The following is a 115,343-nucleotide window of genomic DNA, read 5'->3' as shown; positions in this document are numbered from 1 at the left end:
GGCGGGTGTCTCCGGCGTCATCAAGATGGTCGAGGCGCTGCGACACGGAGTCATGCCGTCGACGCTCCATGTGGAGGAGCCGACACCGCAGGTGGACTGGACGGCCGGCGCGGTCGAACTGCTCAGAGAGGCGCGAGAATGGCCGGACACGGGCCGGCCGCGCCGAGCCGCCGTCTCCTCCTTCGGCGCGAGCGGCACCAACGCCCACGTGATCCTGGAGGAGTCACCCGAAGAGCCCGTCGAGGCGCCGGTGGCAGGAAGCGGCGTGGAGCTGCCCGCTGCGCCCGTCGTGGTGCCGCTGGTGGTGTCGGCGCGGAGTCCCGGTTCGCTGGTGGGGCAGGCGGAGCGGCTGGTGTCGTTCGTCGGGGAGAACGCGGGCACACTGCCGCACGTGGCGGGTGCGTTGGTCGCTCAGCGGGCGATGTTGTCCGAGCGTGCGGTGATCATGGCCGGCTCCGGGGAGGAGGCGTTGGCGGGGCTTGGTGCGCTGGCGCGGGGTGAGTCTCATCCCGGTCTGGTCACTGGCAGCGCGGTGGGTGCGGGACGGACGGTTCTGGTGTTCCCGGGGCAGGGTTCGCAGTGGGTGGGCATGGGCCGTGAACTCCTCGATTCCTCGCCGGTGTTCGCGGAGCGGATCGCTGAGTGCGCGGCGGCGCTCGAGGGGTGGGTGGACTGGCCGTTGGTGGATGTGTTGCGGGGGGATGTTCCGGCTGAGGTGCTGGAGCGGGTGGATGTGGTGCAGCCGGCGAGTTTCGCGGTGATGGTGGGTCTGGCGGCGGTGTGGGCGTCGGTGGGTGTGGTGCCGGATGCGGTGGTGGGTCATTCGCAGGGTGAGATCGCCGCGGCGTGTGTGTCGGGTGTGTTGTCGCTGGAGGACGCTGCTCGCATTGTGGCGGTACGCAGCCAGGTGATCGCGGGCAGTCTGGCGGGCCGGGGTGGTATGGCGTCGGTGGCGCTGTCCGAGACCGAAGTGGCCGGCCGTATCGAGCGGTGGGCCGGCCGGGTGGAGGTGGCGGCGGTCAACGGTCCGTCCTCGGTGGTGATCGCCGGTGATGCCGAAGCCCTCGCCGAAGCCCTCGACGTCCTTGCGGCGGATGGCGTCCGCGTGCGTCGGGTGGCGGTGGACTACGCCTCCCACACCCGGCATGTCGAGGCGATCGAGGAGGTCCTGGGCGAGGCGTTCTCCGACATCCGTGCTCAGGCCCCGCTGGTTCCTTTCTACTCGACGGTGACGGGGGAGTGGGTGCGGGAGGCGGGTGTCCTCGACGGCGGTTACTGGTACCGCAATCTGCGTGGTCAGGTCCGTTTCGGTCCCGCCATCGCCGACCTCCTGGCCGGCGGTCATACGGTGTTCGTCGAGGCCAGTGCCCATCCGGTTCTGGTGCAGCCGGTCAATGAGATCGTGGACCAGGCGGATGACACGGTCCGGCTGCGTGCTGTCGTCGGCGGCACCCTGCGCCGTGACGACGGCGGTCTGCGCCGGCTGTTCACCTCGATGGCCGAGCTTTTTGTCCGGGGTGTGCCTGTGGACTGGGCGGCGATGCTGCCGGCCGGTGCCGGTTCCGGTGCCTCGCAGGTCGAACTCCCGACGTATGCCTTCGATCGACGTCACTACTGGTTGCAGGAGGCCGATAACGCCGACGGCAGCGGCGCCTCGGGCGAGGACACCGACGCGGACTTCTGGAGCGCCGTCGAGCAGACCGACGCGGACTCGCTCGCCGGACTGCTCGCCTCGGACTCCGCCAGTCTGCGAGACGCCCTGCGCACTGTCGTGCCGGTGCTGGCGGACTGGCGCGGCAGGCGCCAGCAGCGGTTCAGCGCTGAGCGCCTCCGTTACGCCATCACCTGGCGGCCCCTGGACCGGGAGGTGTCGGGAGTACCCGCGGGCCGCTGGCTCGCCGTACTGCCGCCGGGATGCCCGATCGAAGGTGCGACCGGTTTCCCGGCTGACTCCACGACCGGCTCCCAGGTGGCCGAGCTCCTCGCGGGACTCGGTGCCCAGGGACTCGACATCGTGCCCTTGGAGATCGCTCCCTCTGCCCTCACCCGCACGGGGCTCACCGAGCAGTTGAGCGGCATCCGAGCCGAGTACGAGCCGGCAGGAGTTCTCTCCCTGCTCGCCCTCGACGGCACGCACGACGCCACTGTCACCGCCGCCAGGACCCTCGCGCTGATTCAGGCCCTCGGAGACGCGGGCGTCGACGGGCCACTGTGGTGTCTGACCCGGGGCGTGGTGAACACCGGTGTCCAGGACACCGTCACCGATCCTGGCGAGGCCGCGCTCTGGGGCCTGGGCCGCGCCGTGGCCCTTGAACACCCCGACCGGTGGGGCGGCCTGGTCGACCTACCGGCAACCGCCAACGCCCGCACCGCGCAGTATCTCGTGGGCGCGCTGAACGGCGCAGCGGGGGACGACCAGCTCGCCGTACGCCGCTCCGGCGTCTACAGCAGGCGGCTCACCCGCAAGCCCGCACCCGAGGCGCCCGCCGACGGCGGCTGGCAGCCTCATGGCACAGTCCTTGTGACTGGCGGCGCCGAGGCCGTCGGCGCACATGCCTCGCTCTGGCTCGCCCGGTCCGGCGCGCGCCGTCTCATCATCACGACCACGGCTCAGGCGCCCGCCGACGCCGTCACCGAGTTGCTGGACAAGCTCGCGGCCACCGGGGTGGAGACGACAGTCGTCTCCTGCGCCGACGCCGACCGTGAAACGCTCGCCCGACTCATCGCCGAGACCCCGGAGGAGCAACCGCTCACCGCCGTCGTGCACGCCGCCGACACCGCCTGGACCAGCAACATCGCCGACACCGGCCTCGCCGACCTCACCGAGGTCTTCGCGGCCAAGGTCGACACCGCTATATGGCTCGACGAACTGTTCACCGACACCGACACCGACACCGACGCCGGCGGGGCCCCGCTCGACGCCTTCGTGGTCTTTTCCTCGATCGCCGGAATCTGGGGCGGTGGTGGCCAGGGCGTCTCCGGCGCGGCCAACGCAGTCCTGGACGCCCTGGTCGAAAGGCGCCGCGGCCGAGGACTCGCGGCTACCTCGATCGCCTGGGGAGCCCTCGACGAAATCGGCCCTGCCATGGACGAGGCGACCCTCGCGCAGCTGCGCCGCCGCGGTGTCCTGCCGATGACCCGACAGATCGCGATGACCGCGTTCGAACAGGCGGTGGAAGCGCGGGAGAAAGCCGTGACGGTCGTCGACATGGACTGGGAGGCGTTCATCCCGGCGTTCACCTCTGTACGGGTCAGCCCGCTCTTCGCCGACCTGCCCGAGGCCGCCGCCGCCGTGCGCGCCTCCCAGCCCGATGCCGAGAACATCAGCATCACCTCATCCCTGGTGGACTCCCTCCGCGATGTCCCCGAGGCGGAACAGAACCGTCTCTTGCTCCGGCTGGTGTGCGGACAGGCCTCGACCGTCCTCGGACACAGCAGCACGGACAGCATCGGCCCGCTCCAGTCCTTCCAGGAGGTCGGTTTCGACTCGCTCGCCGCGGTCAACCTCCGCAACAGCCTGCACGTGGCCACCGGTCTACGACTGCCCGCGACACTCATCTTCGACTATCCGACCCCGGACGCCCTCGTCGGTTTCCTGCGCTCTGAACTGCTGACGGAAACGGGCGACGACGACCCGGACACGCGGGAGGACGATCTGAGGCGCGTCCTCGCGCAGGTCCCGCTCGCCCGGTTCCGGGAGGCCGGCCTTCTCGACAAGCTGCTCAGCCTCATTGCTCCCGAGGACGGCTCCGCCCCCGGGGTGACGACTCCCGAGCCAGACCCGGTGACGCCCGCCGCCGAGGACGATGCCGACCTGATCGACGTGATGGACGTCGCCGACCTCGTAAAGCGCGCCCTGGGAAACGACACCAACTGATCACCCGACTTACCGACATGTGGTTTATCGGCAGCGACAAAGACGGAGGACCTACCGAGATGACGGCACCGGACGAGCAGATCGTCAACGCACTGCGTGCCTCGCTCAAGGAGAACACGCGGCTCCAGCAGGAGAACCAGCGTCTCTCCGAGTCCTCGGCCGAACCCATCGCGATCGTTTCGATGGCCTGTCGGTACGCGGGCGGCATACGCACCCCCGAGGACCTGTGGCGGGTGGTGACCGACGGCATCGACGTCTACACCACCTTCCCCGAGGACCGCGGCTGGGATCTGGAGGGCCTCTACCACCCCGACCCGGACAACCCCGGCACGACGTACGTCCGCGAGGGCGCGTTCCTGCACGACGCCGGCCGATTCGACGCCGCGTTCTTCGGGATATCGCCGCGCGAGGCGCTCGCGATGGACCCTCAGCAGCGGCAGCTCCTCGAGGTTTCCTGGGAGGCCCTCGAACGAGCCGGCATCGACCCGCACTCCGTACGCGGCACTGACATCGGCGTGTTCGCCGGCATGGTCCACCAGGACTACGCCCCCGACCTCAGCGGCCTCGAAGGCTTCCTGAGCCTGGAGCGCGCCCTGGGCACCGCGGGCGGCGTCGCCTCGGGACGGGTCGCCTACACACTCGGCCTCGAAGGCCCCGCCGTCACCGTCGACACCATGTGTTCCTCCTCCATGGTTGCCATCCACCTGGCCGCCCAGGCACTGCGGCGAGGCGAGTGCTCCATGGCCTTGGCCGGCGGCGCCACCGTGATGGCGACCCCCGGCGGGTTCGTCGGCTTCGCCCGGCAGCGCGGCCTCGCCTTCGACGGCCGCTGCAAGTCGTACGCGGCCTGCGCGGACGGCTCCAGCTGGGCCGAAGGCGCAGGTGTGATCCTGCTCGAGCGGCTGTCGGAGGCACGCCGCAACGGACACCGGGTCCTCGCGGTGATCCGCGGCTCCGCCCTCAACCAGGACGGCGCTTCCAACGGCCTGACGGCGCCCAACGGACCCGCGCAGCAGCGCGTCATCCGCAAGGCGCTGGAGAGCGCCGACCTCACCACCGCCGACATCGACATGGTCGAGGGCCACGGCACCGGCACCGTTCTTGGTGACCCGATCGAGGCGCAAGCCCTGATCGCTACGTACGGCCAGGACCGGTCGGACGACCGGCCGCTGTGGCTCGGCTCGGTCAAGTCGGTAATCGGCCACACCCAGGCCGCCTCCGGCGTGGCCGCAGTGATCAACATGGTGCAGGCGCTGCGGCACGGTGTCATGCCCGCCACCCGGCACGTCGACGCCCCCACTTCGCAGGTGGACTGGACGGCGGGCTCGGTGGAGCTGCTGACGGAGGCCCGTGCGTGGCCAGAGGCGGGCCGGCCGCGCCGGGCCGGTGTGTCTTCGTTCGGTGCCAGCGGTACGAACGCCCACCTGATCCTGGAGCAGGCGCTGGAAGGAGAGCCCGCCGCAGAAACTGCCTCCGGCCCCTCTTCGGCTCCAGCGGTCGACGGCGTGGTGCCGCTGGTGCTGTCGGCGGCCACGGCCGCCTCGCTCACCGGCCAGGCGGAGCGTCTGCTTTCGTTCGTCGAGACGTCCGGCATGGTCGCACTCGCCGACGTGGCGGCCGCATTGGCCACCGGCCGGGCGACGCTCGCCGAGCGCGCGGTCGTCGTGGCCGACTCGCCCGAGGAAGCGCTGGCGGGCCTGGGCGCGCTGGCGCGCGGCGAGGCCGCACGCGCGGTGGCCGTCGGCAGCGCGTCGACGCCGGGCGGGGCCGGAAAGGTCGTGCTCGTCTTTCCGGGGCAGGGTTCGCAATGGACCGGCATGGGCCGCGAACTCCTCGATTCCTCACCGGTGTTCGCGGAGCGGATCGCTGAGTGCGCGGCGGTGCTCGAGCGGTGGGTCGACTGGTCGCTGGTGGACGTGCTGCGAGGGGATGCTCCGGCCGAACTCCTGGAGCGCGTGGATGTGCTGCAGCCTGCGAGCTTCGCTGTGATGATCGGCCTTGCCGCCGTCTGGTCGTCGGTCGGTGTGGTGCCGGATGCGGTGGTCGGTCACTCGCAGGGTGAGATCGCTGCCGCGTGCGTGTCGGGCGCGCTGTCCCTGGAGAACGCTGCTCGCATTGTGGCCGTACGTAGTCAGGTCATCGCCGCACGTCTGGCGGGCCGTGGCGGTATGGCGTCGGTGGCGCTGTCCGAGGCAGAGGCCGTCGAGCGTCTGGAGCGGTGGGCCGGCCGGATCGAGGTCGCGGCGGTCAACGGTCCGGTGTCAGTGGTGATCGCCGGTGACGCCGAAGCCCTCGACGAGGCCATCGACGCGCTGGAGGACCAGGGCGTACGCGTGCGCCGCATCGCAGTCGACTATGCCTCGCACACCCGGCATGTCGAAGCCGTCCAGGAGATCCTGAGCGAGGCCTTCGCCGACATCCGCAGCCAGGCTCCTGCCGTGCCGTTCTTCTCCACCGTGACCGGCGAGTGGATTCGCGAGGCCGGTGTCCTCGACGGCGGCTACTGGTACCGCAACCTGCGCCGGCAGGTCCGCTTCGGTCCCGCGATCGCTGACCTCCTGGCCGACGGCCACACCGTGTTCGTGGAGTCCAGCGCCCACCCCGTCCTCGTCCAGCCGATCAGCGAGATCGTGGTCCGCGCCGAGGCCGACGCCGTCGTGACCGGCTCCCTGCGCCGTGAAGACGGCGGCTCCCGCCGCCTGTTCACCTCGATGGCCGAGCTCTTCGTCCGAGGCGTCCACGTCGACTGGAGCGGCGTCCTTGCGGCCGGAGCCGACGCTGGCCGCATCGACCTCCCGACATACGCCTTCGACCACCAGCACTACTGGATCCAGCTGACCGGCACCGCCGACGACGCCGCCTCGCTCGGCCTGAGCGGCACCGACCACCCGCTGCTCGGCGCGGTGGTCCCGCTGCCACAGTCCGACGGTCTGGTCCTCACCTCCCGACTCTCCCTGCGCACCCACCCGTGGCTCGCGGACCACGCCATCGCAGGCGCGGTCGTCGTACCCGGAACCATCTACGTCGATCTGGCGGTCCGAGCCGGCGACGAGTTCGGCTGCGGTGTCCTGGAGGAACTCGTCATCGAGTCACCGCTCGTGCTGCCCGAGCAGGGCGGCGTCCGAATCCAGGTCGCCGTCAGCGGCGCCGGCCCCAACGGCTCGCGCACCGTGGATGTCTACTCCCTCCGCGAGGAGACCTCCGACGAGGCGGGCCAGGGGGGATGGACCCGGCATGCCACCGGCCTGCTCTCCAACGCCGCCTGGGCCGACAGGACGACGCCCGCCGTCGACTTCGCCGCCTGGCCCCCGGCCGGCGCGCAGCCCGTCGCCATCGACGACTTCTACTCGGATCTGGCCGCCCGCGGATACGCCTACGGTCCGGCCTTCCAAGGCCTGCGCGGCGTGTGGCGCCGCGGCGACGAACTGTTCGCCGAGGCTGTCCTGCCGCCCGAGCAGCGCGAGAACGCCGACCGGTTCGGCATCCACCCGGCCCTGCTCGACGCCGCCCTGCACACCAACGCCTTCGCCAACCCCGACGACGACCGCAGAGTTCTGCCGTTCGCCTGGAACGGTCTCGTCCTGCACGCCCTGGGCGCCTCCGCCCTGCGCGTACGAGTCGCCCCGAGCGGCCCGGACGCGCTCTCGTTCCAGGCCGCCGACGAGACCGGCGACCTCGTCCTGACCATGGACTCGCTGGTATCCCTGCCGGTCACCGCCGAGCAGCTCGGCGACGGCGCGGCCGGCCGGGAGAGCCGCGACTCGCTGTTCCGCGTGGAGTGGACCCCGCTGCCCGCCCCCGAGGGCGCCGCCGCCCCCGCCTCCTGGGCGCCTCTCGCCACCGTCGACGACGTGACGGCGCTCGCCGCCCGCGAGACCCTGCCGCCGGTCGCCGTCCTGACGGCGACGACCGGCGACGGCGAGGACCCGCTCGGCCTCACCACCCGCGTCGTGGCCGTGGTCCAGGCGTGGCTGGCCGCCGCACCTGCCCTGGACGCCGTACCTCTCGTCGTCGTGACCCGGGGCGCGGTGCCCGCGGGTGGCGACGCTGACGTCACGGACCCGGCCGGTGCCGCGGTGTGGGGTCTGGTGCGGGCTGCCCAGGCCGAGAATCCCGACCGGATCGTGCTCGTCGATCTCGACCCCGCCGGTTCCGCCGGAGCGGGTCCCGTCCTCGGGCCCGTGCTCGCCACCGCGGAGCCGCTGGTCGCCGTCCGCGGTACGGTCCTGTCCGTCCCGCGTCTGGTACGCGCGGCCGCCGTCGAGACCGAGCCCGCTGTCGACGCCGACGCCGACGCCGACGCCGGCGCTGGTGCCGAGGCCAAGACCGGGAGTGGTTACGCCTTCGCTCCTGGGGGCACCGTCCTGGTCACCGGCGGCACCGGCTCCCTGGGCGTCTTGGTCGCCCGGCACTTGGTCGACGCGCACGGTGTGCGGCACCTGCTGCTGGTCAGCCGCCGCGGTCCCGACGCGGAGGGCGCGGCCGAACTGGCTGCCGGACTTGGCGAGTCGGGCGCGGTGGTGACGGTCTCCGCGTGCGATGTCGCCGACCGGGACGCGGTGGCGGCCCTTCTGGCGGCCGTGCCCGCCGAGCACCCGCTCACCGGTGTCGTTCACCTCGCCGGTGTCTTGGACGACGGTGTGATCGGCGCGCTGACACCGGAACGCATCGAACGAGTCTTCGCCCCGAAGGTCACCGCCGTCCGCCACCTGGACGAGCTGACCCGCGAACTCGCCCCGCAACTGGCCTCGTTCACCGTCTTCTCCTCGGCCGCCGCTCTGCTCGGCTCCGCCGGCCAGGGCAGCTACGCCGCCGCCAACTCCTACCTCGACGCGCTCATGGCCCACCGGCGGGCCGCTGGCCTGCCCGGCGTCTCGATGGCCTGGGGCCTGTGGCAGCAGGCCGCCGGCCTGACCGCCCACCTCAGCGAGACCGACCAGGCCCGCATGAGCCGTGGCGGTGTCCTGCCCCTCACCCCCGCCGAGGCCCTCGCCCTGCTCGACACCGGCCTGCGAGCCGAACACACCCTGCTCGTACCGATCAAGCTCGACCTGCGGTCCTTGCGTGCCGACGCGGCCTCCGGCGGCACCGTCCCGCACCTGCTGCGCGGCCTGGTGCGCAGTGGCCGCCGCCTCGCACGCGCCGGCGCAGGCGACGGCAGTGACCTGCTCCGGCGCCTCGCCGGACTGCCCGAGGCCGAACAGGAAGCCGTCCTCCTCGGCATCGTGCAGGCCGAAGCCACCGCGGTCCTCGGCTTCAACGCCGCCGAACTCGCCCAGGGCACACGAGGGTTCAGCGACATCGGCTTCGACTCGCTCACCGCGGTCGAACTCCGCAACCGGCTCAGCGCCGCCACCGGCATCAAGCTCCCCGCCACCCTCATCTTCGACTACCCCACCCCGGTGGCACTCGCCCGATACCTGCGCGAGGAGCTCGGCGACGACACGGCGGGTGCCACCGCCACCCCCACCGTCCCCGCCGAGCCCGACGAGCCCATCGCCATCGTCGGCATGGCCTGCCGACTGCCCGGCGGCGTCGACGACCCCGACGGCCTCTGGCGTCTCGTGGCCGAGGGCCGCGACGGCATGGTGGCCCTCCCGGGCGACCGCGGCTGGGACCTCGACGGCCTGTTCGACGCCGACCCCGATAAGCCCGGCACGACCTACATCCACAAGGGCGGATTCCTGCACAACGCCGCCCAGTTCGACGCCGGCTTCTTCAGCATCTCGCCGCGCGAGGCGCTCGCCATGGACCCACAGCAGCGGCTCCTCCTCGAAACCTCGTGGGAGGCCCTGGAGCGGGCCGGCATCGACCCCCTCTCCGCGCGCGGCGACAACATCGGTGTCTTCTCGGGCGTCTCCATCCACGACTACGTCGAGTCCCTCAGCAACATGCCCGACGAACTCGAAGGCTTCGTCACGACGGCCACCGCCGGTAGCGTGGCCTCCGGCAGGGTGTCGTACGTGTTCGGCTTCGAGGGCCCCGCGGTGACCGTCGACACGGCCTGCTCCTCGTCCCTCGTCGCCATCCACCTCGCTGCCCAGTCACTGCGTCAGGGCGAATGCTCGCTCGCCCTCGCAGGCGGTGTCGCCGTCATGGGCTCACCGATCGGCCTGCGCGGCATGTCGCGCCAGCGCGGCCTCGCCGCCGACGGCCGGGTCAAGGCGTTCTCGGCCGGTGCCGACGGCACCATCCTGTCCGAGGGCGTCGGCATCGTCGTCCTGGAACGCCTCTCGGAGGCCCGCAGGCGCGGCCACCGGGTGCTCGCGGTCGTCCGCAGCTCGGCCGTGAACCAGGACGGCGCCTCGAACGGCCTGACCGCCCCCAACGGGCCCTCGCAGCAGCGGGTCATCCGCAAGGCGCTCGCCAACGGTGGCCTCGCCGCGGCCGACATCGACGTCGTGGAGGCGCACGGCACCGGCACGGAGCTCGGCGACCCCATCGAGGCGCAGGCCCTGCTCGCCACGTACGGCCGGGACCGGGACCCGGAGCGCCCGCTCTGGCTGGGCTCGCTCAAGTCCAACGTAGGTCACACGCAGGCCGCGGCCGGCGCCTCCGCCGTGATCAAGATGGTGCAGGCGCTCCGACACGGCATCATGCCGCCCACGCTCAACGTGACGGAGCCGACGCCCCAGGTCGACTGGACGGCGGGCGCGGTCGAACTGCTCACCGAGGCCCGCGCTTGGCCGGAGGAGGGCAGGCCGCGCCGCGCCGGCGTCTCCAGTTTCGGCATCAGCGGCACGAACGCGCACCTGATCCTGGAACAGGCACCGGAGGAGCAGCCCGCGGCGCCGGCCGCATCGACCGCCGGAATGGTTCCGCTGGTCGTGTCCGCCGCCTCGACGGCATCCCTGGCAGGGCAGGCCGCACGCCTCGCCTCGTTCCTCGAGACGGCGGAGACGTCCGAGACGGCTGAGACCGCGCCGCTGGACGCCGTGGCGGCGACGCTGATGACACGACGGGCACTGCTCTCCGAGCGGGCGGTGGTGGTGGCCGGTTCGCGGGGTGAGGCTGTGGCGGGTCTGGAGGCGCTGGCGCGGGGCGAGTCCTTTGCTGGTGTGGTCACTGGCGGGTTGTCGTCGGCCGCGGTCGCGGGGCGGACCGTGCTGGTGTTCCCGGGGCAGGGTTCGCAGTGGGTGGGCATGGGTCGCGAACTCCTCGATTCCTCGCCGGTGTTCGCGGAGCGGATCGCTGAGTGTGCGGCGGCGCTTGAGAGGTGGGTGGACTGGCCGTTGGTGGATGTGTTGCGGGGGGATGTTCCGGCTGCGCTGTTGGAGCGGGTGGATGTGGTGCAGCCGGCGAGTTTCGCGGTGATGGTGGGTCTGGCTGCGGTGTGGGCGTCGGTGGGTGTGGTGCCGGATGCGGTGGTCGGTCATTCGCAGGGTGAGATCGCGGCTGCGTGTGTAGCGGGTGCGTTGTCGCTGGAGGATGCTGCCCAGGTGGTGGCGGTACGCAGCCAGGTCATCGCGGGCGATCTGGCGGGCCGCGGCGGTATGGCGTCGGTGGCGCTGCCTGAGGCTGAGGTGCTCGAGCGTCTTGCGCGGTGGGCCGATCGAATCGAGGTGGCGGCGGTCAACGGTCCGTCCTCGGTGGTGATCGCCGGTGATGCCGAGGCTCTCGACGAGGCACTGGAGGTTCTTGCGGCGGATGGCGTCCGCGTGCGCCGGGTGGCAGTCGACTACGCCTCCCACACCCGGCATGTGGAGGCGATCGAGGAGATCCTGGGCGAGGCGTTCTCCGACATCCGTGCTCAGGCACCGCTGGTTCCTTTCTACTCGACGGTGACGGGTGAGTGGGTAAAGGACGCGGGTGTCCTGGGCGGCGGGTACTGGTACCGGAACCTGCGTAGCCAGGTCCGTTTCGGTCCCGCGATCGCCGACCTGCTGGGTGAGGGTTACTCGGTGTTCGTGGAGTCGAGCGCTCACCCGGTTCTGGTCCAGCCGGTCAGCGAGATCGTGGACGAGGCGGATGACATGGTCCGGTCTCGTGTCGTGGTCGGTGGTTCGCTGCGTCGTGAGGAGGGCGGCCTGGGCCGGTTGCTGGTTTCGATGGCCGAGCTTTTCGTCCAGGGCGTCCCCCTCGACTGGGCGGGTGTTCTCCCGGCCAGTGCCGCCGCCACCCAGGTCGATCTCCCCACGTATGCCTTCGATCATCAGCATTACTGGCTGCGTTCCACTCCTGCTGTCGATGCTGTCGCGCTTGGTCAGGCGGGTGCTGATCATCCGTTGCTGGGTGCGGTGGTGGCGGTGCCGGAGACCGGTGGTGTCCTGTGTACCTCCCGGCTGTCTCTGCGGACGCATCCCTGGTTGGCGGATCATGCGGTGAGCGGGGTTGTGCTTGTGCCGGGGACGGGTCTGGTCGAGCTGGCGGTTCGTGCCGGTGACGAGGTCGGTTGCGGTGTGGTGGAGGAGTTGGTGATCGAGGCGCCGCTCGTGGTGCCGGAGCAGGGCGGTGTCCGTGTCCAGGTCGCGGTCGGTGGCCTGGAGGGGAACGGTGCCCGTGCTGTCACGGTGTACTCGGCGTCTGAGGACACCGCCGGGGATCACGACAGTGACGTGTGGACCCGTCACGCCACGGGCCGGCTGGGGGCGGACCTGGGCGGGGGTATGGGCATGGCCGGCTTTGACGTCTCGGTCTGGCCGCCGGCCGGCGCTGAGCGGGTGCCGCTCGATGTCGCCGGGTTCTACGAGGAGATGTTTGATCGCGGGTATGCGTTTGGTCCGGCGTTTCGGGGTCTGCGTGCGGTGTGGCGGCGGGGTGAGGAGGTCTTCGCGGAGGTCGTCCTGCCCGACGAGCAGCGGGACAACGCCGTCAGGTTCGGTATCCATCCGGCGCTGTTTGACGCTGCTCTGCACGCCAGGGGGCTTGTTCGGCCGGACGAGGTTGCTGACGGAGCGGGTGGGTCGCGAACCGTGCTGCCGTTTTCTTGGAACGACGTGGCGTTGTATGCGGCTGGTGCTTCGGCGTTGCGGGTGCGTCTGGTGTCTTCCGGGCCGGACGTGCTGTCGTTGCAGGCGGCCGACGAGACCGGCGAACCTGTCCTGACCATGGACTCGCTCGTGTTCCGGGAGGTCTCCGCCGAGCGGTTGGGGGCGGTGGCCGGTGCGGCGGGCGACGATGGTTCCCTGTTCCGGGTGGAGTGGGCCGAACTGCCCGTGCCTGCCCCGATTCCGGAGTTGGTGCCGTCATGGGCAGCGGTCGCCACCGCCGACGATGTGGCCGCCCTGGCCGTCGACGCACCGGCCGTGGCCGTCCTGGAGGCCTGCGGGGAGGGGGCTGACGATGCCGATGAGGTGCTCGCCCTGACGGGCAGGGCGCTGGGTGTGCTCCAGGCGTGGCTGGTGGCCCCGGCTTTCGAGAGCGGCAAGCTGGTGGTGGTTACCAAGGGTGCGGTGCCCGCGGGCGGCGACGCTGACGTCACGGACCCGTCCGGTGCCGCGGTGTGGGGTCTGGTGCGGGCTGCCCAGGCCGAGAATCCCGACCGGATCGTGCTCGTCGATCTCGACCCCGCCGGTTCCGCCGGAGCGGGTCCCGTCCTCGGGCCCGTGCTCGCCACCGCGGAGCCGCTGGTCGCCGTCCGCGGTACGGTCCTGTCCGTCCCGCGTCTGGTACGCGCGGCCGCCGTCGAGACCGAGCCCGCTGTCGACGCCGACGCCGACGCCGACGCCGGCGCTGGTGCCGAGGGCAAGACCGGGAGTGGGTACGCCTTCGCTCCTGGGGGCACCGTCCTGGTCACCGGCGGCACCGGCTCCCTGGGCGTCTTGGTCGCCCGGCACCTGGTGGCTGAGCACGGTGTGCGGCACCTGCTGCTGGTCAGCCGCCGCGGTCCCGACGCGGAGGGCGCGGCCGAACTGGCTGCCGGACTCGGCGAGTCGGGCGCGGTGGTGACGGTCTCCGCGTGCGATGTCGCCGACCGGGACGCGGTGGCGGCCCTTCTGGCGGCCGTGCCCGCCGAGCACCCGCTCACCGGTGTCGTCCACCTCGCCGGCGTCTTGGACGACGGAGTGATCGGCGCGCTGACACCGGAACGCATCGAACGAGTCTTCGCCCCGAAGGTCACCGCCGTCCGCCACCTGGACGAGCTGACCCGCGAACTCGCCCCGCAACTCGCCTCGTTCACCGTCTTCTCCTCCGCCGCCGCTCTGCTCGGCTCCGCCGGCCAGGGCAGCTACGCCGCCGCCAACTCCTACCTCGACGCGCTCATGGCCCACCGGCGGGCCGCTGGCCTGCCCGGCGTCTCGATGGCCTGGGGCCTGTGGCAGCAGACCACCGGCCTGACCGCCCACCTCAGCGAGACCGACCAGGCCCGCATGAGCCGCAGCGGTGTCCTGCCCCTCACCCCCGCCGAGGGAATGGAGCTGTTCGACGCGGCCTTGCGGGTTCCCGCAGCCCTGGTGGTGCCGATCAAGCTGGATCTGCGGAGGCTGCGTGCTGATGCCGTGGCCAGCGGGGGTCTCCCAGGGCTTTTGGGTGGTCTGGTGCAGGGCGGACGGCGGCGGGCACGGGCGGGAGAGAGGCAGGCAGGGGCGGGGGACAGCGGTGGTGGCCTTGCTGCCCGGCTTGCAGGGCTCACACCACAGGAGCAGGAAGCGTTGCTGCTCGATTTCGTCCGTGGTCATGTGGCGATGGTCCTCGGTCATGCCGGTATCGCGCAGGTCGGGGCGGAGACGGCGTTCAAGGACGCCGGGTTCGACTCGCTCACCTCGGTCGAGTTGCGTAACCGCCTTCGTGGGGCCACCGGCCTCAAGCTCGCCGCCACCATCGTCTTCGACTACCCCAACCCACTCGCCCTCGCCCGCCATCTCCACCGCGAACTCGGGATCACAACGCAATCCGTGGCCGGAACGCATCCGCTGCTGGCTGAACTGAGCAGGCTCGATGCCACCTTGGCCGAGACGCTCGCCGACGACTCGGTCCGCGCCCAAGTGACAGCCCGGCTTCAGGGCCTGCTGGCCTCCTGGTCGCTGGCGAACGGAACCCCGCCCGCTGAGGAGGAGCTCGACTTCGATGCCGCCTCGGACGACGAGCTCTTCGACCTGATCGACACCGAGTTCGGCAACTAGCAACCGCCGACTGTCACAGCCTCTAGGAGCTGAACCCCGATGGCAGATGAAAGCAAGCTTCGCGACTATCTCAAGCGGACCCTCGCAGAGGCACGCCGTTCCCATCAGCGTGTGCTGGAGCTTGAGGCCGAGAAGTCGGAGCCGGTTGCGCTTGTGGGTATGGCGTGTCGTCTGCCCGGTGGTGTGGCGGGTCCGGAGGATTTGTGGCGGCTGGTCAGCGAGGGCCGGGACGGTATGTCCGGTTTTCCGTCTGATCGTGGCTGGGATCTGGAGGGCTTGTTCGACTCCGTCCCGGGCCAGGCCGACACCCCCTACGTGCCCCGGGGCGGGTTCCTGTATGACGCGGCGGAGTTCGACGCGGGTTTCTTCGGGATCTCGCCGCGTGAGGCGCTGGCGATGGATCCGCAGCAGCGGTTGCTGCTGGAGACCTCGTGGGAGGCGTTGGAACAGGCCGGGGTCGACCCGGGGACGTTGAAGGGCCAAGAGGTCGCGGTGTTCTCCGGCGTCTATGAACAGGGGTACGGCTTCAGCGCGGCGGAACTGGAAGGGTTTATCGGCACGGGGGCGATGACGAGTGTGGCCTCGGGTCGGGTGTCGTATGTGTTCGGTTTTGAGGGGCCGGCGGTGACGGTGGACGCGGCGTGTTCGTCCTCGCTGGTCGCGATCCATCTGGCGGCGCAGGCGCTGCGGCAGGGGGAGTGCTCGCTGGCGCTGGCGGGCGGGGCCACGGTGATGGCGACGCCGGGGGCGTTCGTGGCGTTCTCGCGCCATGGCGGCCTCGCCGTCGACGGCCGGGTCAAGGCGTTCTCAGACGCCGCGGACGGCACCGGTTGGGCCGAGGGCGTCGGGGTGGTGGTTCTGGAACGGTTGTCGGAGGCCCGGCGGCGTGGGCATCGGGTGCTCGCGGTGATCCGTGGCAGCGCGGTGAATCAGGACGGCGCGTCGAATGGTCTGACGGCGCCGAACGGTCCGTCGCAGCAGCGGGTGATCCGTAAGGCGCTTGCCAATGCGGGTCTTTCGCCGGCGGATGTGGATGTGGTGGAGGGGCATGGGACGGGGACGGTTCTGGGTGATCCGATCGAGGCGCAGGCGCTGATCGCCACTTACGGGCAGGACCGGCCCGAGGACCGGCCGTTGTGGCTGGGGTCGTTGAAGTCGAACATCGGTCATGCCCAGGCGGCGGCGGGGGTGGCTGGTGTGATCAAGATGGTGCAGGCGCTGCGGCACGGGGTCATGCCGCCCACGCTGCATGTCGATGCCCCGTCGGCGAAGGTGGACTGGACCGCGGGCGCGGTCGAGCTGCTGACCGAGTCGCGGGAGTGGCCCGACACCGGCCGGCCACGCCGCGCTGGTGTGTCGTCCTTCGGTGTCAGTGGGACGAATGCGCACCTGATCCTGGAACAGGCCCCGGAAGAGCAGCCCGTGACGCCGGTGGAGTCGGTGCCTGAGTCGGTGCCTGAGTCGATGGTGGACGTCGGCGACGGTGTGGTGCCGCTGGTGGTGTCGGCGAGGACTGCCGGGTCCCTGGCGGGCCAGGCCGGTCGGTTGGCGTCCTTTGTGGACTCCAGTGAGGTGTCGCTGCCGGATGCGGCGGGTGCGTTGGTCGCTCGGCGGGCGATGTTGTCCGAGCGGGCGGTGGTGGTGGCCGGTTCGCGGAGTGAGGCTGTGGCGGGTCTGGAGGCGCTGGCGCGGGGCGAGTCCCGTGCTGGTGTGGTCACCGGCGGGTTGTCGTCGGCCGCGGTCGCGGGGCGGACCGTGCTGGTGTTCCCCGGTCAGGGTTCGCAGTGGGTGGGCATGGGCCGTGAACTCCTCGATTCCTCACCGGTGTTCGCGGAGCGGATCGCTGAGTGCGCGGCGGCGCTCGAGGGGTGGGTGGACTGGCCGTTGGTGGATGTGTTGCGGGGGGATGTTCCGGCTGCGCTGCTGGAGCGGGTGGATGTGGTGCAGCCGGCGAGTTTCGCGGTGATGGTGGGTCTGGCTGCGGTGTGGGCGTCGGTGGGTGTGGTGCCGGATGCGGTGGTGGGTCATTCGCAGGGTGAGATCGCGGCCGCGTGTGTAGCGGGTGCGTTGTCGCTTGAGGATGCTGCCCAGGTGGTGGCGGTACGCAGCCAGGTCATCGCGGGCAGTCTGGCGGGCCGGGGTGGTATGGCGTCGGTGGCGCTGTCCGAGACCGAAGTGGCCGAACGTATCGAGCGGTGGGCCGATCGAATCGAGGTGGCGGCGGTCAACAGTCCCACGTCGGTGGTGATCGCCGGTGATGCCGAAGCCCTCGCCGAAGCCCTCGATGTCCTTGCGGCGGATGGCGTCCGCGTGCGCCGGGTGGCGGTGGACTACGCCTCCCACACCCGGCACGTCGAGGCGATCGAGGAGGTCCTGGGCGAGGCGTTCTCCGACATCCGTGCTCAGGCACCGCTGGTTCCTTTCTACTCGACGGTGACGGGTGAGTGGGTAAAGGACGCGGGTGTCCTGGGCGGCGGGTACTGGTACCGGAACCTGCGTAGCCAGGTCCGTTTCGGTCCCGCGATCGCCGACCTGCTGGGTGAGGGTTACTCGGTGTTCGTGGAGTCGAGCGCTCACCCGGTTCTGGTCCAGCCGGTCAGCGAGATCGTGGACGAGGCGGATGACATGGTCCGGTCTCGTGTCGTGGTCGGTGGTTCGCTGCGTCGTGAGGAGGGCGGCCTGGGCCGGTTGCTGGTTTCGATGGCCGAGCTTTTCGTCCAGGGCGTCCCCCTCGACTGGGCGGGTGTTCTCCCGGCCAGTGCCGCCGCCACCCAGGTCGATCTCCCCACGTATGCCTTCGATCATCAGCATTACTGGCTGCGTTCCACTCCTGCTGTCGATGCTGTCGCGCTTGGTCAGGCGGGTGCTGATCATCCGTTGCTGGGTGCGGTGGTGGCGGTGTGCCGGAGACCGGTGGTGTCCTGTGTACCTCCCGGCTGTCTCTGCGGACGCATCCCTGGTTGGCGGATCATGCGGTGAGCGGGGTTGTGCTTGTGCCGGGGACGGGTCTGGTCGAGCTGGCGGTTCGTGCCGGTGACGAGGTCGGTTGCGGTGTGGTGGAGGAGTTGGTGATCGAGGCGCCGCTCGTGGTGCCGGAGCAGGGCGGTGTCCGTGTCCAGGTCGCGGTCGGTGGCCTGGAGGGGAACGGTGCCCGTGCTGTCACGGTGTACTCGGCGTCTGAGGACACCGCCGGGGATCACGACAGTGACGTGTGGACCCGTCACGCCACGGGCCGGCTGGGGGCGGACCTGGGCGGGGGTATGGGCATGGCCGGCTTTGACGTCTCGGTCTGGCCGCCGGCCGGCGCTGAGCGGGTGCCGCTCGATGTCGCCGGGTTCTACGAGGAGATGTTTGATCGCGGGTATGCGTTTGGTCCGGCGTTTCGGGGTCTGCGTGCGGTGTGGCGGCGGGGTGAGGAGGTCTTCGCGGAGGTCGTCCTGCCCGACGAGCAGCGGGACAACGCCGTCAGGTTCGGTATCCATCCGGCGCTGTTTGACGCTGCTCTGCACGCCAGGGGGCTTGTTCGGCCGGACGAGGTTGCTGACGGAGCGGGTGGGTCGCGAACCGTGCTGCCGTTTTCTTGGAACGACGTGGCGTTGTATGCGGCTGGTGCTTCGGCGTTGCGGGTGCGTCTGGTGTCTTCCGGGCCGGACGTGCTGTCGTTGCAGGCGGCCGACGAGACCGGCGAACCTGTCCTGACCATGGACTCGCTCGTGTTCCGGGAGGTCTCCGCCGAGCGGTTGGGGGCGGTGGCCGGTGCGGCGGGCGACGATGGTTCCCTGTTCCGGGTGGAGTGGGCCGAACTGCCCGTGCCTGCCCCGATTCCGGAGTTGGTGCCGTCATGGGCAGCGGTCGCCACCGCCGACGATGTGGCCGCCCTGGCCGTCGACGCACCGGCCGTGGCCGTCCTGGAGGCCTGCGGGGAGGGGGCTGACGATGCCGATGAGGTGCTCGCCCTGACGGGCAGGGCGCTGGGTGTGCTCCAGGCGTGGCTGGTGGCCCCGGCTTTCGAGAGCGGCAAGCTGGTGGTGGTTACCAAGGGTGCGGTGCCCGCGGGCGGCGACGCTGACGTCACGGACCCGGCCGGTGCCGCGGTGTGGGGTCTGGTGCGGGCTGCCCAGACCGAGAACCCCGACCGGATCGTTCTCCTCGACACCGCTGCCGACTCCGGCCTCGACGTCACCGGCGTCGAAATGGGACCGGTCCTCGCCGCTGTACTCGCTGCCGGCGAGCACCAGGTCGCTGTGCGGGGCACGGTGTTGTCCGCGCCACGTCTGGTCCGTGACACGACCGGTGCCGCCGTCCCCGGCATCTCTGATGTCCCCGCCGTCTTCGACTCTGAGAGGACGGTTCTGGTCACAGGTGGTACCGGTTCGCTGGGCGCGCTGGTCGCCCGGCACCTGGTGGCTGAGCACGGTGTGCGGCATCTGGTTCTGGTCAGCCGGCGTGGTCTGGCGGCCGAGGGGGCGCGGGAGCTGGTTGCCGAGCTTGGCGAGTTGGGTGCCGAATCGGTGGCTGTGACGGCGTGTGATGTCGCTGACCGGGATGCGGTGGCCGCGCTTTTGGGTTCCGTGTCGGCGCAGCGTCCGCTGACCGGTGTTGTCCACACCGCCGGTGTGTTGGACGACGGTGTGATCGGCGCGTTGACGCCGGAACGGTTGGCGTACGTGTTCGGGCCGAAGGTGATGGCCGTTGGTCATCTGGACGAGCTGACGCGGGACATGGACCTGTCGGTGTTCGCGGTGTTCTCTTCCGCGTCGGGTTTGATCGGTTCGGCGGGGCAGGGCAATTACGCGGCGGCCAATGCCTATCTCGACGCGGTGGCTCACCGGCGGCGGGCGGCGGGCCTGCCCGGTGTCTCGATGGCCTGGGGCCTGTGGGAGCAGGCCGCCGGATTGACCGCTCACCTCAGCGAGACCGACCAGGCTCGTATGAGCCGTGGCGGCATCCTGCCTATCGCTCCCGCCGAGGGAATGGGGTTGTTCGACGCGGCCTTGCGGGTTCCCGCAGCCCTGGTGGTGCCGATCAAGCTGGATCTGCGGAGGCTGCGTGCTGATGCCGTGGCCGGCGGGGGTCTCCCAGGGCTTTTGGGTGGTCTGGTGCAGGGCGGACGGCGGCGGGCACGGGCGGGAGACAGGCAGGCAGGGGCGGGGGACAGCGGTGGCGGCCTTGCTGCCCGGCTTGCAGGGCTCACACCACAGGAGCAGGAAGCGTTGCTGCTCGATTTCGTCCGTGGTCATGTGGCGATGGTCCTCGGTCATGCCGGTATCGCGCAGGTCGGGGCGGAGACGGCGTTCAAGGACGCCGGGTTCGACTCGCTCACCTCGGTCGAGTTGCGTAACCGCCTTCGTGGGGCCACCGGCCTCAAGCTCGCCGCCACCATCGTCTTCGACTACCCCAACCCGCTCGCCCTCGCCCGCTATCTCCACCGCGAAGTGTTCCCCGACGGCGTCACGGCCGGCCCGGACGTGGACGAGGCACGGCTGCGGCGCGGGCTCGCATTGCTCCCACTCGCCCGGTTCCGGGCGGCTGGAGTGTTGGACGCCCTGGTCAGGCTGGTTGAACTCAATGACCACGAACCGCCGATCGGCATGCTGGACGACGCCGATGATGAGACCGCGATCGCCGATCTGAACGTCGACGACCTCGTGCAGCTGGCGCTCGGAGACAAGTGACCTTGCGGCACCTGATGGTTGGGGATTTCAAGTGAGTGCTCCTTATGAAAAGGTCGTCGAGGCGCTCCGAGCATCGCTCGAAGAGGTCGGCTCGCTGAAGAAGCAGAACCGCCAGCTCTTGGAGGCCTCCGGGGAGCCGGTTGCGGTGGTGGGTATGGCGTGTCGTCTGCCCGGTGGTGTGGCGGGTCCGGAGGATTTGTGGCGGCTGGTCAGCGAGGGCCGGGACGGTGTGTCCGGTTTTCCGTCTGATCGTGGCTGGGATCTGGAGGGCTTGTTCGACTCCGCTCCGGGCCAGGCCGACACCCCCTACGTGCCCCGGGGCGGGTTCCTGTATGACGCGGCGGAGTTCGACGCGGGTTTCTTCGGGATCTCGCCGCGTGAGGCGCTGGCGATGGATCCGCAGCAGCGGTTGCTGCTGGAGACCTCGTGGGAGGCGTTGGAACAGGCCGGGATCGACCCGGGGACGTTGAAGGGCCAAGAGGTCGCGGTGTTCTCCGGCGTCATGGGCGCCGACTACTTCGCGGGTGGCAACGTGCATTCAGAGCTGGGGGGTATCGGCACGGGGGCGGCGTCGAGTGTGGCCTCGGGCCGGGTGTCGTATGTGTTCGGTTTCGAGGGTCCGGCGGTGACGGTGGACACGGCGTGTTCGTCCTCGCTCGTCGCGATCCATCTGGCGGCGCAGGCGCTGCGGCAGGGAGAGTGCTCGCTGGCGCTGGCGGGCGGCGCCAAGGTGATGGCGACGCCGGGGGCGTTCGAGGCGTTCTCGCGCCACGGCGGACTGTCCTTGGACGGCCGGTGTAAGTCGTATGCGGACGCCGCGGACGGCACCGGTTGGGCCGAGGGCGTCGGGGTGGTGGTTCTGGAACGGTTGTCGGAGGCCCGGCGGCGTGGGCATCGGGTGCTCGCGGTGATCCGTGGCAGCGCGGTGAATCAGGACGGCGCGTCGAATGGTCTGACGGCGCCGAACGGTCCGTCGCAGCAGCGGGTGATCCGTAAGGCGCTTGCCAATGCGGGTCTTTCGCCGGCGGATGTGGATGTGGTGGAGGGGCATGGGACGGGGACGGTTCTGGGTGATCCGATCGAGGCGCAGGCGCTGATCGCCGCCTACGGGCAGGACCGGCCCGAGGACCGGCCGTTGTGGCTGGGATCGTTGAAGTCGAACATCGGTCATACCCAGGCTGCGGCGGGGGTGGCTGGTGTGATCAAGATGGTGCAGGCGCTGCGGCACGGGGTCATGCCGCCCACGCTGCATGTCGATGCCCCGTCGGCGAAGGTGGACTGGACCGCGGGCGCGGTCGAGCTGCTGACCGAGTCGCGGGAGTGGCCCGACACCGGCCGGCCACGCCGCGCTGGTGTGTCGTCCTTCGGTGTCAGTGGGACCAACGCGCACCTGATCCTGGAACAGGCCCCGGAAGAGCAGCCCGCAGTGCCGGAGCCTGTCGGGCCTGGGCTGGCGGGGACCGATGAGGGTGCGGTGCCGCTGGTGGTGTCGGCGAGGAGTGCCGGGTCCCTGGCGGGCCAGGCCGGGCGGTTGGCGTCCTTTGTTGAGTCGAGTGAGGTGTCGCTGCTGGATGCGGCGGGTGCGTTGGTCGCTCAGCGGGCGATGTTGTCCGAGCGTGCGGTGGTGGTGGGTTCGCGTGCTGAGGCGTTGGCGGGGCTTGGTGCGCTGGCGCGGGGTGAGTCTCATCCCGGTGTGGTCACTGGCAGCGTGTCGGCTCTGGGCGGGGCGGGAAAGGTCGTGTTCGTCTTTCCGGGGCAGGGTTCGCAGTGGGTGGGCATGGGTCGTGAACTCCTCGATTCCTCACCGGTGTTCGCGGAGCGGATCGCTGAGTGCGCGGCGGCGCTCGAGGGGTGGGTGGACTGGCCGTTGGTGGATGTGTTGCGGGGGGATGTTCCGGCTGCGCTGCTGGAGCGGGTGGATGTGGTGCAGCCGGCGAGTTTCGCGGTGATGGTGGGTCTGGCGGCGGTGTGGGCGTCGGTGGGTGTGGTGCCGGATGCGGTGGTCGGTCATTCGCAGGGTGAGATCGCCGCGGCGTGTGTGTCGGGTGTGTTGTCGCTGGAGGACGCTGCTCGCATTGTGGCGGTACGCAGCCAGGTGATCGCGGGCAGTCTGGCGGGCCGGGGCGGTATGGCGTCGGTGGCGCTGTCCGAGACCGAAGTGGCCGGCCGTATCGAGCGGTGGGCCGGCCGGGTGGAGGTGGCGGCGGTCAACGGTCCGTCCTCGGTGGTGATCGCCGGTGATGCCGAGGCTCTCGACGAGGCGCTGGAGGTTCTTGCGGCGGATGGTGTGCGGGTGCGTCGGGTGGCGGTGGACTACGCCTCCCACACCCGGCATGTCGAGGCGATCGAGGAGATCCTGGGCGAGGCGTTCTCCGACATCCGTGCTCAGGCACCGCTGGTTCCTTTCTACTCGACGGTGACGGGGGAGTGGGCGCGGGAGGCGGGTGTCCTTGACGGCGGGTACTGGTATCGGAACCTGCGTAGCCAGGTCCGTTTCGGTCCCGCGATCGCCGACCTCCTGGGCAACGGCTACACCGTCTTCGTAGAGTCCAGCGCTCACCCCGTCCTGGTCCAGCCGGTCAGCGAGATCGTGGACCAGGCCGACACAGAGGCCGTGGTGGCCGGGTCGCTGCGCCGTGACGATGGCGGCCCGCGCCGACTGCTGACCTCAATGGCCGAACTGTTCGTCCGAGGCGTCCCCGTCGACTGGACCCGTGTCCTCCCGGCCAGTGCCGCCGCCCAGGTCGATCTGCCGACGTATGCCTTCGATCGTCAGCATTACTGGCTGCGTTCCACTCCTGCTGTCGATGCTGTCGCGCTCGGTCAGGCCGCCGGCGGTCATCCGCTTATCGGGGCGATCGTCGGTCGGCCGGACTCCGGCGGTTTCCTGACCACCTCGCGGTGGTCGGTGGACGCGCACCCGTGGCTGGGTGATCACATCGTCGGTGATGTCGTCGTCGTGCCGAGCGCGGCGTTGGTGGAGCTGGCCATCCGGTTCGGTGACGAGGTCGGCTGCCCGGTGGTCGAGGAGCTGACCGTGGACCGGCCCGTGCTGTTGCCGCTGCGTGGCGGCAGAGCCGTACAGATGACCGTCGGGGAGGCCGACGAGCAGGGGCGGCGGCCGGTCGAGGTGTACTCCCGCCCGGACAACGCCGCTCTGGACGCGATGTGGACCCACCACGCGCACGGCACGTTGGTGCCCGGCCCGGTGACCCCGTCCGCTTCCGGTGGCGCGTGGCCGAAAAACGCTCCCGCAGCCGATGTGGCCCTCGACAAGGCAGTCGGTGATGCCGACCGCTACGGCCTGCACCCGGCACTGCTCGACGCGGCGGTCCGAACGGCGTTCCCTGATGAGGACGTGATCGCTACCCGGTGGAGCGGGGTGGCCTTGCTGGCCTCTGGTGCGGCGGCGGTGCGGGTCCGCACGGCCCATAGCGTCACTGGCGAGACCCGTCTTGAGCTGATGGACGCCACCGGCGTGCCGGTGCTGACCGCTGATGCCGTTGTCGCCGAGCCGTTTTCGCCCGAAGAGGCAGAGACCGAGGACGCGTCGGCCCCTGGCGCCCTGTTCCTGGTCGACTGGGTTGAGCTTCCCCTTTTGGCAGGTGAGATGAGTGAGGACGCCGGCACTACGGCGACCGTCGTCGATGCCGAGGACGTTGCTGCCCTCGCGGCGGACGGGGCAGCGGTGCCGGGCCTTCTGGTGTATGAGGCGGGGCGGGCGCCCGCCGGCCCGCGCGAGGCCGTCGCCGCCGCGTTGGCCGTGGTCCAGGCATGGCTGGCGGCACCGGCCCTGGCGCACACCCGCCTCGTCGTGATGATCCCGGACGCCGAGGACGATCTCACCGTTGCCGCCGTGTCGGGCCTGCTGCGTTCGGCGCAGTCGGAGCACCCGGGCCGTATCGTCCTTGTCGAGAGCGGCCATGCCGGGCACCGCGGCAGTGCGGCGGCCTCGGAGCACTCGGCGGCCGTGAACGCCGTGCAGGCCGTGCGGCTCGCGGTGGCCACGGGCGAGCCCCGAGTCCGTGTGCGCGGTGGCGTGGCCTTCGCCCCCCGCCTCCGGCGCGCCCCGCTTGCCGAAGGTACCCGGCGCGGGCTCAACCTTGACGGCACCGTCCTTGTCACGGGCGGGACCGGGACGCTCGGCCGTCTCGTCGCCCGGCACTTGGCGACGGAACACGGCGTACGGCACCTGCTGCTGGCCAGCCGGAGCGGACCGGATGCCGAGGGGGCGGCGGCGCTGTACGAGGAACTGACCGATCTCGGGACGACCGTCACCATCACGGCGTGCGACACCGCCGACCGGGACGCTGTCGGGGCGCTCCTGGCCGCGATATCGGATGCACACCCGCTCACCGCCGTCGTTCACACCGCCGGAGTCCTCGACGACGGCGTGGTCACCGCCCTGACCCCGGACCGTTTCGACACCGTCCTGCGGCCGAAACTCGACGCCGCACTGCACCTGCACGAACTGACCCGGGACGCCGATCTTGCGGCGTTCGTCCTCTTCTCCTCCGCCGCCGGAGTCCTCGGCAACCCCGGCCAGGGCAACTACGCCGCCGCCAACGCCTCCCTGGACGCCCTCGCCCTCCACCGCCACCGCTCCGGCCTGCCCGGCACCTCCCTCGCATGGGGGGTCTGGGACCAGACCGGCACTAGCGCCAACCTGGGCATGGCCAATCAGCGGAGGATGGCGCAGGGCCTGGTGGCACACTCCAGCCAGGAGGGTCTGGCGCTGTTCGACGCGGCGCTGCAGTCAGGCGACGCGGTGCTCTTGGCGGCCAAGCCGGACTACGCCGCGCTGCGCGCCCAAGCCGCGTCCGAACCCGTACACGTACTGCTGCGGAGCCTCGTGCGTGCCGGCCGTCGCACCGCTCGGCACGTGGCCCCCCGTGGGGGCGGCCTCGCTGAACAGCTGGCCGCCACGCTCCCGGTCCAGCGGGAGCAGATGCTGCTGGATCTGATCCGGCGCGAGGTCGCTGTGGTCCTGGGCCATTCAGCACCCGGCAAGGTCGACGCCGACCGGGCTTTCCGGGAGGTCGGCTTCGACTCGATGCTGGCCGTTGAACTCCGCAACCGACTCACCGGACTCGTAGGGATCCGCCTCCCTGCCACGATCATCTTCGACCATCCCACACCCCGGAGCCTGATGCGCCGTCTGCTCGCGGAACTGTGCCCTGAGGCCGCCTCCGAGTTGGCGGGTCGGGAGGACGAGATCCGGAGGGTCCTGGTCACCACGCCTCTGTCCCGGTTCCAGGAACTCGGGCTCATGGAGAAGCTCCTGCAACTGGTGGCGAGCTCCGGTGGTGAAGGTGCCACAGCGCCGGACGCCGCCGAACCGAAGCAGGACGGCAAGCTGCTGATCGAGGAGATGGGCGTTGACGACCTGGTGGAGCGCGCAATGAGGAAAGCCCGGAAGCAGTAGCGGACGCGCGACCGGAACGAAGGGAGACAGGGAATGACCAGCTCAGAGGCAAAGCTTGTCGAAGCGCTGCGGGCTTCACTGATCGAGAACGAGCAGTTGGAGAACGAGAACAAGAAGATCCGCGACAGCTTCACTGAACCGATCGCCATCGTGGGCATGGCGTGCCGGTTCCCCGGTGGGGTGTCGTCACCTGAAGAGTTGTGGGAGTTGATCGCCGATGGTCGTTCCGCAGTCGGCGCATTCCCCACCGACCGGGGCTGGGATCTTGAGAACCTCTACGACCCGGAACTCGATCGCGCCGGCACGACCTATGTACGGGAAGGCGGGTTCCTGCACGACGTGGGCGAGTTCGACGCCGGTTTCTTCGGCATCTCACAAAGCGAGACGCTGGTCATGGACCCGCAGCAGCGTCTGATGCTGGAGACGTCGTGGGAGGCGATCGAACGGGCGGGCATAGACCCGGCTACTCTGCGTGGCAAGAACGTCGGCGTGTTCGCCGGCGTGGGCGGGCACGATTACGCCACCGGTTTCCACAGCGTCCCCGACGAGCTCGAGGGCTACCTGATGACCGGCGGCTTGGCGAGCGTCCTGTCGGGACGGGTTTCCTACACTCTCGGGTTCGAGGGGCCCGCAGTCACGGTCGACACGGCCTGCTCGTCGTCCCTGGTAGCCCTGCACATGGCAGTGCAGTCCCTGCGTTCGGGCGAGTCGTCGTTGGCGCTGGCCGGGGGCTCCAGCGTGATGTGCACTCCCGCTGGCTTGGTGTTGGCCTCGCGTATGCGGACTCTTGCGAAGGACGGCCGGTGCAAGGCGTTTGCGGCATCCGCAGATGGAACGAACTCTGCCGAGGGTGTGGGCGTCCTGCTGTTGGAGCGGGTTTCCGATGCCGTCCGTGAGGGACATGAGATTCTCGGCGTCGTACGGGCCACTGCGGTGAACCAGGATGGCGCGTCCAACGGACTCACCGCGCCGAACGGGCCCTCGCAGCAGCGGGTGATCCGCCAGGCACTCGCTACCGCTGGTTTGTCGTCCGCCGATGTCGACATCGTCGAGGCGCACGGCACCGGAACCCCCCTGGGCGACCCGATCGAGGCACAGGCCCTACTCGCCACCTATGGTCAAAGCCGTGACCCCGGACTGCCGCTGTGGCTCGGTTCAGTGAAGTCGAACCTCGGACACGCGGGCCATGCGGCAGGCGTCGCTGGTGTGATCAAGATGGTGATGGCCATGCGGCATGGTGTGCTGCCGCAGACTTTGCACGTGGACGAGCCCACGCCTCAGGTTGACTGGTCTGCTGGAGCGGTTGAGTTGCTGACCGAGGCGCACGAGTGGCCCGAGATCGGCCGTCCTCGTCGGGCGGGGGTCTCCGGCTTCGGCGTCAGCGGCACCAACGCGCACGTCATCCTGGAGCAGGCGCCCGAGCGGACATCCGTGAACCCGTCCGACGAGAAGGCGCGCGCGCTGAGCGACTCGGTTGTGCCACTGGTCCTCTCGGCCCGTGGCGAGGCGGGTCTCGCCGGTCAGGCCCGGCGCCTTGGTTCGTTCCTGAGGGAACGTCAAGAGCTGGATCTGCTCGACGTCGGCCGGTCGCTGGTGCGGAGCCGGGGTCTTCTCCCCGACCGTGCGATCGTGCTCGCCGAGAACCGGGAAGAGGCGCTGGCTGCATTGGACGCCGTGGTCGGCGGTGAGTCCGCGACCGGTGTCGTCAGGGGAACGGCCGAGAGCGTAGTAGGCCGGACTGTCTTTGTGTTCCCCGGCCAGGGCGCACAGTGGGCGGGCATGGGAAGGGAACTGCTTGAGGCGTCGCCCGTGTTTGCAACCAGCATGGCCGAGTGCGCCGAGGCGCTTGACCCGCTGACCGGCTGGTCGTTGCTGGATGTGGTGCGGCAGGCAGAGGGCGCCCGGTCCCTTGAGGACCTCGACGTCGTGCAGCCGGTGTCGTGGGCACTGATGCTGTCGCTTGCCGCGCTGTGGGAAGCGTGCGGGGTCGTCCCGGATGCGGTCGTGGGTCATTCCCAGGGCGAGATCGCCGCTGCCTGCTTCGCCGGTGCGCTGTCCCTTCCGGACGCCGCCCGCCTCGTGGTGTACCGGGCCAAGGTCATCCGTGCCGAGTTGTCGGGACGCGGAGGCATGGCGTCCCTCGTTGCCGGTGTCAAGGCCGCCTCCGTGCTGGTCGAGGAGTTGCCGGGCCTGGAGATCGCCGCGGTCAACGGACCCTCCTCAGTGGTCGTGACCGGTGAACTGCCCGCCCTGGAAGAGCTGCTCGCCCGGTGCAAGACCGAGGGCATCCACGCCCGCAGGATTCACGGGGCCAACGCCGCCGGACACTCCTCACAGATGGAAGTGCTGCGCGACCCTTTCCTTGAGGCACTTACTGGGGTCTCCGGCGGGCCTTCGCGCGTGCCGCTGTTCTCCACGGTGACCGGGCGACTCCAGGACACCACGGAACTGGACGCTGAGTACTGGTATCGCAACCTGCGGCAGACCGTGCAGTTCGACCCGGCCATTCGGTCCCTGGCCGGTGATGGACACGGAGTGTTCATCGAGGTCAGCTCGCACCCTGTGCTGGCGTCGAGCGTCCAGGACGTGCTGGAGGAGCTCCAGGCACCCGCTGTCGTCACCGGGTCGCTGCACCGCGACGAGGGCGGCCCACGCAGGTTCCTCGCCTCGCTGGCCCACCTGCACACCCACGGCGTTCAGGTCTCCTGGGGGGCCGTCCTCGGCCACGGTACTGAGCGGCCCGTAGATCTGCCCACGTACGCCTTTCAGCGCCGGCGCTACTGGTTGGATCCGGCAGACTCCGGTGGGGACGCACCAGGCCTCGGTCTCGAGGCGGCGGACCATCCCCTGCTCGGCGCGGTCACCGAGATCCCCGGCTCGGACGGCGTGTTGTTCACTTCCCGGCTGTCGCTGCGCACGCACCCCTGGCTCGCCGACCACGCGGCCGCCGGAGTCGTCCTCGTGCCCGGAGCCGCCTTCGTGGAACTCGCGGTCCGCGCCGGCGACGAGATCGGGTGCAGCCTGGTCGGCGAACTGGTTATCGAGCGCCCCCTGCTGCTGCCCGAGAGCGGCGGTGTCCAGGTACGTGTGTGGGTGGGTGAGCCTGACGAATCTCGCCACCGCACCGTCCAGATCCACTCCCGCTGGGAGGAAGCCGGTCCACGTGGGAGCTGGACCCGTCATGCCTCCGGGCGCCTGGTGCCGGAAGAGGGTGGGGCCGATTTCGACCTCACCCAATGGCCGCCGCCCGGCGCCACCGCCGTCGACCCGGACGTACTCGCCCACGCCTACGACGGCATGGCACAGGCGGGATACGGCTACGGTCCGGCCTTTCGGGGCCTGCGCGGGGCATGGACGCGCGGCGAGGAGGTGTTCGCCGAGGTCTCACTGCCCGAGGCAGCAGGCACGGGTGATGACTACGGGCTGCACCCGGCCCTCCTGGACGCGGCCATGCACGCCTGTGCCTTCCGCACCGACATGGCCGGCGAGAGCCCGAAGCTGGCGCTGCCATTTGTCTGGCGCGACGTCAGACTGCACGCCGTCGGAACCTCCACACTGCGGGTTCACCTCACACCGCTCGCCCGCGACACGATCCGTTTGCGCCTGGCCGACGCGTTCGGCGCACCAGTGGCTGCCGTCGACTCGATGGTCTTGCGACCGGTGGTTCCGGAACTGCTGCGGGTCGGATCGGGTGCGTCCAAGGAGCAGATGTTCCGTGTGGCCTGGGAGCCTATCTCCGTCAGGAGCGTGCATGACGAGCTGAACGTCGTACCCGTGACAACTGCCGAGGACGTTCGTGCCGTGGCCGGAACGCCCCCCGGCATGTTCCTCCTCGATGTGGCCGGGAACGGACGTACGGACCTCGCCGCCGTCCGGGATCTCACCGGGCGAGTGCTGGAAGTCGTCCAGGCGTGGCTCGCAGAACCCGCCTTCCAGGACACTCCTCTCGTCGCTCTCACACAGGCCGGTGCGGTCGTCCAGGACGGGGACCCGGCTCCCGATCTGGCCGTTGCGACGGCTGCCGGCTTGCTGCGTTCGGCACAGTCCGAGAACCCGGGCCGCATCCTCCTGGTCGACACGGACGGCACGGAGGCGTCAGCCCGTCGCCTGCCCGATGTACTCGCGTCCGGGCAGCCTCAGGTGGCACTTCGCAGAGGCGCGGTGGCGGTGCCGAGGCTCGTCAAGGCCGCCCCCGCCGATGCCCATGGCCGTCCACTGAACCCCGAGGGCACGGTCCTGATCACCGGCGGTACGGGCAGGCTGGGTCGCCTGGCGGCCAGGCACCTGGCTTCCAAGCACAAGATCAGAAACCTCATCCTGGTCAGCCGGAGGGGACCGGACGCACCGGGCGCGGCCGAGTTGGAAGCCGAACTCGAGGGGCTCGGGGCGCTCGTCCGAGTCGTAGCGTGCGATGTGTCCGATCGAGACTCCATGGTCGCGCTTCTGGGCTCGGTTCCCAAGGACACCCCCCTTACCGCAGTGATCCACGCAGCCGGAGCGCTGGATGACGGTGTGGTGACGTCCCTGACGCCCGAACAGCTCGATGCGGTGCTCCGTCCGAAGGCCGATGCGGCACACATTCTGGATGAACTCACGCGCGATCTCGACCTCGCGGCCTTCGTCCTGTACTCCTCTCTTTCGGGGATCTTCGGTTCAGCGGGTCAGGGCAACTACGCTGCCGCGAACTCCTACCTCGACGCGCTAGCTGTACGCCGTCATGCTTCCGGATTGCCGGCGACCTCACTGGTGTGGGGATGGTGGGGGCAGGGATCGGACGCGCTGGACAAACTCGCTGAGGTCGAGCTGAAGCGTTTCGACCGCTGGAACAGCACCGAACTCACGGCGCAAGAGGGCATGGAGCTGTTCGACCTCGCGCTGCTTGACCGTGACGCTGTTCAGGTCCTGACGAAGATGGAACTCGAGGCGATATGGGACCAGGCCAACTCCGCATCCGTCCCCCCACTGCTGCGCGGCCTCATCCGCGTCAGTCGGCGGCCCGCCCGTGATGGGGCGACCGGGGCCGACACGCTGGCAGATCGGCTGGCCGAGGCGTCCCCGGACCAGCGAGTAAAGATCTTGGTCGACCTGGTCCAGCGCGAGGTCGCCACGATCCTCGGCTACGTGTCTGCGGACGAAATCGGACCGGACCTTTCCTTCTTCGACATCGGTTTCGACTCTCTGACCGCCATCGAACTCAGGAACCGGCTGTCGGCGCTCACCGGCGTCCGCATCCCGGCCACCTTCGCCTTCGAGTACCCCACCGCGGAACTGGCCGCCGAGGATCTGCTGGAACGCCTCGAATCCCCCGTGGGCTCGCCGGAGGACACTCCACGCATGGTGCGCGGAGATCAATGACCGACCCGCCACCCTGCCGGAATCTGACAATGCGGACGTCCAGCCGGGAGTTGATCGTACGTCAGACCGGGGCAACTCCGGCCCGTGATCTCAACCTCCCTTAGTGACGTGCGGACGACGGGACCAGCCCACCGTGAACCCGACCGGTACGCAGCACGGCCGGCGCACCGGTCACCGATCTACCCGCTCCGCCACTCGCCGACGACGAACACCCAAGGAGACAAAGCATGTTCGACAAGGACAAGTATCTGGAGCACCTCGGCTTCTCGGGAACGCCCGACGCAAGCCTGGCGACCCTGCGGAAGATCCACCGCGAGCACCAGATGCGGATCCCTTACGACAGTGGTTACGCCCTGGACCTGAACAGCAGTGGCGACGCCCTCGGCCTGGCCCAGGCGTCTTTCGACCTTGACCCGGCCTTCGAGACGATCGTGCTCAGCGGCCGGGGCGGCATCTGCGTCGAATTGAACTTCATGTTCCATCGGCTCCTCGTCGAGTTGGGCTTCGACGTGCAGGTGCTGGCCGCAGCCACCCTCCTGCCGGGGGGAGTGTGGGGCCCTGACATCGAGCACATGGTCATGCGCGTCACCATCGACGGTGAGGACTGGCTCGCCGACGCCGGGCACGCGGGCATCTCCATCGTGGAGCCGCTGCCGTTCTCCGGAGAGACCGTGGTGCAGGACGGCATCGAGTTCCGGTTGACCCGTCGGGAGAAGCACTACTTCCTCGAGTACAAGACCCGCGCCAAAAGCTGGCGCGACAGTTACCGCTTCCTGCCGGAGACGCGTACCACCGCGGACTGGGCCCGCTGGCGCGACGCCCTGCCGCTGGACGAGATGGCGGCGCACCCGCGGCGCCGCCGACGGGTGATCGACAACGGGCAGGTCACGCTCACCGCGAACCTCTTCCTGTCCGTTGAGGACGGCGAGGAGCGGCTTCGTCTCATCCGGGACGAGAACGAGCTCGAAAAGATCGTCAGCACCTACTGGAGCTGAGCAGACGAACCACCACGACCGCTTGCGGAAAGGCCGGAGATGCTCGCGAAAGCTTCAGCCGACCCCGCCGTGCACAGCCGGACCTCCGGTCAGCAGCGGCCTCGGTCGCACCCAGGGTTCAGACGGCGGACCGTCTGCTGAAGACCCCGGCGGGGCGGCCGCCCCGGCGTATCACCGGCTTCCACAGGACAGAGTGAGGCGGAGTGAGAGAACAGATACCGGTCCACATAGGCGAACGTTCCTACGATGTGCTGATCGGCCCTGGGGTGCGTTCCATGCTGGCCGAAGTGATCCAGGGCCTCGGCGCCCGGCGGGTCGCCGTCGTGTCGGCCCGGCCCGCGGAATGGGTGCCTGACACGGGAGTGGAGACCGTGCTGCTGCCCGCCCGGGACGGTGAGCCGGACAAGAACCTCGCCACCGTCGAGGCCCTGTGCGCGGAGTTCGTACGCTTCGGCCTCACACGCAACGACGCGGTCGTCTCCTGCGGGGGCGGAACCACCACCGACGTCGTCGGCCTGGCCGCCGCCCTGTACCACCGGGGCGTGCCAGTGGTACATCTGCCGACCACGCTGCTGGCCCAAGTCGACGCGAGTGTCGGCGGCAAGACGGCGGTCAACCTGCCCTCTGGTAAGAACCTGGTGGGCGCCTACTGGCAGCCCGCCGCCGTGCTGTGCGACACCGACTACCTGTCCACCCTGCCCCGGCGTGAGATGCTCAACGGCCTGGGTGAGATCGCCCGCTGCCACTTCATCGGTGCCGGTGACCTGCGCGGGCTCGGCCTCGCGGAGCGCATCGCGGCCAGCGTGAGGCTCAAGGCCGGCGTCGTCTCGGCCGACGAGCGGGACACCGGCCTGCGACACATCCTCAACTACGGCCACACTCTGGGCCACGCCCTGGAGCTGGCCGGCGGCTTTGCGCTCCGCCACGGCGAGGCCGTCGCGATCGGCACGATCTTCGCGGGCCTGCTCGCCGGGGCCCTGGACCGGATCGGTCCCGGGCGGGTGGCGGAGCACCGGGAGGTCGTCGAGTTCTACGGCCTGCCCACCGCGCTGCCCGAGGGGATCGAGACGGCCGAGCTGATCCGCCTGATGCGCCGGGACAAGAAGGCGCTCACCGGCCTCGCCTTCGTCCTCGACGGGCTCGGGGGAGCGGAGCTGGTCCACGACGTGTCCGAACAGGTCGTCGCCGAGGTCCTGGAGCGCATGCCACGACAGCCACTCGGGCAACTCATCGAGCCGGCAGGCTGCCACGGAACGGGAGCCCCGCTGGCATGACGCGCTCATCAGAGGCAGCGCACGGCGAGGTCCGGGGCAGGAACACGCGGGAGCCGAGGCTCGCGGACCGCCTCGCCGCGGCCCTGGACAGACCCGCGGCGCAGCAGCCCGAGTGGCCGGACCCGGCCCAGGCCCGGACAGTGGTGGAACTGCTGCGCACCGCGCCCCCGATCGTGGCCGAGTCCGAGACGGCACAGCTCTCCGAGCAGCTCGCGGCGGTCGCCCGCGGCCAGGCATTCCTGCTGCAGAGCGGGGACTGCGCGGAAACCTTCGCCGAGACCACCGAATCGCACCTGCGAGCCAACCTCGGTCTCCTGAAGCGTATGTCGCTGCTCCTTGCCCACGCCGCCGGGCTGCCGGTGGTTCCCCTCGCCCGTATGGCCGGACAGTACGCGAAGCCGCGCTCACAGTCCGTCGACGCGGACGGCTTGCCGGTCTACCGGGGTGACATGGTCAACTCCGCCGAACGCACCCTTGCCGCACGCACTTGTGACCCGGACAGGATGCTGCGCGCCCACGGGCACGCGGCTCGCGCGATGACGCTCGCCCGCCGGGCGTACGCACAGGAGCCGGCGAACCCGCACACCGGCCTCCCCTCGTACCTGCGAGGCACCCCCGGCGGCGGCCGCTCGGTCCGCACCGCCGAAGAGATCGGGCGCGAACAGGGCCTGAGCGGCGAACAGATCTATGTGGGCCACGAGATGCTCTTGCTCGACTACGAATGTGCCCCGCTCCACACCGCCGGGTTCACCACCGGTCCGGAACCGCTGCTCGTCAGCCCACTCGCACACTTCCTCTGGATCGGCGAGCGCACGCGAGGCCTCGGCGACGCGCACCTCGCCGTCGCCGAACTGCTCGCCAACCCCATCGGGGTGAAAATCGGCCCCAGCACAACCCCGGAAGAAGCCGTCGAGTACGTCCGCAGGCTCGACCCCTATGCCACGCCCGGGCGGCTGACGCTGATCAGCAGGATGGGCCACTCCCGGGTCCGCGAGGTGCTGCCGCCGATCGTGGAGAAGGTCACCGCAACCGGCCACCAGGTGGTCTGGCAGTGCGACGCGATGCACGGCAACTCCCGCACGACGCCGGATGGCCGCAAAACCCGCCATTTCGACGACATCATCGCGGAGATCAACGGCTTCTTCGACGTCCACCGCACCCTCGGCACTCACCCCGGCGGCCTCCACTTGGAGGCGACCGGCGAGGACGTCACCGAGTGCCTGGGCGGGCCCCGCGGCCTCGGTGAGGCTGACCTGTCGGCCCGCTACCGTACCGCCTGCGACCCTCGCCTGAATGAGGAACAGTCCATGGAACTGGCCTCCACCGTCGCCGATCTGCTCGCAGAGGCCATCCGGCCGGCTAGCCAGCAGGTCACCTCCGCCGGCCCCCGGAACCCGCGATGACCAACACCGCCACCCCGCCGCGGGCCCCGATCAGCGGCACCACCCGCTTGTACGCGGTGATCGCGTGAGATACGAGGCAAGCGGGTCGCGCTCGCCGGGGCTGGCGGGGCGGGCAGCGCCATCGCGTCCGCGCTGCTGACGGCTGGCGCAGACCGGATCGCCGTGACCGACCCCGAACTGGACACGCTTGTCGGCCGACTCGCCACGTACTGGCCCGGCCGGATCCACGCCGTCGCCGAACTGCCCCTGGAGGTCAGCGATCTCGCGGTCAACGTGACCCCGCTCGGACTGCGATCCAGCGACCCACTGCCGTTCCGCCCGAAGCCCTCCCGCCCGCAGCGGTGGTGGGCGACATCATCATGAAACCCCACGAGACGCCCCTGCTGCGGCAGGCCGCCGCCCTCGGCCACCACGTCCACCACGGCATCCACATGCTGAACGGTCAAGTGGGGTCCTACTGCGAAGTCTTCGGCCTGAGCGCACCCAGGACCGGCTGACGCACACACCCGCCACGCTTTCACGTCCAGCCGACCCCCACCCCGACAGACGGCTACCAGACCGGGGGATGCGGGGTGGTGAGCCCGGTGCCTACCGTGAAAGTCGCACTCTTGGGTCTGATCCTCGAGGTGGAACCTTCCGTCGGCCACGTGCCCCGCCCGCTTTATGCCGTCCGTCGGCCATCGGCCGAGAAATGTCCGAAGTGGAGATGTGGAGATACATGAACGCGCGACCGGCACCAGAGTTTCCCTCGTGGCCGCAGTACGACGACGGCGAGCGCACCGGCCTGATCCGGGCTCTGGAGCAGGGTCAGTGGTGGCGCATGGGCGGGTCGGAAGTGGACTCCTTCGAGAGTGAGTTCGCCGACTTCCATGGTGCCCCGCATGCTTTGGCCGTCACCAACGGCACCCATGCCCTGGAGTTGGCGCTGCAGTGTCTGGGTGTCGGTCCGGGCACGGAGGTCATCGTGCCGGCCTTCACTTTCATTTCCTCGTCCCAGGCCGCTCAGCGGCTCGGCGCGGTCGCCGTCCCCGTCGACGTCGATCTCGACACGTACAACATCGACGTGGCTGCCGCAGCGCGCGCCGTCACCCCTCGCACCAAGGTGATCATGCCCGTGCACATGGCGGGGCTCGTCGCCGACATGGACGCGCTCGACAAGCTTTCCGCGGACACCGGCGTGCCCCTGCTGCAGGACGCTGCCCATGCGCACGGTGCCCGCTGGCAGGGCAAGCGGGTGGGCGAGTTGGGTACGGTCGCCGCGTTCAGCTTCCAGAACGGCAAGCTGATGACCGCCGGCGAGGGTGGTGCACTGCTTTTCCCCGACGAGGAGACGTACGAGGCCGCCTTCCTGCGGCACAGCTGTGGCCGGCCGCGCACCGACCGCCGCTACATGCACCAGACGGCCGGCACCAACATGCGGCTCAACGAATTTTCTGCGTCCGTGCTCCGCGCCCAGCTGCGCCGCCTCGACGCCCAGCTCACGCTGCGCGATCAGCGCTGGACACTGCTGTCCCGGCTGCTCGGCGAGATCGACGGCGTCGTGCCCCAGGGGGGCGATGCGCGCGCCGACCGGAAGTCTCACTACATGGCCATGTTCCGGATCCCCGGCATCTCCGAGGAGGGCCGCAACGCCCTGGTCGACACGCTCGTCGGGGCCGGGCTGCCTGCCTTCGCCGCCTTCCGGGCGATCTACCGCACCGACGCGTTCTGGGAGACGGCCGCGCCCGACGCCACCGTCGACGAACTCGCCGCAAGGTGCCCGCACACGGAGACGATCAGCACCGACTGCATCTGGCTGCACCACCGGGTGCTGCTCGCCTCCGAGGAAGCCCTCCACACCACGGCCGAGATCATCGCCGACGCGGTGGCCGCACGATGAAGGTCCGGGCTGCCGTCGTCGGGCTCGGCTGGGCAGGCCGCGAGCTGTGGCTCCGACTGCTGAGCGAGCACGAGGACTTCGAGGTGGTCGCCGCCGTCGACCCCGACCCGGCCTCCCGGGCAGCCGCCGTGGCGATGGGCGTGCCCGCCCACACCACCATGGACGCCCTCGGCCCCCGCACGGTCGACATCGCCGTCGTCGCCGTACCCAACCATCTGCACGCCGAGGTAGCGGCCGCCCTGCTCCGCCGCAGGATCTCCGTCTTCCTGGAGAAGCCGGTCTGCCTGACCACCGCCGAGGCGGACGCCCTCGCCGCGGCCGAACAGAACGGCGGGATACTGCTCGCCGGCAGCGCCGCCGCCCACCGCGGCGACGTACAAAAGCTTGCCGAGCTGCTGCCCCAGGTTGGCCGGATCCGCCATGTCACCCTGGCCTGGGTCAGGGCGCGCGGCGTGCCGCAGCCCGGCGGCTGGTTCACCCAGCGCAGCAAGTCCGGTGGCGGTGTACTCGTCGACCTCGGCTGGCACCTGCTCGACGTCCTCACCTACCTCCTCGGCCCCGCCCCCGTCACCCAGGTGATCGGCTCGGTCTCCGACGACTTCGTCAGCAGCGGTGCCTGGTCCGCTACCTGGCGCGAGGACCAGCCCACCGACGTCCCGGCCGGCAACGTCGAGGACACCGCCCGAGGCTTCCTGCTCCGCGAGGACGGCATCTCGGTCTCGTTACAAGCCAGCTGGGCTTCGCACGAGGCGTTGGACGCCTCCGTCATCACCATCGAGGGCAGCAAGGGAACGGCACGGCTGCACTGCACCTTCGGCTTCAGTCCCAACCGGGCCCCCGAACGGGTGCTCACCCTCACCCGGGAAGGCACCACACAGCAGATCCCGCTGCCCGCCGAGCCGATCGGCACCGAGTACGGACGCCAGCTCGACGGCCTCGCCGGGCTCCTGGCCGACCCGGGCCGACGCGGCGTGGCCGTCGCCCAGGCCCGTAACACCGTCCAGCTGGTCGAAAGCTTCTACGCATCGGCCCGCGCCGCGCGACCTGCGGACCACGCGCCCCAATTCGCCCCCCACAGGTGAGGACCGCATGACCACAGGGTCGGAACACCACGCGGCAACGACCTCCGAACAGCACTCCCCAGGCTCCAGACAAGCAGTCATCTTCGATCTCGACGGAGTTGTCGTCGACAGCTTCGCCGTGATGGGCGAGGCCTTCTCCCTCGCCTACGCCGAGGTCGTCGGCCCGGGCGCGGCGCCCTTCGAGGAGTACCAGCGCCATCAGGGCCGCTACTTTCCCGACATCATGCGGATCATGGGCCTTCCGCTGGAGATGGAGGAGCCCTTCGTCCGTGAGAGCTACCGGCTCGCCCACCAGGTTCAGGTGTACGACGGTGTTGTCGATGTGCTGAGGATGCTGAACGAGCGCGGCCTCCGGCTAGCCATCGCCACCGGCAAGGCAGGCGAGCGCGCCCGGTCCCTGCTCGGCGTCCTCGGCCTGCTTCCGTACTTCGCCCACGTCATCGGCTCAGACGAGGTGCCCCGGCCCAAGCCCGCCCCCGACATCGTCAGACGCGCGCTCGAACTCCTCAACGTTCCCGCAGACCGGGCCATCATGATCGGCGACGCCCCCACCGACCTGGCCAGCGCCCACGGCGCCGACGTCACCGCCGCAGCCGCACTCTGGGGCTGCCACGACGAGATCGGACTGCTCGCCGCCGGCCCTGACATCGTCCTGCAACGGCCCGCCGACCTGCTCGTCCTCTGCCCGGTCGTCCCGGCCGTCCACGGGGCCGAACCGACTGAACTCTGCCCCAATGGACGATCGAGGCGCCTAGGGGACTAAAGCGACATGGGGAAAGGTCCGTGCCCGGCCGGACCGTGATCGGGTCGGTCGGCGGGTCAGGATCCGGAGGAATCGTCGTACCGGTGGAAGCCGTGGCCCGTCTTGCGGCCCAGTCTGCCCTCCCGGACCATCCGGGTGAGCAAAAGGGGCAGCTCGGGGACCAGGTCGGCGGAGTTCTCCGCCATCGAGCGGGCCACGTCGGTGATCGTGTCGATCCCGATCAGATCGAGCAGCGCAAGCGGACCCATGGGATGTCCGCAGCCCAGCACCATTCCCCGGTCGATGTCGTCGGCGTCGGCGATGCCCTGGTCGTACATCCTGACCGCCGCCATCAGATACGGCACGAGCAGGGCGTTGACCACGAACCCGCTTCGGTCAGCGGTGCGGATCACCTCCTTGCCGAGGGTGTCCCTGGCGAAGGACTCGGCCGACGCGGCGCACTGTTGCGAGGTGCGGTCCGTCACCACCACCTCGACCAGGGGCATCAGCGGTACGGGATTGAAGAAGTGCATGCCCACCACGGACCCGGCTCTGCCGGTGGCGTCCGCCAGATCGCCGACCAGCAGGCTGGAGGTCGTCGAGGCCAGGACGGCCGCAGGGTCGGCCAGCACCCCGTCCACCGCCTTGAACACCCGTCGTTTCACATCGAGTCTCTCGGCCACGGCCTCCACGACGAACTGCCGGTCCGCGAGGTTCTCGACATCGGCGGTGACCCGCAACCCGGCCATGGCCGCCGCCTGCTCCGGCACCGTCATCCGGCCCTTGGCCACCGCGCGGGCGAACGCGGCCGTCAGCCGTCCGACCGCGTCCTCGATCCGGTGCGGGGCGGAGACCAGGACCGTCACCTCCACCCCGGCGCGCAGGCTCACCTCGGCAATGCCTGCGCCCATCGTCCCGCCACCGATCACGCCCAGTCGTTCCACCGTCGTCCTCATCGAGTCCCGCCCTCGGTCACGGTCCAGCGCAGCAGGGCGGCACCGGCAGCCATACCCGCGCCGAAGCCCGCCAGGAGCACCAGATCGCCGTCCCGTAGCACGCCGGAACGGTTGGCCGCGTCAAGTGCGACCGGCACCGACGCGGAACCGATGTTGCCGCTGTGACGCAACGGCAGATGGGTGTCCGCCCGCTCCAGGCCACTGACCTCGGCCAGTTCCGCCACCAGCCGGCCATTGGCCTGGTGCGGCACGAAGTGCTGCACGTCGGCCGGTTCGTAGCCGGAGCGCTTGAGCAGCCCGGCGATGAGGCCCGGGACGTTGTCCAGGACGAAATCGCGCACCCCCCGGCCTTGCATGCTCAGCAGGTGGCCCCCGTCCGCGACCGTCTCGACGGAGGCGGGACGGCGGCTGCCCCCGGCCGGCATGCTGATCAGCTCGTGGGACTCGGCCCGGCTCACCAACTCGACCTTCAGCAGGCCGCGTTCCGGATCGCCGGGCGCATGCGGGACGGAGCCGATGACCGCGGCCCCGGCTCCGTCCCCGAACAGAACACTGGTCGCCCGGTTGTCGAAGTCGATGAACCGGGTCCACACGTCGGTGCCGATGACCAGGACCTTCGTCGTCGAGTCCAGCGCCCCGTACGCCCGGGCGATGGACAGCGCGGTGACGAACCCCGTGCAGGCGATGTTGACGTCGAAACAGGCGGCCCGGTGGGCGCCGAGCGCCAGTTGCACCAGTGACGCGGTGGAGGGGATCGGGGCGTCACCGGTCGTCGTGGCGACGATGATGAAGTCGATGCCGTCCGCGTCCAGTCCGGCCTGGTCCAAGGCGGCGCGCGCGGCGTGGACGGCGAGGTCGGACGCTGCCTCGTCCGGTGCCGCGTACCGCCGTTCGACGATGGCGGTCCGGTCGGCGATCCACTCGGCGGAGGCACCGGGTACCCGGGCCTCGATCTCCTCGTTGGTCACCACCCGTTCGGGCAGGTAGGAGCCGGTCCCCAGCACGGATGTGACGTACCCCTGTTCCCTTTCCATGGTCACGCCGCCCGCCCGCTGTCGTGCGCGTACGCGCGCATCAGGGTCAGTCGGTCCTCGCCGATCCGGGCGCGCCGCTCGGGGTCGGTCACACCCAGGCCCGGACGGTCGGCCAGGCAGAGCACGCCCACCTTGCCGATGTGCTGGTTGAGCTGCACCAGCCGGGTCGCCACGCCGGCCTCCTCCAGCGGGAACAGCGAGGTCAGTGCGGGCACCAGCGATCCCTGGCCGAACAGTCGTGCGGTGTCGACCTGTTCCTGGAGGTTCGCCACGTGGCTGCCGATGATGCGCTTGAGCCGCATCCACAGATAGCGGTTGTCGAACCGGTGCTGGTAGCCGGTGCTCGAACCGCAGGTCACCACGGTGCCTCCGCGCCGCGCGAGGAACACCGAGATACCGAAGGTGGATTGGCCCACGTGGTCGAAGACGATGTGCGGATCCTCGCCCACGCCGTCACGGATGAGCCGGCCCAGCCGCTTCCCCTGCGCCAGCGCGACCGCCGGCTCGTCGCCGGCGTCACTGCCGAAGCCGTACTCCTCACGGTTGATCACCAGGTCACAGCCGAGGGCGCGCGCCACTCGCGCCTTCTCCTCGGAGCCGACGACTCCGACGGCGATGCCGCCGCCGTTCTTCACCAACTGAACGGCGTAGGCTCCCAGTCCGCCGGACGCGCCCCAGATCAGGACCACGTCCCCCTGCTTCATCCGTGCGCCGCGGTCGCTGACCAGCATCCGGTAGGCGGTTCCGGCACAGGCCGGGACCGAGGCGGCCTCCTCCCAGGTCAGGTGTGCCGGCTTGGGGATCAACTGGCTGGCCCGGGCGATGGTGTAGTGGGCGAGGCCGCCGTAGTTGGTCTCGAAGCCCCATGCGAGCTGGTTCTCGCTGAGCATCCCGTCGGCCTGGACGGACGCCTCCTGGTCCTCGACACAGGCCGCGTTGACCAGCACGTGGTCACCGACCCGCCAGCGCCGCACGCCGGAACCGGCGCGGACGATCACTCCGGCGGCGTCCGAGCCGAGGACGTGGAAGGGCTGGTCATGCCGCTTCGCCCAGCCGCCCTGGCGCCCGTAGGCCTGGAGGAAGCCGAAGGTCGACAACGGTTCGAAGGTCGCGGACCAGACCGTGTTGTAGTTGATGGAGCTGGCCATGACGGCTATCAGCACCTCGTCGGGCGCGAGTTCCGGCATCGGCACCGTGCCCACGTGGAGGGTCTTGCGCACGTCGCGGTCGCCTTCGATCCCCTCGAAGATCTTCTCGTCCTCGATCCGCAGGTGCGCGGCGAGGAACTCCGCCGGTACTTCCGCGGCGGCCAGTTCCTGCGGGCCGGCACCGGCACGTATTGCATCGGAGAGTGACATCATCGGGCTCCTCGTCAAGCCATGTGAGGCTGGTGAAACGATCGGTTTTTCTGGGTCGGGCTCGGCCCTCACCCCGCGTACAGGACCCGTCTGCTGCCGTCTACGGGCGTCGAGGGGCGGCGCGCGCATCGCGTGTTCCCAGGTACCCGGAGTGCCCCGCGTCGTCGACGACCTCGAACGTGGCGCCGGGGATCGTGTCGGCGAGCTCGCGGCCGTATACGGGCGTGGCGACCAGGTCCTGGGCGAGAGAGACCACGCGGCACGGCACAGCGATGTCCGCGCTGGCGGCGCGCCGGTCCGGCGTCGGCTTGGTCATCGGAGCGCGCGGTTACGGGCAATAGGGCTCGGGCCGCCAGGCGGTAGCCGGACGCGCCGAGGCCTACCACGACGCCGGAGGCCGGAGAAGCGGTGATCGATTCGTGCCGGAACTGCTCCCGCGCCCACACGTTGCCGAGGTGTACCTCGATCCACGGGTGCTCGTAGCTCGCGAGCGCGTCCCGCAGGCTCCAGCCGGCGATCGTCGGCGTGGGGGCGGCCAGGGGCATCTCTGCTTCTCTCCCGATTAAGGGTCGGGTTGGTCTGCAGGCCCGGAGGCCTCTCTTGTGACCTCCGGGGGAGAAGGAGGGGCGCGGTGTTCGGTGCGTGCTTTCGCCGTGCGCTGCCGAGGTCTCGGAGCGGTGCGCTCGGTGAGTTGCGGGTTCCTCGCATGCACTTGAGGCAGCGGGGAAGCGTGTCAGGTGCCGCGACGTCGCGGAGGTCTTTCAGAACGGCCCCAGTCGCCGGGCCACCAGGTCGATGACCTCGGCTACGCGGTCTACGAGGAAGAAGTGGCCGCCCCGGAAGACCTCCGTTTCACTCGCCCCGGTGGTGTGCTCGGCCCATGCCTCGGCCTCATCAAGGGAGACCCGGGGGTCGCTGTCTCCGGTGAGCACGGTCACCGGGCAGTCGAGGCGTCGGCCGGGCTCGTGCCGGTACCGTTCAATGGCGGTGTAGTCGCTGCGGATGGCCGGCAGGATCATCGCCAGCACCTCCGGGTCGCCGAGCAGTATCTCGTTGGTTCCGCTGAGCTTCCTGAGCTCGGCCACGAGTTCAGCGTCACTCCCCGTGTGCACCCGCTCGTCACCATAGCGGGACGGCGCCCGCCGGCCGGACGCGAACAGCCGTACCGGCGCAGGCAGCCCGGCGTCCTGCATGCGCAGCGCCACCTCGTACGCGAGGACAGCGCCCATGCTGTGGCCGAACAGGGCCAGTGGCTTGTCGTCCAGGTGCCGCAGCGCGGCGAAGATCTGGTCCGCGAACTCGGGGATGTTGTCGATCCTCGGTTCGTGGAGACGGGTCTGCCGACCTGGGTACTGGAGGGCCAACACCTCCACCGATGGGTGCAGCGCCTTGGACACCGGGAAGAAGAAGCTTGCAGAGCCGCCCGCGTACGGAAGGCACGCAAGCCGCACATTGCTCTGCGGCGCGGGGTGCGAGACACTCACCCATTTCTCGAACTGCGCCGTTGCTTGATGCATGCCGGACGAGCTCCTCGTGGTTGGTGAGGGAATAGAGGAAGCCTAGGTTCGTGCAGGTGGAACCGCGTATCCCCAGATCTGATAGTCCCAAGCCCTCGAGCGGCCCGAACGCCGGTACGGATTGTTAGTCTTGCGCCGTCCCGATTCCGGCAGTTGTGCCTGCGCCAGCCACCCTGCGATGAGGGGTTTCCCGTGCCCGAGACGTCACCGCACAAGCAGTCCGCCAGCGCGAGCCCCGAGACAGATGTGGACGTGATTGTCGTCGGCAATGGCCCAGTCGGGGCCACTCTCGGGATCCTGCTGGCACAGCGCGGCCGACAGACCATGGTCCTGGAACGGCGCCGACGCCCCTACACCCTGCCCAGGGCGACCAGCTTCGACGGCGAGACGGCACGGCTGCTCGTCGGCTGCGGGACGGGCCCGAGCCTCGGCCGGATCACCGAGCCCGCCACCGGTTACCAGTGGCATTCCGCCGACGGTGAGGTACTCCTCGACATCGTCTTTCGCCCAGAAGGCCCGTACGGGTGGCCTGACGCCAGTACCATGCACCAGCCCGCCCTCGAGGAACTGCTGGCCTCGCGGGCAGCCGGGCTGCCCGGAGTGACTGTGGTACAGGGCCGCCAGGTGGTGGGAATCGAGGAGCAAGACGACCGGGTCGTGGTGACGGCCGAGGACGAGGACGGCGCAGCCCAGACGTACACCGCGAGGTGGGTGGTGGGCTGTGACGGTGCCAACAGCTTCGTCCGGGACCGTCTGGATGTGCCGGTCACCGATCTCGGCTTTTCCTACGAGTGGCTGCTGTGCGATGTGCAGCTGCACGAGCCGGGCGAGTTCGTCCCCACCAACGTCCAGATCTGTGACCCTGCCAGGCCTACCACCCTGGTCGGCAGCGGTCCGGGGCACCGGCGCTGGGAGTTCATGCGGCTGCCCGGCGAGCGTGCCGCGGACCTGAACCGGGAGGAAACCGCCTGGCGGCTTCTCGCTCCCTACGGGGTGACCCCCGACACGGCGACGCTGCTGCGCAGCACCACGTACATCTTCCAGTCCCGCTGGGCCGAGCAGTGGCGGGTCGGTCGGGTACTGCTGGCCGGGGACGCGGCCCATCTGATGCCGCCGTTCGCCGGGCAGGGCATGTGCTCGGGCATCCGCGACGTAGTCAACCTGGTGTGGAAGCTGGACCTGGTAGTGGGCGGCCTCGCGCCGGAGTCGCTTCTCGACACCTACACAGAGGAACGCCGCGCGCAGGTACGCAAGTCGATTCTGTCCTCGGTCCAGCTGGGCCGGGTGATCTGCGTGACGGACCCCGTGGCTGCGGCCGAGCGCGATTCCACGATCCTGGCAGGCCGCCGCGGCCGCGGTCCGGCGGTTCCGGACCCGGCGTTGCCCCTCACAGAGGGGCTCCTTCACCGGAGAGTGGACGGGTCGCCCATATCCCCGGCGGGCGAGGTGGTCCCCCAGGGCCGGATACGCGGCCTTGGAGGCACTGGCCTTTTCGACGATGTGGTCGGCCGCGGCTTCGTTCTGATGCTGGCAGAGGGCACGGCCGCCGACCTCGACGCGGAGCAGTCGGCCTTCCTCACGGATCTGGGCACGCACGTGGTGACGCTGCTCCCCGAGGACGGGACGCCGCAGAACATGTCGGTGGCCGACGTGGGCGGCGTCTACCGCACTTTCCTGGCTCGCCACGGGGCCGACGCGGTATTGATCCGTCCGGACTACCACGTGTATGGGGCGGCCTCAGGCCTGGGGGCAGCGGCGGCGCTGGTGGACGACCTGCGGGCCCGCCTGGTACTCCAGTCGCGTGCTGGAGCAGGAGTACTCCAGCCGTAGTCCGTGATCCTGAGCATGGCCGGGGTGACCCAGCGGGACCAGGACGGGTAGCGGCGGACCTGGTGCTCGTCCAGGGCGGCCAGGCCCTTGCCGGACTGGAAGAACTCCTCCACCCGCCATCTCGATCCAGCAACGCGCACCAGGGTGCAGCGGCACCGGTGCGGGCGAGTAGCAGCGGTAGTAGGCGAGTTCGCCGGTGCTGCGGTCACGGCGGATGAGCAACTGGCGACTTGCGGGCCGGGGGCCGACGAGGTCGGTGACGGCCCGGTCGTAGAGGCGGTGGCCCTTGGCCCCGGCACCTGCGGACAGCTTCTGCCAGGCCCGCTTGGGTACCTGATCGGCGAGGGCGTCCGCGCGGAACTTCGCGGCGCCGGTGGTGACTTCGTGCGAGCAGGCCACCGCGAGCACGGAGCCGGTGCCACGTTCCTCCAGCGCGGTTCGCAGCGTCGGGTTGCGGAGCCGGAGGTCCAGGAGCGCGGAACCTTCAGTCCCGGTCCACCGCTGCGTGCCCGTGCCGCCCGAGTGCCAACTGCCGGACGCGACGCCGGGGTTCGACCCGCGTGTCCTGCGATCCGGCTCATCAGGCCTCAAACGCCTCCTGCCGGCGGGCAGGGTAGACTGTGACCCGCAGCCACCGCGTGATCGTTTGTCTTCACACACCGATGATCAACGGTGGCCGCGCCCGTCTCCACAGTGCGTCAGGGTCGCGCAGGTTCGCCTGCCGCCCCGTGTCAGGAGGACATGTGCAACGTGGCGAAGTCTGGTGGGTGGGGTTCGACGAGCGGCGACTGTTCGTACTGCTGTCGGTAGACGACGCGTCCGGGATCCGGGCGATGCAGGTCGTCGCGCCGGCGGGCGTCGACATGAGCGGTCTGGGCGTCGAAGTGCGAGTTGGCGCCATGGAAGGGCTGCCCTTTGAGGGCGTGCTGCGGTTCGCGTTCACGCGTCCAGGCTTTATCCCGTGCACGTGGCTGACCACCGTGTCCCGGGACGACCTGATCGAGCGGGCAGGCGTCCTGCCCTCCGCGAAGCTCAGCGAGATTGAGGACGCCCTCCGTCTTGCCGGACAAACGCAGGAGTGGACCCCGGCGACAACCGCGAAACTCAGCGAGATGCGGGACGCCCTCCGTCTCGGCGGCCTCGGGTAGGCGAAGAAGGAACCGACGCCCCCAATGCGACCAGGCCGGTGATCGGGTCCCAGGAAGCGGCCCAGTCCATGCCGTAGACGTCGGGAAAGCGTAGCTCTCGCTTCAGCAGGAGATGCAACATGCGCTCATCGGATATCCCGCCGACATCAATGGTGACCACCGCGCCATGCTGCCATCTCCTGGCGGCCGGTGAGGCCGGCTGACATCACCGCTCTCCGTGCCCGTCGGCTGGGGCGCGGGCGGCGAGCGCCGCCAGCAGCAGGTCCACCGCCTCCTCGAAGGAACTGTCCGCCATGGCGTGCAGTTCGTCGCGTACGGCGGTCAGGGCCGGGTACGCCTCGGGGTTCACCGTCCGGTAGACCTCCGTCCACGCCTGCTGGTCGGCCTCGCGCTGGTGCGCCGGGAGCGCCAGACTCGCCGCGTCCATGGCGGCGTGGCCGAGGACGGTGTCGATGAACGCCAGGTAGAGGCGGACGGCACGAGCGGGTTCGAAGCCCGCGGACAGCAGCAGGCCGACCCCGGTCTCCACGGCGCGGATCTCGTTGTCGCGGCGGGTGACGCGGTACGAGGCCATAGCGGCGGCGCGTGGATGGGCGAGGTATCCGGCGCGCACTCGCAGCGCCATCTCGCGTAGTGAGGCCGCCCAGTCGGGGCCGGGGGTGAACCCCTCCATGGCGTCCCCGATGATCCGGTCGGCGATGGCCAGCAGCAGGTCGTCGGTGTTGCGGAAGTAGCGGTAGAGCGCACTGGGGTCGCAGTCCAGGACGGCGCCCAGACGGCGCACGCTCAGCGCCTCGTGGCCGTGCTCGCCGATCAGCCGCAGCGCGGTCTCCACGATCAGGTCCTTGGACAGAACAACCCCTGAGCGTGTGGGGCGGCGACGCCTGCGTTCCTGCGGGACACGGGTGGGCATACCGGGACTCCTCTCGCGGCGATGGACTTCCGCACGCTCAGTGGACGGCCGGCCGCGGTGTTATGTCAACAGGGTTGACGCAATATGTGCGCCTATTGTTCGATCGCATTTCCCCCACGGCTCTTCCCTCCCTTCCCCGTCCCCTCCCCGCGAGGAGCCTTCCATGACGTCCACCCCGCCCGGCCGGACCACCCCGGCCCGTCCTCCCGCAGAGCTGCGCCGCTCCCTCGGTGTCGTCGACGGTGTCGCCATCGCCGCCTCCAGTACGGCGGCCACCACCAGTATCGCCATCGGTATGGGCACCATCGCCGCCACCGTGGGCCTCCAGGCCCCTGCCCTCATGCTGCTGGCGTTCCTGCCCGTGCTGGGTATCGCCTCGGCATACGCCCGCCTCAACCGCTCAGAACCCAACTGCGGCAACGGCTATGTATGGGTCGGCAAGTCCCTCGGCCCGTGGCCCGGCTTCCTGACCGGCTGGGTCACCATCGTCGGCACGGTGATCTTCCTCGCCTTCACCGGCGCGGTCACCGGTTCGGTGGTGCTGATCTTCGCCAACAAGGCCGGCCTGAACAGCCTCGCCGGGATCTCCCTCGACCCGCAGTCCACGGCCGTGAGCACCGCCGTCGGCCTGGTGGTCCTCGCGGCGGTCACCGTCCTGGCGGTCACCGGGGTGCGCAGCGCCACCCGGCTGCAGTTCGGCCTGCTCGTCTTCGAGTACGCCGTGCTGCTGTTCTTCTGTACCTGGGCCCTGGTCACCGGCCGGCAGGAGTTCTCACTGTCGTGGTTCAACCCCTTCGAGATATCCAGCGGTAAGGCCTTCGCCCAGGGGCTGGTACTGGCGGTGTTCTTCTTCTGGGGCTGGGACGCGGCCTTCAGCGTCACCGAGGAGACCAAGAGCCCGGAAGACTCCGCTCGCGGTGGCTTCATCGCCCTGTTCGCCATGCTCGGCCTGTTCATCTTCGCCTCGGTCGCCTTCCAGCGGGAGATGAGCCTGCCCGAACTCATCAAGAACGGTCCCCAGGCGCTGCCGTACCTCGGCGCCAAGCTGGCCGCCGAACCCTGGGCGAGCCTGCCGTTGCTCGCCCTGATGTTCTCGGCCGTGGCCTCCGTTCAGTCCTCCGTCATCCCCACTGCCCGCGGCCTGCTGGCCATGGGCCGTGACCGCACGATGGGCCGGGTGTGGACCCGTATCAACCCCAAGTACGGCACCCCTGCCGCCGGAACCGTCATCGTCATGTCGATCGCCGCCGGCATCGCAGGGCTCGCCGTCGTCATTCCCAAGCTGAGCGACATGCTGCTGGCCGCCGTCAACGCCATCGGCCTGGTCGTAGCCCTCTATTACGGCCTCACCGCGCTCGCCTGCGCCGTCCGCTTCCGCGCCGCCCGCCACGAAGGACCGCGCGAGGCACTGCTCGCGATCGGCGTGCCCGCCGCCTCCGGGACGATCCTGCTCGGCCTCGGGGTCTACCTCGGCTACTCCTACCTCACCATGAGCGACCACTTCGAACTCAGCCCGGACAACGGCTGGTTCATGCTGTCCCTGCCCGCCGCCATCGTCATCGGCGGATTCGTCATGGCGGCGGTCGCCAAGTACGGCCGCCGATCGCCGTACTTCACCACCGGGCACGGCACCGATGCCGACGCCCTCGCCCTCCCCATGGACCGTACGCCCGCCTGATCCCCCACCCTCCCCGGAGATCACCCCATGTCCCACCACCAGGCCGCCGATCTCGTCTTCACCGGCGGCTCCGTCCACACCGTCGATCCCGCCCGCAGCCGCGCCACCGCCGTGGCCGTGCGCGGCGGGCGGATCGTCGCCGTCGGCCACGACGAGGTCCTCGATCTGATCGGCGCCCGCACCGAGGTCGTCGACCTCGCCGGGCGCCTGCTGTTGCCGGGCTTCCAGGACGCGCACGTCCACCCCCAGGGTGCGGGCATCGAACTCGCCCTGTGCCATTTGAACGACACCGTCGACCCCCGGGAGTATCTGCGGCGCATCAAGGTGTACGCCGACAGCCACCCGGACGCCGAGTGGATCACCGGCGGTGGCTGGTCCATGGAGGCATTCCCCGGCGGCACCCCCACCGCGGCCCTGCTCGACGCGATCGTTCCCGACCGGCCCGTCTTCCTGCCCAATCGTGACCATCACGGCGCCTGGGTCAACACCCGCGCCCTGGAGCGGGCCGGTCTCGACTCCCGTACACCGGACCCGGCCGACGGCCGCATCGAACGCGACGCCGAGGGCAACCCCACGGGGATGCTCCAGGAAGGCGCGGTCCACGTCGTCGGCGCTCTGGTGCCCGACCCCACCCCCGAGGAACAGACCGCAGCTCTCCTGCGGGCCCAGGCCGTACTGCACTCGTACGGCGTCACCGCCTGGCAGGACGCCATCATCGGCGCGTACGCCAACATGACCGACCCGGCCCCCGCGTACCACGCGGCCATCGCGGACGGCCTGCTCACCGCCCGGGTGGTCGGCGCCCTGTGGTGGGACCGCGGTCGGGGCTCCGATCAGATCCCCGAACTTGTCGCCCGACGGGAGGAGCTGAGCCGGAGCCGGTTCCAGGCCACCACCGTCAAGATCATGCAGGACGGCATCGCGGAAAACCACACCGCCGCCATGCTCGACCCGTATCTCACGAGCTGCGGCTGCGCCTCCGACAACAGCGGCATCAGTTTCATCGAGCCCGGCGAGCTGAGGGCGCACGTCACCGAACTAGACGCCCTCGGCTTCCAGGTCCACTTCCACGCGCTCGGGGACCGCGCGGTCCGCGAGGCGCTGGACGCCGTGGAGGCCGCCCGCGCCGCCAACGGATGGCGCGACACCCGCCACCACCTGGCGCACCTCCAGGTCGTCCACCCCGAAGACGTCCCGCGTTTCCGCTCGTTGAACGCCACCGCCAATATGCAGGCACTGTGGGCTGCCCACGAACCCCAGATGGACGAGCTGACCCTGCCCTTCCTCGGCGCTCAACGCGGCACCTGGCAGTACCCGTTCGGTGATCTGCTGCGCGCCGGCACCACCCTCGCGGCGGGCAGCGACTGGCCGGTCAGCAGCCCGGACCCGCTGGCAGCCGTCCATGTCGCCGTCAACCGGATCGCCCCCGACGCGCCCGAGGGCACGAAGGCCTTCCTGCCGGAGCAACGCCTCGACCTGGGGGCCGCCGTCGCCGCGTACACGGCGGGCAGCGCCCATGTGAACCACCTGGACGACACCACCGGCAGCATCACGCCCGGGAAGTTCGCCGACCTCGTCGTCCTGGACCGCGACCCGTTCGCGGGCCCGCCCACGGAGATCGCCGCCACCCGCGTCCTGCAGACCTTCGTCGAGGGCAAGCGCGTACACGCCGCCTCCAACGCCTGAGCGGGGTCGGGGACTGGCGCGGTGGCTATCGCTCCGTTTCCAGTCCCCGTCTGGCGGAGCCCCATTCCGGCGGTGACTCCTGCACGGCGCAGCCCGAAGATCGATGCAGGTCAGTCGCGTGGCCGGCCCCCTGACACGGCCGTCGCCGGTTGGGTCCGGTCGCCGGCCAGCAGGCGGTAGAGCGTCTGGTACGCGCTGGCCATGTTCAGGGTGTCGAACCGGTTGCATACTCGTTCCCGGCAGGCCTGCGGAGAGAGGCGGTCCACGGAGCGGAGCGCGGCGGGCAGTTGTTCGGGCCGGTCGCAGATGAAGCCGGTGACGCCGTCATCGACGATTTCCGGTACTGAGCCGCGGCGCAGGGCGACGACTGGTGTGCCGCAGGCCATGGCCTCCACCATGACCATGCCGAAGGGCTCCTCCCAGCAGATGGGGAAGACGAGGCACCGGGCGTCGGCGAGCAGGCCGAGTTTGGTGGCGTGATCGGCTTCGCCGATCCATCGGGCGTCCTCGCCCAGCCGGGGCCGGACCTCTGCGTCGACGTAGGCCCGCTCCGCCGGGTCGTTGCACGCGCCGGCGATGAGGATCGGCATGTCCGCCCGGCGGGCTGCGTCAATGGCCAGGTGGACTCCCTTGTCCGCGGCGAGTCGGCCGAGGAAGAGGGCGTGACGGCCCTTGCGGAGGCGGTACGGGTAGTCGGCGGTACGTACCGCGTTGTATATCTGGCCGGACCACAAGATGTCCGGGGCCTGTGCCTGCTGGGCTCGGGAGATGGCCACCAGATGCACCGTGTCGCCCAGGGCGCGGTAGTACTCGCCGGTTACTCCGGAAACGGGTCCATGCGCGGTCACCACGGTGGGGGCACGACGTCGGCGTGCCTGGAGGGGGCCCGCGGTGCTGTGGTCGTGGATGACGTCGGGACGAAGAGAGGCCAGAGTTCCGGCCGCTCGTGCGGCATGCACCACTTCCGGCCCGACAGATCCCAGGTGGTCGCCCTGGGGGGTCTCGTATGTGGCGACGAAGCGACCCAGGGTGCCGTTGTGTCCCACGCCGATGACGGTGACCTGGTGGCCCAATTCGACGAGCCCGTCGACCAGGGCCGCGCACATCGCCTCGGTCCCTCCGTAGCCGGCCGGCGGGAGTTCGAACCAGGGCGTCGAGATCATCGCGATGTTCAGCGGAGGGATGCGGGGCATGTCGTTCACTCTCCTGCCGGCAACGGGGCAGGGGTTTGGCGGTGTTGGTGGTTCGGTGCCGCGCGCAGGGGCCGACGGGGCTGGTGCACGATCTCGACTTCGTCGGGCAGCCCTGTGACGCGGGTCGACTCGCCGTCCACCTCCAGTTCGACGCGTCGGCCGGCCAACGGGATGTTGTGGATGCGCAGACGTCCGTAGCGGGCCGGCCAGGCCGGGGCGACCCATACCTGACCGTGCGACATCCAGGGGTCGATCCGCAGCAGTGCGCGTACCAGTTGGACCGGGGTGGCAGCGGCCCAGGCCTGCGGGGAGCAAGAAGTGGGATACGGCAGCGGCGCGTCGTAGTCGCTGCGGTCGAAGCCGCAGAACAGCTCTGGCAGCCGGCCGCCGAAGGCCTCTGCGGCGTCGAGGATGCCGGTCGCCACCCGCTGGGCATGTTCCACGAAGCCGTACCGCATCAGGCCTGTGGCCACAAGGGCGTTGTCGTGCGGCCAGACCGAGCCGTTGTGGTAGCTCATGGGGTTGTACGCACCCATCGTGGACGCCAGGGTGCGTACGCCCCAGCCGGTGAACATCTCCGGTGACAGCAGCCGCTCTGCCACGTGCTCGGCCTTGTCGCGGTCGGCGATCCCGGTCCAAAGGCAGTGGCCCATGTTGGAGGCCAGGGCGTCGATCGGGCGTTTGTCCCGGTCGAGGCCGACCGCGTACCACCCGCGTTCAGGCAGCCAGAACTGCTCGTTGAAGGCCTCCTTCAGCGCGTCCGCGCGCTGCGTCCAGTGCTCGACCGCCTTCTGGTCGCCCGCCTCGTGGGCGAAGTGCGAGCGCACAACGTAGGCCGCGTAGACGTAGCTCTGCACCTCGCACAGGGCGATCGGCGGTTCGGCCAGACTGCCGTCGGCGAAGTTGACGCCGTCGTAGGAGTCCTTCCACCCCTGGTTGAGCAGGCCGTTGCCGGTCATCCGCTGGTACTCCACGAAGCCGTCGCCGTCCCGGTCGCCGTACTCCTCGATCCACTGCAGCGCCCGGTCGGCATGCGGCAGCAGCTCCTCGACCGCATCGGGCGCGATGCCCCACCGGCTGAGCTCCCCCAGAACGATCACGAACAACGGGGTGGCGTCGGCAGTGCCGTAGTAGACGCTGCCGCCGCCGCGGGCCAGCGGGAAGTCCAGTCCGAACCGGGTTTCGTGCAGGATGCGCCCGGACTCTTCCTCGGTGTCCGGGTCGGTCTTGCGGCCCTGGTCGCGGGCCAGGGTCTGCAGGGTGCCCAGGGCCAGGGTTTGGTCCAGCGGCAGTGCCATGTACGAGGACAGCAGCGAGTCGCGGCCGAACAGGGCCATGAACCACGGGGCCCCTGCGGCGATCGCCGTGTGCTCGGGGTGCCGTGGGTCGAAGATGCGCAGCGCGCCCAGGTCCTCCAGGCTCCGCCGCAGCGTCTTGTGCAGTTCCGGGTCCTCGATGTCGGTGATGCGCGGGGCGCTCTCGCGCCAGGCACGCAGGCGGCGCGCCGGCTCGGACTCGCCGGGCTCCGCCCCCGGACGGAAGACGCTGCCGGCCTCCTCGCCCTCGACGCTGGGGCGGACCAGGACGGTGGTGCACCACTCGCCACGCGCCGGCAGCTCGGCGAGGAAATCCAGCCCGTCCGGCCGCGCGGTGGCATCGCTGCTCTCCACCCGCACTCCGCGCAGGGAATCACCCGAGTGCAACACGAGTTCCAGAGCCTCGCCGGTGGGCGTGGCCGTGACCTCGCCCACCAGGCGTACGCGGTTCTCCTTGACCGCGAACACATCGGCGAAGTCGGCGCCCACATCCAGTGTGAGCGGCACCGTCATCGGACGCGTACTGAGGTTGCGCAACCGGAGGTCCTCGCGCATCCCCTCGCCGACGTAGCGCCGACGTTCCAGCAGGAGTTCGCTCTGCGAGCCGTGTGGCGGGACGCGGGAGACGAACGTCGTGCTGTAGGGGTCCTGGGAGAGCACGGTGAGGTGGTGCGGCCGGTGGCCGTCCACTCGGACCTGCCAGTCGGAGATGACCCGCATGTCGCGGAAGAACAGCCCCTGCGGCACCTCGGCCTCCATGTCGCCCGAGGTGCCCGAGACGCAGAACGTCGGCCCCTCGACCAGTGTGACGGTGGCCGCCGTGAGCACGGCCGGTTCCGTCTCCTCGATGATGGTGCCGACCTCGTCGGTCATGGCTCCTCCTAGCCCGAGGCGCCGACGAGAGCCTCGAAGTCCCGGGGCAGCTGGGACATCACGTGGCGGAACTCGCCGTCACTGACCGCGTCCTTCAGGGTGCTCAGCTCGGCCCGTACGCCCTCGCGGGCCTCGTCCGGGCTCACCCCTGCTCGCCTGCTCACCCGATTGATGAATTCGTCGAGTCCGAAGGGCTCGGCCTCCGGAGTGGGAGAGACCAGGGGCTCCTGCAGCGGCTTGGGCAGTTCGGACGCGAGGTCCTCCGCCTCACCCCTGGTGAGCCGCTCAGCCAGGGTTTCCAGGGTGGCACGAGTGACGGGCTCCGCCTTCTCCGGGGGGACGGGGGCGCGCCGGGTGATGGTGTCGAGGAAAGTGTTGTAGTCCATGAGCCGTCCCTTCTTGCTGTGCCTGTGCAGCTCCCTGGCGGAGCTCTTGAGACAGCCACCGCAGGCTGCGTCGTGGGTGTGGGGGTGACGGGCTGATGCGCGTCATGGTGCATGCGGCTCAGCCGAGGCCGAGCAATATCTAATATTTCCGGCATTTCTATGCTCCGGATGTGGGCCACACCCCGCCTGCTCCCGGCGGGAGGAAAAGCGGTGAGCGCGATAGGCCTCCGAGCACAAGTGCCGACGGCTTCCGCCACGGCAGGGGACGCCGGCTCCGGTCTACGGATGGTCGTCAGAGTGCTGTGTCTGCTGGCGCGGTCGGCTTCCCCGCCGCGCTCGACCTCGTCACGCCCACCGAGTTCGCGGGGCCGGGATGCCCGGCTGGGAACGCTACGCCCTCGCCCGTGCCCAGATCGTTCTCGACCGGCTTGACGGCGACATTGTCGCCCACAAGGCGCGTCTGGATGCCGAGGAGGTTTTCCAGGACGCCCGTGGCCGCCGGCTGGACGCCTATGCCAACTCGCTCTGTCGCTCCGTCAAAAGGCGAGTGCAAGGGGTCGGCGGTCACCCGACGCGGCTGCCTGTCGTGCCGCCACGGTCATCGCCGAGCAGGTACTCGTCACCATGTCGGCGTCACTGCCGCCCACCCAGGATGATCCTCCAGATGCGCGTTGCCACCTGCAGATTGAGCCGCGTGTCCACATCCCCCAGGTCGCGGTCGCTGATCTCACGAATGCGCTGCAGCCGGTAGCGCAGGGTGCTGCGGTGGACCGTCAGCGCGGCAGCCGCGTCGTCGTAGTTGCCTCCGCAGTCGAAGTAGCGCGAGAGCGTCTCCACCAGCTCCGTGTCATGCCCTGTGTCGTAGTCGATCAGCCGGCCGAGCCACTCTCGCACGAAGCCTTCGAGCTCCCGGAGATCGTTGCCGGGCCCCAGGATCCGGTACAGCCCGAGGTCGTCGAAGAACGTCGTCCCACTGCGCTGGCGGGAGTTCTGCCGCACCTCCAGGGCCCGCTGTGCCTCCTCATAGCAGCGGGGAACGCCGTCCGGAGAGTCGCAGCGGGTGCTCACCCCGATCGCTCCGTCGGGCGTCCCCAGCTCTTGGGCCAGCGCCGCGTGCACGGCATCGTCGTCGGGCCTTGCTTCGGTCAGCAGAACCACCCGGTCGCCGCGACGGGTGATCAGTGGACGGATCGCCGTGGTGCCCGTCGCTCGCTCGACGGCACGGGTGAAGGAGTCGTCGGGGGCGTTGCCCGGCCAGTGCACCACGACCACGTAGTGGGTACGTTGCAGGTCGTGGCCGACGGCTTCGGCCCGGGCGTAGGCGCTCGCCTCGTCAGTGCCCTCCAGCAGGTCGTCGATCAGCTGGCGGCGAAGCCGCAGTTCCACCTCGGTGATGTCGCGCATGTGCATGAGCTCCTGGGCGAGCGACCACTGGGCGTGATCCAAGGCGAACATGGTGTGCTCGTTGGCCGTCGCCTCGGGGTCCTCGAGGGCAAGTACGCCGAGGAGGTCGCCGCGCGGCCGGGCCAGGGCGATCAGCCGGTCCTTGACCCTGACGGGGCTCGCCTCGCGCCCGACCTGCCGCAGCATCTCTGCCTGGTAGGTCGTGGACCGCACCGGATAGGGATCGGGCCGATCGGGACCGGCCCAGGATCTCAGGTTGCCGAACCGGTCCTCGATGAGCGCCGACAGCCCGGTGAGCTCGTACAGCGCCTGGGTGATGGCGTCCTCGCCGCCGCCCCGGGCAGCGACACGGGCGAGGGTCTCGTGCACCGTCTTCTGCAGGTTCAGCTTGGAGCGCATGGTGTCCAACTGCCGCAGGGCTGTGTCCCGTTCGGTGCGGAGTCGGCTCAGTTCGGCGGCGTTGTCGTGGTGCGCGGCGCGCGTGACCGTCAGTGACATGGCCGCCGATGTGAGCCCCACAAGGGTCGAGAGGAGGACGTGCCCCTGCTCATCGGGCCCGGAGTGGGAGGAGACCACGATGTAGCCGAGCAGACCGCCGACCCCGCGCAAGCCGAACGCCCAGTTCCAGGACCAGTCCGGAAGGGATACGGAGCCGTCAGCCTCGCCCAGTTCTTCCAGGCTTTCGTCGACCGTTGGCGCTCCCGCGTCGTCGCCGGGGACGCGGGACAGGCCGTCGTCCGTCGCGAGGTATCCGGCCTGGGCGTGGTAGGGCCCGAGAGCACTGACGTGCCGCATGGCCAACCGCACGATCTCACTCTGCTGCGTGCAGGTGAACAGGGTGCCCGACAGCGCCAGCAGCCCGTGTGGGTCCAGCGCCGCGAGCGGACGGGGGTCCTGCCGTTCGGTGCCCGCAAGGTTGCCCGGGTGGCGGGTCACATCTTGCTCGGGGACGTGAGGGGGAGGTCTCTGTGACGGATGGCAGGCCATCACTCCGTTCCCTTCCGGTCTCTCTCTTCCGGTCATCGGAGACGATCGAGAGAGCGGGATCCACGCCTGGGTCAGCCCTGAGTACCCGGCCTGGGCAAGGCCATGCGACTTGTCCGAATTTTAGCCCTACTCCCGTGGACCGACCGATTGTGTTGATTTCTGACCTGTCGGGTGCAGGCGGAGCGCGCTGCTCTCTTGCCACTCTGGGCGTGTCAGGGATCGCCGGGCGCACCGGCAGCCGTGGCAGGAAGGACTGGCCGATGAACGAGCAGACCCGCAGGACCATCGCCTCGTACACGACCTACCAAGAGGCGGAACGCGCCGTCGATCACCTTTCCGATCAGGGGTTTCCCGTCGAGCGGACGGCCATCATCGGGCAGGACGTGCGCCTGGTCGAGCAGGTGACCGGCCGCATGGGCCATGGCGAGGCCGCACTGCACGGCGCGGCGAGCGGCGCCCTGCCCGGTGCACTGATCGGGTGGATCTTCGGGCTGCTGAACTGGCTGGACCCGGTCGTGTCGGGACTGCTCCTCGCCCTGTACGGGCTGGTTTTCGGAGCACTCGTCGGCGCACTGCTCGGCCTGCTGGCGCACGCGGCCCAGCAAGGCCGCCGCGACTTCGCCTCGGTGAGCTTCATGCAGCCCAGCAGGTACGACGTCGTCGCCGACGACGCGGTCGCCGACGAGGCGGCGCGGCTGCTGGCCGAGCTGCCCAGCGAGGCCGGCACCGGCACAAGAAGCGGGACTCGGAAGAGCAACCGCCCGCAGAGCGGTCCCGCCGTCACCTGAGCGAGTGCGGAAGACCCGGCGCGACTCCGTGGGCGAAACGGAGATTGCCCGTCGCGGAAGGAGTTCCTCATGGCCAAGGCAGTAGGCATCGATCTGGGCACGACCAACTCGGTGATCGCCGTCTGGGAGGGCGGCGAGCCGACGGTCGTACCCAACAGCGAGGGCAACCGCACGACACCGTCCGTGGTGGCCTTCACCGACACAGGCGAGCGCCTGGTGGGCCAGATGGCCCGCCGCCAGGCGATCCTCAACCCCAAGGGCACCATCTACTCCGCCAAACGGTTCATCGGCCGGCACTTCGACGAGATCTCCGAAGAGGCCAAGGCCGTCGCGTACGACGTGGTCGAGGGAGAGGGCGGCGCCGCCCGCTTCAAGGTGCGCGACAAGCTCTACGCGCCCGAGGAGATCAGCGCGCAGGTGCTGCGCAAGCTCGCCGAAGACGCCTCCAAGCAACTGGGAGAGCGGGTCACGGAGGCGGTCATCACGGTGCCCGCCTACTTCAACGACGCCCAGCGCACCGCTACCAAGGACGCCGGGCGGATCGCCGGCCTGGAGGTGCTGCGGATCATCAACGAGCCGACGGCGGCCGCCCTGGCCTACGGCATGGACAAGAAGGAACACGAGACGGTGCTGGTCTTCGACCTGGGCGGCGGCACCTTCGACGTGAGCATCCTCGACGTCGGCGACGGCGTGGTGGAGGTACGGTCCACGGCGGGCGACAGCCATCTGGGCGGCGATGACTTCGACCGCCGGCTGGTCGACCTGCTCGCCGACGGCTTCCAGAAGGAGAACGGCATTGACCTGCGCAAGGACCCGCAGGCCCTGCAGCGCCTGTTCGAGGCCGCCGAGAAGGCGAAGACGGAACTCAGCTCGGTGACCCAGACCCAGGTCAGCCTGCCGTTCGTCACCGCCGACGCCTCCGGGCCCAAGCACCTGACCACGACGATCATGCGCTCCACCTTCGAGCAGATCACCGCTGACCTGGTGGAACGCTGTCTCGGTCCGGTCAGGCAGGCCATGGAGGACGCCAAGGTCGGCGAGAACGACATCGACGAGGTCATCCTCGTCGGCGGCTCCACCCGCATCCCCGCCGTACAGGCCCTGGTACGCCGGCTGACCGGCGGCAAGGACCCCAACATGAGCGTCAATCCCGACGAGGTCGTGGCGATGGGCGCCGCGATCCAGGCCGGGGTCCTCAAGGGCGAGGTCAAGGACGTTCTGCTGCTCGACGTCACCCCGCTGTCGCTCGGCGTGGAGACCGCCGGTGGCGTGATGACGAAGATCATCGAGCGGAACACCACCATTCCTGTGCGCCGTACCGAGACCTTCACCACGGCCACCGACAACCAGCCCGCCGTCGACGTCGTCGTCCTCCAGGGCGAGCGGGAACTCGCCGCGGACAACCGCGTCCTCGGCCGCTTCCAGCTCACCGACATCCGCCCCGCGCCGCGTGGCGGACCCCAGATCGAGGTCATCTTCGACGTCGACGCCAACGGCATCCTCAACGTCACCGCCCGGGACAAGGACACCGGCAAGGAGCAGGGCATCACCATCAGTGACACCTCCAACCTCGACCGCAGCGAGGTCGAGCGCATGATCGAGGAGGCCGACCGCAACCGCAACCAGGACCAGGCGCTGCGCGAGGCCATCGACGCCCGCAACGAACTCGACGCCATCGCGTACCAGGTGGAGAAGCGCCTGGGCGAGCTGGGCGGCGACGCGCCCGCGCACGAGAAGGCCCGCGCCGAGATGCTGGTGGGCGAGGCCCGCGAGGCGGTCAAGAACGAGGCCGGGGTCGACAAGGTCCGGCCGCTCGTCTCCGAGCTGCAGCAGGTCTACGCCGGTCTGGCCGCCCAGCGGCCCGGAGCGGCGGCGGGCGAGCAGGACGGCACCGGGGCGCCGGACGGAACGGGTGCGGGCGGTGCCGCGCCGGGCGGCACGGGCGGTGACGACGACGTGATCGACGCCGAGTTCGACAAGAGCTGAGGAGTCCGTCATGCCGATCCCTCCCCAGGACCGCTCGCCGGATCCGCTGCCGGAAGGCGCCGTGGCTCCACCGCGCGGGGACATGCCCCAGGCCGGGCCGCCGCGCGCGGACCTGCCCCAGCCCGGGCCGCCGACCGACCGGGCCGAACCGGGGCCCGACGCGGCGACCGGCCCGGCCGCACCCGACGACGAGTACACGGCCGCGCTCAAGGAGGTCGAGGACCGCTGGCGCCGTGCTCTGGCTGACCTCGACAACCTGCGCAAACGCCACGCCAGAGAACTCGACCGGGAGCGCGTGGCCGAACGGGCCCGCACGGCCTCGGCCCTGCTGCCCGTCATCGACAACCTGGAACTGGCCCTGAGCCACGCCGGCGCGGAGCCCGACGCGATCGTCGAGGGCGTGCGGGCCGTACGGGACCAGGCGGTCACGATCCTCGACCGCCTCGGCTTCGAGCGCCACGCGGAGACCGGTGCCCCGTTCGACCCCGCCCGGCACGAGGTCGTCGGCGTGGTCCAGGACGCCGACGCCGAACCGAACACCGTGGTCCAGGTGCTGCGCCCCGGCTACGGATCGGGCGAACGGCAGTTGCGGCCGGCCGCCGTGATCGTGGCCAAGCGGGAGTGACCGTCGATGGCAAGCGACTTCTACCAGGTCCTCGGCGTCCCGCGCACCGCCGACCAGGACGAGATCCAGCGGGCGTACCGCAGCCTGGCCCGCAAGTACCACCCCGACGTCAACAAGGACCCCAGCGCGGAGGACCGCTTCAAGGAGATCAACGAGGCCTTCAGCGTTCTGTCCGACCCCGACCAGCGGGCCAAGTACGACCGGTTCGGCGAGGACTTCCGGAAGGTCCCAGACGACTGGGAGGAGCGGGTCGGCGCCGACGTGGGCGCCGGCGGCGGCTTCCGCCGGGGCGGCGACGGTCCCCGCGTGCGGTACGCCGGCTCCGGATTCGGTGGCGAGGGCGTCGACATCGAGGACCTGTTCGGCTCCTTCTTCGGCGGTGCGGGACGGATGCGCACCCCGGGAGCCGACCAGGAGGCGGAACTGCCGCTCACCGTCGAGGAGGCCTACCGCGGTGGCCGTCGGAGCGTCACCCTCGCGGGGCCCTCCGGACAGCGGAGCTACGACGTCGACGTGCCGCCCGGCGTCATCGACGGCCAGCGCATCCGGCTGGCGGGCGAGGGCGGCCGCGGCAGCGGCGACGCGCCAGCCGGCGACCTGTACCTGCGGGTGCGGATCCAGCCGCACCCCCAGTTCCGGCTCGAAGGCCGGGACGTCCACGTCCAGCTCCCGGTCACCCCCTGGGAAGCCGCGCTCGGCGCCACCGTACCCGTGTCCACCCCCAGCGGCGCCACGGCGAAGGTCAACGTGCCCGAAGGCTCCTCCAGCGGCCGGCGGCTCCGGCTGCGCGGCGAGGGCATGCCCAACCCCCGCGGAAAGAACGGCGACCTGTACGCAGAGATCCGGATCATGGCGCCGCCCCGGCTGACCGACCGCGAGCGCGAACTGTTCGAGGAACTCGCAGCCGTCTCCTCGTTCGACCCCCGGAGGACCCGATGACCGACCGACCGGCCGCAGCGCGACGCGAGCGTACCCAGGCGGCGCCGGCGGGCATGCGCGTCCAGTACGCCATCGTGCCCGTGCCGAGGCTGTCCCTGGACACCGTGGCGCGCCGCTCCGGCCTCCACCCCGACCTGGTCCGCCGGTTCGTGGCCCTCGGCCTGGTGGACGCCGACCGCGACCTCGCCGGGCGGCTCTCGTTCGCCCCCACGGCCCCGGCCGCTCTCGCCCGCGTCCAGCGGCTGCGCACCGGGTTGTGCCTCAACTATGCATCCATCGGACTGGTGCTCGACCTGCTCGACCGCATCAGCCTGCTCGAAGCCGCGCTGCGCCGCACCGGGACGAGGAGTGATCCCCCACCATGGACATGAACCGCCTGACCCAGAAGTCCCAGGAAGCCCTGCAGGCGGCCCAGAGCGCCGCCACCCGCATGGGGCAGACCGAGGTCGACGGCGAACACCTGCTGCTCGCCCTCCTCGACCAGGAGGACGGCTTGGTGCCACGACTGGTGCAACAGGCCGGAGGCGAACCCAAGGAACTGCGCGCCGCCGTGAAGGAGGAGCTCTCCCGGCGGCCCAGGGTCACCGGACCCGGCGCGGCGCCCGGGCAGGTCTTCGTCACCCAGCGCCTGTCCCGACTGCTGGACGCGGCCGAACGCGAGGCCAAACGCCTCAAGGACGAGTACGTGTCCGTGGAACACCTGCTGCTCGCCCTCGCCGAAGAGGGCACGTCGACCGCCGGCGGACGGCTGCTGAAGGAGTCCGGTATCACCCGGGAGTCGTTCCTCGGCGCGCTCACCCAGGTCCGCGGCAACCAGCGCGTCACCTCCGCCAACCCCGAAGTCGCCTACGAGGCCCTGGAGAAATACGGCCGGGACCTGGTGACCGAGGCGCGGACCGGGCGGCTGGACCCCGTGATCGGCCGAGACGCGGAGATCCGCCGTGTCACCCAGATCCTCAGCCGCAAGACCAAGAACAACCCCGTCCTCATCGGAGACCCCGGCGTGGGGAAGACCGCCATCGTCGAGGGCCTGGCCCAGCGCATCGTACGCGGGGACGTACCCGAAGGGCTGCGCGACAAGACCGTGTTCGCCCTCGACATGGGCTCGCTCGTGGCCGGCGCCAAGTACCGGGGCGAGTTCGAGGAGCGGCTCAAGGCCGTCCTGGCCGAGGTCAAGGGCGCCCAGGGCCGGATCCTGCTCTTCGTCGACGAGTTGCACACCGTCGTCGGCGCCGGTGCCGCCGAAGGGGCGATGGACGCGGGCAACATGCTCAAGCCGATGCTGGCCCGCGGCGAGCTCCACATGATCGGCGCGACCACACTGGACGAGTACCGGCAGCACATCGAGAAGGACGCCGCCCTCGAACGCCGCTTCCAGCAGGTGGTGGTCGACGAGCCGAGCGTGGAGGACACCATCTCCATCCTGCGTGGCCTGCGCGAACGCCTGGAGGTCTTCCACGGCGTGAAGATCCAGGACACCGCGCTGGTCGCCGCGGCGACCCTCTCCCACCGCTACATCACCGACCGGTTCCTGCCGGACAAGGCCATCGACCTCGTCGACGAGGCATGCGCCCGGCTTCGCACCGAGATCGACTCCATGCCCGCCGAACTCGACGAGATCACCCGCCGGGTGACCCGCCTGGAGATCGAGGAAGCGGCCCTGTCCAAGGAGACGGACGCGGCCAGCAAGGCGCGTCTGGAGGAACTGCGCAAGGAACTGGCCGACCTGCGCGCCGAGGCCGACGCCAAACACGCCCAGTGGGAGGCGGAACGGCAGGCCATCCGCCGGGTGCAGCAACTGCGCCAGGAACTGGAGCAGGTCCGGCAGCAGGCGGAGGAGGCCGAGCGCGCCTACGACCTCAACCGGGCCGCCGAACTGCGGTACGGCAAGCTCCAGGAGCTGGAGCGCCGGTTGCAGGCAGAGGAGGAGCAACTGGCCGCCAAGCAGGGCCAGAACCGGCTGCTGCGCGAGGTGGTCACCGAGGAGGAGATCGCCGAGATCGTCGCCGCCTGGACCGGCATCCCCGTCGCCCGCCTCCAGGAGGGCGAGCGGGAAAAGCTGCTGCGGCTGGACGAGATCCTGCGCGAGCGGGTCATCGGCCAGGACGAGGCCGTCAAGCTGGTCGCCGACGCCATCATCCGGGCCCGCTCCGGCATCCGCGACCCGCGCAGGCCCATCGGCTCGTTCATCTTCCTCGGCCCCACCGGCGTCGGGAAGACCGAGCTGGCCAAGACGCTCGCGGCGGCTCTCTTCGACTCGGAGGAGAACATCGTCCGTCTCGACATGAGCGAGTACCAGGAGCGGCACACCGTCAGCCGGCTGGTCGGCGCGCCACCTGGATACGTCGGCTACGAGGAGGGCGGCCAGCTCACCGAGGCGGTACGCCGCAAGCCGTACTCGGTGGTCCTGTTCGACGAGATCGAGAAGGCGCACACCGACGTCTTCAACACCCTGCTGCAGGTCCTCGACGACGGGCGGATCACCGACGCCCAGGGCCGCACGGTCGACTTCCGCAACACCGTGATCATCATGACGTCCAACATCGGCTCGCAGTACCTCCTCGACGGCGTCACCGCCGACGGCGAGGTCAAGCCGGATGCCCGGGCGCTGGTGATGGGCGAACTGCGCGGCCACTTCCGGCCGGAGTTCCTCAACCGCGTCGACGACATCGTGCTGTTCAAGCCGCTCGGCGAGGCCCAGATCGAGAAGATCGTGGTGCTGCAGTTCGACGAGCTGCGCCGCCGGCTCGCCGAGCGCCGAATCAGCGTCGAACTCACGGAAGCAGCCAAGGAGTTGATAGCCCACCAGGGCTACGACCCGGTGTACGGGGCCCGGCCGCTGCGCCGCTACATCTCCCACGAGGTGGAGACCCTCGTCGGGCGGGCCCTGCTGCGCGGCGACGTCCAGGACGGCACCACCGTCCGGGTCGACGCCCCGGAGGGCGAACTGGTGGTCAGCTACGAACAGCCGCCGGCCGCCGAGGGAGCGAGGGCGGCATGAGCACCATGCAGGCCACGACCGCCCGCTGCCCGCACTGCGGACGCGCCAACCGGGTGCCCGTGGCCGCCGAGGGCAGCCCGAGGTGCGGCAACTGCAAGAAGCCTCTGCCCTGGATGGTCGACGCGAGCGACGACGACTTCTCCGAGGTGGTCGAGCAATCGAGCGTGCCCGTCGTCGTCGACCTGTGGGCCACCTGGTGCGGCCCCTGCCGCATGGTCAGCCCCGCCCTGGAGAAAGTCGCCACCGACCTCGCCGGACGGATCAAACTGGCCAAGGTCGACGTGGACGGCAACCCGCGGCTGGCCCGCAGGTTCGAGGTCCAGGCCGTGCCGACACTGCTGGTCCTGGCCCACGGCAGGACCGTCGCCCGGCAGGCGGGCGCCGCACCCGCCCCCGCGCTGCGCCAGTGGGTGGAGCAGTCGATCACGGGCCGCGCACCGGCCCAGGAAGGATGATCCGCGATGACCCTCCACGCCGACCCCCATCTCGCCCTCGTACGGCCCGTCGCGCCGCGCACCCCCGAAGGCTGTGAGGAGTGCCTGCAGCTCGGTTCCCCCTGGGTCCATCTCCGGCTCTGCCTGACCTGCGGCCACGTCGGCTGCTGCGACTCCTCACCCAACCGGCACGCCCGGCGGCACGCCGCCGCAGACGCCCACCCCATCGCGGCATCGCTGGAGCCCGGCGAGGACTGGCGGTGGTGCTTCGTCCATGAGGCGTTCGTCTGATGTCCGGGGACGAGGCCCGGCCGGACCCGGCGCCCGCGACCGACGGCACCGACGACGCGGACGAGGTCGTCCCGTTCGAGACCCCGGACGTCTACGGCGCGTACCCCCGCCTGAGCGACGATCAGATGGCCCGCCTCGCGGAACACGGCCAACGGCGCTCCGTGGACGCCGGCGACGTGCTGATCCAGGAGGGCGAACGCTGCGAGGCGTTCTACGTCGTCCTCAGCGGCTCCGTCGCCATCATCGAGGACTACGGGACACCGGAAGAACACCTGCTGCGCGTCCACGGCCCCGGCCGCTTCATCGGCGAACTCGGGCTCCTGCACGACCAGGTGGCCTTCTACACCGCCGCGGTCCGCGAACCCGGCGAGATCATCGCCCTGTCCCTGGACCAACTGCGCCGCCTGATCAACCGGGACCCCGCGCTCGGCGACGTGGTGCTGCGCGCCTGCCTGGGCCGCCGCGCCCTGCTGGTCGGACAGGGCGCGGGCTTCCGCATCATCGGCTCGCGCTACTCGCCGGACACCCGGCGGCTGCGCGAGTTTGCCACCCGCAACCGGCTGCCGCACCGCTGGATCGACCTGGAGACGGACCAGGAGGCCGAGGAACTGCTGCGGCGCTTCGGCGTCGGCCCGCAGGAGACACCGCTGGTCATCTGGCGCGACACCACCCTGCTGCGCAACCCCAGCAACGGCGAACTGGCCCGGCTCATCGGCCTGCCGCCGCTGCCCGCCGAGAACGGCCGCGACGACCTGCTGATCGTCGGCTCCGGCCCGGCCGGCCTCGCCGCCGCCGTGAACGCCGCCTCCGAGGGCCTGAACACGACCGTGGTCGAATCCCTGGCCACCGGCGGCCAGGCCGGGACCACTTCCAGGATCGACAACTGCTTCGGCTTCCCCTCCGGGATCTCCGGCGCCGAACTCACCGAGCGCGGAGTGCTCCAGGCGAGCAAGTTCGGCGCTCGCCTCGCCGTTCCGGCGGAGGCCACCGGCATCGAGCCGCGTGACGGCCACTACGCCGTCTCATTCGCCGACGGCGGCGAGATCACCGCCCGTGCCGTCCTGCTGGCCACCGGCGCCCACTACCGCCGCCTCCAGGTACCCGGCATCGAGCGTCTGGAGGGCGTCAGCGTCCACTACTCGGCCACCGTCTACGAGGCCCAGCAGTGCCGCACCGATCCCGTGGCCGTGATCGGTGGCGGCAACTCCGCCGGCCAGGCGGTGCTGTTCCTCGCCGGCTACTCACCTCAGGTGAACCTCCTCGTACGCGGCTCCTCCCTGGACGCACACATGTCCCGCTATCTGATCGACCAGGTGGAACGCCATCCGCAAGTACGGGTGTTGCTGCACACCGAGGTGACGGAGGTGATCGGCGACGGGGTGCTGCAGGCGGTGGACGTGGTCGACCACCGCACCGGCGAACACCACCGCATCGCCGTGCGGGCCCTGTTCGTCTTCACGGGGGCCGACCCGTACACGCAGTGGCTGTCGGGCACGCTCGCCCTCGACGCACGCGGATTCCTCCTCACCGGGGCCGATGCCCAGGCCCGCTCGGGCCCCGGTCTCTGGAAGAGCCAGGGACGCGACTGCCTGACCCTGGAGACCAGCCTGCCCGGGGTCTTCGCGGCCGGCGACGTCCGCAGCGGCTCGGTCAAACGCGTGGCCTCCGCCGTCGGCGAAGGCGCGATGACCGTCCACTTCGTCCACCGCTACCTGGGCCACACGGCCGCGCCCGGCGGCGCCGACACCTCCCCGCACACCCGTCCGAAGGAGTCCGCTTGGCTCGCATGACACCCAGCGAGCGACGAGATCACGAGAAGGAGAAGGAGGCGATGGGAATGACCACGCCCGTCCGCCGCCACCGCGGCGGCGCAATTCAGGAGAGGCCCATCGGCTGGGCACGCAATCCACTGACGGAGTTCGACCAACTGCTCAACGAGATGGGCGGACTGATCGAAGCCACGGTCGGAAGCGCGGCGCCCGCAGTCGCGTGGACCCCCCTGGCGGATGTCACGGAGTCCGACGACGCCTTCCACGTCGAGATCGAACTCCCCGGCGTCAGAAGCAAGGACGTCAACGTCGAAGCAAACGGCCAGGAGCTCGTGGTCACCGGAGAGATCAAGGAGAAGGAACGCAAAGGCGTCCTGCGCCGGAGCACCCGCCGCACCGGAGCGTTCGAGTACCGGCTGCGGCTGCCCGGAGAGGTCGACACCGAAAAGATCAATGCGCAGATCTCGGACGGAGTGCTCACCATCACCGTCCCCAAGGCCGAGGTCGCAAAGTCCCGGCACATCGAGATCAACGAGACGAGTGAAAGCTCCCAGAGCAGCGGCTGAGACGCGAACGCCGCGGTGCGGACACCCCATCCGGCACCGCGGCCGGGCCGGCGAGGCCCGACACCGGGGCGGCCCACCAACCCCCGTGAGGCTCGGCCTCCTGGGCCGTCGGACATCGCTTGCTTCCGCCCGCTCCGCACCCTCGCGCGCAGTGCCAGGGCATCGTGTCGCTTCCATGGAGAAAGCGAAAACGGTGTCCCGGAAGGTGGCAGCGCAGCACAGTAGACCACCCTGCGCACGAGACCGCCTCCGGCATGGCCGAACAACGCCTCGACGACGAGATCGAACAGATCACCCACGCGCTCCACGAAGCCGGCCCGACGAGCCGGGACGGAGTCGAACAGGCCGTGGCGGCCGTTCCTGGGGCCCCGGCGCTTCCGCCGTGCCCCGCGTGAGGCCGAGCGGGAGTCCCGGGTCAAGAGTCTTGCGAACGGCAGCTACGCGCCGGCGGACTGACCCGGCCGGCCCGACAGCGCACCGAGCGACCTCCATGACCAGCGATGACCGGGACGGAAGGAAGGCAGCGATGAAATACGACGGATTCCTCGCCCGTGTGCGCGAGCTAGGCGAATACAACGACCAGGACGAAGCCGCGGACGTCACCAACGCCGTGCTGGAAGTGCTGGCCCAGCGGATCAGCCCGGGAGAGGTCAAGGACCTCGCATCCCAGCTGCCCGGCCCCCTGGGACAGGTTCTGCACCACGCCACGCCGCAACAGGCCCAGAGCTTCGGGATCGAAGAGTTCTACCGCCGGGTCGCCGAGCGCACCCATGCCCGTCCGCGTACGGCGCAGTGGGACGCCAGCGCGGTCCTCACCACCGTTGCCGACGCTGTCACCGGCGGAGAACTGAATCAGATCATCAGCCAACTCCCCTCCAGTTACGCGGTCCTCTTCGGCAAGGCCGACCTCGCGGACTGAGCTGGTGAGGCGAGCGCCCGGCACGAAAGGCCCACGCACATGGTTGATACAGGGTTCTTGGCCTGATCCGCCGGGCGCCCGACGGACTGCCGGGTGCGCTGAAGGCCGTGGGGGACCTCAACCCCGCGCAATGCCGCAGGAGCGTGGACCGGTTGCAGCGGGCCGTGGCAGGCACCGCCTGGTCCGGTCGCCCCTCACAGCAGGAGGTCGAAGACGGCTCGGGCCTCGTCCCAGTGCCGGGTCTGAGGGTTCTTCAGGTCGGGGTGGAGGATCTTGAAGCTCTGGGCAAGGGCCAGACTGAGTCCGCCGACGATCTCCGGATAGGCCGCCTCGGTCTCCTCGTCGGGCGTGCGATCCAGAGCGGGGTGGGTGGCGAGCTGTTCCAGGATCGGCTTGATTTCTACTTCGTGGTCGATCTTCCGGAAGCGGTGAATGCTCTCCTGCAGGCCTTTCGTGATCGGTAGGTCAGAGGTCTGGATGATGTCGCGTCCATTGGCCTTGGCAGTGGCCTGGGCGACGGTCAGCAGATCGTAGAGCTTGGCGTCGACGAAGTCGCTGTAGCGCTTGAGATCGTTCTTGTCGACGTCCAGCCCCGCGGCCGCGCGGAAGAACCTTTCGAACCTGGCGATAGACATCACGGTCATGACGGCAACCTCTGGCTGCGGGCGCCGGGGCGGCTCCCGGCCCCCTGGGCTTCCCAGTCAGCCTGGCCGACGGGGGCGCGCGAACGCATGCGCATGTCGGGCCCAATTAGCCTCCCTGAATAGCCCTGCCAGGCCCAGGCGTCCGACAGGTGAGGTACTGGTGTGGCGCTGGGCAGGAGACGAAGGACGACGGCGTCGGAGTCCAGGACCCACCAGCCGCCCTTGCCGGAGACGAAGGGCGCCTGCGGCTCCTGGACCGGGTCCTCGGGCAGCACCTCTACCGTCCGGATGCCGTGCGGCCCGCAGTGGCGGCAGGACTGCGGCGCCCTCCCGCTGGGCCGCCTGGTGGGCCATGGTCCTCAGCACCCTGTCGAGGCGGGCGCCGCCGCCCGGTTCGGCGGCCGCCGCCAACTTCGCCTCGGCCGGGGAAGCCCTCGAGGCCATGCCGATTTCCTCGCCCGGTCTGCGGCGGCGGCGCTGCAGCGCCCTTCGCAGGGCGAGAGCGCCGATGGCAGCGCACCGGCGCCGAAGACAACATCTCGAACCCCGTGGGCGGTGTATTCCACCGTCCAGTGTTCGCGAGCACAAGACGCCATCTCGGCCGCGTTCGCCTGTTCGGCAGGCAGGTCGGTGATGGTGTAGACGGCCTCGCTGGACAGTTCCCTGGTGCCGTTCCCTGACTGAACCAGCGCAGATCCGTCCGACATCCGCCACAGGCGCCAGGCGGGGCCTCAGCCGGTCGCTGCCTGCGCCCCGAGCTGGGACGCGCCGCTCAGGGCGCATACCCAGGCCGGCGTCGACTTCCGGCCCGGGTTCGCGAAGCCGACCCATTTGGTCGGGTTGGTCGGGAGGCATTACGACCTTCCTCGCGGGCGGCGTCGTGCACCGTGCCTTCAGCGGGACCTGGGCTCCGTCAGCGGGACCCCGTGGCGCTCGGCCAGGGTGCGAACCGTGTCCGGCAGCGGAGGCGCGCCGGCGGCTGGGGAGAGTAGACCGGTGTGGATTCGAATGAGGCCCTTGGCGTCGCGGGTGAGGACCCACGTCGGGTGCTGGAAGCCGATGGGGAGTTGCTGCCCCGTGTTGAGCCGCAGCGTCAGCCAGGTGCCCTCGGGATCCAGCTCCAGGGCGGCGATGCGGGACCAGCGCAGCACGATCAGGTTGTCCGGGGCACCCACCCCGATGCCCAGGTCGTTGACGAGGAGCCGCTCCTTGCCGGTGCTGGTCAGGCCGACGAAGCGTATGAGCATCAGGAACGTGCCGAAGACAGCCAGTCCCGTCACCGCGTCCGGCAGGTGGAAGACGGTGATGTTCAGTGTGGTCAGTGTGACGAGCAGGAGTAGGTAGAGCAGATTTCGCAGCATCTGTCGGTTCCAGCCCTTGGGGTCGCACTGATACACGGCCACGGGCGAGAGGACGGGGGGCGCAGGTGGCGGCGCGGGCCGGGTCGACGTCTCCGTAGGGGCGTGGGCGGAGCCGGCGGCCATGGTGGCGGTGTGGTCCTCAGCGCCGCCGTCCGCGCACAGATCGAGCAGCCACCTTGGCGACGGCCGCTGTTCGGGTTCCTTGTGCAGGCATGCGCGCACGAGGGTCCGCAGTGCCTGCGGCACCGCGGACGTGTCGGCCTCGTGGTGCACAGCGGCGTACATCTGCCCGTACGGCTCGCCATGCCCGAACGCGCTGCCACCCGCCGCCGCGACCAGTACGGCGCCGAGGGCGAAGACGTCGCACGCGCCGGTGATGTCACCGCGGCCCTGTACCTGCTCGGGCGCGACGAACCCGGGGGTTCCGATCACGCCGCCGTCGACGGTCAGCTGTGTGCCTTCCAGCGGGCGGGCGATCCCGAAGTCCAGGACGCGCGGCCCGTCCTCGGCCAGGACGATGTTGCTCGGCTTGAGGTCGCGGTGCACGAGGCCGCAGGAGTGGATCGCCTCCAGCGCCTCGGCCAGCGCCGCTGCCAGGGCCCACAGCCTGGCCTCGCCCAACGGGCCGTGCTGCCGGATCTCGTCGGCAAGCGTCGGCCCTTTGACGAACGCACTGGCCATCCACGGCTCTGGCGCGTCGGGGTCGGCGTCCACCACGGCAGCCGTGTGGAAGCCGCCGACCCTGCGGGCGGCCTCGACCTCTTTGCGGAACCGGGCCCGGTACCGGGGGTCGGCCGCGTACTCGGGCCTGATCACCTTGATCGCGACCTCGCGTCCGCCACGCGAGCGCCCCAGATAGACCGAGCCCATGCCGCCGCTGCCTATCTCGCGCACGATCACGTAGTCCCCGATACGCGCCCTCGTCACGGCTCCCCCTCCGATGCTCGGCTCATTGCTGGCTGCGCATCAACTCACGCGAAGCGTATGGTAGTTGGTTCCTCAGGTGCGTCTTTGGCAGGTGGGAGGGCGTCGGAGTGGAGCAGGACGACAAGGGTGCGGCCGGGGAGAGCTCACGGGGCCGGGCACGGGCGAGCCGGAATTCGGGGCCTGCCGCAGGTGGTGGGCAGGGGTGAGGCGTTCAGCTGTCCAGGCGGCGCCCTGCGAGCCAGGTGACCATCTCGGGGTCGTGGTGGTCGAAGAACAGGGAGCTGCCGGTGTCGAGGGTGGCGATCTGGGCCATCTGCTCGTCGGTGAGCTCGAAGTCGAAGACGTCGAAGTTCTCAGCCATACGCTCGGTACGTACGGACTTGGGGATGGCGACGACGCCGCGCTGGGTCAGCCAGCGCAGCACGACCTGGGCGACGGACTTGCCGTACTGCTTGCCGATCTCGGCGAGCAGCGGGTTGGTGAACAGGTCGTTCTTGCCTTCGGCGAAGCCGCCCCAGGACTGGATCTGCACCCCGTGCTCGCGCATGAGGTCCTGGTAGCCGGCGCGCTGGAAGAAGGGGTGGGTCTCGATCTGGTCGACGGCCGGGGTGATCTCGTTGTTGAGGATCAGGTCGATCAGCCGGTCGGGGTAGAAGTTGGCCACGCCGATCGCCTTGGCCACGCCCTCGCGGTTGAGTGCCTCCATGGCGCGCCACTGGCCGTAGACGTCGCCGAAGGGCTGGTGCATCAGGTACAGGTCGAGGTAGTCCAGGCCCAGCTTGGTCAGCGACGTCTCGAACGCGCGGCGCGTGTTGTCCTGGGCAGGGGCGTCCTGGACCCACAGCTTGGTGGTGACGAACAGCTCCTCACGAGGGATGCCGCTGGACTTGATGGCGCGGCCTACGGCTTCTTCGTTGCCGTAGGCGGCGGCGGTGTCCAGCAGGCGGTAGCCGGCGGCCAGGGCCTCGGAGACGGCGCGCTCGGTGTCCTCGGCGGGGATCTGGTAGACGCCGAAGCCGAGGATCGGCATCTCGACGCCGTTGTTGAGGGTGACGGTCTGCATGAGCGGGGTGTCCTTCGCTGTGCGGTGGGAGGGCGGGTGGTCAGGGGCGGATGAGGGCCTTGAGGACCTGGCGGTCGGCCATGGCCTGGTAGGCGTCCGGTGTCTGGTCGAGGGGGAAGGTCTGGTCGAAGACGCGGCCGGGGGTGATGGTGCCGTCCAGGACGTCGGGCAGGAGCTGTTCGATGTAGGCGCGGGCGGGGCTGGCGCCGCCGGTCAGGGTGACGTTGCGCATGAACTCGGCCGGGCCGATCGGCCCCTGCTCATACTGGGGGACGCCCAGGCGGCTGATGGTGCCGCCGTCCAGGACCGCGCCCAGCGCGGTGTCGAGGGCCTGGCGGGTGCCGACGGCCTCGATGACCTTGTCCACGCCGCCGGTCAGCTCGCGGATGCGGGCGATGCCCTCCTCGCCGCGCTCGGCGACGACGTCGGTGGTGCCGAACTCGCGGCCCAGGTCGGTGCGGGCTTCGTGGCGGCCGGCCAGCACGATCCGCTCGGCCCCGAGCCGCTTGGCGGCGATCACCGCGCACAGGCCGACCGCGCCGTCCCCGACGACCAGCACCACATCGCCGCGGCCGACCCCTGCCGTGACGGCGCCATGGTGGCCGGTGGTCATCACATCGGAGAGCGCCAGCAGCGACGGCAGCAGCGCGGAGTCGGCGGCCACCGGCAGCTTCACCAGAGTTCCGTCCGCGTACGGAACACGGACGGCTTCGCCCTGCCCGCCGTCGACACCGTCGAAGCCGTACCGGCCGCCGTTGCGGCATGAGATGTGCAGGCCCTTGGCGCAGTAGTCGCAGGTGTTATCGCAGTAGGTGAACGGGGCGACGACCAGGGCACCGGCCTTGAGGCCGGTCACGTCCGTGCCGGTCTCCTCCACGACGCCGAGGAACTCGTGGCCCATGGGGCGGCCGGTAGCGGTGGCGGGCGTCGACCCGTAAGGCCACAGGTCGCTGCCGCACACACAGGACGCGACGACGCGAACCACGGCGTCGGTCGGCTGGACGATCTTCGGGTCGGGCCGGTCCTCGACGCGGACGTCGCCGGCTCCGTACATCACTGCTGCACGCATGAAAGGTGTTACTCCGAACGAGGGGTGGGGGGGCCACGCGAAGCGCGGCATGCCGGGGCGGGGTCAGCGTTCGAGCATCTGCGCCTGGGCCTCGGTGTGGGTGTCGCCGGCGGCGGGCGGCAGGCTGGAGAGCTTGTCGAGCTGCTCGGCGGTCAGCGTGACGGCATCGGCGGCGGCATTCTCCTCGACCCTGGACACGCGCTTGGTGCCGGGGATGGGGGCGATGTCATCGCCCTGAGCGAGCAGCCAGGCCAGCGCCACCTGACCGGGCGTGGCACCTGCCTCGTCGGCCAGGGCCTTGACCTCGTCGGCGAGCGCCAGGTTGCGCTGGAAGTTCTCGCCGGTGAAGCGCGGGTTGTCGCGGCGGAAGTCGTTCTCGTCGAACTGGTCGGTAGAGCGGACTGTGCCGGTCAGGAAGCCGCGGCCCAGCGGGGAGAAGGGAACCAGGCCGATGTTCAGCTCCCGCAGGGCGGGCAGCACCCGCTCCTCGATACCGCGGGTGAACAGGGAGTACTCGGACTGGACCGCAGTGACCGGCTGGACGGCGTGGGCACGGCGGATCGTGTCCGGGCCGGCCTCCGAGAGACCGAAGGCGCGCACCTTGCCCTCGGCGATCAGCTCGCCCACCGCGCCGGCGGTCTCCTCGATCGGCGTGTTCGGATCGACGCGGTGCTGGTAGTACAGGTCGATGTGGTCGGTGCCCAGCCGCTTGAGGGAGCCCTCGACGGCGGTGCGGATGTTGGCGGGACTGGAGTCCAGGTTCCACGCGCCGTCGCCGGCGTGCGAGACCAGGCCGAACTTGGTGGCCAGCACCACCCGGTCCCAGCGGCCCTTCAGCGCCCGCCCGAGCAGCTCCTCGTTGGTGTAGGGGCCGTAGATCTCGGCGGTGTCGATCAGCGTGACGCCCAGCTCCAGGGCTCGGTGCACGGTCCTGATCGACTCCGCGTCATCGGTGCCGGAGCCGGTGTAGCCGTGGGACATGCCCATCGCGCCCAGCCCGATCCGGGAAACGTCCAGGTCACGTAGCTTGATGTACCGCATCTCGTCCTCTTCCGATCATGGTGTCGCCTGGTCTCTCACTCTTGCCCGGCCGGCAGGCCGTGCCCGTCGAAGTCCGGGCGACGCAAGAGGCCAGCGTCTTCCTCATTCACCTTCGCCCGGATTGCTCGGGTGTGGCAGGGCGGGCTCTTCGGGGGTAATGACAGGGCCCCCCTCCCGTCTGCGGCGCGGCTGTCTACCGGGTGAAACTGGAGTCATGGCATCCCAGAGCGCGAACAGCGAGGGCGCCGAGCTGGGCCGTTTCCTGCGCGCCCGCCGTACCCAGACCAGTCCCGAGCACGTCGGTCTCACCGTCGGCGCCGGCATCCGCCGCACTCCTGGCCTGCGCCGCGAGGAGCTGGCCACCCTCGCCGGCATCAGCATCGACTACTACGTGCGCCTGGAACGCGGCAAGGAGAACCGCCCCAGTCCCGCCGTCCTCGACTCGCTCGCCCGCGCCCTGCTCATGGACGACCAGGAGCATCAGCACCTGCGTGAACTCGCCGCGCGTGCGGCCCGCTACGTCTCCGAGCCGCCGCCGGCCCCCAGCCGCACCGTGCGCCCCCACCTGAAGCTGCTGCTGGAGTCGCTGCGGCCGAACCCGGCCTACGTCATCAGCCGCAGCATGGACATGCTGGCCTGGAACCCCGGCGGCCTCGCCCTGTACGCGGGACTGGAGGAGTGGCCGGCCAAACACCGCAACCTGGCCCGCTACCTCTTCCTCCACCCGGCCTCACGCTCCCTGTTCACCGACTGGGACCGCCAGATCACCGCCTGCGTCGCCCGACTGCGCGCCGTCGCGGGCACGGCTCCCGACGCCCCGGACCTAACCAACCTCGTCGGCGAACTCCTCCTCAAGAGCCCCGAGTTCGCCCGGCTCTGGGAACGCTACGAGGTCACCGGCCGCAAGCCCGCACAGAAGACTTTCCACCACCCCCGCGTCGGCACCGTCACGCTCACCTCCCAGTCCATGCAGCTGGAAGGAACCCCCGGCCAGCGCATCGGTGTCTACACCGCCGAACCCGGCGCACCTGACCACGACGCCATGCTCCTGCTCGACATGACCGCGCCCGCAGCCGTGCCCCACCGGGACGTTCCGCACGCATCGCCCTGACCGCTGTTCTCACAAACGGTCCTTTGCCCGAACAAGATCACAGATGGCCTCCTGGTGATCGCGAACTGGCGGTTCTGTTCGCAGAACTCGTTGTCGCTCAAGAGCGGATTCGGGGTACTTCTGAGAATCGTTGGTGACAGCATCCGGTGGCATGACGGTCCCTCAAGAAGCTCTGGAGCGACGTCGGACGACGTCGAGCGGCACCTCTGCCCGCGCTGCACGGCGGAGCCCGGCTCGCCGTGCCGCTCGCGTGCTGGAGCCGTCGCCGGCACTTACCACACCGGCCGCTTCACCAAGGTGTCCCGGCTCGCCAAGCTCCTGCGCGTGCCGGCCCCCGCCGACCGCGGGCCCGGCCAGCCGTGGCGCCCCGGAACCCCGGTCCCGCTCGCCCACGCGCCGGACACCCCGAGCGCCGACATCCGCATCGGGAACGCGCGATGCTCCACGCTCACCCAGGAACTCCAATCGCAGCTCGACGCGCTGGCCAAGCACGGCATCGAGCGCGACAAGGTGTTCTCCGAGAAGATCAGCACCCGGGTCCGGGTCCGCCCGCAGTTCGAGGCCGCGCTCACCCTCGCCCGCCAGAAAGGCCCACGCTCCGCACTGCCGGGTCATCTTCACCGTCTACGAGATGAAGCGCCTGGGCCGCGGCGCTGCCGAACTCACCGCGCTCGCCGACCACCTGACCGCCCACCGCCTGGTCCTGGAGATGCTCGCCTGACCGCTGCCCGGGATGTACGACCCCAGCGGGCCCGGCCGCCTGCTGTTCGCGTTCTTCGCCGCGATGGCGGAGACCGAGCGGGAGAACATCCGGGAGTCGACCCTCGAAGGGCTCGACGCGGCGGCCCGCAAAGGCAAGCACGGCGGCCGACCGCCCGTCATCACCGAGGACTGACCGCCGCCGGTCTCGGCCAGGGTGCCTGGGCCGTGAGGGAACCAGCTGGTGACGCCCTTCACGGGAGCGGGCCGGTATATCCCAGAAACCTGCTGCGAGGGTCAGCCTCCGACACTGTGGCCCGGGCGGGTGATCCGATAGCGCTGCCGTGGGGGCGGGGTTTGTGACGGTTCTTGAGGACCTCGCCGTATGTCGGAGGGATACCCGCGCTGTTCTGCCAGCGGCAGAAACACCGGCCGGACCGGACTCGACGATCACTACAGTCCAGTCTCATGACGACGATTACGACGCGTACGGTCGAGTATCCGGCCGACGGTTTGACGATGATCGGGCACCTCGCGCTCCCGGCCGGTGTCGACCGCCGGCCCGCGGTGCTGCTCGGACCAGAGGGCATGGGGCTCAGCGACGTAGAGCGCCGCCGGGCCGATGCTCTCGCCGAGCTGGGATATATAGCGCTGGCTTTCGACCTTCATGGCGGCCGCTACTTGGGCGACCCCGAGGAGATGCTGGCCCGTTGCCTGCCGCTGCTCGCTGATCCCGAGCGGATGCGGGGCATCGGCCATGCGGCGCTCGATGTGTTGTGCACCGAGCCGCGGACCGACCCCGACCGGATCGCCGCCGTCGGCTACGGCACCGGGGGTGCCATCGCGCTGGAACTCGGGCGCGATGGCGTCAACCTGCGCGCGATCGGGACAGTCAACGCGACTACCACGGGCCGACCGGGCGAGGCGGCGCGCATTCGCTGCCCGGTGTGGGCCGGGGTCGGGTCGGAAGACCCGATCATGCCGCCTGCGCAACGGAACGCGTTCGCCGCGGAGATGCAGGCCGCGGGCGTCGACTGGCGCCTCGCGGTCTACGGCGGCGCCTTGCACGCCTTCCACCACCCGCCGGTCGACCACCCCGTGGTCCCCGGCGTCGGCTACCACCCACAGCACGCCAAGCGAGCCTGGCGCGACGTCGTCGACCTGCTCGCCGAGTGCCTGCCCGTGACGGAGGATCTGGGGCATGACCCAGGTAAGCATGCTGGCCCCGGGCACTGACAGCCACTCCCCTCGATCTGTTGCCGTGGGCAGATCACATCCGGGTCAGTGCCGGTGCCGCCTGGGCGGGGGTGAACCCGACGCCGAGACGTCGATGCCGGACACGACCGGGCGTCAGCCGGCGGCGGCGTCCAGTGCCGACTGGAGCGACTCGCGGTAGCCATCGCTGGTGTACGTGGCTCCGGAGACGGTGTCGATGTCGGCGCTCTGGGCCGTCAGCGCCTCTCTGGTCAGCTGCGGGACGGCGTACGCGTTGATCTGCTGGTCCCTCGGGTTCTCCTGGGGGTAGGCGACCGCGGTGACGTCGGTGAGCTTTCCGTCCTTCAGCGTGACCCGGACCTGCACAGGGCCCCAGCGGGTCTGGACGGAGTCACCGGTGAGGGTCCGGGTTCCGGTGGCCGCGGATCCGCTCGTTCCGCTCGATCCGTCCGATCCGTCCGATCCGTCCGATCCGTCCGATCCGGTCGTTCCGCCCGACGGGCTCGAGCTGCTGGACGGCGCGGGGGAGGAGGCCAGTCCTGCGACGGCCGGGGTCGTGTGCGGTTTGAGCGACAGCAGCAGCACCATCCCGGAGACGGTCGCGGCGCTCGCCAGCACGATGCGGCGCAGCGGGCGGTTCTTCTTCAATGTGTGCAAGGCGGCCTCACAGCTCGAAGGACTCGTGGTGGATGCGGTGGTCCGGGACCCCGGCGGCGCGCAGGGCCGCGTACACGTGCTGCGCGAACCCGTGCGGGCCGCACAGGTACACGTCGTGGGCGTGCAGGTCGGGCACCGCCGCGCGTAGTGTCCCGGCCGTGAGGTCCGGCCGCCGACCGCGTGGGCCGTTGAGCGCGTACTGCACCTTCGCTCCGCGCCACTGTGCGACGGTCTCCAGCTCGGCGCCCAGCGCGAGGTCCTCGGCGGTGCGGGCGCGGTAGAGGAGGGTGACGTCGCCGGGCAGAGTCTCGAACAGGGCCCGCAGCGGGGTGATGCCGACGCCGCCCGCGATGAGCAGGGACTTGTGCGCGCTCTGCCGGTCCGCGGTCAGCGCCCCGTACGGCCCCTCGGCCCACACGCGGGTGCCCGGACGCAGCAGGCCGACGGCGGCACTGTGGTCGCCGAGCGCCTTGACGGTGATGCGCAGCAGGTCCGGGCGCGGTGGCGCCGACAGGGAGTACGGCGTGGACGTCCAGCGCATGCCGTCGGTGAGGAACCGCCAGCGCAGGAACTGTCCCGGCCGCGCGCCCATCTCGTCCAGCCGTCGGCCCCGCACGACGACGGAGTACACGCCCGGCGCCTCCCGGTGGACGGAGTCGACCCGCAGCCGGTGGCGCAGGTTGAGCTGTACCGGAGCGAGGATCCGGAACCACGCCACCAGGGCCGCGACGCCGAGGTACAGGACGTACCAGGCGGCCTGCGCGGGCCTGCTGCCGACGAGGTCGGACCCCAGGGCGAGCTGGTGGCCGAAGGCGAGGAAGACCGCGGCGTACGTCAGCAGGTGTGTGTAGAACCAGAACTCGTGGCTGACCCTGTGGCGTACCGCGCGGGCCGAGGTGATCCCGACCGCGAACAGGATGACGGTGCCAGCGGTGGCCTTGAGCATCTCCGGGTAGTCCAGGACGACCGTGAGCATCTCCTGCACGAATGACGAACCGTCCTGGGCGGCGTACCCGAGAAGGATCATCACGACGTGCGCCACCAGCAGACAGATCGTGTAGCGGCCCGCCATGGCGTGCCAGCGTGTCACCCGGTCCGCCCCGATGCGCCGTTCCAGGAGCGGGACGCGGGCCATCAGCCCGACGAGGACGGCGCAGGCGTACCCGCACAGCAGTCCCGCGATCCGCCCGGCCCCCGTCAGCCAGCCCGCGGCGCCCACGACCGACCCGGTGTCGAACCACCACAGGCCGACCACGGCGGCGGCGCCGCCCCACAGCAGGGCGAGCACGGGGCCGACGGGGGAGCGCCGTGGAGCGGGAGGCGCTGGGGCCACCCTTCGTCGCGCGTAGGCCGTCGTCATCCGCCTGTCCCTTCGCTGTCCGTACGGCTCCGTTCCTCGGCCGTCCGGGACGACACTGTGCCGACGCAACCTCTGAGTCAGCTCTCAGCGACCGGTGGGCGGGTCGGTCCCGCCGCAGGTGGGAAGGCCCGCCGAGGCGACCGGCGCCGAGGGGCGGCGCGGCGTACTCATAGGGAACTCAGAGGTGGAGAAGGCAGCCCGTGTCACGGGGAGACCGCATCCTGGTAGCTGAGATGAACACTTCCCGCCCGCGCGGCCCAGGCCGCCCCGTGCTGACCCGGACCGACGGCGCCCCGCTCCGGGTCCTCGTCGTCGACGACGACCCCGACCTCGCCGAGGTGCTCTCCGGCGCCCTGCGCTACGACGGCTGGGAGGTGCGCACGGCCGGTGACGGCGTCTCTGCCGTCGCCGTGGCACGCGAGCTGCTGCCCGACGCCATCGTCCTCGACGTCATGCTCCCGGACACCGACGGCTTTGCCGTGCTGCGCTCGCTGCGTGCCGTGCGCCCCGACGTCTGTGTGCTCTTCCTGACCGCCAGGGACGCGGTCGAGGACCGTATCGCGGGCATCACGGCGGGCGGCGACGACTACGTGACGAAACCGTTCAGTCTCGAGGAAGTCGTCGCCCGCCTGCGCGGACTGCTGCGCCGGGCCGGCATGGCCCGGCAACTGGCGGACGGACCGCGGCTGGCCGTCGGCGACCTGGTCATGGACGAGGAGGCCCGCGAGGTCACCCGCGGCGGCGAGCTCGTCGAGCTATCCCCGACGGAGTTCGAACTGCTGCGCTTCCTCATGCGCAACCCGCGGCGCGTCCTCAGCAAGGCACAGATCCTCGACCGCGTGTGGTCCTACGACTTCGGCGGGCAGGCCCACGTGGTCGAGCTGTACATCTCCTACCTGCGCAAGAAGGTGGACGCGGGGCGCCCGCCCATGATCCACACGGTGCGGGGCGCCGGATACGTACTCAAGCCGGTGGCGCGGTGAGGACGGTGAGAACGGGGCTGAAACACCGTCCCGCACGTCGTCCGCTCCGGCGCCCGGCGGGGAAATGGGCGGCCCCGCTGCCCACCTTGCGGGCCAGGCTCACCGCCGGCCTCGTGGTGCTGCTCGCGGTCAGCTGCGCGGCCGTCGGGGTGGCGGCGGTGGTGGAGCTCAACGGCTTCCTCACCGGCCGCCTCGACCAGCAGCTGCGCGAGGCGGGCGAACGGTTCCCGGCGAGCCTTGAGCACGGCGGGCTCTCCGACCACGACGGAGACGGCGACACCCGTCGGCAGACCGCCGGGACCTTCGGCGCCCGGCTGGTCGGCGACACGGTCACGAACGCCGCGCTGGTGGGCTCCGGCAGGGGCGCGGGCACGGACGCACAGGACGTCACGCTCGACGCCGCGGACCGCAGTATGCTCGCCGCCGTCCCGGCTGACGGCAAGGGGCACACGATCGATCTTGCGGCGCTGGACGACTACCGCGTGATGGCGGTTCAGGGCAGGGACGGTGATGTCCTGATCACCGGGCTGCCCACGGAACCTGTCGATGCCACCGTCCACCGGCTGGAACTCGTCGCCGCGGTCGTATTCGGCGCCGCGCTCGCTCTGGCCGGCTTCGCGGGGGCGGTGTGGGTGCGATGGTCGCTGCGCCCGCTCAGCAGAGTGGCCGCGACCGCCACGAAGGTCAGCCGGCTCCCGCTGTCCAGCGGTGAGGTCGGCCTCTGGCCGCGCGCGCCCGAGGCCGACCCGCGCAGCGAGGTGGGACGGGTCGCCGACGCGTTCAACACGATGCTCGGCCACGTCGAGGACGCGCTGACCAAACGACACGCGAGCGAGGAGCGGCTGCGCAGCTTCGCCGCCGACGCCAGTCACGAGCTGCGTACGCCCGTCGCGTCGATCCGGGGTCACGCGGAACTGGCGCTGCTGCACCCCGGCCCGGTGCCGCCGAAGGTGGCGCGGGCCCTGGAGCGCATCGAGGCGGAAGCGGCCCGCATGGGCGCGATGGTTGACGACCTGATGCTGCTCGCCCGCCTCGACGCGGGCCGCCCCTTGGAGCGACTTCCCGTCGACCTGACCCGGCTGGTTCTGGACGCGGTGACGGACGCGCAGGCCGCGGGCCCCGGCCACCGCTGGACGCTGAAGCTGTCCGAGGAGCCGGTGACGGTGACGGGTGACGCCCACCGCCTCCATCAGGTGCTGGCCAACCTGCTGGCCAACGCCCGCCTGCACACACCCGGCGGCAGCACGATCACCATCTCGCTGGAGACCGAGGGCGGCACGGCGGTGCTCAAGGTCCACGACGACGGCCCCGGCGTCTCCGCCGACGTCCGGCCCAGGATCTTCGAGCGCTTCACCCACGGGGACCGCCGCCGCGCGGAGGGCGTGGAGAGCGGCAACACCGGCACCGGCCTCGGCCTGTCCATCGTCGCGGCGGTGGCAGAAGCCCACGGTGGCGGTGTCGCCCTCGACAGCGGCACCGGCTCGACGACCTTCACGGTGCGGATCCCCGTCGGCAACGGCTGACCGGACGGGCCCTTGTGACGGAGTCAGCAGACCGGTTGACGACGTGGATCTGGATGCGAACGTCTCGGCCACAGAACGACACCCAGAAGTACACGCGAGTGGCCTGAGCACGAGCCGGGGACGAGCGATCGCAGTGCTGCCGCGTTTCCTGAGCCGGCCACAGCGTCCGGGGCTCGTTCACGTTCCGGTGGCCGACGCCCCGCGTAGTGCGCCGGTTCTCGCCTGGCGGCAGGAGGACCGGCGGCGACTGGTCGCGGACTGCGTCGCTTCAGCCGTGGACCCGGCGCGGGGCTGAGCCCGTACCGCCTCAAGCAGTGGCACGGACTGGCCACTCGATACGACAAGTCAGCCACCATCCATCTCGCCGGACTCCATCTCGCCGCCATCTTCATCGGGTCAGCGACGTGATCCGAAGGAACGGCCCTAGCCGTCCCGCGCCCACGGCCGCAGCTTCTCCGGGTTGCGGATCACCCAGATACGGGTGACGCGCCCGTCGGAGACGTCGAACGCGGCCACGGTCATCACGACCCCGGACCGCTGGGCCACCAGGCCCGGCACACCGTTGACCGACCGTTCAAGGAGTTCGAGGCCGGGAGCCTTGTCGGCGATGGCGACCATGTACTCGGCGATACGCGCGCCGCCCTCGACCGGGGTCAGGGCGGTGGCGACCATGCCGCCGCCGTCTGCGGTCATCACGGCGGCCGGGTTGAGGAGACCGACCAGGGTCGCGATGTCCTTGCTCTCCCAGGCCTCCTTGACGTGTCGCACGACATCGGCCTGGCCGGTCGCCGGCACCGGGGCGCCCGCGGGGCTCACCCGCCGCCGGGCTGAGGCCGCCAGCTGCTTGCAGGCCGCGGGGGTCCGGCCGAGCACGTCGGCGATCTCGGCGAACGGGTACCGGAAGACGTCGTGCAGGACGAGGGCCACCCGCTCGGCGGGTGTCATCGACTCGAGGACGACGAGGAAGGCCATGGCCACCGATTCGTCGAGGACGATCTGGTCCGCGGGGTCCGCGGGGTTGGTGGGGCCGGGTCCGGCGGGACCGCCGCCCGCGTGGGTCCACTCGGTGCGGTCGGGCAGCGGCTCGGGCAGCCACGCGCCGACATAGCGTTCACGGCGGGCCCGCGCCGAGCCGAGCAGGTCCAGACAGATGCGGCCGGTCACTGTCGTCAGCCAGGCGCCGGGGGACAGGATCTCCTCCTGCCGGCTCCGGGGCAGCCCGTACCAGCGTGCGTAGGCGTCCTGCACGGCGTCCTCGGCCTCGGTCACCGAACCGAGCAACCGGTAGGCCACGTTGATCAGTTGGCGTCGCTCGCCGGCTATCGCGTCCGTGCCGCCCCCGTCAGTCCCATGCTGTGGCCCCGCCTTACCTTTCGCAGCCCCGTGTCGTCGGGCTGGTGAGACCTTATCGACCTACTGCCCAAGGGCGGAAAAGGGGACTGTGACATGGCCACTCAGGTGACGGCGGCGACGACGGCGAACGCGTGGCGCGGCTCCTCGTTCCTGCGGATCGCGATCGCCCTGCAGACCCTGACCATCTTCATCCAGGCGGTGTCCGCCGGAATGCTGCTGACCTCGTCGTACGGAGCGACGTTGCACGATGTCGGCGCCCGTGTGATGTACGGGGCGTCGATGCTGTACCTGCTCGCCGCCGTGCTGGCGTGGAAGCCGGGCGGTGGCCCGGCCCGGCCCGTCGGGCACGCGTCGGGGTTCCTCGTGCTCGCCTCGGCCCAGGTCGTGCTCGGCATCGCGCATGTCCCGTCCGTCCATCTCCCCTTGGGGGTGCTGATGTTCGGCCTGAGCATGCTGGCCCTGGCCCGGCGCTGAGGCCCGGAATGAGGGCTCGTCGGTTCCAGAACTTGCCCCGTGACTGATCTTTGCCGGGTGCACCTGGGAAAATGAGCAGCAGTGCCCCTTGGTACGGTGCGCCGATGTCATCGATCAAGCAGTTCCAAGTCACCTTCGACTGCGCGGAACCTGAGCGTCTCGCTCGCTTCTGGTGCGAGGTGTTGGGGTACGTCGTACCGCCGCCACCGGAGAGGTTCGCGACGTGGGACGACTTCAAGCGTTCACAGCCCTCCGAGCAGCAGGATTCGTGGTTCGCCTGTATAGATCCCTCAGGGATCGGCCCGCGGCTGTTCTTCCAGCGTGTCCCCGAGGGAAAGGCTGTGAAGAACCGGGTGCATCTTGATGTACGGGTCGGCACCGGCCTCGTGGGTGAAGAGCGCCTCGCCGCACTCGAGGCTGAACGCGCGCGCCTGGAGCCGCTTGGCGCAGTACACGTGCAGACGTTGTACGACGGCCACGATGCCTGCATCCCGATGCTGGACATCGAGGGCAACGAGTTCTGCATCGACTGAGCCAGCTTCGAGCCGCCGAGGTGGGAGGCCGCTTCCCTTGGACCTCTCCGACCCCGAGCGGGGCGGGAGTTACCCGTGAGGGCGAGGTTGTGCAGCCGGGCGATACCGAGCATGGCGTGGTGCGGCGCGCCGTCGCCCTTCAGGCGGCAGTCCCGCGGGATCTTCCAGGTCTTCATCCGGGCAAGGTGTGCCGACAGGGCGCCGCCGCTTGCCCGCTCTGACCGTGCGGGAGGAGGAGATCCTGCGCGCGATCCGCCATTCCTCCCCATTCTGCCGACTGGGGCTTCCGGCGCGCGCTAGCCTCGGCCGAGCCTGTACGGATGCGGGAGTGAGGGACATGGTGGCACGCAGACTCCTGGCGTTCGCCGACGCGCTGGTGCTTCTCGGTGCCGAGCCGCCGCGGCTGGCGGCGTTGGATCGGGCGCTCGGTGGAGCGTTGAATCTGGCGACCGCCGGGGTCAGCGGCACGGTGATCGGCATGGCCGACGCCAACGGACGCCTCCTCGGCCTCGGACGCGACGCGATCCGCGGTGTCGGCGCCCGTCTGGACCGTACCCATGGGCGGGCGGAGCGGACCGATGTGCTGCGCGCGGCGCACACGGTCATCGTCGTGGTGGCCTTCTTCGAAGCGATGGAGGAGTTGGAGCTTCCGTTCACCCTCTCCGAGGTGCGATTGACTCGGGACGAGCAACTCGCCCTCGCCCGAACCGGATCGGGCTCGATCCCGCAGACGTCGGACCTGGTGTCGCTGTTGCTCGCGACGGACCTGCCCTGCCCGGCACCGCACATACCGCACTCGGCGCTCACCGCGATGCTGCTCGGGAGTTACGCGAGCTACGGCCGCAGATTCCGCGACTTCCTGGAAGGCCTTGCTCTTTGGGAGCACATGGACGCGTTGCGGCGCCTTCGGACCCATGCGGCTCTCACGGATGACCTGCCGCGCGCAGCTTATGACCGGTACCCAGAGTCTGTACGTCGAGCTCGCAAAGGAAGCACCCGAATTCGGCTTCTGGGTCACACACGTGGCGCAGCAAGCGATCCACACAGACGTAGGCCGTGCCCTGTCAGGGATCGAGACTCTCCTCACCCGCACCACCGAGGCGCTGCGCCCGCCGGTCGACGTGGCCTCCGCGCTGGCGCGCGCTCACCAGGCGGCGTTCGCTCACCCAGTGCTGGACGCCGCGTCGGCGCCGGACGGCATCAGGATTCCCACCCTTCAGGACCTCTACCTCGACCCGGACTTCCGCGTCAGTGCCGTTTCCGGGCAGGCCGCACCGGCCGACCACGAGTGGTGGGATCGACTGCCCCTGCGCCGAGACCTCACCCGCTACCTGGCCGGGGCCCTCACCTCTCCTCAGCTTGCCGAGGTGCCCCTGCTGATCCTGGGCCAGCCCGGTGCCGGCAAATCCGTCCTCACCCGGGTGCTCGCCGCGCGGCTCCCCTCCGTCGGATTCCTCCCTGTGCGCGTGCCGCTGCGGGATGTCCGGGTGGAGGACGAACTGCAGGACCAGATCGAACAGGCGATCCGCGCCTCCACCGGCGAACGGGTCAGCTGGCCGGAGCTGGTGCGCGCGGCGGGCGGCAGCACTCCGGTTCTGCTCCTGGACGGCTTTGACGAGTTGCTGCAGACGACCGGCGTCCACCAAACCAACTTCCTGGAGCGCGTGTCCCAGTTCCAACGGCGTGAAGCGGATCAGGGGCGGCCCGTGCTGGCGTTGGTGACGAGCCGGACCTCCGTGGCCGACCGCGCCCGCTACCCCACCGGCATGGTCGTCCTGCGCCTGGAGCCCTTCCGCGCCGAGCAGATCACGACCTGGCTGGCCGTGTGGAACGAGGCCAACACGGCCGGATTCTCGGCACAAGACCGCGGCCCGCTCACCTGGCAGCACCTCGAACGTCACACCGAACTCGCCGTACAGCCTCTGCTGTTGACGATGCTCGCGCTGTACGACGCCGCCGAGGGTGCTCTGCGGCGCGCCGACGACTTCGACGTCACCGAGTTGTACGAGCAACTGTTGTCCTCCTTCGCCCGGCGCGAGGTCGGCAAGACGACACTCCATGCCCTCCCCGACGAGGACACGGCCGCCCTCGTCGAGCAGGAACTGCAACGCCTGTCGCTCGTGGCCTTCGCCCAGCTGAACCGGGGCCGCCAGTGGGTGTCGGCCGACGAACTCGAGCAGGACCTCACCGCCGTACTGGGCAGGCAGCCGGTGCGACCACCGGGGTTCCGCACCCCGCTCACCGCCGCCGAAACGGCGCTCGGCCGCTTCTTCTTCGTCCAGCGAGCCCAGTCAGTACGCGACGGCCAGGTACTCGCCACCTACGAGTTCCTGCACGCGACCTTCGGCGAGTATCTGGCCGTGCGCCTCACCCTGCACCTGCTCACCGACCTGCTCGCACCCCGCCCCGCGCTTTCCCTCGGCGACACCCGCATCGACGACGACCTCGCCTACGCACTGCTCTCCTACACCTCCCTGGCGTCCCGGCAGATGCTGCGCTTCGCGCGGTCACTGACCGGCAGGCTGTCCGCGGCGGAACGGCGCCGGCTGACCCGGACCCTCATCCAGGTCCTGACCCAGCACGCGACGCGCACCGGCGACCAGCACCCGACCTACCAGCCCGCCCTACTGCGCACCACGACACGCCACGGCCTGTACGGATCCAACCTCGCGCTCCTGACGGTGCTGTTCGCCGAGCGCTGCTCCGCCGCCGAGCTTTTCCCGGGCTCCGCGGACCCGCCGGGTGCCTGGCACCGGCACTGCCTGCTGTGGCGCTCAGCGATGAACGAGAGCCAGTGGACGGACTTCGCTCTGTCCCTCGACGTGCATCACACGTGGGACGACGAGGGCCGGGCCCTGGAGATATCGCTTCGCTCCGAGCCAGGCACCCCACCGCAGGCGCTCGACATGAACTGGCACTTCCGCTATCCGCGAGGTAGCGGAGGCCCAGGCTGGTCACGGTCGTACTGGGACGAGCTGTGGCACAAGACAGCCGTGTCCGGCGGAACCAATGACTCGGTGATGCGGCATGCCCTGGACCCGGTATTCCGGTGGCTCGGCCAGGCCGTGACCGTGTTCAGTCCGGTCGACGGTGCTCCGGCCTCGTCGCTCGCCCACGACCTGCTCGAACTGCTGCTGGCCGATCGCACGACCATGAGCGACAGGGAGCTCGGCGATCTCTACGGCCGGGTGCTCCGGGGAATGCGGCTGCTGATGGACATGCGCCACCCCCAGCTGGTGTCGGCCGTGCACGCCCTTCTCACGGCCTTCGGCCAGGACAAGCAGCGAGTCCCCGGCGACGCACACGACGACGTCCCGCTGTTTCTGAAACAGCTCATTCAGCTCATGTTCGGTGAAAGCGAGAGGGTGCAGCCATTGCCGGTGACCGTCTTCGGTGCCCTCTCCCATGCGCTGGCGTCCCACCGATTCTTGGTGCACGCCCTCGTATCCGCGGAAGACCGGGCCCTGATCGCGCGCCATCACGATCCGGCCACCGGCCCGCCGGAGTGAGCAGGCGGGCCGGCCACTCACACCCACGTGAACACTGATGAGGTGCCCCCTGACAACGGCTAACACAAAGGGGTGGATCGGCCCTGATGGCCACGTCTGGATCGGGAGTTGACGTTCGGGCCGATGTGGGAATGTCGCCGTGGATCGTGTCGGATGAGCTGTGGGACCGTCTGGAGCCGTTGCTGCCGCAGAGTGAGCGCAGGTTTCGGTATCCCGGCCGCAAGGCATTGCCGGACCGCGAGGTGCCGTGCGGGATCTTGTACGTGCTGCACTCCGGAATTCGTTCAGTCGCTGAGGTTACGGCGGTTGGAGGTCGAGGCAGGTCTCGGCGATGAGACCGGGTCGTCATGGCCCCACGTCACCCGCACCCTCAAAGATCTGTACCGCTCCGGCAGCCTGAACCGCTCGGCCGTGGCCGCGGTGTTCGGTGGCTGGCGGGTTAATTTCGCCTTAGGGACTGGATTCTGACGGATATTCGTCGTGGCAGGTACATGGCAGGCAGGCATTGTAGGGCGTACCATCGCAACGCCCCGGAGGGCGGTCGACGGTGCGTCCGGCCCCCACCGGACAACCGCACCGCTCCTTCGCGTACCCGGCCCCGCCGGGGCCGGATTCCCCCCACGGATGAAGGAGCAGCAATGCCCCTCGGCACTTGGATCAAGGCAGGCACTTCCGCCGCAGCGCTCGTCCTCACCATGGCGGGCGCCGCGACCGCCGCCCCCGCTCCCGCGGGTGAATCGTCCGCCGCGCAGGCGGCAGCGGTGACCCTTCGCTACGACGACAGTCGCGCCGGAGGCTGGGAAGCCGCGATCGCGGCGGGAGTGTCCTCATGGAACACGAACGTGAGCAACGTCCATCTGGTGGAAGCGGCACCCGGCACCGTGGCCGAGATCGTGATCGTCGCCACCACGGGCTGGCCGCAGGCCACGCTCGGCCCCGTTCGTCCGGGCCGTCAGGTCCGCGTCGAGCTCGGCAGCCAGGCGGTTGACCAGGGCTACGACAAGACCCGGATCGCCGCTCACGAACTGGGTCACAGTCTCGGCCTGCCGGACACCAAGCCCGGCCCCTGCTCACAGCTGATGTCGGGATCGAGCCCCGGCACGGCCTGCACCAACGCCACACCGAACGCCACCGAGCGCTCCCGCGTACAGTCCGCCTACGCAAGCGGAATCGCCGCGCTCGTCCCCGCTGACGGCCGGATCCTCATCGACGCGCCCTGACCACGCGGCCATCAAGCGGACGTGCCTCCCAGGGATCTCGACGAGATCCCTGGGAGGCAAGAACGCATCTGACTGTCGCTGTTCACCACGCCGCAACTCCCGGTCCTGCCGCCGTGCGCACCCCCACATGGTTCTGCGCGACCTGGCACACGCCCAGGCCCTGGCTGACGACGCGCTCTCGAGCGACGGCAGCGTCTGGGTCGGTGAGTGGCAGACCCCTCCGGCCAACCGCCGCCTATTTAGCGCTCGTGACGCTTCACAGCGTCATCGCGGTGATCTTTGCTCCGCGCGCGGGCCGGTGGGAGGGCGCAGCCTGGGCATGCCGCCTCGGCCACATTGAGCCGGTACAACTGCAGGTCTCCCGCTCTGACGAATGAGAGGCCGAAAACCGAGTGGTCAGAGCGGGCGACAGAGCATGTCACCGCACATGGTGGCGCACAGACCATCGTCGTTGTGCTTGGGTCATGGGACGGGGCATTCAGGCAGACGACAAGGGGATCGAGCCGGGTCACCCGCCAGTCGGTACTCGTGGCGTGGGGGCTGTCCTGGCTTTGAGCGGCCGGACTTGCCGTCCTCAGTACCTTCGGAACCAATCCCCGCCGACCACCCCGACCACGGTATCGAGGCCTGGTCACGAGGACGAGGACGACTCGAAGACGTCACAGGGCCTCTCGTATGGATCAAGGGGGGCGGGTGCGGCGGGAATTGCCAAGGTGGCACTCTGGGACGATGCAGCCCTGGAGCCCATCTGTCGAGAACGATCTGCGGCATCTGCTCAATCAGTGGGACCCGATCGGCGTCGCCGACGACGTGCAGGACGAGTACGACTGCATGCTCGCCCCCATGCTCCAGCGGCTCCGTGGCGGTGCCAACGAGACGGTGATCGGTGAGTTTCTGCGGCAGGAGGTGGAGGAGCACTTCGGTCTCGATCCTCTTGGCGCGCGACCGGAAGCGATGGCCATCCGAGTGATCGCCTGGTGGACAGCTGTTGGAAAAGCCCATGGCAACAGCGCGTAGCCGCTCCTTTCGGATCGTCTGTTCGTTGGTCCAGCCCTTGCAGATGGCCCGGCAGTCCCACGTCGCGCCATGCCGGTAAATCTCACCGGGGACGATCGCGGTAGCGCTGGCGCCGGTATCCGCCGTGAGGTGGTAGCGCGCGAAAATGACCGACTCGCCGCCATGGGGCTAGCGCAGGGCTCCCATGTCGCTGATCCGCGGTTCAGCACCATCCGGAACGTGTCATCGTCCAGCAGCCAGTGGGTGTGAACCATCGGCCTGCCGAGCCCGCTGTGCGGTAGCGGGCCGACGCGGATTCCGACCCGCAGCTGCAGGGGCACATCTCCAGGTGCCTCGGCGCGGGGGCGCGAGAGCCCGTGGCGTTGCGCATCGGGGAAGCCGCCGACCAGCGCGGCAGAACCTCCGGGTCGGTGCCCGCGACGTATCCGTCGCCGGTGTGCTGGCCGAACGTCCGCCGCTCAGGCAGCTCATCAGCCGCTCTCGTCCCATCAGTTGGGCCCAGTGGAGGTGCCTCACTCGTCGGCGTCTCGGCCAGCAACACCCACGATTGAGTGCTCCAACTGGCTCCGGACAATCACGGCCGGCGCTGGAGTTCGCCTGGAGAAACGCCACAGCGGTCGTGTAAGGCCGTCCCCGACCAGGCGCCTGCGGAGCGGACCCGGGAGGGAGCAGGGGTCAATAGGCCGCGAGCAACTGCTCGAGCAGAGCCGCGGTGGCTTCGCCGGGCGAGGTCCGGGTTACGACGTTGAACTCCCAGGTGATGCGCTCGTTCAGAGGGACGATGGTGATGCCTTCGCTTGGCGGGATCAGCAGTTCGGGAAGCAGCGCGATGCCGAGGCCGTTGGCGACGAAGACCGGGATCGAGCTGGTCTCGGTCACCTCGGCTCTGACGTCGCGCACAACCCCGCGTGCGCTCAGCGCGGCGTCGAGGACGTCCCGATTGCCGAAACCGACAGGCGCGTCCACGAAGCGCTCAGCCGCGAGGTCCTTCAGCGCTAGTCCCGCGCGCGATGCGAGTTCATGGTCGGCCCCGAGGATCACCGCGTAGGGCGTGGTGGCGAGCCGGTGCACAGCAAGGTCTGGGGCGGTGGCCGCCGGAAGCCCGTACAAGCTGAGATCGAGCCGCCCTCGCCGGACGGCGTCCGCGAGCTCCGCCGAGCCGGACGACGACGCGCGCAGCCGGAGGTCGACGAGCGGGTGTTCGCGGTGGAAGGCACCGATGACGCGCGGGATCGCGAGGTAGCTCACGCTGGAGAACACCCCGATGCGCAGCTCGCCCCGCAGTTCGCCTCGCGGGTCGGCCGCGGTGCGGGCGCGCGCCTCGGCGTCGGCCAGTGCGCGAAGCGCAGGCAGCACCGCCTCTCCGGCGGCGGTGATCCGCACCCCTCGCTGGTCTCGCTCGAAGAGTGCAGTGCCGAGCTCTCGTTCCAGCGCCCGAACGCCGGCGGAAACGGTCGACTGTGCTGCGTAGACCCGTTGCGCGGCACGGGTGAAACTCAGCTCGTCGGCGACAGCGATCGCATACTCGACCAGTCGGGTTTCCATCTTTCCGCCTGCCGCTCCATCGTCCGAATCGATAACTGTGACCAAGAGTATGCGTTAGACGCGATGGCAGGTGGGCGTCGAGCATGGAGGAATGACGACAACAGCGGCTCCCGCCCAGACTCCAGCCACCGCACGACTCCCGCATGGGGCGGGGTTCTGGATCATCGCGGTCGCCTTCGGCACCGAGCTCGCGTTCTGCGCCGTCCCCACGCCCCTCTACGCGATCTACCAGCAGCGCGACGGCTTCCCCACGATCGTCGTCACCATGATCTTCGCCGCCTACGCGGTCGGGGTGATGCTGAGCCTGTATCTCGCGGGCCATGTCTCCGACTGGCTCGGACGCCGACGGGTGATTCTCGGATCGCTGCTCATAAACCTGCTGGCCGCGATCCTCTTCCTCGTCCGGAACGACGTCGTCGGCCTCATCGTCGCCCGGTTGGTCAGCGGACTCGGCATCGGCATCCTCACCGCCACGGCGACCGCCTACCTTTCCGAACTCGGCACGGCGGCCCACCACGCCAAAGGCCGCGTCGCCCTCGTGTCGACGTTCGCGAACCTCGGCGGCATCGGCCTCGGTCCTCTGATCGGCGGACTCATCGCGACCTGGTCCACGCGCCCCCTCGTCGCGCCCTACGTGGCCTTCGCCGCCCTCCTGGTCGTCGAAGGGATCCTGGTCGCCTTCGTTCCCGAAACCGTCGAGCGCAGTGAGGAGCGCCCTGCCTACCGGCCGCAGCGCGTCGCAGTGCCGACGGCAGGCAGGGGCGCGTTCTGGGCGGCCGGAGCGGCGGCGTTCGGGGCGTTCGCGGTGTTCGGCACCTTCATGGGACTGTCCTCGACCTTCCTCGTCGGTCTCCTCGGGTTGCATGCGCACCTGCTCGCCGGCCTGGCGCCATTCGTCGTTTTCATGGCGGCGGCCCTCGCGCAGATCGTCACCGTGCGGCTGGCGATACGCCTCCAGATCAGGCACGCCATCGCGCTCGCCGCGCTCGGGCTCGTGAGCATCGGTGCTGCCGCCGTCGGTGCGTCGCTTCCGCTCTTCCTCATCGGCGGCGGGGTCGCGGGCGCGGGGATCGGCATCCTGTTCCGGGCCGCCCTCGGCACCGTCGCCGCGGTCGCGGATGCGGAGCGTCGAGGCGAGGCACTCGCCGGCATCTTCCTCATCGCCTATGCCGGCATGACCGTCCCGCCGCTCCTCACCGCCGCCGCGCTCAGGATCTGGCCCACAGTCGCCGTGCTTGTCGGCCTTGTCACCGTCGCCGCGATCCTCGTCGCCATCTCCGGCTCCCGGATGCTTCGCCTCTGAAGGCGTGCGCGGGCGGGGTGGCGAACACGGTGGCTGCGGCGGCGCCCGGCCAGGGCGCCCGCGCTGCCTAGCACGGCCAAGGACTGCACGAGGCGCCTGCCCTTCCCCGCGCGGTCCGTTCGGTCCTGCTTGGTTGTTGCTCCGCGAATCTCCATGTGTGGGATCGGCTTCCTGCAGAGTCGGGACTGATCCCGGGGGCATAGATCCATACTGGCCCAAGGTCGTTTTTCGGGGCGAAGGGCGGATTCATGGCGGAGGAGCGCGTCGAGATCGTCATCGCGCCGGACGGCACCGTGGACATGAGCGTCCACGGTGTCGAGGGCATGCGGTGCGTGGAGGACACCGACGGTCTCGTCCAGTTGTTGGGCGGGGTGGTCGAGAGCCATGAGCTCACTGACGAGGCGTACCAGCAGGCGGAGGCTGATGAGCAGGACCGCTTGTGGCAGGGCTGAGCGGGCGGGGTACGAAGTGGCGCCTGCACGCGGTCGTTCCGCGCAGCGCCGCCAACGGTCCCGGCACCCGCTGCGTCATCTGGAGTCAGGGATGCGGCCTGGGATGTCCCGGCTGCTTCAACCCCGAGACTCATACGACCCGGGGTGAGGGTCTGGTCCGTACGGTCGGTGAGGTGGCCGATCAAGTGCTGGCCGACGCTGCCCGGTTGGAGGGTGTGACGCTGACCGGTGGTGAGCCGCTGGAGCAGCCTGCCGCGGTCGCCGCGTTCTGCGCCGAGGTGAAGGCGCGCAGCGGCCTCGGTGTCATCGTGCTGACGGGCTTCCACCGCGCCGAGATCGAAGGGGACCCGGCACGGTCGGCGGCCGTCGCCGATGCCGATCTGGTGATAGCGGGGCGTTACAACGCGCGGCTGCACCTCGCCCAGGGCCTGCGCGGTTCGTCGAACAAGGAGTACTGGGTACGCACCGGCCGCTACACGGCGGCCGACCTGTCGCGCGTACCCGAACTGGAGATCACCATCGCCGACGACGCGACGGTGACGTTTACCGGGATGCACGCGCCTGGGGGGGAATTCTGAATGGCCACCGTTCGCATTCACGACGAGATACGGCTGTACCTGCGTGCCCGGGTGGCGCTGATCGTGCTCGTCACGGTCGAGGAGCAGCGGGCGCTGGAGGTGCTCGACCAGGTGCGCCGCGACCGGGATCCCTCGTCCGACCTGATCAGCTGGGACATCGGCGACGGCCTGGCGTCCGCGCTGGGCCGGCAGCTGCCCAGCGCAAGCTCGCCGGTGGACGTTCTGGCCAAGATCCAGGAGTTGGCCGTCAAGGAGCCGGAGCGCCGTGATCTGTATGTGCTCAAGGACTTCCACGCCTTCTGGGACCGCGACCCGGTGGTCCGTCGGCGGCTGCGCAATCTCGCCCACAAACTCGTCTACACCGGCTCCTCGCTGATCGTGACCACGCCTGTGCGCGCCATCCCCGTGGAACTGGGTGATGACGCGGTGGTGGTGGAAATGCCGCTGCCCGAGGCCGACGCGCTGCGCCGCGACCTCGACCAGCTCATCGACAGCACCAAGGGCGTCAAGTCCACCCTCACCCCGGGCGGTCGCAGCCGTCTGGCCCAGGCCGCACTGGGCCTCACCGCCGCCCAGGCACGCCGGGCCTTCGCCAAGGCCATCGTGCGCGACGAGGTGTTGGACGACCGCGACATCGATGTGGTGGTCGACGAGAAGAAGGCCGTCATCCGGGAGAGCGAGGCACTGGAGTTCTACAGCGTAGAGGAGAGCCCCGACGACCTCGGCGGCCTCGACGTGCTCAAGGACTGGCTGCGGTTGCGCGAGCGTGCCTTCAGCGACGCGGCGCGTGAGTTCCGCCTCCCCGCGCCCAAGGGCATCGCGCTCATCGGCATCCCCGGCACCGGTAAGAGCCTCACCGCGAAGATGATCGGCGGTTTGTGGCGGCTTCCGCTGCTGCGCCTGGACGTCGGCGCGCTGTTCGGCTCGCTGGTGGGTGAGTCCGAGGAGCGGGTGCGCAGGGCCCTGCGGCTGGCGGAGACCGTGTCGCCGTGTGTGCTGTGGATCGACGAGCTGGACAAGGCGCTGGCGTCGGGCGGCCACGATGGCGGCACTTCGCAGCGGGTCTTCGGCACGGTGCTGACCTGGATGCAGGAGAAGACGGCCCCGGTGTTCGTGGTGGCCACGGCCAACGACGTCGGCGCGCTGCCGCCGGAGACCCTGCGGCGCGGCCGGTTCGACGAGGTGTTCTTCCTCGACCTGCCCACCCTGGAGGAACGCCGCGAGATCATCACCGTCCATCTGCGTAAACGCGGCCGCGCGCCGGAGAGCTTCGACGTACATCGACTCGCTCAGCTCTGCGACGGGTTCGTCGGCGCCGAACTGGAACAGGTCGTCGTGGACGCGATGTATGCCGCCTTCGCCGAGGAACGCGACATCACCACCGACGACATCGCCCGCGCCGTCGCCAGGACCGTCCCGCTCAGCAGGTCCCGGCGCGAGACCATCGAGGACCTGCGCGCCTGGCTGCGCGAGGGCAGAGCCCAGTCGGCGTCCTTCGCCGGGGCGGCACAGGCCGCCGCCCACCAGGTGCCGGTGCTGGAGGTGTGACGGGCGTGGGGCGGCTTACGGGGGAGGCCGCTCAGCGGCGGGCGGGCGCGCAGTACAGCGGCGACTCGACGGCTCCCCGGGGAATGGCTGAGCGGGAACGGCGGTGCCCCGACCCGGCCGAGGCCGGCGCCCCGAAACTGACTGCCGCTGCTCCGGCTGAGCCGGCCGACCGGGCCGGGCCGCCTGCCCGTACCGATCGGGCAGGACGCTCAGCACAGGCTCCGGGTCTCGTGCTCGGAGCGGATCGGATGGATTGGATGGAGCGGAACTGATGCGCATATGGACAGCCGTGCCGACGCTGCGGCTTCCCCTCCGGCCGGACTCCAGGTGGCGCCGCCGGGCCCTCGAAACGGTGCTGCTCGCGGCGGACTCCGGTGCGCCTGCTGCCCTGCGTGCCGTCGCCAGGGACATCGAGTCCCAGGGTGAGGAGGAGGTGTGGCGGGCCTGGCTGCGGCTGCCGGTGTCCGGCAGTCCTTCCCGGCGGTGGGCCTCTCCCCTCCTGGCGGAGTTGTCGCCGGGTTCGGGCGGGCCGGTGCCCGACGAGGTCGTCGAGGCGGCCTGGAGCGACTGGCTGAGCGAGCACCATGCCTCGCTGTGGTCTTTGCTTGAGCGGTGGAACCGGGCCGCGGCGGCCTCGGATTCCCGCAGCTCGCTGCTCAGCCGACTGGCGCTGGGCGACGAGAGCGTGGCCTTGGAGCCGCGCCTGTTCGTCGACACGGCCGCCCGCTTCGGGCACCCCATCGGCGAGCGGGCCCGCGCCCGGCTGCTCGATCTGCACGACACCGAGGCGGTCGACCTGTTCTGCGCGGCGGCCGTGGACGACCCCGAGGCGGTGCGGTTCTGCGTCACACACCATCTCGCCCCCTCCGATGAGGTGGAGCGCGCCGTGTTCTTCGTCCGCACGGAGCAATACGAGCAGTACCGGGCACTCGACCCGGACGGCGCGCTGCTGACGCTCGGCTACCGAGGTGCGCCGACCGAGGTGCGGTCGGCGCTGCGGGCCGCGATGACCGCGCTCGGTGACATCGATGTGCTGCGGGTGCTGGCCGGACGGGGCTCCCTGACCGATGACTTCGCCTCCCTCTCCGAACAGGAACGCGCTTACCTGATACGGCAGTTCGCGGGCCGGGAAGCGTGGGCGCAGCTGTGGCAGGTCACACTCCTGATGCCGTTGGCCGAAGCCGTGGAGACGGTTCGCGCGTTCGGCGACTGGCGGCCGTCCGGCGAAGACGAGCGTCAGGTGTTCGACGCGCTCAGGGCCGCGAACCCACGGACCGTACGCGAACACCTGGACGCTCTGACCACCGCGGATCCCTGGTGGGGGACACCGCCCACCCGGATCCTGAGAGACGACCTCGACGAACGGTTGATCAGCTTCGATGACCTCGATTTCTCCCCGGACGGCACACAACTCGCCTTCGTCGCCCTGGCCGACGGCTCCCGCGGGCCGGAGGTCCTGGGGAGCCCAGCCGCGGTGACGCGGGCATGCGCCGGGATCGTGGACCTCGGCAGCGGAACGCTTTCGCAGAGCTGCTTCTCTTTCGAACAGCCGGTGGACCGGGTCGCGCATCTCGGCGCAGACTCCATCGCCGTCGCGGAGCAAGGCTTCGACAGGCCCGTCGACCGCCCGCAGATCCACTGTGCCGACCGCAGTGGTGTACGGACGCTCGACTTCGCGACCGGCTCGTTTGCGGGCCTGGAACGCATCGCGGGGGAGCGGGCCTTCGTCGTGGCGACGGGTGACGACAAGTTCTTCACCTGCAGCTTCGACGGGCCCGTTGCCGAGCTCGACCTTCCCGACGGCATCTACTTCGACGAAATCGTGGTGGATCCCGACCGCCAGTTGATCGCCGTGGTCGACGCAGGGGACCTCATGGTCGTCCAGTTGGACGGCGCCGTGGCGAAGCGGCTCGTGAGCGACCTGGACAGCTGGAGGGAAAGCACGGTGCACGCCGCTCTGTCGCCTTCCGTCCTGGTCCGCTGCGCCGAGAACGGCGATCTGGACGTGTGGCGCGAACCCCTCACTTCGACCCTCACGCCGGCGACGAGGACCGTCTGGCCACTCGAGAAGCCGATCGGCCTCGTCTGGTCCTGCGCACTGAACCGGTTTCTGGCAGTCACCCAGTCGCACGTGGACCTCCTCGACGTGCCGCAGGATCCGGACAGCCCCCTGCCCGAGGAACTCGTGGCCGAGAGGATCCCCCTCGTCGGAGACCAGGAGGGCAGGTCCTTCGCGAGGCTGTCGCCGAAAGGCGACGTGCTGGCCGTGAGCACCTACCGCGACATCGACCTCTATGACCTGACCGCCCTGGCCCTGCGTCCACTCGTTTCCAGACCCATGAGTCTGATGACGCACCGGGACCTGGTCGCCATGGGCGTGGTGTCGAGGAACCCCGACCTCGACGCGGAGGCCCTCGGGACGCTGGGGCTGCTGCGGACCTGCCTGGAGCACCGGTTCCGCCACGACGTCGGGCTCGGCGACACGACGAGTACGGCAGCCGTCCCCGACACCGAGATCGAGCTGGGGTCGTGAGGGTGGCGCTGAGGGCACACGCCACCGGCGAGCACGAGGACCGGCAGCCTGACATCACACACCGGGGGACCTCATGACCACCCGCATAGGCATCGACTTCGGCACCGCCAACACCGTGGTCGCGGGCTGGGACCACGAGGCGGGCCGCGGCGTCCCCATCCCGCTGCCCGGGATCGACGTGCTGCGGGAGGCCGGCCCCGGGCCCACCCAGCGGGTCGTGCCCTCGCTCATCGCCTATGCCCAGGACGGCACCACACGCCGCCTCGGCGCCCAGGTCACCCCGGAGACGGACGAGGATCCCGCCTTCACGGTCTTCGCGTCCACCAAGAGCAACGTCTCCGGCCGTGCCTACGACGCGGGCCGCCCCGTCGGCGACGGCAAGGTCACCGGCCGGGAGGCCGCCACCCGGTTCCTCAGCGACGTCATGGCGCTGGCCGTGCTCGCCGTCGAGGACGACGACCTCGAGATCGTCGCGACCGCGCCCGTGGAGTCCTTCGACGGCTACCGCGACTGGCTGGTGCGGGAAGTGCGCGACGGTCTGCCCACGGCCCGGCTGCGGGTCGTCGACGAGGCCACCGCGGCGGCCGTCGGCTACAGCGCCCGCCTCAACCCCGGTGACGTCTTCACCGTGATCGACTTCGGGGCCGGCACCCTCGACGTCTCGGTCGTCCGCGTGCAGGAACCCGACGCGGCCGGCTCCGGCGCCGGTGTGCGTTCCATCGCCAAACGGGGCTTGGACCTCGGCGGCAACACCATCGACGCGCTCCTCGCCGAACACGCCGTCGGCCGGCTCTCGCTGCCGCTCGGGGACCAGATCGCCCGCAACCAGGTCTTCCGCCGCCTCCTGGCCTCCGCCGAACAGGCCAAGCGTGAACTGGCCGGCGCCGAACGGGCCGTGATCAGCGCCCGCGACGCCCGCACCGACTGCGTGCATCAGGTGACCGTCACGCGCGCCGAGTTCGACGCTCTGCTGCGCGAAAAGGGCGTGCTGCGCCGGGTGAACCAGGCACTGCGCGCCTGCCTCGACGATGCCGCCTCCCGCGGCTTCACCGCCGACGACATACGCAACGTCTTCCTCGTCGGCGGCAGTTGCCTGATCCCCGCCGTACAGGACCTGGTGCACCTGCATTTCGACCCCGACGTGGTGCGGATGGACCGGCCGTTGGAAGCGGTGGCGTCGGGAGCGGCGGGCATCGCGGGCGGCCGCGAGCTGTTCGACCACATCCAGCACGACTACGCCATCAGACACCTCGACCGCGACACCGGGGCCTACGAGTTCGAGACCCTGGTCGAGGCAGGCACCGCGTACCCCACCGAGGAGCCGGTCAAGACCCTCACCATCAGGGCGGTGCACGAGCGGCAATGGCGCCTCGGCCTCGCCATCTACGAACTCGCCCACGCCACCTACCGCGACGCGAGTGCCGAGCTGGAGATCGCCTACGACACCGCCGGCGGCGCCCGCGCCGTCGCCGTCACCGCGCAGGAGCGTCAGCAGCGAGCCATGCTGTGGCTCAACGAGGACAGCCCGACCTTCCTGGAAGCCGACCCTCCCGCCACGGGCGGCGAGGACCGCTTCCGTCTCGAGTTCCGCATCGACGGCCATAAACGCCTCACCGTCACCGCCTACGACCTGCACCGCCAGACGCTGGTACTGGACCGGCAACCGGTCGTTCGGCTGGCATGACGACCCGCTCCCGCCCCCCTGCCGCCGAGCCCCGAGGAGATCGCGATGTCCCACTTCACCCGAGTCCGCACGGCACTGCGCGACCCGGACCTGCTCGTCCAAGCCCTGGCCTCGACCGGCTTCACCACCGTCGAATGCCACGACACCCCGCAGACCCTCTACGGCTACCAGGGCGACGCCCGCCCGGACCGCGCCGAAGTGATCATCCGCCGGGCGCACATCGGCCGTCTCAGCAACGACATCGGCTTCCGCCGCCGCGACGACGGCACCTTCGAGGCCATCATCAGCGAGCACGACAGGTCCCGCTACGACCAGCCCTGGCTGACCGAGGTCACCCGCGCCTACGGCCACGCCGCGGCGTTGCGCTACGCCGAGGACAACGGCTACGAGGTGGACACCGATGTGGTCGAGGAGAACGGCAGCCGGCGGCTGGTACTGCGCCGCTACACCTGACGAAGGGGAGCTGACGAACTGCAGAGAGGTCTTCGCGAAGAGCGCTGAGACGACACGTCGCATACGGGGACGACAAGGACTCGTCGAGGAGTATCAAGCGCGCGTCCGGGCTCGGCCACCGGACTGCGCTCAACCCTCCAGGCTGGCGATCGCCTCGGCCAGCCACTTCTTCTCCTCGGTGCTGGTGGCGCGAGCGATGCGCAGCATGCCCTGCCGGAAAAGATCCGGCGCCTCCTCGGCCCGTACGGGCTCGCCACCGCGGTAGAAGAAGCTCGCTGGGATGTCGAGGAAGGTCTGCCGACGGCGCAGGACCGCGGCCTGCTCGGCATGGTCCGGGAGATGGCGCAGGAACGCGAGCAGGGTGAAGAAGCGCTGCCCATCGGTGATTTCGGCTTCCTTCGGGTGCCGCAACCGGGCCAGCAGTTCGGTGCGGCCCGCCTCGGTGAGGGACAGGATCCGGCGGGGCGCGGCAGCGCTTCCGGGCTCGGTGCGCTGCTCGACCAGACCCGCTTTCACCAGCCGGGAGATGGCCGGATAGAGCGCCCCGTCACTTACCGGGCGGATGTGGCCACTGAGCCCCTGGATACGGGCTTTCACCTCGTATCCGTGCTGGGGCTCCTCGAAGAGGAATCCCAGAATCGACAGCTCCAGCATGCATCGAGCTCCTTCCTGCGCATGGCAGCGCGCTTGCCTGTCCCGTCCTGTCATGCTATCTCTTTTCGCTGTACCTCGATTAGAGGTACAGCGAAAAGAGGGGTGCGGTCATGGGGGCAGCAGAACACCGACGCAGGCTGGTGTCGCTCGCGTATCCGGTCTACTTCGAGCTGCTCGCGGGGGTCACGGCCGGGATCATCAACATGGTCTGGGTGGCCCGGCTCGGCGCGGACGCCGTTGCCGCGGTGGCTGTCGCCACAAATGCTGAGAACCTGCTGCTCGGCGTCATCCTCGTCGCCGGCTCGGGCACGACCGTGCTCGTCGCACGAGCCAGAGGAGCGGGGGATTCGGCAGCGATGCGTTCCGCCGTGCGCGGCGGATGGGCCTTGTGGGCGCTCGTCACACCCTTGGTCGCCATCGGTGGATACCTGTGCCGCGAACCGCTCGCCCACCTCGTACTCGGCGGCAGCGGCGGCGACTCACTGCCCCTCACCACTGGCTATTTCTCGATCGCACTGCCAGGAATCGCGGTGTTCTTCGCCACCAACGTCGTCGATGGCATCCTCAAAGGTGCGGGCGATACCCGCACCCCGATGAAGCTCGCGATCCTCGCGAACGGTCTGATTCTCGGGCTGGATCCCTTGTTCATCCTGGGACTCGACCTCGGGGTGCGTGGGGCGGCGATCGCCACAGTGCTGGGCCGGGCGGTCGCGCTCATGTGCGGTTTCGTGGCGCTGCACCGTAACGGCGTGCTGCGACAGGCGGCCCAGGCGGCCCAGCACCGGGCCGGTTCGCTCAGCGCCGATGTGCGCAGGACGGCTGCGACCGGGTTTCCCATGTCGGCCGACTTCGTCGTACGGATGGCGGGGGCGCTCGCGCTCGTCGCCATCGTCGCCCGGATCGGCGTCAGCGAGGTCGCCGCGTACGGCATCGCGACGAAGGCGATGTACGTCGCGACCATGGCCTTCTACGCGATACGCCAGGCCGCCTCCATCCGCACCGCTCATCTGCTCGGTGCCGGACGCGATGAGAGGCGGGCCATCGGACGACAGGTGTTGCTCCTCGCCGCATCGCTCGGACTCACGGCCATGCTCACACTGCTCGCCGCCGGGCCGTTGATCATGCGGACCTTCGGCAGTGAGGGAGAGGTGGCCGAGACGGGGGCCCTGTATCTGCGCTGCCTGGGGCCGTACTTGGTGCTTCTGGCTGGCTTCATCGCGCTGGGCGGGGTGTTCGAGGGCAGCGGTGGCAGCCCGGCCCTCGCGCGGATCACGGTATGCGGCGTGGCGCTCCAACTCGCTCTTGCATACAGCCTGTCAGGTTCGGGGCTGCCCGGCATCTGCCTGGCCATGGCGCTGGCCATGGCAGTTCAGTGCGCGGCCATCGCCAGGATGTATCAGCGCACAACACGTACGACAGTCACCGGCTCCGACAGCAGTCGGCTGAAGGTCTCCCTGGCAGAGCCCGACAGCCCTTCACCCGACAATCGACTTGCCTGACGGAGTCGGGACGGACCTCAACTTTTGACGGCCCGCGCGATCCTCAAGGCGGCCTGGGCGGTTGGGCGGTGGGCTGGGAAGGGCGAGTTCCTGGCAGCCCCGGGGGCCATCAAGGTACCCGTCTCCGGCTCGGCGCTCACAACAGGACTGGTTCCACAGTGATGTGAGCCTGGCTCAGGTGGTGACAGCACTGCGGGACAGGGCGGTGCGCAGCGCGAAGGCGCCGAGCAGGCCGCCCGCCGTGAACCGTTGGGCGGTCATGGCACGGGGCCGGGCAGCCAGGAACCCTGACACCCGCGCTGCGCTCAGCATGATCAGAGCGTTCACGGAGATCCCCACGACGATCTGCACACCGCCGAGCTGGAGCAGTTGTCCCCAGGCCGGGCCTTGCTGCGGGTCCAAGAACTGGGGCAGCAGGGCGGCATACATAAGAGCGATCTTGGGGTTGAGCAGGTTGGTCAGCAGCCCCATGGAGAACAGGCGGGCATCGGAGACCGGAGGCAGGTTCTGGGATGGCGCGAAGGGCGAGCGGCCGCCGGGCTTGAGCATGTCCCACGCGAGGTAGGCCAGGTAGGCGGCCCCGGCAAGCTTGACCACCGTGAACGCCACCGGCACGGCGGCGAACAACGCAGACAGGCCCGCAGCCGCGGCCAGCAGGTAGCACACGAATCCCACGGCGGTCCCACTGAGGCTGACCAAGCCCGCCCTGCGGCCTTGGGTGATCGCGCGGGAGGCGAGGTGGATCATGTTCGGTCCCGGAGTCAGCGCCATGCCCAGTTCGACCAGGGCCACTCCTCCGACTGCGGTCAGAGTGATCACCGGTCAACCTCCAGGTCGTTCGTCGGTACCTGATACGGAATGGGGCACGCGGCTGCAACTGACGGGTGCGACGCATGACAGCACCTGCCTTGCCCGTTGCAGCATATGGCCTCGCCGCTCGGTATCTTCATGCGCCCCCATTCCCCGTTCCTGGCCCGTCGACGACATCGAGTGTGGGGCGTCAAGTCAGGTTGAACTGACGCTCCATGTCACCCGGTCAGTGACCACAAGCCCGCCCTCTTGACACGAGTTCCGCCTCCGAGGCTGGAGGAACCTGTGTCGCTGCGTTCCCGGGGCCACCCGCGGTGACTCGTCAGTCGCTGCTTGACCTTGCCACTGGCGGCAGGGTTGAACGATGACCGGCATGAACAGCACCGCACCGAAAATCAGCAGGATCGTCGCCGTCACCGGAGCCGGCACCGGGATCGGCCGGGCCACCGCCCGCGCCTTCGCCGCCGAGGGCGCCCGCGTGGTCGCGATCGGGCGGCGAGTCGAGCCGCTCAAGGAAACTGCTGCCGGGAACGACCGGATCACACCGCTGACCGCCGACATCACCGCCAAGGGCGAGCCCGATCGGATTCTCCAGGTCGTGCTGGGGACACACGGTCGGCTGGACGTGCTGGTCAACAACGCCGGCATCGTGCGCGGCGGCGCCCTCGGCACGCTGACACCGGAGATGATCGAGACTCAGCTCGCCACCAACCTCGTCGCCCCCACCCTGCTGGCTCAGGCCGCGCTGCCGCTCCTGGAGGCGTCGGGCGGGGTGATCGTCAATGTCAGTACGTCCGTGGGGCAGCGGGCCTGGCCGGGCAACTCGGTCTATGCGGCGACCAAGACCGCTCTGGAGCTGCTGACCCGCAGTTGGGCGGTCGAGCTGGCACCCCGCGGGGTCCGGGTGGTGGCAGTCGCCCCCGGCGCGATCGCCACCCCCATCGGCAAGCACCAGGGCCTGACGCCGGAGCGGATGGCAGCGGTGCGGGAGTGGCAGCTCGCGCACACCCCGCTGGCCCGGATCGGCCGCCCCGAGGAGGTGGCCTGGGCGATCACCCAACTTGCCGCCCCGGCTGCATCGTTCGTCACCGGAGTCGTACTCCCGGTCGACGGCGGAGCGGTCGTCGCGTGATAGGAGTGGCCTGGGAGGTGGGACGGGTGCGAATCGGTGAGCTGGCCAGGGCGACTGGGACGACCGCCCGTGCGCTGCGGCACTACGAGCAGGCGGGACTGATCTCTTCCGAACGGGCCCCCAACGGCTACCGCGTCTATGACGAACGGACCGTGGTGCGAGTCCGCAACATCCGCCACCTGCTGGCCGTTGGACTCAACCTGGACGACGTGCGGGTGTTCCTGCCGTGTCTGGACAGAGATGTGGCTGCGGCACCGCCATCCGACACGGGCCTGCGGGTCGCCCTGGAACGGCTGGCGGTCCTCAACCAACGGATCGCCGCCCAGACCGAGGTCCGCGACCGGCTGGAAGCCGCGTTGCGACGGGCAACCGGTGTGTGAATCCGCCCCGTAGCCTGACCGCCCGCCTCGCCGCGCAAGTCGGAGGAACCCGGCATCGCCGCACCCAATGACCGGCTGACGGAGCGTCTGATGATCGTATGGTGTCAGGCCGCCGGTTCGGCGGTCGCCGCGTGCTCGGCGTCGTGGGCGGCGAGCAGGGAAGCGTGGGTGGGGGCGTCGGGCACGTCGGCCGGCCGGTTCCTGGCGAACTCCTCGCGCAGTACCGGCACGACCTCCTGCCCCAGCATCTCGATCTGCTCCAGCGCGGTCTCCAGCGGGACTCCGCCGCCGTCCACGATGAACAGCTGGCGCTGGTAGTCGCCTGCGTACTCGCGGAAGCTGAGCGTCTTCTCGATGACCTGCTCGGGGGTGCCGACGGTCAGCGGGGTCTGCTCCATGTACTCCTCCATGGATATCCCGCCGCCCATCACCGGTGAGTTGTCGAAGTGCGGGCGGAACTCGCGGACGGCGTCCTGGGAGTTGCGGCGCATGTAGACGTGGCCGCCGAGGCCGACGACGGCCTCCTCGGGCGTGCCGTGACCGTAGTGCGCGTACCGCTCCCGGTACAGGTCGATCATCTTCTTGGTGTGTTCCTTGGGCCAGAAGATGTTGTTGTGGAAGAAGCCGTCGCCGTAGTAGGCGGCCTGCTCGGCGATCTCCGGGGAGCGGATGGAACCGTGCCAGACGAACGGCGGTACGTCGTCCAGGGGCCGCGGCGTGGAGGTGAAGCCCTGGAGGGGAGTGCGAAACTTCCCCTCCCAGTCGACGACGTCCTCGCGCCACAGCCGGCGCAGCAGGGCGTAGTTCTCGACGGCGAGGTTGATGCCCTCGCGGATGTCCTTGCCGAACCACGGATAGACCGGGCCGGTGTTGCCGCGGCCCATCATCAGGTCGACCCGGCCGTCGGCCAGGTGCTGAAGCATCGCGTAGTCCTCGGCGATCTTGACCGGGTCGTTGGTGGTGATCAGCGTGGTGGACGTGGAGAGGATGATCCGTTCGGTACGCGCGGCGATCCATCCCAGCATCGTGGTCGGCGATGACGGCACGAACGGCCGGTTGTGGTGCTCGCCGGTGGCGAAGACGTCCAGTCCGACCTCTTCGGCCTTCTGCGCGATGGTGACCATCGCCTTGATCCGCTCATGCTCCGTCGGGGTGCGGCCCGTGGCCGGGTCAGCGGCCACATCGCCGACGGTGAAGATGCCGAACTGCATCGTCCTCAGCCTTTCATTAGTTGATACGTCAACTGTACTCTCGTGGCGCGCCCTGCGCACCTCTGTTCCGATCTCGCGGGCCCGGCCGACCGCCCTCCTGCATGGTCCGCTGCTCCAGGTGCTCGAGAACTCGTCTCGCGAAGCCGGTGAGCACCTTGAGGTCCTGGGGCTGGGGGCCGACGAACAGACGGCGCACAGCCTCGACATGGCAGGGCCCGGCCGCCGCGCTCATCTCCCGCCCTTCGGGGATGATGACCCCGGATGTGCCGCGTCCGTCCTCAGGGCATCCCTCACGAACGACCGGCCTTCGCTTCACCCTGCGGGAAACCTGGTGCGACATCCGACTCTTCTCCCAGCCCACACTCGCGGGGCCAGAGCCGCGGAGCGCGTACGGCCGCCGGGCGCGTCCGCGAGGTGGACGAGCGCGGCGTAGTCGGCGACGGACAGGCCGGAGTACCGGAGTACCGGAGTACTGAGGACGGGTTCATGTGATGCCTGCCGCCACAGCTTCCGTGCAGAGGCGAAGGAGGTCAGGGGCGCGGGGGATTCCCCCGCGGCATGATGACGGCGTTCGGCAGGGCCGGCGCGGGAAGGCGGCGCCCCGGATAGCCCTCGACGACGCCGAAGCGGTCGGAGGACGCCTCCCAGTCCTCTCGGGCCCGGACGATGTCCTCGTGGCTGCGGCCGACGAAGTTCCACCACATGACGATCTCCTCCTCGAATGGAGGGCCTCCGAGCAGGATCGTCCGCGCCGGACGGTCCGAGTCGTTGACCACCGTCAGGGTGTCGGCACCGCAGGGCACGTAGCCGAGTTCGGCCGGGTGCAGACCGGTGTCGATCAGGCGGACCTCCCCGCTGTCCACGAGAAGGCCGTGCTCGAAGGCGGGGTCCACGGAGAGAGTGACCGTCGCGCGCGGTTCGAGGGTGATCTCGGCACCGAGCAGGGGTGTGAAGGTCCGCACCGGAGAGGTGCTTTGGGCGAGCGAGCCGAGGAAGACCCTGATCTCGGCCCCGTCGACCCGCACGGTTTCCGGGACGTGGCGCTGGAAGTCCCGGTCGGCGTTCCGGTGCTGCCCGGGCAGCGCCACCCACAGCTGGACGCCGTGGAGGACCGTGGTGTCCGGGGCGGAGATCTCCGAGTGGGCGATGCCGTAACCACCGGTCATGAGGTTCATCTCGCCGGGCCGGATCAGGGCGCGGGTGCCGAGCGTGTCCTCGTGCTCGATCTCCCCCTCGAACAGCCAGCTCACCGTCTGCAAACCGGTGTGCGGGTGCGGGGCGACATCCATGCCGCCCGTCTCGGTGGCGTCGGTGGGGCCGTAGTGGTCGGCGAAGCACCAGGCTCCGATCAGCGTCCGGGCCCGCTGTGGCAGGGTCCGCCGCACATGCATCGCCCGCGGGCCACCCAGCGGCACCTCCCGCGCCGACAGCACGTCCACCCGGGGCGCTGCGTCCGGTCGGCCGTCGTCGACCGGTGCTCCGCACCGCAGTACGGCAGGTTCGCTTTCCACGTTGCTCACCGGGACCGCCTCTCACATCTCCTAGTTGTCATATCAACTATCCTGCCATGACGACAGGCCGGTGGCCACCCCACCTACTGGCGGCGGGCACCCGAGCCACCCCGAAGGAGACCCGAAATGAGCAGTCGTACCCCCGGAGCCGCACGACGGAGGAACTTCGTCGACAAGCAGAGCCCCAAGGCCTTCCGCGCCCTGGTGCAGACCTCGGAGGCGGTCCGTGCGACCGCCGCCGACGCGGGGCTCGACCGCACCACCGTGGAACTCATCAACCTCCGTGTGTCCCAGATGAACGGCTGCGCCTACTGCCTCGACCTGCACACCAGGTCCGCCCTGCGTGCCGGCGAGTCGGCACGGCGACTGGGAGTTCTGACAGCCTGGCGGGACACCGACATGTTCAGCGACTCGGAGCGCGCGGCGCTCGCCCTGGCCGAGGTGACGACCGATCCGACGAACGCCGACGCACAGGCGTCCGCCTACGAGGCCGCCCGGCAGCTCCTCACCGATGAACAGATCTCCGCCGCGATCTGGGTGGCGATCGCCATCAATGCGTTCAACCGGGTGTCGATCATGAGTAAGCATCCGGTGCCGCCGCTCTCCAAGCGGTAGGGCCCAAGGCCGCAGTCGGGCAGACCCGCCGTGCGCCGCGATCATAAGAGGCCGGCGATAGCCCGATGACCACGAATCACCTACATCGCCCGAGCCGACGATCACGGCGCCCCCGGTACCCGGGCAACGCAAGGGCGGTCGCCATTCTCATCCCGGCTGCTTGGCCACCACGACGGCGCCCGTAATGGCCATATGACCCCACGCCCGGGCCGGCGCCGACCGCCACACCTCGGGCCAGCACTGCCTCAGAACCCACACTGCTCGGTGCACCTGTGCCACCACTCGCCGCCCGGGCCGCCCCTTCCGATCAGGACTTGTCCTCGTCCAACTTGCCCACTACACGAGCAGAGATGTCCGCCAGCACCCGCAGCTCTGCCGGCGTGACGTGGTCGAGGAACAGGGCGCGCACCGCCTCGACATGAAGCGGAGCGGCGGCCTCGATCGCCTCCCGCCCCGCATCCGTGATCACCACGAACGCCCCGCGCCCGTCCTCTGGGCACTCCTGCCGCGTCACCAGCCCGCGCTTGGCCATGCGGGCTATGTGATGGGACATCCGGCTCTTCTCCCATTCCAACGACTGGGCGAGATCCAGAAACCGCTGACGCCCCTCTGGCACATCCGTCAGTTCGACCAGCACCGCAAAGTCCGCAGTCGACATATTCGACTCCGTCTGCAACTGGCGTCCCAAACGGCCCCCGAGTCTCTCGTGCAACCGGACAAAGCCACGCCACGCGTGCTGCTCCTCCGGCGTCAACCACCGCGCCGTCTCTTCCATGAAGGCAAGTGTAAAGGTAGTTGACGAATCACTGAGTGGGCTCGTTCAGTCAAGCGGCGGTGACACCGCACCTGGGTCTCTCTCCGACGCCCCCGCCATGGCTACGTCGGAACGCCATAGCCACCTCGGCAAGTGCCGCAGCATCCCGACCGAAGAAAGACCGGCGCCATTGTCGGTGACGATCACGATCCGGACGACCTCGCCACCGTTGCACGCCTTGTCAAAGCCGTCGGCTTCGGCCCCGTCGCGACATGGGCCCCCCACCAAAAGGACAGGCCTCGAGCGGGCACCCAGTCATTCGGCTTTGCACGTCAGCGCCGTCCAGCCGACCGGGCGTGCGCCCTGACCGTGAACCCCTCGTCCCGTCTCGTGGGCCGATCGTCCGGACAGCAGCTGTTGATATGTCATCTAACCTCGGATACGTTAGGTGATGCATCAACTATCGCGGCGTGGATCCCGGCACGGATCCGCACAACCCGGAACTCAAAGGAATCACAATGAACGTCACCTTGTGGGCTGTCGCGGCCCTACTCGCTCTGGTCTTCCTCGCCGCTGGCGCTGCCAAGCTCGCCCAGCCCAAGGACAAGCTCCTCGCATCCCCGTCCATGGGCTGGGCCGAGGACTTCTCGCCCGGTGTGATCAAGACGATCGGTCTCCTGGAGGTTCTCGCCGCGCTCGGGCTGATCCTGCCTGCGGCGGTGGACATCGCCCCGACCCTGGTCCCGCTGGCCGCGTCCGGCCTGGCACTGACCATGTTCGGCGCCGCGATCACTCACAGTCGGCGCGGTGAGCTCCAGTCGGTCGTCGTGAACGTGGTTCTGCTCGCCCTGGCCGTCTTCGTGGCCTGGGGCCGCTTCGGCCCGCACTCCTTCTGACGGCGACAGCAAGAGGGGAACACACACATGCCCGCCGGCACCCTCTACCGGCCCGTCCGCCGCCTGACCACTGCGCAGCACGGCTTGGAGGGCGAGGGCTTCCCGGTGCGCCGCGCCTTCGCCGGGGTGCCGTTGCCCGAGCTCGATCCGTTCGTGCACATGGACCACATAGGCATGGTCGAGCAGGCGCCGGGCGAGGCCCGGGGCACCCCGTGGCATCCGCACCGCGGCTTCGAGACCGTCACCTACCTCATCGACGGCGCCCTGGAGCACCAGGACTCCAACGGCGGTGGCGGTCAGATCGAAGACGGCGACACCCAGTGGATGACCGCGGGCGCCGGCGTCCTGCACATCGAGAAGCCGCCGGAGCACCTGGTCACCAGCGGCGGGGTGTTCCACGGTGTGCAACTGTGGGTCAACCTGCCCCGTGCCAAGAAGATGAGCCGGCCGCGCTACCAGGACATCCGCGGCAAGCACGCCGGACTGCTCACCACCCCCGACGGCGGCGCGCTGATCCGTGTGATCGCAGGGGACATCGCCGGTCACACCGGCCCGGGCATCACCCACACCCCGATCACCGTCGCCCACCTCACCGTCGAGCCCGGCGCCCAGGTCGACCTGCCCTGGGACCCGGCCTACAACGCGATGGTCTACGCCCTGGCGGGCCACGGAACGGTCGGTGTCGAAGCCCGCCCGATCCGGGAGGGCCAACTCGCCGCCTTCGGCGCGGGTGACGCACTGCGCCTGACCGCCGACCGGTCCCAGGAGTCCCGCTCTCCCAAGCTGGAGCTCTTCGTGCTGGGCGGCCTTCCCCTCCGCGAACCCGTCGTCCAGTACGGCCCGTTCGTGATGAACACCCGCGAAGAAGTCCAGCAGGCCTTCGAGGACTACCAGGCGGGCCGCCTCGGAGTCATCCCCGCCGCGCACCTCCCTCACATGCCCTGAACGGCCATCAGAAGCTGTTGTTCTCTGGGCATGATCGGGTGACTTCCGTAGGAAAGACGGGCCGCCACTGTCGGACGGCCGTAACGCCGACCGCAACCAGAGGCGGCAGCACCGGTTCGGCCGGTGCTGCCGCCCTTCTGGCATGTCGACCGATGCTCTGCCGGGCCGTACTCCGTCCTAGGTCGGGATGAGCCGGGCCGCGACCGACGCGAGGGTGGTGTACGCGTCACGGCGCAGGCGGCCTGCACCCCCGCAACAAGGCAGAGTGGCGGAGACGTAAATCGAGCAACGGCAACGGCGCCGCTCAGCTGAGCTCACCGCTGGAGGCGATCCCGCCGGCGCGGGGCACGCGCGGCCGGACCCGTCGTCGCCCCACCGGGGTCATTCTCGGCGTCGTCGTCGATGGTGAGGAAGCCGACCCGGACCTCGGTCGGGATCGGGATCGTGGTGAAGACCGGCGGGGGCCCTGGGCGACCGCGGCTACGACCGTGACAAGTACCGCCGTACGGTCCGGAATCTCGGCGTGCAACCACTGATCGCTCGCCGGGCAGCGAGCACGGTTACGGACCTGGCAGCCAACGCGGGGTAGACGAGCGCGCGTGCACTCACCTGCACTCGTTCCGCGCCTACGAATCCGCTGGGAGATACACGAAGGCATCCACGAAGCATTCCTCACCCTCGGAAGTGCACTGCTCTGTCGACGGCATATGAACTTAGCTGTAGCCCTCTAGTTTTTCTTCTGCAGAGTGCGGGTGACACCCGCGATGACGGCGGTCGTCAGCACCCAGCCAGAAGCGATCAACAGGTAGGCGAGCCCCTGGATGCTGTCGTTCGACCACCACCAGGCCGTGCGTTGTCCCAGGCCACCGACGGGCAACAAGAGGTCGAGTGTGTAGACAAGGGGCTGGGACTTGGCACCTTCGTCGAGTTGGACCGGGTTGGCGGAGCGAGCGCCGAACGACAGGGCGCCCAGCAAGGTCAGCGCGAGGAGCGACAGCGCCGGCCCATAGCCAACGGCCACGTCGAGCAGGCCCCCCACACCCGCGCGGCGAGGGCAGAGTTCGACGCCGATGGCGCTGTCTCGTCAGCAGTACCCGACGGGCGTCGTCGTCGTGGTCGGCGTTCCGGTACCAGCTCGCCAACTGTTCATAGGGCTGGGGGCTGCAGCCCAGTCTGCGTCGTATCCACGCCACGCGGTGGACCACGGAGCCCCGGCGCCCCACTGCCTCCCGCTGCTCGCCTGCCTCGTCCGTTGCGATGGAGCCGTAGACGAAGCGTCCAGCTCCACGACGTCCGGCTAACTATGCCGACTGTCGTGAAGGTAGGACACCTCGCGCCCCGCAGTCCACGGTGCCGGGCGGTGGCCGGGCGAGGGTCGAGTCGGCGGTCTGCGGTTGTTGTGGGGTGTGGCGGGTGCTGGTCGGTTGGCTGGGGGGTTGGGGTCGAGGGTTGGCTGGGGGTTTGGTGGGTGTTTGGTGGGTTTGGGTGGGGTGGGGTTGTGGGGCTCTTGCGGAGAACGGGGTAACCGGTATATTTCTGGTCGTTCGTGTGGGTGTCCGGGGTGTGGGTGGGTCAACTCGCTTGAGGGGGGAGGGAGTTGTTCCGCTAGCTGGTTTGTTGTGGGCGGCTGTGGTTGCGGGTGGGCTGGGGTCGTTTGTTCGGTTTGTCCGTGTGGTTGTCGAGTGGGGGCCGGAATGTCGGGTGTGGCGGGTAGAGCGGTGACGGGTGCGGGTGTGGCGGGGGCCGCGGTGACGGGTGCCGGTGGTGCGGGTGTGGCGGGGGCCGCGGTGACGGGTGGTGCGGGTGGTGTGGGGGCGGCGGTGGGTGTGGGTGGTGGTGGGGGTGTGTCGGGTGTGGTGGAGGCGGATGTGGTGGTGGTGGGGGGTGGGCCGGTGGGGCTGGTGGTGGCGTGTGAGTTGGCGGGGTGGGGGGTGCGGGTGGTGGTGGTGGAGTCGGAGGTGGTGGTGTCGGGGCGGCCGAGGGCGACGACGGTGCATGCGCGTGCGGTGCAGTGTCTGGTGCGTCGTGGTCATCTGGGTGGGCTGGTGGGTGTGGGGGGTGGTGGTTCTTCCGGCGCGGGTGGTGGTTCTGGCCGGTCGGGTGGTGCGGGCCCGGGTGGTGGTGTGTGGGGCGGTGGTGCGGGCTGGGGCCGTGCCGCTGAGTCGGTTGAGTCGGGCGGTGGGGTTGAGTCGGTTGGGTCGGGTGGTGGGGTTGAGTGGGTGGGTGCTGGCGGGGTGGGGGGTTGTGGTTCGTGTGGTGGGGGTTGTGGTGGTGGGTGGGGTGGTGGTTCTGGGCCGGCGGGTGGTGTGGATGCGGGTTGTGTCGTGGGTGGGGTGCGTGGCAGTGAGGTGAGTGGTGCGTCTGGTCCGGGTTCCGGTTCCGGCTTGGGTGCGGGTGGTGGTTCGGGTGGTGTGGGTGGTGGTCCGGGTCCGGGTGGTGTGGGTGGTGTGGGTGGTGTGGGTGGTGGTGTGGGGTTTCATTTTGGGGGGATTGGGGGGTTGGTTGTTTCGGTGCCTGTGTTGGAGCCGGTGGCGGTGTGGAAGTGTGAGCAGGAGGTGTTGGAGGGTCACTTGGAGGGGCGGGCGCGGGGGTTGGGGGTGCGGGTGTTGCGGGGGTGTCAGGTGGTGGGGGTGCGGCAGTGGCGGGGTGGGGTGGTGGTGACGGCGCGGGGTGTCAGGGGGTCGGTGGTGTGTCGGGGGTTGTTTGTGGTGGGGGCGGACGGGGCGCGCAGTGTGGTGCGGGAGCAGGGGGGTTTCGGGTCGCGGGTGTTCGGGGCGTCGGTGTCGGCGTTGGCGGGTGATGTGCGGTGGGGGGCCGGTGGGGGTCTGGAGGCGGGGTGGCATCGCACGGAGCGGGGGTGGGTGGTGGTGAAGGAGGTGGCGGGGGGCAGGGTGCGGTTGCGGACGGTGAATCTGGCGGGGGCGCATCCGCGGTGGCGGGTGGAGCCGACGCTGGAGGAGTTGCGGCGGGAGGTGTCGTGGATCGCGGGGCGGGAGATCGCGATGGGGGAGCCGTTGTGGCTGAGCCGGTTCAGTGATTTTTCGCGGGTGGTGTCGTCGTACCGGCGGGGGCGGATGTTTGTGGCGGGGGATGCGGCGCATGTGCATTTCCCGATCGGGGGGCAGGGGTTGAGTACGGGGTTGCTGGATGCGGTGGATCTGGGGTGGAAGCTGGCGTTCGCGGTGCGGGGGTGGGCGGGTGCGGGGCTGCTGGACAGTTATGACCTGGAGCGGCGGCCGGCTGCGCAGCGGGTGATCGCTCATACGCGGGCTCAGGTGGCGCTGATGCGGCCGGGTCCTGAGCTGGAGCCGCTGCGGGTGTTGTTCGGTGAGTTGCTGGCGGGGGGCGGGGAGGCGGGGGTGCTGGCGTCGATGGTGAGTGGGCAGGACACGGTGCTGCCGGTGCGGGGGCGGCGTGGGGTGGGGTGGGAGGGCAGGTTTTTGCCGAATGTGGCGCTGGTGACCGGTGAGGGGTCCACGGATGTGATCGCGTTGCTGGGCGGGGGCGGGCCGTTGCTGCTGCTGTTCGGTGAGCGGGGTGCGGGCGGCGGGTTCGAGGAGCAGGTGCGGGGGTGGGCGGGGCTGGTGCGGGTGGTGCGTTGCGAGGAGGTGGCGGGGCTGGAGTGTGCGGCGCTGCTGGTGCGGCCGGACGGTTATGTCGCCTGGGCGTCCGGCGGGGAGGGCCCGGCCGGTGTGCTGGAGGAGTATTTCGGTGCGCCGGCCAACGCGGGAGAGGCGGCGGCCAACGCGGGGGAGGCGGCGGCCAACGCGGGGGAGGCGGCGGCCAACGCGGGGGAGGCGGCGGCCAACGCGGGGGAGGCGCCGGAGGCGGCGGGGGAGGCGCCGGAGGCGGCGGGGGAGGCGCCGGCCATGGCGGGGGAGGCGCCGGCCATGGCGGCCAAGTCGGGGGTGGTGCCGGGGGTGGGGGAGGTGCCGGCGGGTGTGGCCGGCTGACGGGGTCCGGCTGGTCGGCGGGGCCGGGGGTGTGCAGTGACCAGGCGGCGGGGTGGGGCGGGGTGCCGGGGCGGCCGTCCGCCGTCTCTGCCGGGATCCTCGCCGCCGTACCGCAGGACCTGCCAGGATTTGCCGGCCCGCCGCCGTGCCCGGTACCGCTGTCGTCGCCGCCGGGCCCGGTCCGGTGCGCTCGCCGCGGGCCTGCCGGTCCGCCGCCGCGCCCGGTACGACCGGTACCGCTACCCGCTGCCGTGCCCGGTACCGCCACCGCTACTGCGCCGGGTACGAGTGCCGCCACTGCCGTCACTGCTGCCGCGCCCGCGTACCGCTGTCGCTGCCGGACCTGCGTACTCGGCCTGCCGGACCGCTGCCGCGCCCGGTACCGCCTCCGCTGCTTCGCCGGGTGCCAGTGCCGCCACCGCTACCGTTGCCGCCCGCTGCCGCCGCCGGGCCTGCCGGATCGCTGGGGTGCCGGGTACGACGAGTGCCGCTACCCGCCGCCGTGGCGGGTGCCAGTGCCGCCGGATCGCCGCCGCGCCCGGTACGACCGCTACCCGCTGCCGCGCCGGTATCAGTGCCGTCACCGCTGTCGCCGCCGCGCCCGGTACGAGTAACGCTCCGCGCTACCCGCGCCCGGTACTGCGCCGGGTGCCACCGTCACCGCTGCCGCCGGCGGGCCTGCCGGACGGCCGCTGCGCCCGGTACGGCCGCTGCCGCTGAGCGTGGCGTTCTCCGCCTCGTACGTGGCCGACCAGGTGCTG

The 115,343-nt window shown here is 70.1% G+C and carries 80 protein-coding genes and 10 pseudogenes (1 of these 90 running past the window's edge); 58 read left to right on the top strand and 32 right to left on the bottom strand.

Annotated features, from left to right (window positions below):
* The 14 genes and pseudogenes from QF030_RS02725 to QF030_RS02660 form a co-directional block, all read left to right on the top strand.
* A pseudogene (locus QF030_RS02725) lies at positions 1-3,877 on the top strand (type I polyketide synthase) (its annotated part extends 1,385 nt beyond the left edge of the window); the annotation flags it as partial.
* Positions 3,874-14,940, top strand: coding sequence for an SDR family NAD(P)-dependent oxidoreductase (locus tag QF030_RS02720; RefSeq protein WP_444875798.1), 11,067 nt, complete (start codon positions 3,874-3,876; stop codon positions 14,938-14,940). The pseudogene QF030_RS02725 and the gene QF030_RS02720, both read left to right, overlap by 4 nt.
* A gap of 39 nt (positions 14,941-14,979) precedes the next feature.
* Entirely contained in the window at positions 14,980-17,919 is a 2,940-nt protein-coding gene (locus QF030_RS02715; RefSeq protein WP_307161029.1) for a type I polyketide synthase, read from the top strand.
* Positions 17,841-20,615 (top strand): type I polyketide synthase, encoded by a 2,775-nt coding sequence (locus tag QF030_RS02710; RefSeq protein ID WP_307161028.1) that lies wholly within the window; start codon positions 17,841-17,843, stop codon positions 20,613-20,615. The genes QF030_RS02715 and QF030_RS02710 overlap by 79 nt, the downstream gene beginning before the upstream one ends.
* Positions 20,616-20,646: 31 nt before the next feature.
* Positions 20,647-26,040 carry a type I polyketide synthase gene (locus tag QF030_RS02705; protein WP_307161027.1) on the top strand — a complete coding sequence of 1,798 codons (5,394 nt, stop codon included), beginning with the start codon at positions 20,647-20,649 and terminating at the stop codon, positions 26,038-26,040.
* A 33-nt stretch (positions 26,041-26,073) separates the two neighbouring features.
* Positions 26,074-31,395 carry a type I polyketide synthase gene (locus tag QF030_RS02700; protein WP_307161026.1) on the top strand — a complete coding sequence of 1,774 codons (5,322 nt, stop codon included), beginning with the start codon at positions 26,074-26,076 and terminating at the stop codon, positions 31,393-31,395.
* Positions 31,396-31,622: 227 nt separating this feature from the next.
* The gene (locus tag QF030_RS02695) at positions 31,623-32,390 is read left to right on the top strand and encodes an arylamine N-acetyltransferase family protein (RefSeq protein WP_307161025.1); all 768 of its coding nucleotides are present in this window, start codon (positions 31,623-31,625) and stop codon (positions 32,388-32,390) included.
* Between the two features lie 275 nt (positions 32,391-32,665).
* A complete protein-coding gene (locus tag QF030_RS02690) occupies positions 32,666-33,664 on the top strand; it encodes a 3-dehydroquinate synthase family protein (RefSeq protein WP_444875785.1) in 999 nt (332 codons plus the stop codon).
* A complete protein-coding gene (locus tag QF030_RS02685) occupies positions 33,661-35,067 on the top strand; it encodes a 3-deoxy-7-phosphoheptulonate synthase (protein ID WP_307161023.1) in 1,407 nt (468 codons plus the stop codon). The genes QF030_RS02690 and QF030_RS02685 overlap by 4 nt, the downstream gene beginning before the upstream one ends.
* 162 nt (positions 35,068-35,229) lie before the next feature.
* Entirely contained in the window at positions 35,230-35,430 is a 201-nt protein-coding gene (locus tag QF030_RS02680; protein WP_307161022.1) for a hypothetical protein, read from the top strand.
* Positions 35,427-35,564 (top strand): hypothetical protein, encoded by a 138-nt coding sequence (locus QF030_RS02675; RefSeq protein ID WP_307161021.1) that lies wholly within the window; start codon positions 35,427-35,429, stop codon positions 35,562-35,564. Before QF030_RS02680 ends, QF030_RS02675 begins: the two co-directional genes overlap by 4 nt.
* A gap of 221 nt (positions 35,565-35,785) precedes the next feature.
* The gene (rifK, locus tag QF030_RS02670; protein ID WP_307161020.1) at positions 35,786-36,946 is read left to right on the top strand and encodes a 3-amino-5-hydroxybenzoate synthase; all 1,161 of its coding nucleotides are present in this window, start codon (positions 35,786-35,788) and stop codon (positions 36,944-36,946) included.
* Positions 36,943-38,028 carry a Gfo/Idh/MocA family protein gene (locus QF030_RS02665; protein ID WP_307161019.1) on the top strand — a complete coding sequence of 362 codons (1,086 nt, stop codon included), beginning with the start codon at positions 36,943-36,945 and terminating at the stop codon, positions 38,026-38,028. Before rifK ends, QF030_RS02665 begins: the two co-directional genes overlap by 4 nt.
* 7 nt (positions 38,029-38,035) lie before the next feature.
* Positions 38,036-38,791 carry an HAD-IA family hydrolase gene (locus tag QF030_RS02660; RefSeq protein WP_307161018.1) on the top strand — a complete coding sequence of 252 codons (756 nt, stop codon included), beginning with the start codon at positions 38,036-38,038 and terminating at the stop codon, positions 38,789-38,791.
* A 56-nt stretch (positions 38,792-38,847) separates the two neighbouring features.
* Here QF030_RS02660 and QF030_RS02655 read toward each other — a convergent pair whose 3' ends face one another.
* The 6 genes and pseudogenes from QF030_RS02655 to QF030_RS02630 all read right to left on the bottom strand — a co-directional run bounded on the left by QF030_RS02655 (position 38,848) and on the right by QF030_RS02630 (position 43,635).
* Entirely contained in the window at positions 38,848-39,726 is an 879-nt protein-coding gene (locus tag QF030_RS02655; protein ID WP_307161017.1) for a 3-hydroxybutyryl-CoA dehydrogenase, read from the bottom strand.
* Entirely contained in the window at positions 39,723-40,760 is a 1,038-nt protein-coding gene (locus QF030_RS02650) for a 3-oxoacyl-ACP synthase III family protein (protein WP_307167449.1), read from the bottom strand. The genes QF030_RS02655 and QF030_RS02650 overlap by 4 nt, the downstream gene beginning before the upstream one ends.
* A 2-nt stretch (positions 40,761-40,762) precedes the next feature.
* Positions 40,763-42,121 (bottom strand): crotonyl-CoA carboxylase/reductase, encoded by a 1,359-nt coding sequence (gene ccrA, locus QF030_RS02645; RefSeq protein ID WP_307161016.1) that lies wholly within the window; start codon positions 42,119-42,121, stop codon positions 40,763-40,765.
* 97 nt (positions 42,122-42,218) lie between these two features.
* The gene (locus QF030_RS02640) at positions 42,219-42,434 is read right to left on the bottom strand and encodes an alpha/beta fold hydrolase (protein ID WP_307167849.1); all 216 of its coding nucleotides are present in this window, start codon (positions 42,432-42,434) and stop codon (positions 42,219-42,221) included.
* Positions 42,435-42,447: 13 nt separating this feature from the next.
* Positions 42,448-42,636 (bottom strand): annotated as a pseudogene (locus tag QF030_RS02635) (type II 3-dehydroquinate dehydratase); the annotation flags it as partial.
* 243 nt (positions 42,637-42,879) lie between these two features.
* Positions 42,880-43,635, bottom strand: a complete 756-nt coding sequence (locus QF030_RS02630) for a thioesterase II family protein (RefSeq protein ID WP_307161015.1) — start codon at positions 43,633-43,635, stop codon at positions 42,880-42,882.
* A 192-nt stretch (positions 43,636-43,827) separates the two neighbouring features.
* Between QF030_RS02630 and mhpA the strand changes: the two genes are divergently transcribed.
* The gene (gene mhpA / locus QF030_RS02625; protein ID WP_307161014.1) at positions 43,828-45,465 is read left to right on the top strand and encodes a bifunctional 3-(3-hydroxy-phenyl)propionate/3-hydroxycinnamic acid hydroxylase MhpA; all 1,638 of its coding nucleotides are present in this window, start codon (positions 43,828-43,830) and stop codon (positions 45,463-45,465) included.
* A gap of 11 nt (positions 45,466-45,476) precedes the next feature.
* Here the strand turns inward: mhpA and QF030_RS02620 are convergent.
* A pseudogene (locus tag QF030_RS02620) lies at positions 45,477-45,918 on the bottom strand (IS701 family transposase); the annotation flags it as partial.
* Positions 45,919-46,208: 290 nt separating this feature from the next.
* Between QF030_RS02620 and QF030_RS02615 the strand changes: the two are divergent.
* On the top strand, positions 46,209-46,613 hold the full coding sequence (locus tag QF030_RS02615; protein ID WP_307161013.1) for a type II toxin-antitoxin system PemK/MazF family toxin: 405 nt from the start codon (positions 46,209-46,211) through the stop codon (positions 46,611-46,613).
* On the opposite strand, the gene QF030_RS02610 is transcribed toward QF030_RS02615, so the two are convergent.
* Positions 46,570-46,773: a barstar family protein gene (locus tag QF030_RS02610; protein WP_307161012.1), complete on the bottom strand. Its 204-nt coding sequence runs from the start codon at positions 46,771-46,773 to the stop codon at positions 46,570-46,572. The genes QF030_RS02615 and QF030_RS02610 overlap by 44 nt on opposite strands.
* 45 nt (positions 46,774-46,818) lie before the next feature.
* Positions 46,819-47,526, bottom strand: a complete 708-nt coding sequence (locus QF030_RS02605; protein ID WP_307161011.1) for a TetR/AcrR family transcriptional regulator — start codon at positions 47,524-47,526, stop codon at positions 46,819-46,821.
* A gap of 163 nt (positions 47,527-47,689) precedes the next feature.
* On the opposite strand from QF030_RS02605, the gene QF030_RS02600 reads away from it, so the two are divergent.
* Together QF030_RS02600 and QF030_RS02595 are read left to right on the top strand one after the other, a co-directional pair.
* Positions 47,690-49,204 carry an APC family permease gene (locus QF030_RS02600; RefSeq protein WP_307161010.1) on the top strand — a complete coding sequence of 505 codons (1,515 nt, stop codon included), beginning with the start codon at positions 47,690-47,692 and terminating at the stop codon, positions 49,202-49,204.
* 27 nt (positions 49,205-49,231) lie between these two features.
* Positions 49,232-50,890 carry an amidohydrolase gene (locus QF030_RS02595; RefSeq protein ID WP_307161009.1) on the top strand — a complete coding sequence of 553 codons (1,659 nt, stop codon included), beginning with the start codon at positions 49,232-49,234 and terminating at the stop codon, positions 50,888-50,890.
* 110 nt (positions 50,891-51,000) lie between these two features.
* Here QF030_RS02595 and QF030_RS02590 read toward each other — a convergent pair whose 3' ends face one another.
* The 3 genes from QF030_RS02590 to QF030_RS02580 are packed head-to-tail and all read right to left on the bottom strand — an operon-like array spanning position 51,001 to position 54,658.
* Positions 51,001-52,083 (bottom strand): glycosyltransferase family 4 protein, encoded by a 1,083-nt coding sequence (locus QF030_RS02590; protein ID WP_307161008.1) that lies wholly within the window; start codon positions 52,081-52,083, stop codon positions 51,001-51,003.
* A 5-nt stretch (positions 52,084-52,088) separates the two neighbouring features.
* The gene (locus QF030_RS02585) at positions 52,089-54,272 is read right to left on the bottom strand and encodes an amylo-alpha-1,6-glucosidase (protein ID WP_307161007.1); all 2,184 of its coding nucleotides are present in this window, start codon (positions 54,270-54,272) and stop codon (positions 52,089-52,091) included.
* Positions 54,273-54,280: 8 nt separating this feature from the next.
* The gene (locus QF030_RS02580) at positions 54,281-54,658 is read right to left on the bottom strand and encodes a DUF2267 domain-containing protein (RefSeq protein ID WP_307161006.1); all 378 of its coding nucleotides are present in this window, start codon (positions 54,656-54,658) and stop codon (positions 54,281-54,283) included.
* A gap of 361 nt (positions 54,659-55,019) precedes the next feature.
* Between QF030_RS02580 and QF030_RS02575 the strand changes: the two are divergent.
* Positions 55,020-55,214 (top strand): annotated as a pseudogene (locus tag QF030_RS02575) (hypothetical protein); the annotation flags it as partial.
* A gap of 77 nt (positions 55,215-55,291) precedes the next feature.
* Here QF030_RS02575 and QF030_RS02570 read toward each other — a convergent pair.
* Entirely contained in the window at positions 55,292-56,998 is a 1,707-nt protein-coding gene (locus QF030_RS02570) for a PucR family transcriptional regulator (protein WP_307161005.1), read from the bottom strand.
* 311 nt (positions 56,999-57,309) lie between these two features.
* Here QF030_RS02570 and QF030_RS02565 point away from each other — a divergent pair, with 311 nt between their 5' ends.
* From QF030_RS02565 to QF030_RS02510, 12 genes are all read left to right on the top strand, one after another.
* The gene (locus QF030_RS02565; protein WP_307161004.1) at positions 57,310-57,837 is read left to right on the top strand and encodes a general stress protein; all 528 of its coding nucleotides are present in this window, start codon (positions 57,310-57,312) and stop codon (positions 57,835-57,837) included.
* Positions 57,838-57,906: 69 nt separating this feature from the next.
* On the top strand, positions 57,907-59,823 hold the full coding sequence (dnaK, locus tag QF030_RS02560) for a molecular chaperone DnaK (RefSeq protein WP_307161003.1): 1,917 nt from the start codon (positions 57,907-57,909) through the stop codon (positions 59,821-59,823).
* A gap of 10 nt (positions 59,824-59,833) precedes the next feature.
* Complete coding sequence (gene grpE, locus QF030_RS02555; protein ID WP_307161002.1) at positions 59,834-60,448, top strand: nucleotide exchange factor GrpE; 615 nt, start codon at positions 59,834-59,836, stop codon at positions 60,446-60,448.
* 6 nt (positions 60,449-60,454) lie between these two features.
* Complete coding sequence (locus QF030_RS02550; RefSeq protein WP_307161001.1) at positions 60,455-61,387, top strand: J domain-containing protein; 933 nt, start codon at positions 60,455-60,457, stop codon at positions 61,385-61,387.
* Positions 61,384-61,758, top strand: a complete 375-nt coding sequence (locus tag QF030_RS02545; protein ID WP_373428721.1) for a chaperone modulator CbpM — start codon at positions 61,384-61,386, stop codon at positions 61,756-61,758. Before QF030_RS02550 ends, QF030_RS02545 begins: the two co-directional genes overlap by 4 nt.
* Positions 61,749-64,388 carry an ATP-dependent chaperone ClpB gene (gene clpB / locus QF030_RS02540; RefSeq protein WP_307161000.1) on the top strand — a complete coding sequence of 880 codons (2,640 nt, stop codon included), beginning with the start codon at positions 61,749-61,751 and terminating at the stop codon, positions 64,386-64,388. The genes QF030_RS02545 and clpB overlap by 10 nt, the downstream gene beginning before the upstream one ends.
* Positions 64,385-64,843 (top strand): thioredoxin, encoded by a 459-nt coding sequence (gene trxA / locus QF030_RS02535; protein ID WP_307160999.1) that lies wholly within the window; start codon positions 64,385-64,387, stop codon positions 64,841-64,843. Before clpB ends, trxA begins: the two co-directional genes overlap by 4 nt.
* Positions 64,844-64,849: 6 nt before the next feature.
* A complete protein-coding gene (locus QF030_RS02530) occupies positions 64,850-65,113 on the top strand; it encodes a UBP-type zinc finger domain-containing protein (protein ID WP_307160998.1) in 264 nt (87 codons plus the stop codon).
* Positions 65,113-66,903: an FAD-dependent oxidoreductase gene (locus tag QF030_RS02525; protein WP_307160997.1), complete on the top strand. Its 1,791-nt coding sequence runs from the start codon at positions 65,113-65,115 to the stop codon at positions 66,901-66,903. Before QF030_RS02530 ends, QF030_RS02525 begins: the two co-directional genes overlap by 1 nt.
* A 47-nt stretch (positions 66,904-66,950) precedes the next feature.
* Entirely contained in the window at positions 66,951-67,448 is a 498-nt protein-coding gene (locus tag QF030_RS02520) for an Hsp20/alpha crystallin family protein (RefSeq protein ID WP_307167447.1), read from the top strand.
* A 254-nt stretch (positions 67,449-67,702) separates the two neighbouring features.
* A complete protein-coding gene (locus QF030_RS02515; RefSeq protein WP_307160996.1) occupies positions 67,703-67,843 on the top strand; it encodes a hypothetical protein in 141 nt (46 codons plus the stop codon).
* Positions 67,844-67,974: 131 nt separating this feature from the next.
* On the top strand, positions 67,975-68,367 hold the full coding sequence (locus QF030_RS02510; protein ID WP_307160995.1) for a DUF2267 domain-containing protein: 393 nt from the start codon (positions 67,975-67,977) through the stop codon (positions 68,365-68,367).
* 194 nt (positions 68,368-68,561) lie between these two features.
* Here the strand turns inward: QF030_RS02510 and QF030_RS02505 are convergent, their stop codons facing one another.
* The 6 genes and pseudogenes from QF030_RS02505 to QF030_RS02480 all read right to left on the bottom strand — a co-directional run bounded on the left by QF030_RS02505 (position 68,562) and on the right by QF030_RS02480 (position 74,472).
* The gene (locus tag QF030_RS02505; protein ID WP_307160994.1) at positions 68,562-69,011 is read right to left on the bottom strand and encodes a DUF1931 family protein; all 450 of its coding nucleotides are present in this window, start codon (positions 69,009-69,011) and stop codon (positions 68,562-68,564) included.
* 527 nt (positions 69,012-69,538) lie between these two features.
* A pseudogene (locus QF030_RS02500) lies at positions 69,539-69,682 on the bottom strand (ISAs1 family transposase); the annotation flags it as partial.
* A 222-nt stretch (positions 69,683-69,904) separates the two neighbouring features.
* Positions 69,905-71,299: a serine/threonine-protein kinase gene (locus tag QF030_RS02495; RefSeq protein WP_373428720.1), complete on the bottom strand. Its 1,395-nt coding sequence runs from the start codon at positions 71,297-71,299 to the stop codon at positions 69,905-69,907.
* Positions 71,300-71,510: 211 nt separating this feature from the next.
* On the bottom strand, positions 71,511-72,362 hold the full coding sequence (locus QF030_RS02490) for an aldo/keto reductase (protein ID WP_307160993.1): 852 nt from the start codon (positions 72,360-72,362) through the stop codon (positions 71,511-71,513).
* 40 nt (positions 72,363-72,402) lie between these two features.
* The gene (locus QF030_RS02485) at positions 72,403-73,431 is read right to left on the bottom strand and encodes a zinc-binding dehydrogenase (RefSeq protein ID WP_307160992.1); all 1,029 of its coding nucleotides are present in this window, start codon (positions 73,429-73,431) and stop codon (positions 72,403-72,405) included.
* Between the two features lie 63 nt (positions 73,432-73,494).
* A complete protein-coding gene (locus tag QF030_RS02480; protein WP_307160991.1) occupies positions 73,495-74,472 on the bottom strand; it encodes an aldo/keto reductase in 978 nt (325 codons plus the stop codon).
* A gap of 214 nt (positions 74,473-74,686) precedes the next feature.
* On the opposite strand from QF030_RS02480, the gene QF030_RS02475 reads away from it, so the two are divergent.
* The 4 genes and pseudogenes from QF030_RS02475 (at position 74,687) to QF030_RS02460 (ending at position 77,518) form a co-directional block, all read left to right on the top strand.
* On the top strand, positions 74,687-75,583 hold the full coding sequence (locus QF030_RS02475) for a helix-turn-helix transcriptional regulator (RefSeq protein ID WP_307160990.1): 897 nt from the start codon (positions 74,687-74,689) through the stop codon (positions 75,581-75,583).
* A gap of 54 nt (positions 75,584-75,637) precedes the next feature.
* Positions 75,638-76,111 (top strand): annotated as a pseudogene (locus QF030_RS02470) (zinc finger domain-containing protein); the annotation flags it as partial.
* A gap of 205 nt (positions 76,112-76,316) precedes the next feature.
* The gene (locus QF030_RS02465; protein WP_307160989.1) at positions 76,317-76,478 is read left to right on the top strand and encodes a recombinase family protein; all 162 of its coding nucleotides are present in this window, start codon (positions 76,317-76,319) and stop codon (positions 76,476-76,478) included.
* Between the two features lie 272 nt (positions 76,479-76,750).
* Entirely contained in the window at positions 76,751-77,518 is a 768-nt protein-coding gene (locus QF030_RS02460) for a dienelactone hydrolase family protein (protein WP_307160988.1), read from the top strand.
* Between the two features lie 114 nt (positions 77,519-77,632).
* Here QF030_RS02460 and QF030_RS02455 read toward each other — a convergent pair whose 3' ends face one another.
* A complete protein-coding gene (locus QF030_RS02455) occupies positions 77,633-78,154 on the bottom strand; it encodes an FMN-binding protein (protein WP_307160987.1) in 522 nt (173 codons plus the stop codon).
* 7 nt (positions 78,155-78,161) lie between these two features.
* Positions 78,162-79,514, bottom strand: coding sequence for a ferredoxin reductase family protein (locus tag QF030_RS02450; protein ID WP_307160986.1), 1,353 nt, complete (start codon positions 79,512-79,514; stop codon positions 78,162-78,164).
* Between the two features lie 233 nt (positions 79,515-79,747).
* Between QF030_RS02450 and QF030_RS02445 the strand changes: the two genes are divergently transcribed.
* Positions 79,748-80,497 carry a response regulator transcription factor gene (locus QF030_RS02445; RefSeq protein ID WP_307160985.1) on the top strand — a complete coding sequence of 250 codons (750 nt, stop codon included), beginning with the start codon at positions 79,748-79,750 and terminating at the stop codon, positions 80,495-80,497.
* A 77-nt stretch (positions 80,498-80,574) separates the two neighbouring features.
* On the top strand, positions 80,575-82,020 hold the full coding sequence (locus QF030_RS02440) for a sensor histidine kinase (RefSeq protein WP_307167445.1): 1,446 nt from the start codon (positions 80,575-80,577) through the stop codon (positions 82,018-82,020).
* A gap of 423 nt (positions 82,021-82,443) precedes the next feature.
* Here QF030_RS02440 and sigJ read toward each other — a convergent pair whose 3' ends face one another.
* Positions 82,444-83,343 carry an RNA polymerase sigma factor SigJ gene (gene sigJ, locus QF030_RS02435; protein ID WP_307167444.1) on the bottom strand — a complete coding sequence of 300 codons (900 nt, stop codon included), beginning with the start codon at positions 83,341-83,343 and terminating at the stop codon, positions 82,444-82,446.
* Positions 83,344-83,466: 123 nt separating this feature from the next.
* Here sigJ and QF030_RS02430 point away from each other — a divergent pair, with 123 nt between their 5' ends.
* Positions 83,467-83,847: a hypothetical protein gene (locus tag QF030_RS02430; protein WP_307160984.1), complete on the top strand. Its 381-nt coding sequence runs from the start codon at positions 83,467-83,469 to the stop codon at positions 83,845-83,847.
* 104 nt (positions 83,848-83,951) lie between these two features.
* Complete coding sequence (locus QF030_RS02425; RefSeq protein WP_307160983.1) at positions 83,952-84,380, top strand: VOC family protein; 429 nt, start codon at positions 83,952-83,954, stop codon at positions 84,378-84,380.
* Between the two features lie 71 nt (positions 84,381-84,451).
* On the opposite strand, the pseudogene QF030_RS02420 reads toward QF030_RS02425, so the two are convergent.
* Positions 84,452-84,562: pseudogene (locus QF030_RS02420) on the bottom strand (IS5/IS1182 family transposase); the annotation flags it as partial.
* Between the two features lie 155 nt (positions 84,563-84,717).
* Here QF030_RS02420 and QF030_RS40475 point away from each other — a divergent pair.
* From QF030_RS40475 to QF030_RS02400, 5 genes and pseudogenes are all read left to right on the top strand, one after another.
* Positions 84,718-85,299: pseudogene (locus tag QF030_RS40475) on the top strand (NACHT N-terminal helical domain 7-containing protein); the annotation flags it as partial.
* Between the two features lie 103 nt (positions 85,300-85,402).
* The gene (locus QF030_RS02415; protein WP_307160982.1) at positions 85,403-87,889 is read left to right on the top strand and encodes an NACHT domain-containing protein; all 2,487 of its coding nucleotides are present in this window, start codon (positions 85,403-85,405) and stop codon (positions 87,887-87,889) included.
* 86 nt (positions 87,890-87,975) lie between these two features.
* Positions 87,976-88,173: pseudogene (locus QF030_RS02410) on the top strand (transposase); the annotation flags it as partial.
* A gap of 354 nt (positions 88,174-88,527) precedes the next feature.
* On the top strand, positions 88,528-89,109 hold the full coding sequence (locus QF030_RS02405; protein ID WP_307160981.1) for a snapalysin family zinc-dependent metalloprotease: 582 nt from the start codon (positions 88,528-88,530) through the stop codon (positions 89,107-89,109).
* A gap of 729 nt (positions 89,110-89,838) precedes the next feature.
* Complete coding sequence (locus tag QF030_RS02400; protein WP_307160980.1) at positions 89,839-90,126, top strand: hypothetical protein; 288 nt, start codon at positions 89,839-89,841, stop codon at positions 90,124-90,126.
* A gap of 36 nt (positions 90,127-90,162) precedes the next feature.
* On the opposite strand, the pseudogene QF030_RS40470 reads toward QF030_RS02400, so the two are convergent.
* Positions 90,163-90,273, bottom strand: a pseudogene (locus tag QF030_RS40470) (TerD family protein); the annotation flags it as partial.
* A 528-nt stretch (positions 90,274-90,801) separates the two neighbouring features.
* On the bottom strand, positions 90,802-91,671 hold the full coding sequence (locus QF030_RS02395) for a LysR family transcriptional regulator (RefSeq protein ID WP_307160979.1): 870 nt from the start codon (positions 91,669-91,671) through the stop codon (positions 90,802-90,804).
* A gap of 91 nt (positions 91,672-91,762) precedes the next feature.
* On the opposite strand from QF030_RS02395, the gene QF030_RS02390 reads away from it, so the two are divergent.
* From QF030_RS02390 to QF030_RS02360, 7 genes are all read left to right on the top strand, one after another.
* Complete coding sequence (locus QF030_RS02390; protein WP_307160978.1) at positions 91,763-92,974, top strand: MFS transporter; 1,212 nt, start codon at positions 91,763-91,765, stop codon at positions 92,972-92,974.
* Positions 92,975-93,222: 248 nt separating this feature from the next.
* Positions 93,223-93,426 (top strand): DUF2997 domain-containing protein, encoded by a 204-nt coding sequence (locus QF030_RS02385; protein WP_307160977.1) that lies wholly within the window; start codon positions 93,223-93,225, stop codon positions 93,424-93,426.
* Positions 93,414-94,004, top strand: coding sequence for a 4Fe-4S single cluster domain-containing protein (locus tag QF030_RS02380; protein WP_307160976.1), 591 nt, complete (start codon positions 93,414-93,416; stop codon positions 94,002-94,004). The genes QF030_RS02385 and QF030_RS02380 overlap by 13 nt, the downstream gene beginning before the upstream one ends.
* Positions 94,005-95,552, top strand: coding sequence for an AAA family ATPase (locus QF030_RS02375; protein WP_307160975.1), 1,548 nt, complete (start codon positions 94,005-94,007; stop codon positions 95,550-95,552).
* Positions 95,553-95,823: 271 nt separating this feature from the next.
* Entirely contained in the window at positions 95,824-98,085 is a 2,262-nt protein-coding gene (locus QF030_RS02370; protein ID WP_307160974.1) for a hypothetical protein, read from the top strand.
* A 73-nt stretch (positions 98,086-98,158) separates the two neighbouring features.
* Positions 98,159-99,769 carry an Hsp70 family protein gene (locus QF030_RS02365; RefSeq protein WP_307160973.1) on the top strand — a complete coding sequence of 537 codons (1,611 nt, stop codon included), beginning with the start codon at positions 98,159-98,161 and terminating at the stop codon, positions 99,767-99,769.
* A gap of 45 nt (positions 99,770-99,814) precedes the next feature.
* The gene (locus QF030_RS02360; RefSeq protein WP_307160972.1) at positions 99,815-100,222 is read left to right on the top strand and encodes a DUF1257 domain-containing protein; all 408 of its coding nucleotides are present in this window, start codon (positions 99,815-99,817) and stop codon (positions 100,220-100,222) included.
* A 129-nt stretch (positions 100,223-100,351) separates the two neighbouring features.
* Here the strand turns inward: QF030_RS02360 and QF030_RS02355 are convergent, their stop codons facing one another.
* Positions 100,352-100,876 (bottom strand): PadR family transcriptional regulator, encoded by a 525-nt coding sequence (locus tag QF030_RS02355; RefSeq protein ID WP_307160971.1) that lies wholly within the window; start codon positions 100,874-100,876, stop codon positions 100,352-100,354.
* Between the two features lie 110 nt (positions 100,877-100,986).
* Here QF030_RS02355 and QF030_RS02350 point away from each other — a divergent pair, with 110 nt between their 5' ends.
* Positions 100,987-102,375, top strand: a complete 1,389-nt coding sequence (locus tag QF030_RS02350; protein ID WP_307160970.1) for an MATE family efflux transporter — start codon at positions 100,987-100,989, stop codon at positions 102,373-102,375.
* Positions 102,376-102,549: 174 nt separating this feature from the next.
* On the opposite strand, the gene QF030_RS02345 is transcribed toward QF030_RS02350, so the two are convergent.
* Positions 102,550-103,194 (bottom strand): LysE family translocator, encoded by a 645-nt coding sequence (locus QF030_RS02345; RefSeq protein ID WP_307160969.1) that lies wholly within the window; start codon positions 103,192-103,194, stop codon positions 102,550-102,552.
* Positions 103,195-103,549: 355 nt separating this feature from the next.
* Here QF030_RS02345 and QF030_RS02340 point away from each other — a divergent pair, with 355 nt between their 5' ends.
* Together QF030_RS02340 and QF030_RS02335 are read left to right on the top strand one after the other, a co-directional pair.
* Positions 103,550-104,317: an SDR family NAD(P)-dependent oxidoreductase gene (locus QF030_RS02340; protein ID WP_307160968.1), complete on the top strand. Its 768-nt coding sequence runs from the start codon at positions 103,550-103,552 to the stop codon at positions 104,315-104,317.
* A 26-nt stretch (positions 104,318-104,343) separates the two neighbouring features.
* Complete coding sequence (locus QF030_RS02335) at positions 104,344-104,697, top strand: MerR family transcriptional regulator (RefSeq protein ID WP_307167443.1); 354 nt, start codon at positions 104,344-104,346, stop codon at positions 104,695-104,697.
* 104 nt (positions 104,698-104,801) lie between these two features.
* Here QF030_RS02335 and QF030_RS02330 read toward each other — a convergent pair whose 3' ends face one another.
* Both QF030_RS02330 and QF030_RS02325 read right to left on the bottom strand, forming a co-directional pair.
* Complete coding sequence (locus tag QF030_RS02330; protein WP_307160967.1) at positions 104,802-105,908, bottom strand: LLM class flavin-dependent oxidoreductase; 1,107 nt, start codon at positions 105,906-105,908, stop codon at positions 104,802-104,804.
* Between the two features lie 530 nt (positions 105,909-106,438).
* Positions 106,439-107,428, bottom strand: a complete 990-nt coding sequence (locus tag QF030_RS02325; RefSeq protein ID WP_307160966.1) for a pirin family protein — start codon at positions 107,426-107,428, stop codon at positions 106,439-106,441.
* Between the two features lie 117 nt (positions 107,429-107,545).
* On the opposite strand from QF030_RS02325, the gene QF030_RS02320 reads away from it, so the two are divergent.
* Positions 107,546-108,034, top strand: a complete 489-nt coding sequence (locus QF030_RS02320) for a carboxymuconolactone decarboxylase family protein (protein ID WP_307160965.1) — start codon at positions 107,546-107,548, stop codon at positions 108,032-108,034.
* Positions 108,035-108,341: 307 nt separating this feature from the next.
* Here QF030_RS02320 and QF030_RS02315 read toward each other — a convergent pair whose 3' ends face one another.
* On the bottom strand, positions 108,342-108,809 hold the full coding sequence (locus tag QF030_RS02315; RefSeq protein ID WP_307160964.1) for a MarR family winged helix-turn-helix transcriptional regulator: 468 nt from the start codon (positions 108,807-108,809) through the stop codon (positions 108,342-108,344).
* Between the two features lie 497 nt (positions 108,810-109,306).
* On the opposite strand from QF030_RS02315, the gene QF030_RS02310 reads away from it, so the two are divergent.
* Both QF030_RS02310 and QF030_RS02305 read left to right on the top strand, forming a co-directional pair.
* Positions 109,307-109,684, top strand: coding sequence for a DoxX family protein (locus tag QF030_RS02310; RefSeq protein WP_307160963.1), 378 nt, complete (start codon positions 109,307-109,309; stop codon positions 109,682-109,684).
* 27 nt (positions 109,685-109,711) lie between these two features.
* Entirely contained in the window at positions 109,712-110,629 is a 918-nt protein-coding gene (locus QF030_RS02305; protein ID WP_307160962.1) for a pirin family protein, read from the top strand.
* Positions 110,630-111,356: 727 nt separating this feature from the next.
* Here QF030_RS02305 and QF030_RS02300 read toward each other — a convergent pair.
* On the bottom strand, positions 111,357-111,650 hold the full coding sequence (locus tag QF030_RS02300) for a hypothetical protein (protein WP_307160961.1): 294 nt from the start codon (positions 111,648-111,650) through the stop codon (positions 111,357-111,359).
* 673 nt (positions 111,651-112,323) lie between these two features.
* Between QF030_RS02300 and QF030_RS02295 the strand changes: the two genes are divergently transcribed.
* Complete coding sequence (locus tag QF030_RS02295; RefSeq protein ID WP_307160960.1) at positions 112,324-114,582, top strand: FAD-dependent monooxygenase; 2,259 nt, start codon at positions 112,324-112,326, stop codon at positions 114,580-114,582.
* Between the two features lie 580 nt (positions 114,583-115,162).
* On the opposite strand, the gene QF030_RS02290 is transcribed toward QF030_RS02295, so the two are convergent.
* Positions 115,163-115,343, bottom strand: a 181-nt coding sequence (locus tag QF030_RS02290) for a hypothetical protein (RefSeq protein ID WP_307160959.1), incomplete at its 5' end; no start/stop codon positions are given.

Origin of the sequence: Streptomyces rishiriensis (assembly GCF_030815485.1) — a bacterium.
GTDB classification, from domain to species: domain Bacteria; phylum Actinomycetota; class Actinomycetes; order Streptomycetales; family Streptomycetaceae; genus Streptomyces; species Streptomyces rishiriensis_A.
This window is presented reverse-complemented; position numbering and strand designations above follow the sequence as displayed.

Coding starts and splice junctions, on each gene's coding strand:
- QF030_RS02715 (WP_307161029.1), top strand. CDS start 14,980: ATGGCAGATGAAAGCAAGCTTCGCGACTATCTCAAGCGGACCCTCGCA.
- QF030_RS02700 (WP_307161026.1), top strand. CDS start 26,074: ATGACCAGCTCAGAGGCAAAGCTTGTCGAAGCGCTGCGGGCTTCACTG.
- QF030_RS02695 (WP_307161025.1), top strand. CDS start 31,623: ATGTTCGACAAGGACAAGTATCTGGAGCACCTCGGCTTCTCGGGAACG.
- QF030_RS02690 (WP_444875785.1), top strand. CDS start 32,666: ATGCTGGCCGAAGTGATCCAGGGCCTCGGCGCCCGGCGGGTCGCCGTC.
- QF030_RS02685 (WP_307161023.1), top strand. CDS start 33,661: ATGACGCGCTCATCAGAGGCAGCGCACGGCGAGGTCCGGGGCAGGAAC.
- QF030_RS02675 (WP_307161021.1), top strand. CDS start 35,427: ATGAAACCCCACGAGACGCCCCTGCTGCGGCAGGCCGCCGCCCTCGGC.
- rifK (WP_307161020.1), top strand. CDS start 35,786: ATGAACGCGCGACCGGCACCAGAGTTTCCCTCGTGGCCGCAGTACGAC.
- QF030_RS02665 (WP_307161019.1), top strand. CDS start 36,943: ATGAAGGTCCGGGCTGCCGTCGTCGGGCTCGGCTGGGCAGGCCGCGAG.
- QF030_RS02660 (WP_307161018.1), top strand. CDS start 38,036: ATGACCACAGGGTCGGAACACCACGCGGCAACGACCTCCGAACAGCAC.
- QF030_RS02655 (WP_307161017.1), bottom strand. CDS start 39,726: ATGAGGACGACGGTGGAACGACTGGGCGTGATCGGTGGCGGGACGATG.
- QF030_RS02650 (WP_307167449.1), bottom strand. CDS start 40,760: ATGGAAAGGGAACAGGGGTACGTCACATCCGTGCTGGGGACCGGCTCC.
- ccrA (WP_307161016.1), bottom strand. CDS start 42,121: ATGATGTCACTCTCCGATGCAATACGTGCCGGTGCCGGCCCGCAGGAA.
- QF030_RS02640 (WP_307167849.1), bottom strand. CDS start 42,434: ATGACCAAGCCGACGCCGGACCGGCGCGCCGCCAGCGCGGACATCGCT.
- QF030_RS02630 (WP_307161015.1), bottom strand. CDS start 43,635: ATGCATCAAGCAACGGCGCAGTTCGAGAAATGGGTGAGTGTCTCGCAC.
- QF030_RS02605 (WP_307161011.1), bottom strand. CDS start 47,526: ATGCCCACCCGTGTCCCGCAGGAACGCAGGCGTCGCCGCCCCACACGC.
- QF030_RS02600 (WP_307161010.1), top strand. CDS start 47,690: ATGACGTCCACCCCGCCCGGCCGGACCACCCCGGCCCGTCCTCCCGCA.
- QF030_RS02595 (WP_307161009.1), top strand. CDS start 49,232: ATGTCCCACCACCAGGCCGCCGATCTCGTCTTCACCGGCGGCTCCGTC.
- QF030_RS02590 (WP_307161008.1), bottom strand. CDS start 52,083: ATGCCCCGCATCCCTCCGCTGAACATCGCGATGATCTCGACGCCCTGG.
- QF030_RS02585 (WP_307161007.1), bottom strand. CDS start 54,272: ATGACCGACGAGGTCGGCACCATCATCGAGGAGACGGAACCGGCCGTG.
- QF030_RS02580 (WP_307161006.1), bottom strand. CDS start 54,658: ATGGACTACAACACTTTCCTCGACACCATCACCCGGCGCGCCCCCGTC.
- QF030_RS02565 (WP_307161004.1), top strand. CDS start 57,310: ATGAACGAGCAGACCCGCAGGACCATCGCCTCGTACACGACCTACCAA.
- dnaK (WP_307161003.1), top strand. CDS start 57,907: ATGGCCAAGGCAGTAGGCATCGATCTGGGCACGACCAACTCGGTGATC.
- grpE (WP_307161002.1), top strand. CDS start 59,834: ATGCCGATCCCTCCCCAGGACCGCTCGCCGGATCCGCTGCCGGAAGGC.
- QF030_RS02550 (WP_307161001.1), top strand. CDS start 60,455: ATGGCAAGCGACTTCTACCAGGTCCTCGGCGTCCCGCGCACCGCCGAC.
- QF030_RS02545 (WP_373428721.1), top strand. CDS start 61,384: ATGACCGACCGACCGGCCGCAGCGCGACGCGAGCGTACCCAGGCGGCG.
- clpB (WP_307161000.1), top strand. CDS start 61,749: ATGGACATGAACCGCCTGACCCAGAAGTCCCAGGAAGCCCTGCAGGCG.
- trxA (WP_307160999.1), top strand. CDS start 64,385: ATGAGCACCATGCAGGCCACGACCGCCCGCTGCCCGCACTGCGGACGC.
- QF030_RS02530 (WP_307160998.1), top strand. CDS start 64,850: ATGACCCTCCACGCCGACCCCCATCTCGCCCTCGTACGGCCCGTCGCG.
- QF030_RS02525 (WP_307160997.1), top strand. CDS start 65,113: ATGTCCGGGGACGAGGCCCGGCCGGACCCGGCGCCCGCGACCGACGGC.
- QF030_RS02520 (WP_307167447.1), top strand. CDS start 66,951: ATGACCACGCCCGTCCGCCGCCACCGCGGCGGCGCAATTCAGGAGAGG.
- QF030_RS02515 (WP_307160996.1), top strand. CDS start 67,703: ATGGCCGAACAACGCCTCGACGACGAGATCGAACAGATCACCCACGCG.
- QF030_RS02510 (WP_307160995.1), top strand. CDS start 67,975: ATGAAATACGACGGATTCCTCGCCCGTGTGCGCGAGCTAGGCGAATAC.
- QF030_RS02505 (WP_307160994.1), bottom strand. CDS start 69,011: ATGACCGTGATGTCTATCGCCAGGTTCGAAAGGTTCTTCCGCGCGGCC.
- QF030_RS02490 (WP_307160993.1), bottom strand. CDS start 72,362: ATGCAGACCGTCACCCTCAACAACGGCGTCGAGATGCCGATCCTCGGC.
- QF030_RS02485 (WP_307160992.1), bottom strand. CDS start 73,431: ATGCGTGCAGCAGTGATGTACGGAGCCGGCGACGTCCGCGTCGAGGAC.
- QF030_RS02480 (WP_307160991.1), bottom strand. CDS start 74,472: ATGCGGTACATCAAGCTACGTGACCTGGACGTTTCCCGGATCGGGCTG.
- QF030_RS02475 (WP_307160990.1), top strand. CDS start 74,687: ATGGCATCCCAGAGCGCGAACAGCGAGGGCGCCGAGCTGGGCCGTTTC.
- QF030_RS02465 (WP_307160989.1), top strand. CDS start 76,317: ATGTACGACCCCAGCGGGCCCGGCCGCCTGCTGTTCGCGTTCTTCGCC.
- QF030_RS02460 (WP_307160988.1), top strand. CDS start 76,751: ATGACGACGATTACGACGCGTACGGTCGAGTATCCGGCCGACGGTTTG.
- QF030_RS02450 (WP_307160986.1), bottom strand. CDS start 79,514: ATGACGACGGCCTACGCGCGACGAAGGGTGGCCCCAGCGCCTCCCGCT.
- QF030_RS02445 (WP_307160985.1), top strand. CDS start 79,748: ATGAACACTTCCCGCCCGCGCGGCCCAGGCCGCCCCGTGCTGACCCGG.
- QF030_RS02430 (WP_307160984.1), top strand. CDS start 83,467: ATGGCCACTCAGGTGACGGCGGCGACGACGGCGAACGCGTGGCGCGGC.
- QF030_RS02425 (WP_307160983.1), top strand. CDS start 83,952: ATGTCATCGATCAAGCAGTTCCAAGTCACCTTCGACTGCGCGGAACCT.
- QF030_RS02405 (WP_307160981.1), top strand. CDS start 88,528: ATGCCCCTCGGCACTTGGATCAAGGCAGGCACTTCCGCCGCAGCGCTC.
- QF030_RS02400 (WP_307160980.1), top strand. CDS start 89,839: ATGCAGCCCTGGAGCCCATCTGTCGAGAACGATCTGCGGCATCTGCTC.
- QF030_RS02395 (WP_307160979.1), bottom strand. CDS start 91,671: ATGGAAACCCGACTGGTCGAGTATGCGATCGCTGTCGCCGACGAGCTG.
- QF030_RS02390 (WP_307160978.1), top strand. CDS start 91,763: ATGACGACAACAGCGGCTCCCGCCCAGACTCCAGCCACCGCACGACTC.
- QF030_RS02385 (WP_307160977.1), top strand. CDS start 93,223: ATGGCGGAGGAGCGCGTCGAGATCGTCATCGCGCCGGACGGCACCGTG.
- QF030_RS02375 (WP_307160975.1), top strand. CDS start 94,005: ATGGCCACCGTTCGCATTCACGACGAGATACGGCTGTACCTGCGTGCC.
- QF030_RS02370 (WP_307160974.1), top strand. CDS start 95,824: ATGCGCATATGGACAGCCGTGCCGACGCTGCGGCTTCCCCTCCGGCCG.
- QF030_RS02365 (WP_307160973.1), top strand. CDS start 98,159: ATGACCACCCGCATAGGCATCGACTTCGGCACCGCCAACACCGTGGTC.
- QF030_RS02360 (WP_307160972.1), top strand. CDS start 99,815: ATGTCCCACTTCACCCGAGTCCGCACGGCACTGCGCGACCCGGACCTG.
- QF030_RS02355 (WP_307160971.1), bottom strand. CDS start 100,876: ATGCTGGAGCTGTCGATTCTGGGATTCCTCTTCGAGGAGCCCCAGCAC.
- QF030_RS02350 (WP_307160970.1), top strand. CDS start 100,987: ATGGGGGCAGCAGAACACCGACGCAGGCTGGTGTCGCTCGCGTATCCG.
- QF030_RS02340 (WP_307160968.1), top strand. CDS start 103,550: ATGACCGGCATGAACAGCACCGCACCGAAAATCAGCAGGATCGTCGCC.
- QF030_RS02330 (WP_307160967.1), bottom strand. CDS start 105,908: ATGCAGTTCGGCATCTTCACCGTCGGCGATGTGGCCGCTGACCCGGCC.
- QF030_RS02320 (WP_307160965.1), top strand. CDS start 107,546: ATGAGCAGTCGTACCCCCGGAGCCGCACGACGGAGGAACTTCGTCGAC.
- QF030_RS02315 (WP_307160964.1), bottom strand. CDS start 108,809: ATGGAAGAGACGGCGCGGTGGTTGACGCCGGAGGAGCAGCACGCGTGG.
- QF030_RS02310 (WP_307160963.1), top strand. CDS start 109,307: ATGAACGTCACCTTGTGGGCTGTCGCGGCCCTACTCGCTCTGGTCTTC.
- QF030_RS02305 (WP_307160962.1), top strand. CDS start 109,712: ATGCCCGCCGGCACCCTCTACCGGCCCGTCCGCCGCCTGACCACTGCG.
- QF030_RS02295 (WP_307160960.1), top strand. CDS start 112,324: ATGTCGGGTGTGGCGGGTAGAGCGGTGACGGGTGCGGGTGTGGCGGGG.